Annotated in this window: 98 protein-coding genes and 2 pseudogenes (2 of these 100 running past the window's edge); 39 read left to right on the plus strand and 61 right to left on the minus strand. The window is 64.7% G+C overall.

Annotation, left to right across the window (positions count from 1 at the left end; translation table 11 throughout):
• A protein-coding gene (locus F3H96_RS00835) for a MarR family transcriptional regulator (RefSeq protein WP_149790044.1) crosses the window boundary here: on the plus strand, positions 1 to 414 show its 3' portion. It extends 48 nt beyond the left edge of the window; the window shows 414 of its 462 coding nt (coding positions 49-462); the start codon falls outside the window, past its left edge; it ends in the stop codon at positions 412 to 414.
• 288 nt (positions 415 to 702) lie between these two features.
• Here the strand turns inward: F3H96_RS00835 and F3H96_RS00840 are convergent, their stop codons facing one another.
• Positions 703 to 2,406 (minus strand): hydantoinase B/oxoprolinase family protein, encoded by a 1,704-nt coding sequence (locus F3H96_RS00840; protein ID WP_149790045.1) that lies wholly within the window; start codon positions 2,404 to 2,406, stop codon positions 703 to 705.
• A 2-nt stretch (positions 2,407 to 2,408) separates the two neighbouring features.
• Positions 2,409 to 4,481 carry a hydantoinase/oxoprolinase family protein gene (locus F3H96_RS00845; protein WP_149790046.1) on the minus strand — a complete coding sequence of 691 codons (2,073 nt, stop codon included), beginning with the start codon at positions 4,479 to 4,481 and terminating at the stop codon, positions 2,409 to 2,411.
• Between the two features lie 220 nt (positions 4,482 to 4,701).
• Between F3H96_RS00845 and F3H96_RS00850 the strand changes: the two genes are divergently transcribed.
• The 5 genes from F3H96_RS00850 (at position 4,702) to F3H96_RS00870 (ending at position 11,527) form a co-directional block, all read left to right on the plus strand.
• A complete protein-coding gene (locus tag F3H96_RS00850) occupies positions 4,702 to 5,529 on the plus strand; it encodes a ferredoxin--NADP reductase (protein WP_149790047.1) in 828 nt (275 codons plus the stop codon).
• Positions 5,530 to 5,929: 400 nt separating this feature from the next.
• Complete coding sequence (gene deoC / locus F3H96_RS00855; protein WP_149790048.1) at positions 5,930 to 6,982, plus strand: deoxyribose-phosphate aldolase; 1,053 nt, start codon at positions 5,930 to 5,932, stop codon at positions 6,980 to 6,982.
• 234 nt (positions 6,983 to 7,216) lie between these two features.
• A complete protein-coding gene (locus F3H96_RS00860; RefSeq protein WP_149790049.1) occupies positions 7,217 to 9,592 on the plus strand; it encodes an aldehyde dehydrogenase family protein in 2,376 nt (791 codons plus the stop codon).
• Between the two features lie 186 nt (positions 9,593 to 9,778).
• Positions 9,779 to 10,510 (plus strand): SDR family oxidoreductase, encoded by a 732-nt coding sequence (locus tag F3H96_RS00865; RefSeq protein ID WP_149790050.1) that lies wholly within the window; start codon positions 9,779 to 9,781, stop codon positions 10,508 to 10,510.
• A gap of 171 nt (positions 10,511 to 10,681) precedes the next feature.
• Positions 10,682 to 11,527, plus strand: a complete 846-nt coding sequence (locus F3H96_RS00870) for a fumarylacetoacetate hydrolase family protein (protein WP_149790051.1) — start codon at positions 10,682 to 10,684, stop codon at positions 11,525 to 11,527.
• 204 nt (positions 11,528 to 11,731) lie between these two features.
• Here the strand turns inward: F3H96_RS00870 and F3H96_RS00875 are convergent, their stop codons facing one another.
• The 6 genes from F3H96_RS00875 to F3H96_RS00900 form a co-directional block, all read right to left on the minus strand.
• A complete protein-coding gene (locus tag F3H96_RS00875; RefSeq protein ID WP_149790052.1) occupies positions 11,732 to 12,730 on the minus strand; it encodes an ABC transporter ATP-binding protein in 999 nt (332 codons plus the stop codon).
• Positions 12,731 to 12,745: 15 nt separating this feature from the next.
• Positions 12,746 to 13,807: a Gfo/Idh/MocA family oxidoreductase gene (locus tag F3H96_RS00880; RefSeq protein WP_149790053.1), complete on the minus strand. Its 1,062-nt coding sequence runs from the start codon at positions 13,805 to 13,807 to the stop codon at positions 12,746 to 12,748.
• Positions 13,808 to 13,885: 78 nt separating this feature from the next.
• A complete protein-coding gene (locus F3H96_RS00885) occupies positions 13,886 to 14,725 on the minus strand; it encodes a carbohydrate ABC transporter permease (RefSeq protein WP_149790054.1) in 840 nt (279 codons plus the stop codon).
• 8 nt (positions 14,726 to 14,733) lie between these two features.
• Entirely contained in the window at positions 14,734 to 15,663 is a 930-nt protein-coding gene (locus F3H96_RS00890) for a sugar ABC transporter permease (protein ID WP_149790055.1), read from the minus strand.
• Between the two features lie 218 nt (positions 15,664 to 15,881).
• Positions 15,882 to 17,141 carry an ABC transporter substrate-binding protein gene (locus tag F3H96_RS00895; protein WP_149790056.1) on the minus strand — a complete coding sequence of 420 codons (1,260 nt, stop codon included), beginning with the start codon at positions 17,139 to 17,141 and terminating at the stop codon, positions 15,882 to 15,884.
• Positions 17,142 to 17,194: 53 nt separating this feature from the next.
• Positions 17,195 to 18,103 carry an N-acetylmuramic acid 6-phosphate etherase gene (locus F3H96_RS00900; RefSeq protein WP_149790057.1) on the minus strand — a complete coding sequence of 303 codons (909 nt, stop codon included), beginning with the start codon at positions 18,101 to 18,103 and terminating at the stop codon, positions 17,195 to 17,197.
• 200 nt (positions 18,104 to 18,303) lie between these two features.
• On the opposite strand from F3H96_RS00900, the gene F3H96_RS00905 reads away from it, so the two are divergent.
• From F3H96_RS00905 to nagA, 4 genes are all read left to right on the plus strand, one after another.
• Complete coding sequence (locus F3H96_RS00905) at positions 18,304 to 19,185, plus strand: N-acetylglucosamine kinase (protein WP_149790058.1); 882 nt, start codon at positions 18,304 to 18,306, stop codon at positions 19,183 to 19,185.
• Between the two features lie 90 nt (positions 19,186 to 19,275).
• Positions 19,276 to 20,055 carry a GntR family transcriptional regulator gene (locus F3H96_RS00910; protein WP_149790059.1) on the plus strand — a complete coding sequence of 260 codons (780 nt, stop codon included), beginning with the start codon at positions 19,276 to 19,278 and terminating at the stop codon, positions 20,053 to 20,055.
• The gene (locus tag F3H96_RS00915; RefSeq protein WP_149790060.1) at positions 20,052 to 21,083 is read left to right on the plus strand and encodes an SIS domain-containing protein; all 1,032 of its coding nucleotides are present in this window, start codon (positions 20,052 to 20,054) and stop codon (positions 21,081 to 21,083) included. Before F3H96_RS00910 ends, F3H96_RS00915 begins: the two co-directional genes overlap by 4 nt.
• On the plus strand, positions 21,080 to 22,237 hold the full coding sequence (gene nagA, locus F3H96_RS00920; RefSeq protein ID WP_149790061.1) for an N-acetylglucosamine-6-phosphate deacetylase: 1,158 nt from the start codon (positions 21,080 to 21,082) through the stop codon (positions 22,235 to 22,237). The genes F3H96_RS00915 and nagA overlap by 4 nt, the downstream gene beginning before the upstream one ends.
• Before the next feature lie 199 nt (positions 22,238 to 22,436).
• Here the strand turns inward: nagA and F3H96_RS00925 are convergent, their stop codons facing one another.
• The 12 genes from F3H96_RS00925 to F3H96_RS00980 all read right to left on the minus strand — a co-directional run bounded on the left by F3H96_RS00925 (position 22,437) and on the right by F3H96_RS00980 (position 40,124).
• A complete protein-coding gene (locus tag F3H96_RS00925; RefSeq protein ID WP_149790062.1) occupies positions 22,437 to 23,978 on the minus strand; it encodes a malonyl-CoA synthase in 1,542 nt (513 codons plus the stop codon).
• A gap of 212 nt (positions 23,979 to 24,190) precedes the next feature.
• On the minus strand, positions 24,191 to 24,937 hold the full coding sequence (locus tag F3H96_RS00930) for a GntR family transcriptional regulator (RefSeq protein ID WP_149790063.1): 747 nt from the start codon (positions 24,935 to 24,937) through the stop codon (positions 24,191 to 24,193).
• A 263-nt stretch (positions 24,938 to 25,200) separates the two neighbouring features.
• On the minus strand, positions 25,201 to 25,878 hold the full coding sequence (rpe, locus tag F3H96_RS00935; protein WP_149790064.1) for a ribulose-phosphate 3-epimerase: 678 nt from the start codon (positions 25,876 to 25,878) through the stop codon (positions 25,201 to 25,203).
• A gap of 190 nt (positions 25,879 to 26,068) precedes the next feature.
• Complete coding sequence (locus tag F3H96_RS00940) at positions 26,069 to 29,923, minus strand: DUF11 domain-containing protein (protein ID WP_149790065.1); 3,855 nt, start codon at positions 29,921 to 29,923, stop codon at positions 26,069 to 26,071.
• Between the two features lie 11 nt (positions 29,924 to 29,934).
• Positions 29,935 to 31,908: a hypothetical protein gene (locus F3H96_RS00945; protein ID WP_149790066.1), complete on the minus strand. Its 1,974-nt coding sequence runs from the start codon at positions 31,906 to 31,908 to the stop codon at positions 29,935 to 29,937.
• Positions 31,909 to 32,271: 363 nt separating this feature from the next.
• The gene (locus tag F3H96_RS00950) at positions 32,272 to 33,213 is read right to left on the minus strand and encodes an alpha/beta hydrolase (RefSeq protein WP_149790067.1); all 942 of its coding nucleotides are present in this window, start codon (positions 33,211 to 33,213) and stop codon (positions 32,272 to 32,274) included.
• A 125-nt stretch (positions 33,214 to 33,338) separates the two neighbouring features.
• Entirely contained in the window at positions 33,339 to 34,121 is a 783-nt protein-coding gene (locus F3H96_RS00955; protein ID WP_149790068.1) for a carnitinyl-CoA dehydratase, read from the minus strand.
• On the minus strand, positions 34,114 to 36,192 hold the full coding sequence (locus F3H96_RS00960) for an acetate--CoA ligase family protein (RefSeq protein ID WP_149790632.1): 2,079 nt from the start codon (positions 36,190 to 36,192) through the stop codon (positions 34,114 to 34,116). The genes F3H96_RS00955 and F3H96_RS00960 overlap by 8 nt, the downstream gene beginning before the upstream one ends.
• A 65-nt stretch (positions 36,193 to 36,257) precedes the next feature.
• The gene (locus F3H96_RS00965; RefSeq protein ID WP_149790069.1) at positions 36,258 to 37,421 is read right to left on the minus strand and encodes an acyl-CoA dehydrogenase; all 1,164 of its coding nucleotides are present in this window, start codon (positions 37,419 to 37,421) and stop codon (positions 36,258 to 36,260) included.
• Between the two features lie 3 nt (positions 37,422 to 37,424).
• Positions 37,425 to 38,564, minus strand: coding sequence for a 3-hydroxyacyl-CoA dehydrogenase NAD-binding domain-containing protein (locus tag F3H96_RS00970; RefSeq protein ID WP_149790070.1), 1,140 nt, complete (start codon positions 38,562 to 38,564; stop codon positions 37,425 to 37,427).
• The gene (locus F3H96_RS00975) at positions 38,561 to 39,190 is read right to left on the minus strand and encodes an HD domain-containing protein (protein WP_149790071.1); all 630 of its coding nucleotides are present in this window, start codon (positions 39,188 to 39,190) and stop codon (positions 38,561 to 38,563) included. The genes F3H96_RS00970 and F3H96_RS00975 overlap by 4 nt, the downstream gene beginning before the upstream one ends.
• 16 nt (positions 39,191 to 39,206) lie before the next feature.
• The gene (locus F3H96_RS00980) at positions 39,207 to 40,124 is read right to left on the minus strand and encodes a 3-keto-5-aminohexanoate cleavage protein (protein ID WP_149790633.1); all 918 of its coding nucleotides are present in this window, start codon (positions 40,122 to 40,124) and stop codon (positions 39,207 to 39,209) included.
• Positions 40,125 to 40,256: 132 nt separating this feature from the next.
• On the opposite strand from F3H96_RS00980, the gene F3H96_RS00985 reads away from it, so the two are divergent.
• Positions 40,257 to 41,237: a GlxA family transcriptional regulator gene (locus tag F3H96_RS00985; protein WP_149790072.1), complete on the plus strand. Its 981-nt coding sequence runs from the start codon at positions 40,257 to 40,259 to the stop codon at positions 41,235 to 41,237.
• Here F3H96_RS00985 and F3H96_RS00990 read toward each other — a convergent pair.
• The 3 genes from F3H96_RS00990 to xylA form a co-directional block, all read right to left on the minus strand.
• A complete protein-coding gene (locus F3H96_RS00990) occupies positions 41,218 to 41,991 on the minus strand; it encodes a TIGR01458 family HAD-type hydrolase (protein ID WP_149790073.1) in 774 nt (257 codons plus the stop codon). The genes F3H96_RS00985 and F3H96_RS00990 overlap by 20 nt on opposite strands.
• Before the next feature lie 75 nt (positions 41,992 to 42,066).
• Entirely contained in the window at positions 42,067 to 42,270 is a 204-nt protein-coding gene (locus tag F3H96_RS00995; protein ID WP_149790074.1) for a hypothetical protein, read from the minus strand.
• A gap of 184 nt (positions 42,271 to 42,454) precedes the next feature.
• On the minus strand, positions 42,455 to 43,780 hold the full coding sequence (gene xylA, locus F3H96_RS01000; protein ID WP_149790075.1) for a xylose isomerase: 1,326 nt from the start codon (positions 43,778 to 43,780) through the stop codon (positions 42,455 to 42,457).
• Between the two features lie 112 nt (positions 43,781 to 43,892).
• Here xylA and F3H96_RS01005 point away from each other — a divergent pair, with 112 nt between their 5' ends.
• Positions 43,893 to 44,255, plus strand: a complete 363-nt coding sequence (locus tag F3H96_RS01005) for a nuclear transport factor 2 family protein (protein WP_149790076.1) — start codon at positions 43,893 to 43,895, stop codon at positions 44,253 to 44,255.
• A 197-nt stretch (positions 44,256 to 44,452) separates the two neighbouring features.
• Here the strand turns inward: F3H96_RS01005 and xylB are convergent, their stop codons facing one another.
• The 3 genes from xylB to F3H96_RS01025 form a co-directional block, all read right to left on the minus strand.
• Positions 44,453 to 45,907 carry a xylulokinase gene (gene xylB / locus F3H96_RS01015; protein WP_149790077.1) on the minus strand — a complete coding sequence of 485 codons (1,455 nt, stop codon included), beginning with the start codon at positions 45,905 to 45,907 and terminating at the stop codon, positions 44,453 to 44,455.
• An 82-nt stretch (positions 45,908 to 45,989) separates the two neighbouring features.
• Entirely contained in the window at positions 45,990 to 47,309 is a 1,320-nt protein-coding gene (locus F3H96_RS01020; RefSeq protein ID WP_188131281.1) for a tetratricopeptide repeat protein, read from the minus strand.
• 112 nt (positions 47,310 to 47,421) lie between these two features.
• Positions 47,422 to 48,045, minus strand: coding sequence for a LysE family translocator (locus F3H96_RS01025; protein WP_149790079.1), 624 nt, complete (start codon positions 48,043 to 48,045; stop codon positions 47,422 to 47,424).
• 230 nt (positions 48,046 to 48,275) lie between these two features.
• On the opposite strand from F3H96_RS01025, the gene F3H96_RS01030 reads away from it, so the two are divergent.
• The 8 genes from F3H96_RS01030 to F3H96_RS01065 all read left to right on the plus strand — a co-directional run bounded on the left by F3H96_RS01030 (position 48,276) and on the right by F3H96_RS01065 (position 55,268).
• Positions 48,276 to 49,046 carry a L,D-transpeptidase gene (locus F3H96_RS01030; protein ID WP_149790080.1) on the plus strand — a complete coding sequence of 257 codons (771 nt, stop codon included), beginning with the start codon at positions 48,276 to 48,278 and terminating at the stop codon, positions 49,044 to 49,046.
• A gap of 88 nt (positions 49,047 to 49,134) precedes the next feature.
• Positions 49,135 to 50,301 carry a diphosphate--fructose-6-phosphate 1-phosphotransferase gene (locus F3H96_RS01035; RefSeq protein ID WP_149790081.1) on the plus strand — a complete coding sequence of 389 codons (1,167 nt, stop codon included), beginning with the start codon at positions 49,135 to 49,137 and terminating at the stop codon, positions 50,299 to 50,301.
• On the plus strand, positions 50,301 to 51,047 hold the full coding sequence (locus F3H96_RS01040; RefSeq protein ID WP_188131251.1) for an MBL fold metallo-hydrolase: 747 nt from the start codon (positions 50,301 to 50,303) through the stop codon (positions 51,045 to 51,047). Before F3H96_RS01035 ends, F3H96_RS01040 begins: the two co-directional genes overlap by 1 nt.
• Before the next feature lie 188 nt (positions 51,048 to 51,235).
• Complete coding sequence (locus F3H96_RS01045; RefSeq protein WP_149790082.1) at positions 51,236 to 52,780, plus strand: DegQ family serine endoprotease; 1,545 nt, start codon at positions 51,236 to 51,238, stop codon at positions 52,778 to 52,780.
• A 123-nt stretch (positions 52,781 to 52,903) separates the two neighbouring features.
• Positions 52,904 to 53,515 carry a molybdopterin-dependent oxidoreductase gene (locus F3H96_RS01050; protein ID WP_149790083.1) on the plus strand — a complete coding sequence of 204 codons (612 nt, stop codon included), beginning with the start codon at positions 52,904 to 52,906 and terminating at the stop codon, positions 53,513 to 53,515.
• A gap of 25 nt (positions 53,516 to 53,540) precedes the next feature.
• Positions 53,541 to 54,287 (plus strand): ferredoxin reductase, encoded by a 747-nt coding sequence (locus F3H96_RS01055; protein WP_149790084.1) that lies wholly within the window; start codon positions 53,541 to 53,543, stop codon positions 54,285 to 54,287.
• A 475-nt stretch (positions 54,288 to 54,762) separates the two neighbouring features.
• Positions 54,763 to 54,969 (plus strand): DUF680 domain-containing protein, encoded by a 207-nt coding sequence (locus F3H96_RS01060; protein ID WP_149790085.1) that lies wholly within the window; start codon positions 54,763 to 54,765, stop codon positions 54,967 to 54,969.
• A gap of 68 nt (positions 54,970 to 55,037) precedes the next feature.
• Positions 55,038 to 55,268 (plus strand): DUF680 domain-containing protein, encoded by a 231-nt coding sequence (locus F3H96_RS01065; RefSeq protein WP_149790086.1) that lies wholly within the window; start codon positions 55,038 to 55,040, stop codon positions 55,266 to 55,268.
• A 107-nt stretch (positions 55,269 to 55,375) separates the two neighbouring features.
• On the opposite strand, the gene ugpC is transcribed toward F3H96_RS01065, so the two are convergent.
• From ugpC to F3H96_RS01090, 5 genes are all read right to left on the minus strand, one after another.
• Positions 55,376 to 56,488 (minus strand): sn-glycerol-3-phosphate ABC transporter ATP-binding protein UgpC, encoded by a 1,113-nt coding sequence (ugpC, locus tag F3H96_RS01070; protein ID WP_149790087.1) that lies wholly within the window; start codon positions 56,486 to 56,488, stop codon positions 55,376 to 55,378.
• Positions 56,489 to 56,522: 34 nt separating this feature from the next.
• Positions 56,523 to 58,187, minus strand: coding sequence for an alpha-glucosidase (locus F3H96_RS01075; protein ID WP_149790088.1), 1,665 nt, complete (start codon positions 58,185 to 58,187; stop codon positions 56,523 to 56,525).
• A gap of 4 nt (positions 58,188 to 58,191) precedes the next feature.
• The gene (locus F3H96_RS01080; protein WP_149790089.1) at positions 58,192 to 59,346 is read right to left on the minus strand and encodes a carbohydrate ABC transporter permease; all 1,155 of its coding nucleotides are present in this window, start codon (positions 59,344 to 59,346) and stop codon (positions 58,192 to 58,194) included.
• A 1-nt stretch (position 59,347) separates the two neighbouring features.
• Positions 59,348 to 60,361, minus strand: a complete 1,014-nt coding sequence (locus F3H96_RS01085) for a sugar ABC transporter permease (RefSeq protein WP_149790090.1) — start codon at positions 60,359 to 60,361, stop codon at positions 59,348 to 59,350.
• Between the two features lie 284 nt (positions 60,362 to 60,645).
• Positions 60,646 to 62,001, minus strand: a complete 1,356-nt coding sequence (locus tag F3H96_RS01090) for an ABC transporter substrate-binding protein (RefSeq protein ID WP_149790091.1) — start codon at positions 61,999 to 62,001, stop codon at positions 60,646 to 60,648.
• A 359-nt stretch (positions 62,002 to 62,360) separates the two neighbouring features.
• Here F3H96_RS01090 and F3H96_RS01095 point away from each other — a divergent pair, with 359 nt between their 5' ends.
• Complete coding sequence (locus tag F3H96_RS01095) at positions 62,361 to 63,383, plus strand: substrate-binding domain-containing protein (protein ID WP_149790092.1); 1,023 nt, start codon at positions 62,361 to 62,363, stop codon at positions 63,381 to 63,383.
• Between the two features lie 23 nt (positions 63,384 to 63,406).
• Here F3H96_RS01095 and F3H96_RS01100 read toward each other — a convergent pair whose 3' ends face one another.
• The 14 genes from F3H96_RS01100 to puuE all read right to left on the minus strand — a co-directional run bounded on the left by F3H96_RS01100 (position 63,407) and on the right by puuE (position 79,210).
• Positions 63,407 to 64,237 carry an alpha/beta hydrolase gene (locus tag F3H96_RS01100; protein WP_149790093.1) on the minus strand — a complete coding sequence of 277 codons (831 nt, stop codon included), beginning with the start codon at positions 64,235 to 64,237 and terminating at the stop codon, positions 63,407 to 63,409.
• 185 nt (positions 64,238 to 64,422) lie between these two features.
• Positions 64,423 to 65,880: a S8 family serine peptidase gene (locus tag F3H96_RS01105; protein WP_149790094.1), complete on the minus strand. Its 1,458-nt coding sequence runs from the start codon at positions 65,878 to 65,880 to the stop codon at positions 64,423 to 64,425.
• The gene (locus tag F3H96_RS01110; RefSeq protein ID WP_149790095.1) at positions 65,870 to 66,538 is read right to left on the minus strand and encodes an anti-sigma factor; all 669 of its coding nucleotides are present in this window, start codon (positions 66,536 to 66,538) and stop codon (positions 65,870 to 65,872) included. Before F3H96_RS01110 ends, F3H96_RS01105 begins: the two co-directional genes overlap by 11 nt.
• Positions 66,535 to 67,101 (minus strand): sigma-70 family RNA polymerase sigma factor, encoded by a 567-nt coding sequence (locus tag F3H96_RS01115; protein ID WP_149790096.1) that lies wholly within the window; start codon positions 67,099 to 67,101, stop codon positions 66,535 to 66,537. The genes F3H96_RS01110 and F3H96_RS01115 overlap by 4 nt, the downstream gene beginning before the upstream one ends.
• A gap of 163 nt (positions 67,102 to 67,264) precedes the next feature.
• Positions 67,265 to 68,104, minus strand: coding sequence for an alkaline phosphatase family protein (locus F3H96_RS01120; RefSeq protein WP_149790097.1), 840 nt, complete (start codon positions 68,102 to 68,104; stop codon positions 67,265 to 67,267).
• Positions 68,105 to 68,387: 283 nt separating this feature from the next.
• Positions 68,388 to 70,073 carry an ABC transporter ATP-binding protein gene (locus F3H96_RS01125; protein WP_149790098.1) on the minus strand — a complete coding sequence of 562 codons (1,686 nt, stop codon included), beginning with the start codon at positions 70,071 to 70,073 and terminating at the stop codon, positions 68,388 to 68,390.
• Positions 70,073 to 70,894 (minus strand): ABC transporter permease, encoded by an 822-nt coding sequence (locus F3H96_RS01130; protein WP_149790099.1) that lies wholly within the window; start codon positions 70,892 to 70,894, stop codon positions 70,073 to 70,075. Before F3H96_RS01130 ends, F3H96_RS01125 begins: the two co-directional genes overlap by 1 nt.
• A gap of 56 nt (positions 70,895 to 70,950) precedes the next feature.
• Positions 70,951 to 71,910, minus strand: coding sequence for an ABC transporter permease (locus tag F3H96_RS01135; RefSeq protein ID WP_149790100.1), 960 nt, complete (start codon positions 71,908 to 71,910; stop codon positions 70,951 to 70,953).
• Between the two features lie 96 nt (positions 71,911 to 72,006).
• Positions 72,007 to 73,596: an ABC transporter substrate-binding protein gene (locus F3H96_RS01140; protein ID WP_149790101.1), complete on the minus strand. Its 1,590-nt coding sequence runs from the start codon at positions 73,594 to 73,596 to the stop codon at positions 72,007 to 72,009.
• Positions 73,597 to 73,743: 147 nt separating this feature from the next.
• On the minus strand, positions 73,744 to 75,729 hold the full coding sequence (locus F3H96_RS01145) for a CocE/NonD family hydrolase (RefSeq protein WP_149790102.1): 1,986 nt from the start codon (positions 75,727 to 75,729) through the stop codon (positions 73,744 to 73,746).
• Positions 75,730 to 75,813: 84 nt separating this feature from the next.
• Complete coding sequence (locus tag F3H96_RS01150) at positions 75,814 to 76,407, minus strand: nucleoside deaminase (protein WP_149790103.1); 594 nt, start codon at positions 76,405 to 76,407, stop codon at positions 75,814 to 75,816.
• Between the two features lie 15 nt (positions 76,408 to 76,422).
• Positions 76,423 to 76,914 (minus strand): ureidoglycolate lyase, encoded by a 492-nt coding sequence (locus F3H96_RS01155; protein WP_149790104.1) that lies wholly within the window; start codon positions 76,912 to 76,914, stop codon positions 76,423 to 76,425.
• Positions 76,911 to 77,771 (minus strand): bifunctional allantoicase/(S)-ureidoglycine aminohydrolase, encoded by an 861-nt coding sequence (locus F3H96_RS01160; RefSeq protein WP_149790105.1) that lies wholly within the window; start codon positions 77,769 to 77,771, stop codon positions 76,911 to 76,913. The genes F3H96_RS01155 and F3H96_RS01160 overlap by 4 nt, the downstream gene beginning before the upstream one ends.
• Positions 77,772 to 77,785: 14 nt before the next feature.
• Positions 77,786 to 79,210, minus strand: a complete 1,425-nt coding sequence (gene puuE, locus F3H96_RS01165; protein ID WP_149790106.1) for an allantoinase PuuE — start codon at positions 79,208 to 79,210, stop codon at positions 77,786 to 77,788.
• 196 nt (positions 79,211 to 79,406) lie between these two features.
• Here puuE and uraH point away from each other — a divergent pair, with 196 nt between their 5' ends.
• The 4 genes from uraH (at position 79,407) to xdhC (ending at position 84,690) form a co-directional block, all read left to right on the plus strand.
• The gene (gene uraH / locus F3H96_RS01170) at positions 79,407 to 79,781 is read left to right on the plus strand and encodes a hydroxyisourate hydrolase (RefSeq protein ID WP_149790107.1); all 375 of its coding nucleotides are present in this window, start codon (positions 79,407 to 79,409) and stop codon (positions 79,779 to 79,781) included.
• Positions 79,782 to 79,784: 3 nt separating this feature from the next.
• A complete protein-coding gene (gene xdhA, locus F3H96_RS01175; RefSeq protein ID WP_149790108.1) occupies positions 79,785 to 81,260 on the plus strand; it encodes a xanthine dehydrogenase small subunit in 1,476 nt (491 codons plus the stop codon).
• Positions 81,260 to 83,626, plus strand: coding sequence for a xanthine dehydrogenase molybdopterin binding subunit (xdhB, locus tag F3H96_RS01180; protein ID WP_149790109.1), 2,367 nt, complete (start codon positions 81,260 to 81,262; stop codon positions 83,624 to 83,626). Before xdhA ends, xdhB begins: the two co-directional genes overlap by 1 nt.
• Positions 83,627 to 83,688: 62 nt before the next feature.
• The gene (gene xdhC / locus F3H96_RS01185) at positions 83,689 to 84,690 is read left to right on the plus strand and encodes a xanthine dehydrogenase accessory protein XdhC (protein ID WP_149790110.1); all 1,002 of its coding nucleotides are present in this window, start codon (positions 83,689 to 83,691) and stop codon (positions 84,688 to 84,690) included.
• A 36-nt stretch (positions 84,691 to 84,726) separates the two neighbouring features.
• On the opposite strand, the pseudogene F3H96_RS30935 reads toward xdhC, so the two are convergent.
• Positions 84,727 to 84,828, minus strand: a pseudogene (locus F3H96_RS30935) (DNA starvation/stationary phase protection protein Dps); the annotation flags it as partial.
• A gap of 201 nt (positions 84,829 to 85,029) precedes the next feature.
• Between F3H96_RS30935 and F3H96_RS01195 the strand changes: the two are divergent.
• Positions 85,030 to 85,860: a PhzF family phenazine biosynthesis protein gene (locus F3H96_RS01195; protein ID WP_149790111.1), complete on the plus strand. Its 831-nt coding sequence runs from the start codon at positions 85,030 to 85,032 to the stop codon at positions 85,858 to 85,860.
• 5 nt (positions 85,861 to 85,865) lie between these two features.
• Here F3H96_RS01195 and F3H96_RS01200 read toward each other — a convergent pair whose 3' ends face one another.
• The 3 genes from F3H96_RS01200 to F3H96_RS01210 all read right to left on the minus strand — a co-directional run bounded on the left by F3H96_RS01200 (position 85,866) and on the right by F3H96_RS01210 (position 89,419).
• Entirely contained in the window at positions 85,866 to 87,116 is a 1,251-nt protein-coding gene (locus tag F3H96_RS01200) for an LLM class flavin-dependent oxidoreductase (RefSeq protein WP_149790112.1), read from the minus strand.
• Entirely contained in the window at positions 87,113 to 88,093 is a 981-nt protein-coding gene (locus tag F3H96_RS01205) for an LLM class flavin-dependent oxidoreductase (protein ID WP_244619870.1), read from the minus strand. Before F3H96_RS01205 ends, F3H96_RS01200 begins: the two co-directional genes overlap by 4 nt.
• 405 nt (positions 88,094 to 88,498) lie before the next feature.
• Positions 88,499 to 89,419, minus strand: coding sequence for a LysR family transcriptional regulator (locus F3H96_RS01210; protein ID WP_149790113.1), 921 nt, complete (start codon positions 89,417 to 89,419; stop codon positions 88,499 to 88,501).
• A 151-nt stretch (positions 89,420 to 89,570) separates the two neighbouring features.
• Here F3H96_RS01210 and F3H96_RS01215 point away from each other — a divergent pair, with 151 nt between their 5' ends.
• From F3H96_RS01215 to F3H96_RS01230, 4 genes are all read left to right on the plus strand, one after another.
• Positions 89,571 to 90,797, plus strand: coding sequence for a urate hydroxylase PuuD (locus F3H96_RS01215; RefSeq protein ID WP_149790114.1), 1,227 nt, complete (start codon positions 89,571 to 89,573; stop codon positions 90,795 to 90,797).
• 2 nt (positions 90,798 to 90,799) lie between these two features.
• A complete protein-coding gene (guaD, locus tag F3H96_RS01220) occupies positions 90,800 to 92,113 on the plus strand; it encodes a guanine deaminase (RefSeq protein WP_149790115.1) in 1,314 nt (437 codons plus the stop codon).
• A 74-nt stretch (positions 92,114 to 92,187) separates the two neighbouring features.
• A complete protein-coding gene (locus F3H96_RS01225; RefSeq protein WP_149790116.1) occupies positions 92,188 to 92,691 on the plus strand; it encodes a heme-degrading domain-containing protein in 504 nt (167 codons plus the stop codon).
• A complete protein-coding gene (locus tag F3H96_RS01230) occupies positions 92,688 to 93,947 on the plus strand; it encodes a glycerate kinase (protein ID WP_149790117.1) in 1,260 nt (419 codons plus the stop codon). The genes F3H96_RS01225 and F3H96_RS01230 overlap by 4 nt, the downstream gene beginning before the upstream one ends.
• 293 nt (positions 93,948 to 94,240) lie before the next feature.
• Here the strand turns inward: F3H96_RS01230 and F3H96_RS01235 are convergent, their stop codons facing one another.
• Genes F3H96_RS01235 through F3H96_RS01245 form a run of 3 tightly spaced genes read right to left on the minus strand, consistent with a single transcriptional unit; the run spans position 94,241 to position 97,791 of the window.
• Entirely contained in the window at positions 94,241 to 94,918 is a 678-nt protein-coding gene (locus F3H96_RS01235; RefSeq protein WP_149790118.1) for a UdgX family uracil-DNA binding protein, read from the minus strand.
• Between the two features lie 60 nt (positions 94,919 to 94,978).
• Positions 94,979 to 96,385, minus strand: a complete 1,407-nt coding sequence (locus F3H96_RS01240; protein WP_149790636.1) for a glutamine synthetase family protein — start codon at positions 96,383 to 96,385, stop codon at positions 94,979 to 94,981.
• A 26-nt stretch (positions 96,386 to 96,411) separates the two neighbouring features.
• Complete coding sequence (locus F3H96_RS01245; RefSeq protein WP_149790119.1) at positions 96,412 to 97,791, minus strand: aspartate aminotransferase family protein; 1,380 nt, start codon at positions 97,789 to 97,791, stop codon at positions 96,412 to 96,414.
• Positions 97,792 to 97,947: 156 nt separating this feature from the next.
• On the opposite strand from F3H96_RS01245, the gene F3H96_RS01250 reads away from it, so the two are divergent.
• A complete protein-coding gene (locus F3H96_RS01250; protein ID WP_149790120.1) occupies positions 97,948 to 98,400 on the plus strand; it encodes a hypothetical protein in 453 nt (150 codons plus the stop codon).
• 18 nt (positions 98,401 to 98,418) lie between these two features.
• Here the strand turns inward: F3H96_RS01250 and F3H96_RS01255 are convergent, their stop codons facing one another.
• The gene (locus tag F3H96_RS01255; RefSeq protein WP_149790121.1) at positions 98,419 to 98,850 is read right to left on the minus strand and encodes a MarR family transcriptional regulator; all 432 of its coding nucleotides are present in this window, start codon (positions 98,848 to 98,850) and stop codon (positions 98,419 to 98,421) included.
• A gap of 53 nt (positions 98,851 to 98,903) precedes the next feature.
• Between F3H96_RS01255 and F3H96_RS01260 the strand changes: the two genes are divergently transcribed.
• Positions 98,904 to 99,371 carry a hypothetical protein gene (locus F3H96_RS01260; RefSeq protein WP_244619871.1) on the plus strand — a complete coding sequence of 156 codons (468 nt, stop codon included), beginning with the start codon at positions 98,904 to 98,906 and terminating at the stop codon, positions 99,369 to 99,371.
• A 2-nt stretch (positions 99,372 to 99,373) separates the two neighbouring features.
• Here F3H96_RS01260 and F3H96_RS01265 read toward each other — a convergent pair whose 3' ends face one another.
• Both F3H96_RS01265 and F3H96_RS01270 read right to left on the minus strand, forming a co-directional pair.
• On the minus strand, positions 99,374 to 100,348 hold the full coding sequence (locus tag F3H96_RS01265) for a WD40 repeat domain-containing protein (protein WP_149790122.1): 975 nt from the start codon (positions 100,346 to 100,348) through the stop codon (positions 99,374 to 99,376).
• Positions 100,349 to 100,593: 245 nt separating this feature from the next.
• Positions 100,594 to 101,643, minus strand: coding sequence for a GTP-binding protein (locus F3H96_RS01270; protein ID WP_149790123.1), 1,050 nt, complete (start codon positions 101,641 to 101,643; stop codon positions 100,594 to 100,596).
• A 371-nt stretch (positions 101,644 to 102,014) separates the two neighbouring features.
• Between F3H96_RS01270 and F3H96_RS01275 the strand changes: the two genes are divergently transcribed.
• Positions 102,015 to 102,485, plus strand: coding sequence for a MarR family transcriptional regulator (locus tag F3H96_RS01275; RefSeq protein ID WP_149790124.1), 471 nt, complete (start codon positions 102,015 to 102,017; stop codon positions 102,483 to 102,485).
• Between the two features lie 100 nt (positions 102,486 to 102,585).
• On the opposite strand, the pseudogene F3H96_RS01280 reads toward F3H96_RS01275, so the two are convergent.
• Positions 102,586 to 103,448, minus strand: a pseudogene (locus F3H96_RS01280) (AraC family transcriptional regulator).
• 46 nt (positions 103,449 to 103,494) lie between these two features.
• On the opposite strand from F3H96_RS01280, the gene F3H96_RS01285 reads away from it, so the two are divergent.
• The 5 genes from F3H96_RS01285 (at position 103,495) to F3H96_RS01305 (ending at position 107,784) form a co-directional block, all read left to right on the plus strand.
• Complete coding sequence (locus F3H96_RS01285) at positions 103,495 to 103,902, plus strand: DUF2000 family protein (RefSeq protein WP_149790125.1); 408 nt, start codon at positions 103,495 to 103,497, stop codon at positions 103,900 to 103,902.
• Between the two features lie 435 nt (positions 103,903 to 104,337).
• Positions 104,338 to 105,222, plus strand: a complete 885-nt coding sequence (locus F3H96_RS01290) for a DMT family transporter (RefSeq protein ID WP_188131282.1) — start codon at positions 104,338 to 104,340, stop codon at positions 105,220 to 105,222.
• Positions 105,223 to 105,292: 70 nt separating this feature from the next.
• Complete coding sequence (locus F3H96_RS01295) at positions 105,293 to 106,315, plus strand: LacI family DNA-binding transcriptional regulator (RefSeq protein ID WP_149790127.1); 1,023 nt, start codon at positions 105,293 to 105,295, stop codon at positions 106,313 to 106,315.
• Positions 106,312 to 107,295, plus strand: a complete 984-nt coding sequence (locus F3H96_RS01300) for a 2-hydroxyacid dehydrogenase (RefSeq protein ID WP_149790128.1) — start codon at positions 106,312 to 106,314, stop codon at positions 107,293 to 107,295. The genes F3H96_RS01295 and F3H96_RS01300 overlap by 4 nt, the downstream gene beginning before the upstream one ends.
• Before the next feature lie 96 nt (positions 107,296 to 107,391).
• Positions 107,392 to 107,784 carry a hypothetical protein gene (locus F3H96_RS01305; protein ID WP_149790129.1) on the plus strand — a complete coding sequence of 131 codons (393 nt, stop codon included), beginning with the start codon at positions 107,392 to 107,394 and terminating at the stop codon, positions 107,782 to 107,784.
• 12 nt (positions 107,785 to 107,796) lie between these two features.
• Here the strand turns inward: F3H96_RS01305 and F3H96_RS01310 are convergent, their stop codons facing one another.
• Complete coding sequence (locus tag F3H96_RS01310; protein ID WP_149790130.1) at positions 107,797 to 108,570, minus strand: gamma-glutamyl-gamma-aminobutyrate hydrolase family protein; 774 nt, start codon at positions 108,568 to 108,570, stop codon at positions 107,797 to 107,799.
• A 264-nt stretch (positions 108,571 to 108,834) separates the two neighbouring features.
• On the opposite strand from F3H96_RS01310, the gene F3H96_RS01315 reads away from it, so the two are divergent.
• The gene (locus F3H96_RS01315) at positions 108,835 to 109,938 is read left to right on the plus strand and encodes a TRAP transporter substrate-binding protein (protein WP_149790131.1); all 1,104 of its coding nucleotides are present in this window, start codon (positions 108,835 to 108,837) and stop codon (positions 109,936 to 109,938) included.
• A 258-nt stretch (positions 109,939 to 110,196) separates the two neighbouring features.
• Here F3H96_RS01315 and F3H96_RS01320 read toward each other — a convergent pair whose 3' ends face one another.
• The 4 genes from F3H96_RS01320 to F3H96_RS01335 all read right to left on the minus strand — a co-directional run.
• Positions 110,197 to 111,225, minus strand: a complete 1,029-nt coding sequence (locus tag F3H96_RS01320; protein WP_149790132.1) for a zinc-dependent alcohol dehydrogenase family protein — start codon at positions 111,223 to 111,225, stop codon at positions 110,197 to 110,199.
• A gap of 9 nt (positions 111,226 to 111,234) precedes the next feature.
• Positions 111,235 to 113,007: a TRAP transporter large permease subunit gene (locus tag F3H96_RS01325; RefSeq protein WP_188131254.1), complete on the minus strand. Its 1,773-nt coding sequence runs from the start codon at positions 113,005 to 113,007 to the stop codon at positions 111,235 to 111,237.
• Positions 113,004 to 113,609: a TRAP transporter small permease subunit gene (locus F3H96_RS01330; RefSeq protein ID WP_149790133.1), complete on the minus strand. Its 606-nt coding sequence runs from the start codon at positions 113,607 to 113,609 to the stop codon at positions 113,004 to 113,006. Before F3H96_RS01330 ends, F3H96_RS01325 begins: the two co-directional genes overlap by 4 nt.
• A gap of 228 nt (positions 113,610 to 113,837) precedes the next feature.
• Positions 113,838 to 114,605: the 3' portion of a branched-chain amino acid ABC transporter permease gene (locus tag F3H96_RS01335; protein WP_149790134.1), read on the minus strand. The gene runs 138 nt beyond the window's last position; only the last 768 of its 906 coding nucleotides appear in the window; its start codon lies off the right edge, out of view — the gene reads right to left on this strand; the stop codon is at positions 113,838 to 113,840.

Consider the following 114,605-nt stretch of genomic DNA (forward strand, 5'->3'; position numbering starts at 1 on the left):
GAGGAGAACGACTATCATCTGCAAGACCAGGTCGGCTTCATCCTGCGCAAGGCCCATCAGCGCCACGTCGCGATCTTCGCTGCCCACATTGCCGACCTGACGCCGCCGCAATTCGCCGCCCTGGCCAAGCTCTACGACATCGGCGAGACCTCGCAGAACCAGCTCGGCACGCTGATCGCCATGGATGCAGCCACAGTGAAGGGCGTCATCGATCGCTTGAAGGCGCGCGGGCTGGTCGAGCTCTCCAAGCACGAGATCGACAAAAGGCGATTGCTGGTCAACCTGACGCCCGAGGGCCGCGAGGCGATCGAACGGCTGATCCCGCTCGCCCGCACCATCACCGAGGAAACGCTGGCGCCGCTGACGGCCAAGGAAGCCGCGACCTTCCTGCGGCTGCTGGCGAAGCTGGCTTAGTTCCAGGTGGCCCGATTGGCCGAGCCCTTCAACTTCGTCATTCCAGGGCGGAGCAGGAGCGGAGCTCCGTCGCGAAGACCTGGAATCCATTCCGTTACCTCAGCCGAAGAAAGCAGCGGAGCAGAATTCTGCACCGTGAGCGGCGCTCCTGCGTAACGGCATGGATTCTATGGTCTGCGCGCGTCGCTTGGCTCCTTGCTACGCCATAGAATGACGACGCGATGCGCGTTGCGGCCAATCTCCAAACCGCCGGATCCGGCGGCGCAAGCATGATCGCCAGCGCGTCGCCTACAATTCCACCCCGAACATCTCCCTCGCCTGCTCGACAGTGTAGTAGCCGAGCCTGACATCCTCGGCGACCTGCCTCGGATCGCGCTCGCGCGGGTCGCCGTAGCCACCGCCGCCGGGCGTGCCGACGCGCACGCGGTCGCCGGCCTTGAGCGCGATGTCCTGCTCTTTCGAAAGATGCGGCGGTACGTGCGCTTCGCCGCCCCGGAACACGGTCACGCTGTTCGGCGCGCCGTCCTTGCCGCCAAGCGCGCCCTGCGGACCGAAGCGGCCGTGATCCATGACGAAGGACGCGCGGGCTTCACCGCGCAAGATCTCCACCTCATAGGCGAGCCCGAAACCGCCGCGATGCCTGCCGGCGCCGCCGGAGCCTTCGCGCAGCGCATAATGCCGGTAGAGGACCGGAAATGCCTGCTCCATGATCTCGACCGGCGGCGACTTCGAAATGCCGATGGTCGAGCAGCCGTTGCTCAGGCCGTCATGGCCGGCATTGCCACCGTAGCCGCCGCCGGAAATCTGGTACATGACATAGTCGCGACCGCGCGCCGGATCGTTACCGCCGAGCGCGAAATTGCCGCTGGAGCCGGCGGGCGCCGCGGTGACCTTTTCCGGCAAAGCCTGCACCATCGCGGCAAAGACGGCTTCGGCGATGCGCTGCGAAACCTCCGCCGCGCAGCCCGACACCGGGCGCGGATATTTCGCGTCGAGGAAGGTGCCTTCCGGCCGCTTGACGTTCAGCGGCTCGAAGGCACCGGCGCTGATCGGCACCTCCGGAAAAATATGGCGCATGGCCAGATACACCGACGACAATGTCGTTGCCAGCACGCTGTTCATCGGCCCGGCGCAGGGTTTTGACGAGCCTGCAAAATCGAAGGTTAGCGCGTCGCCCTGCTTCTCGACGGCGAGATTGATGGTCAGCGGTTCGTTCACCACCCCGTCGGAATCGACGAAAGCCTGCGAACGATAGACCCCGTCCGGGATCACGGCGATCGAGGCGCGCATCTGCTCGGCGGCGCGGCGGCGCAGCTCTGCGATCGCCTCGACGACGGTTTCGTCCCCGTAACGATCGAGGATTTCATTGAGCCTGTCCTGACCGATCAAGAGCGCCGCGGCCTGCGCGCGGATATCGCCGATGCGCTGGTCGGCAACGCGGATGTTCGAGCAGATGATGGCGTAGATTTCGGGATCGAGCACGCCCCTCTTGAACAGCTTCACCGGCGGCAGCCGCAAGCCTTCCTGTTCGACGGCGGTGGCGGAAGCGGAGAACCCGCCCGGCACCGAGCCGCCTATGTCGGGCCAGTGGCCGGTGTTGGAAAGCCAGCAGAAGATCTTGCCGCCCCGATAGACCGGCATGACGAAGCGCACATCCATCAGATGCGTGCCACCGAGATAGGGATCGTTGACGATGTAGATGTCGCCGGGTTCCGGGGCCAGGCAGCGACCATCGGCGATCATCTCGATCACCGTCCTGGTCGAATATTGCATGACGCCGACGAATACCGGCAGGCCCTGGCTGCCTTGCGCGATCAGCGAGCCGTCGACCGCCGAATAGATGCCGTCCGAGCGGTCATTGGCCTCGGCGATGACGGGCGAGAAGGCCGCGCGGGAAAACGTCAAATCCATCTCGTCGCAGACCTGCTGCAAGGCAGCCTGCAGCACAGAAAGCGTGATCGTGTCGAGTTTTGCCCCTTTTAACGCTGGCATTGTCAAGCCTCGCCGATGTCGATGATGATGTTGCCGTCGGTGTCCGAGCGCGCGTGGTCGCCGGGTTCGAGCACCGTCGTGGCGTCCATCTGCTCCAGGATCGCTGGCCCCTCGATGGCGGCGTCGAGCGGCAGCTTTTCGCGGTCATAGACCGGCGTGTCGTGCCAGGTGCCGTGATACCAGACAGGCCGGATCTCGCGCCGCGCCTCATCGAGCGTTGGCGCGCGCCCGGCCGGATCGATCAGCTTCGACAGGTCGATTTGCGGCCGCACGCCGGTGACCGACGTGTTGAGGTTGACGAGGTTGGCGCGGATCTCGGGCAGCTCGACCTTGAAGCGCGCGAAATAGGCTTTTTCGAACAGCTGCTGCAGCGTTTCTCGTGAAACCGATGAGGAGGGCAGCGGCACGTTGATGATATGCGTCTGGCCGACGAACTGCATGTCCGCCGAATGGGTGACGCGGATCGCATCCGGTTTCACCGCCTCCTTGGCAATCAGCGCCTCGCCTTCGTTTCGGTGCCGTTCCAACACCTCGCGAAGCTTGGCTTCGTCGAGATTTGCGACCGGTTGGTTGATCGTGTTGACGAAGTCGTGCCTGAGGTCGGCGACGACGCAGCCGAGCGCATTGGTGATGCCAGGCCGCGCCGGCACCAGTACCCGGGGCAGGCCGAGCTCGCGGGCGAGCGCCGTCGCATGCAACGGGCCTGCACCGCCGAACGCGAACAGCGCGAAATCGCGGGGGTCGTGGCCGCGCGAGACCGAAACCATGCGGATGGCGCCCGCCATCTTCATGTTGCCGAGTCTCAAGATTGCGCCGGCCGCCTCGACGCCGGAGAGGCCGGTGCGCTTGCCAATCTTGTCCTCGAAGATCGAGGTCACGTGCTCGACCGTCACCGGGTTGTCCACGGCCAGCAGCTTCTTCGGCGCCAGTCGGCCCAGCACCAGATTGGCATCGGTGATGGTCGGCTCGCTGCCGCCGCGCCCATAGCAGATCGGGCCGGGATTGGCGCCGGCGCTTTCCGGGCCGATCTGGATCAGCCCGGCAGCGTCGACGCGCGCGATCGAGCCGCCGCCGGCGCCGACCGTGTGCACCGCCACCATCGGCACGTGGATCGGCATCGCATATTCGATCTCGATCTCGTTCGACACGGCGGGCTCGGCGTTGCGGATCAGCGCCACGTCGGTCGAGGTGCCGCCCATGTCGTAGGTGACGAGATTGCCGAAGCCGGCGCGTTTTCCCGTGTAGGCGGCGGCGATCACGCCCGAGGCCGGCCCGGACATCACCGTCTTCGCCGATTCCCGCGTCACGAAGCGGGCCGAGATCATGCCGCCATTGCCGTTCATGATCAGGAAGTCGCGGGCGTAACCTTTTGCGCCGAGCTCCTTGCGCAGCCGCTCGACATAGCGCTCCAGGATCGGCTGAACCGAGGCGTTGACCGCCGCCGTCACCCCGCGCTCGAACTCGCGCGCCTCCGAAAGCAGCGCGTGGCCGGTGGTGATGTGGCCGTTCGGCCAAAGCTCCGCCGCGATCTCGGCGGCGCGCCGCTCATGCCAGGGGTTGGCGTAGGCATGCAGGAAATGGATGACGAGCGACTCGCAGCCGGCGGCGAGCAGCCGCTTCACCGCATCGCGCATCTCGGCCTCGTCGAGCGGGATGCGGACGGCGCCAGAGGCCTCGACGCGCTCCGAAACCTCGAGCCGCAGATCGCGCGGAATGACCGGCACGAAGGTGCCCGTCATGCCATAGGCCTGCGGCCTCGTGCGGCGGCCAAGCTCGATCACGTCGCGGAAGCCGCGCGTGGTGATCATGCCGGTCCTGGCAAGGCGTCGCTCCAGCACGGCGTTGGTGGTGGTGGTCGTGCCGTGCACGATGAGGTCGATGCCGTCGATCGGAAAACCGGTCGCGCCGAGCGCGGCGACCACGCCGAAGGCCTGGTTCTCCACCGTCGTCGGCGTCTTGGCGATATGGACCTTGCCGCCGTCCTTGCCGTCGATCAGAAGCAGGTCGGTGAAGGTGCCGCCGACGTCGATGCCGGCGACGACACTTCCCGCCGTCGCCGAAAATTTCTCATTCATTGCCGAAACCCGAAATGCCAGGACTACGGATATGCCTCGGTTTGGAAAGGCGTTTTACGCTGCCATCTTGACGCAAATATCATTTGTATACTAATAAATTCGGGACACAAGAGCTTACCGCTTGGCAGTGTGCAGGGAGCACGCCGGAACCTGACCGTTCGGGCGCGCAGGACAAAGTTTGGCGCCAGCGTCTCGCGTCCGCGCCGGAAAGTTGGGTTTGATGAACACGACATCCGCGTTGAACGTCGCCGGCGCAAGGCCGCTGCAGTTCCCGATCCCGGCCAATGTCTATGCCGAGACCGTGGTGTCGGTGAAGCATTATACCGACCGGCTGTTCTCCTTCCGCATCACCCGTCCGCAGTCGCTGCGCTTTCGCTCCGGCGAATTCGTCATGATCGGCCTGCCCAATGCCGAAAAGCCGATCTTCCGCGCCTATTCCGTTGCCAGCCCCGCCTGGGACGACGAGCTCGAATTCTTCTCGATCAAGGTGCCGGATGGCCCGCTGACCTCCGAGCTGCAGAAGATCCAGGTCGGCGACACCGTCATCATGCGCCAGAAGTCGACCGGCACCCTGGTGCTCGACGCGCTGACGCCTGCCAAGCGCGTGGTCATGATCTCGACCGGCACCGGCATCGCGCCCTTCGCCAGCCTGCTGCGCGACCCCGACACCTACGAGAAGTTCGACGAGGTCATCCTCACCCACACCTGCCGCGACAATGCCGAGCTCACCTATGGCCAGGAACTGGTGGCGGCGCTCGAGAGCGACCCGCTGATCGGCGAGCTGACCGGCGGCCGCGTCACGCTCTACAATTCGACGACCCGCGAGGAGTCGGCGCGCATGGGCCGCATCACCGCGCTGATCGGCTCGGGCAAGTTCTATTCCGACCTGGGCATCGACAGGCTCAACCCCGAGACCGACCGCATCATGATCTGCGGCTCGATGCACATGCTGAAGGACGTCAAGGAGCTCGCCGAGAGCCTCGGCTTCCAGGAAGGCTCGCTCAGCCATCCGGCGAGCTTCGTCGTCGAGCGCGCCTTCGTCGGCTGAGGCGCATCGCAGCCCGCCAGCTCTGTTGAAGCGTCTGAGATTAGCCACGACATTCGCGCTTCGTCATTCTAGGGCGGAGCAAGGAGCGGAGCGACGCGCGCAGACCCTAGAATCCATGCCGTTACGCTAAGGCGTTGCGGGGGTTACAGAATTCCGCACCGTTGCACTCCGCGGCAGAGGTCACGGCATGGATACTCGGGTCAAGCCCGAGTATGACGAAGGGATGGGCGTTTCGGCCAATCTCCAACACCGGGAGCGCCCACTCAGCATTATGTTTTGACCATACGGTCAAAAATCTACTGCCTCGACGGCCTTTTTCGGCTATGAGCCTTTGAAAGACTCGTGAAGCCTCGCTTCGCGGGTTATCTTCGGCTGAGGTCGCAGAGTGAAAGGGCAGGAGATGAGCACGATCCGCGAGGCCGGCGCAGGCGCCGGCGCGTCCAAGGTTATGCCGCTGCCGGCGCGCGCCGCCGCCAACACGCCGATGCCGCTGGAGCATGGCATTGCCCGCAACCCCGGCATGAAGCTTGATCTAGGCTTCCTGGAATCGGTGCGCAGCGTCAACCGTTCGGCGCTCGAGCGCCGTGTCGCGACGCTCACCAAGCGGCGCTCGATCAAGGCCGACAACCAGGCCGCCTGGCTGCTGCGCGCCATTGCCTGCATGGACCTCACCACGCTGAACTCCAACGACACGGACGAGCGCGTGCGCCGGCTCTGCGCCAAGGCGATCAATCCGTTGCGCCGCGACATCGTCGAGGGTCTCGGCATAGCCGGTGAAACCATTCGCCCGGCGGCGGTCTGCGTCTACCATCCCTTCGTGGCCACCGCGGTCGACGCCGTGCGCGGCACCGGCATCCACGTCGCCGCCGTCTCGACAGCCTTCCCGCATGGCCTTGCGCCGCTGTCGACCCGGCTGCAGGAGATCGAAGCCTCGGTGAAGGACGGCGCCGACGAGATCGACGTCGTCATTCCGCGCGGCCTGGTTTACGGCGCCAAATGGCGCGAGCTGTTCAACGAGATTGTCGCTATGCGAGCCGCCTGCGGCGATGCGCATCTGAAAGTCATCCTCGGCACCGGCGACCTCGCCACTTTGCGCAATGTCATGCTGGCCTCGATGGTGGCGATGATGGCCGGCGCCGATTTCATCAAGACCTCGACCGGCAAAGAAAGCGTCAACGCCACGCTTCCCGTCGGCCTCGCCATGGTGCGCGCCATCCGCGCCTATTTCGAGGAGACCGGCTACCTGATCGGCTTCAAGCCGGCCGGCGGCATCTCCACCGCCAAGGTCTCGCTCGACTGGCTGGTGCTGATGAAGGAAGAGCTCGGCCGGCCGTGGCTCGAACCGGACCTGTTCCGCTTCGGCGCGTCGAGCCTGCTTACCGACATCGAGCGACAGCTCGAGCATCATTTGACCGGGCATTACTCGGCCAACCACCGCCACGCGATGGCTTGAAGGGCGAGTGAAGGCCTTGAGCGCCGAGTTCCTTCGCGCCCCCCTCTGTCCTGCCGGACATCTCCCCCACTTGTGGGGAGATTGGCTGTCATCGACGATTTCGCCAGTCGCAGACGTTGCAGGACTGCAGCCAGCGGGCGCGAAGGCTAATCTCCCCCCTTGTGGGGGAGATGTCCGGCAGGACAGAGGGGGGCGCGAAGGAATGCCTCCCAGGACAATTATGCGGAGCTGCCCATGAACATCCTCGAACGCTATCACGCCATGGAATACGGTCCGGCGCCGGAAGCCCGCAACGAGGCCGATGCCTGGCTTGCCGGTCGCGACTTTTCGAAAGCGCTGTTCATCGATGGCGCCTGGAAGGCTGCGGCAAGCGGCAAGACCTTTGACACCAGCGAGCCGTCCTCCGGCAAGCTGCTCGCCAAGGTCTCGGATGCCGGCGCCGCCGACATCGATGCCGCGGTCGCGGCCGCCGCCAAGGCGCTGCCGAAATGGTCGGCGTCCTCAGGGTACGCGAGAGCAAAAGTGCTTTACGCCATCGGCCGCGCCATGCAGCGCCACCAGCGCCTGTTCGCGGTGCTGGAATCGATCGACAACGGCAAGCCGATCCGCGAGAGCCGCGACATCGACGTGCCGCTGGCGATCCGCCATTTCATCCACCATGCCGGCTGGGCGCAGACGTTGGAAAAGGACTTTCCCGATCACAAGCCGGTCGGCGTCGTCGGCCAGGTCATCCCGTGGAACTTCCCGCTGCTGATGCTGGCCTGGAAGATCGCGCCGGCCTTGGCTGCCGGCTGCACGGTGGTGCTGAAGCCGGCCGAGTTCACGCCGCTCACCGCCATCCTGTTCGCCGAGATCTGCGAGCGAGCCGGCGTGCCGAAAGGCGTCGTCAACATCGTCCAGGGCGGTCCTGAGGCTGGTGCGGCCATCGTCAATCATCCCGGTGTCCAGAAGATCGCCTTCACCGGCTCTTCCGAGGTCGGCAAGATCATCCGCAAGGCGACGGCCGGCTCGGGCAAGAAACTGTCGCTGGAGCTCGGCGGCAAATCGGCCTTCATCGTCTTCGAGGACGCCGATCTCGACAGCGCCGTCGAAGGGCTGGTCGACGGCATCTGGTTCAACCAGGGCCAGGTCTGCTGCGCCGGCTCGCGCTTGTTGGTGCAGGAAGGCATAGCGGAAGCCTTCATCGCCAAGGTCAAGGTCAGGATGGGCCGGCTGCGTGTCGGCAGCCCGCTCGACAAGAACACCGATATCGGTCCGCTGGTCGACTTGACCCAGCTCGACCGCGTCAAGGGCCTGATCGCGGAGGGCGCGAAACAGGGCGCGGTCTGCTGGCAGCCGGACGCCCCCTTGCCGGCAACCGGCTACTATCATCTGCCGACGCTCGCAACAGGTGTTTCGCCGGCTAACATTCTGGCGCAGGAAGAAGTCTTCGGTCCGGTGCTGGCGACGATGAGCTTCCGCAACACCGAGGAAGCGATCGAACTGGCCAACAACACGCGCTACGGCCTCGCCGCTTCGGTGTGGAGCGAAAACGTCAACCTTGCTCTGCACGTCGCGCCGCAATTGAAGGCCGGCGTCGTCTGGGTCAACGGCACCAACATGTTCGACGCCGCCTGCGGCTTCGGCGGCTACCGCGAAAGCGGCTTCGGCCGCGAAGGCGGCCGCGAAGGCATGTTTGAATATCTGGCGGTCAAGCTGCCCGTCGGCCCGGTCATCAAGCCGGCCGCGGGCGGTTCTGCCCAGCCGGTCGAGCAGGCTGACGGCACGGCGATCGACCGCACCGCGAAGCTGTTCATCGGCGGCAAGCAGGTGCGGCCGGACGGCAATTATTCGCTGGCTGTTGCCACGGCCAAGGGCAAGCTTGCCGGTGAGGTCGGGCTCGGCAACCGCAAGGACATCCGTGATGCGGTCGCCGCTGCTCGTGCGTGCAAAGCCTGGCCGGACGCAACGGCCTACAACCGCAGCCAGGTGCTCTATTATCTGGCCGAAAACCTGTCCGGCCGGGCCGGCGAATTCGCCGACCGCCTCGTCCAGCTCACCGGCGTCACCGCGAAAGCCGCACGAGAGGAAGTCGAACTCTCCATCGAGCGGCTGTTCCTCTATGCCGGCCTCGCTGACAAGTTCGAAGGCCGCGTCCACCAGCCGCCGGCTCGGGCCGTCACTCTGGCGCTGCACGAGCCTGTCGGTGTCGTCGGCATCGTCGCGCCCGACAATCAGCCGCTGCTCGGTTTCATCTCGCTGGCGGTGCCGGCGCTCGCCATGGGCAACACCGTGGTCGCCGTCCCGTCGGAACGTCACCCGCTGCTCGCCACCGATCTCTATCAAGTGATCGAATATTCGGACCTTCCGGCCGGCGCCATAAACATCGTCACCGGCCGCACCGCGGAACTTGCCGGTGTGCTGGCCAAACATGACGACGTCGACGGGCTCTGGGTCTTCGCCGATGCCGACACCTGCGCCAAGGCCGAAGCCGACTCCGTCGGCAACTTGAAGCGCGTGTGGACCGGCAATGGCCACAGCCTCGACTGGGCGTCGAGTGAAGCCGCCGGCGAGGCCTTCCTCCGCCGCGCCATCGAGGTCAAGAATGTCTGGGTTCCGTACGGCGACTGACGCTCGGAGCCCGTATCGCAACGGTGTTCCGTTCGGGCTTGACGCTTGCCGCGGTGTTCTTTAACGAGAAAAAACATCTTTATCTGTGAAGCGGCGGCGCAGACCGCACGAGGCTGGCCATCTGGCGCATGACGCCGCAGCCGGCCATCGATAAGGCGGGCGGACCAGGCAGGCGAGGAGAAAAGCATGGCGGATCTGGCAGGCAAAGTCGTTGTGGTCACCGCCGCGGCACAAGGCATCGGCCGGGCCAGTTCGCTGGCCTTCGCCAAGGCGGGCGCCGTCGTTCACGCCACCGACATCAACGAGCCGCTCCTGGCCGAGCTCGGCAAGACGCCGGGGATCAAGACGCGCAGGCTCGACGTGCTGAACGACGCGGCCGTCGCCTCGGCCTTTGCCGAGATCGGCCCGGTCGATGTCCTTTTCAACTGCGCCGGCTTCGTCCATGGCGGCTCGATCCTCGAAATGAAGGACGAGGAGCTCGATTTCGCGCTCAACCTCAATGTCCGCTCGATGATCCGCACCATCCGCGCCGTGCTGCCCGGCATGCTGGAGCGCGGCGACGGTTCGATCATCAACATGGCCTCGCTGGCGAGCTCGCAGAAAGGCGTGCCGAGCCGTTTCGTCTACGGGCTGACCAAGGCGGCGGTCGTCGGCCTGACCAAGGCGGTCGCCGCCGACTATGTCGCCAAAGGCATTCGCTGCAATGCCATCTGCCCGGGCACCGTCGAGAGCCCGTCGCTGCAGGACCGCATGCATGCCCAGGGCGATTATGAGGCGGCGCGCGCGGCCTTCATCGCCCGCCAGCCGATGGGCCGGCTCGGCACGCCGGAAGAGATCGCCGATCTCGCCGTCTACCTGGCGGGTGCGACCTACACCTCTGGGCAGGCCTATAACATCGACGGCGGCTGGTCGATCTGACGGCAGGCCGGCAAGAGCTGCCGGCGATCGGATCGAAGCGTCTGAAAATCTCGCTGATCGGATGGCCATAAGGGTGGGACTTGCTTGCAGCGGACGGGGTCGACGACTAGGGTCCGCTGGCTTTGACGGGAATTTGCAAACGGCCATTGGCCGCAAGGTGGAGAAGTTGACATGAAGTTGTTGCGCTATGGCGAAGCTGGCAGCGAAAAGCCCGGCCTGCTCGATCAGGACGGGACGATCCGCGACCTTTCGGCCTATGTCGCCGACATCGCCGGCACAACGCTTCATCCGGCCTCGCTGGAGATGCTGTCGAAGCTCGATCCGAAGTCGCTGCCGCCGGTCGCCGGCAAGCCGCGCACGGGCGCCTGCGTCGCCGGCACGGGGAAATTCATCTGCATCGGCCTCAACTATTCCGACCACGCCGCCGAGACCGGCGCCACCGTGCCGCCGGAGCCGATCATCTTCATGAAGGCAAGCTCGGCCATCGTCGGGCCGGATGACGACGTGCTGATCCCGCGCGGCTCGGTCAAGACCGACTGGGAGGTCGAGCTTGGCGTCGTCATCGGCAAGACGGCGAAGTACGTCTCAGAGGACGACGCGCTGGATTATGTCGCCGGCTATTGCGTCGCACATGACGTGTCCGAACGCGCCTTCCAGGCCGAGCGCCAGGGCCAGTGGACCAAGGGCAAGTCCTGCGACACCTTCGGCCCGATCGGCCCGTGGCTGGTGACCAAGGACGAGATCGCCGACCCGCAGAACCTCAAGATGTGGCTGACGGTCAACGGCAAGACCATGCAGAACGGCTCGACCAAGACCATGGTCTACGGTGTGAGATACCTGGTCTCCTATCTCAGCCAGTTCATGTCGCTGCACGCCGGCGACATCATCTCCACCGGCACGCCGCCCGGCGTCGGCCTCGGCATGAAGCCGCCGGTGTTCCTGAAGGCCGGCGACGTGGTGGAGCTCGGCATCGAAGGCATGGGCCAGCAGAAGCAGACGTTCAGGGCGGACGAGTAGCGCCGACCTCGCCTTCTCCCCTTGTTGTGGGAGAAGGTGGCCGCGAAGCGGCCGGATGAGGGGTGTTGGAAGGATCTCGGGCGCGGCAAGATTAAGCGCCCGGGGTCCTTGAATCTTGAGGCGGCATTCCGCTGGAGCACCCCTCATCCGTCTCGGCGCCGCGCGCCGATCCACCTTCTCCCACAAGGGGAAAAGGTAAAGGCGCTACTTCAAAACCCTTCCATCCGCCCCGAACCGATACGTCTTTGCCGCATCCGGTGTCGCGTAAAGCGTCGCGCCCGGCTCGGCATTGTAGACGCCGAAGATGCGCACGGTGACCAGCCCGGCCTTGTCGCAGTCGAGATAGAGGTTGGTGTCGGCGCCGAGATGCTCGGCATGCACCACCGTACCTTTCCAGGCACCGGATTTCGTGTCGACGGTGAGGTGTTCCGGACGCACGCCGATCGTCTTGGCCGTCTCGCCCAGCTTGGCGCCATCGATGAAATTCATCTTCGGCGAGCCGATGAAACCGGCCACGAATTCATTGGCCGGCGCATTGTAGAGCTCCATCGGGCTGCCGATCTGCTCGATGCGGCCGGCGTTGAGCACGACGATCTTGTCGGCCAGCGTCATCGCCTCGACCTGGTCGTGGGTGACGTAGATCATCGTCGCCTTCAGCCGCCGGTGCAGCTGTGCGATCTCGAGGCGGGTGTTGACGCGCAGCGCGGCGTCGAGGTTCGACAGCGGCTCGTCGAACAGAAAAAGCTTCGGCTCGCGCACCACGGCGCGGCCGATGGCGACGCGCTGGCGCTGGCCGCCGGATAGTTCCGCCGGCCGGCGTTCGAGATAGGGCTCGAGCGACAGCATCGCCGAAGCGATCTTGATGCGCCGCTCGATCTCGGCCGCGGGCGTGCCGGCCTGCTTCAAGCCGAGCCCCATATTGTTCTTCACCGTCAGGTGCGGGTAGAGCGCATAGGTCTGGAACACCATTGCGATGCCGCGTTTTGCGGGCGGCGTAACCGAGACGTCGGCGCCGTCGATCAGCACGCGGCCTGAGGTCGAATCCTCCAGTCCGGCAATCACGCGCAGCAGCGTCGACTTTCCGCAGCCGGACGGGCCGACAAAGACGACGAATTCGCCGTTGTTGACCGCGAGATCGATGCCCTTCAGCACCTCGACCGGCCCAAACGCCTTCTTCACATTCTCGATCTTCAGCGAGCCCACGGCTTCGTCCTTGTTCTAGAGTTTGATTGGGGCGCCGCTACGCACGCTCTCGTCGGCGGCCAGGCACACGGCAAGCGACTTCACCGCGTCGTCCATGTGGCGCGTCAGGTCGATATCCTCGCGGATGGCCCTGAGCAGGAAGGCCTGTTCGAGGTCGCAGAGCTCCTGATGTCCCGGCTCGCCCTCCATCGACAGCATCTCGTCCTGCTTGGCGAATTTGCCGTCCGCTCCGATTGCCGCGCTATGCAGGCGAATTGTCGAGGTCTTGGTGTGGGTGTCGATGTCGTCGGACTTCACGCCTTCCTTCATGACGATCGACACGCAGCCATTGGGCGACATCACGTCCTTCACGAAGAAGGCCGTCTCCGAGATCATCGGCCCCCAGGCGGCCTCGTACCAGCCGACCGAGCCGTCCTCGAACAGCACCTGGAGATGGCCGTAATTGTACATCGAGGGGGCAATCTCGTCGCTCAGCCGGACCCCCATGCCGCGCACCTCGACGGGTCTCGCGTCGGTGATCTGCAGCATCACATCGAGATAGTGCACGCCGCAGTCGACGATCGGCGAGGTCGTCTGCATCAGCTGCTTGTGCGTCCCCCAGGTGTGGCCGGAGGATTGCTGGTTGAGGTTCATGCGAAACACGTAAGGGCCGCCGAGCTTGCGCGCCTCGGCGATCAGCCGCACCCAGGACGGGTGGTGGCGCAGGATATAGCCGATCACCAGCTTCTTGCCATTGGCTTTGGCGGCATCGACGACGCGCTGCGCGTCCGCCACCGTCGTCGCCAGCGGCTTCTCGACGAAGACATGGCAGCCGGCCTCGAACGCCCTGATCGCATAGTCGGCATGGCTGTCGGAATAGGTGGCGATGGCAGCGACGTCCGGCTTCTCGTCGCGCAACGCATCCTCGAAGGAACGCCGGATGCCATAACGCCCAAGCCCGTCCGGCAGCGGCACGTCGGAGCGATTGACGAGCGCCGCGATCTCGAAGCCCGGATTGCTATGGTAAGCCAGCGCATGGCTGCGGCCCATATTGCCGAGGCCGGCGACGACGACGCGAAGGGGTGGTTTATCGCTCACCTGACTACTCCAGATGTCTCAGATTCTCTTGAGAGGGTGGGGTGGAGTGCAGCCCTGCGAACAATTGGCGGTCCTCACTCACTTCACCGCTCCCGACGTGATGCCGCGGATCAGCTGCCGCGAGAAGATGACATAGAGGATCAGCACCGGCAGGATCGCCAGCGAGAGCGCGGCCAGGATGGCGTTCCAGTTGGTGACGAACTGGCCGAGGAAGAGCTGGGCGCCGAGCGTCACCGTCTTGGTTTCTTCCGACGGCGCCAGGATCAGCGGGAACCACAGGTCGTTCCAGATCGGGATCATGGTGAAGACGGCGACGGTCGCCATCGATGGCCTGACCAGCGGCAGCACCAGCCGGAAGAAGATCGTGTATTCCGACAGCCCGTCGATGCGGCCGGCATTCTTCAGATCGTCGGACACCTGCTTCATGAATTCCGACAGGATGAAGATGGCCAGCGGCAGGCCTTGCGCGGTGTAGACCAGGATCAGCGCCGTCAATGTGTTGACCAGCCCGGTCGCCACCATCAATTGCAGGATGGCGACGGTGCCGAGGCGGATCGGGATCATGATGCCGAGCGCCAGGTAAAGCCCCATCATCGTGTTGCCGCGGAAGCGGTATTCCGACAGCGCGAAGGCAGCCATCGCGCCGAACAGCAGCACGAAGAACAGCGAGGCGACGGTGACGACGAGACTGTTCTGGAAATAGTGGATGAAATCGCCCTGGCCGATCACGGTCGTATAGCCGATCAGGTCGAAGGTCTTTGGCGTCGGCGGGGTCAGCGGCGCGCCGAAAATGCCCGCGCGAGACTTGAACGAGTTCAGGATGACCAGGATCACCGGAAACAGCGCGATCGCCGTGTAGGTCAACAGGACCGCGTGGGCGCCGATGGTGCGGGGAAGCGAGTGGGTGGCTGTGCTCATGTCGCGCCTCAGAACTGGTAGCGACGCAGGCGCGTCTGCACGAGGAACAGGTAGACGCAGACGCCGCCGAGGATGATCAGGAACATCATCGTGGCGATCGCCGCGCCCATGTTGGGGTCGCCGACCTGCAACTGGAAACCGAAGAAGGCGCGGTAGAGGAAGGTGCCGAGAATGTCGGTCGAATAGTTCGGACCGGCCAATGCCCCTTGCGCCGTGTAGATCAGGTCGAAGGCGTTGAAATTGCCGACGAAGGTCAGGATCGAGATGATGCCGATCGAAGGCAGGATCAGCGGCAGCTTGATCTTCCAGAACTGCGCCATGCCGGTGACGCCGTCGCATTCGGCCGCCTCGATCACCTCGTCGGGGATCGACAGCAGCGCCGCATAGATCAGCATCATCGGGATGCCGACGAACTGCCAGACCGAGACGAGGCTGAGCGCGGTCAGTGCATACTGCTCCTTGCCGAGCCACGGCGTGAAAAAGCTCTTCAATCCGACGAAATCCATCAGATGCGGCGCCACGCCCCAGATCGGCGACAGGATCAGCTTCCAGGCGAAGCCGACGATGACGAAGGACAGGATCGTCGGCACGAAGATCGCGGTGCGGTAGAAGGCGGCAAAGCGCAGCCGCGGACTGGACAAAAGCGCCGCCAGCAACACGCCGATCGGGTTCTGCACCAGCATGTGGATGATGAAGAACCAGACGTTGTTGCGCAGCGCATTCCAGAAATTCACCGACCAGTTGGGATCGCCGAACAGCATGCGGAAATTGCTCAAGCCCACGAACACCTGGCTCTGCTCGATGTTTCGGAACAAGGAGAGCTGCAGCGTGCCGGCGAGCGGCAGGATCATGATGGCCGTGTAGACGAGCACCGCAGGCGCCAGGAACACGGCGATGTGCCAGCGTATCGGTCTTTTCGGTCGTGGTTCTGCGGCCATGAGTTCGGTCCCCCGCCGTCTCTCGGTTCCAGGTCGGATGATGCTAGTTGATGCCTCGATGCGCGGCCTGATCGTCCCCTTCAGAGGGCAGACAAGGCCAGCGACAGATCGGCTCCGTCTTCCCCGCAAAAGGGTAAGACCGAGAGGCGGCGCCGACAATCGCTATCTGGGACTGTTTGAGTGCCGGCCGGGCTCGCGCCCGGCCGGCATCAGCGTGCTTACTTCGCCGGCTTGTACCAGCTGTCGAGGCCGTCCTGCAGTTTCTTGGCCGCGGCTTCCGGCGTGTCGGTGCCGTTGATCACATTGGCCGATTCAACCCAGGTCTCGTTCTCGAGGTTCGGCGTGCCGCGCGACAGGATCTGGTAGGTCGAGCGGATCGTCGACTTGCACTTGCCGCGCCAGGAGACGAATTCCTGCGCCAGCGGGTCTTCCATCTTCACCGGCGTGCTGTTCAGGCTGAAGAAGCCAGGCAGCGCGTTGGCGTAGATGGTGGCGAAGTCGGGCGAAGCGACCCATGACAGAAACTTCTTGGCTTCTTCCGGATGCTTCGATGCCGCGTTCAGGCCCATGCCGATGTCGGTATGGTCGGAGATGTAGCAGGTGTCGCCAGCCTTCTGCACGGGCGGCGGGAAGGCGCCCATCTTGAACTGCGCCTGGGTGTTGAACAGGCCGATCTCCCACGAGCCGGCCGGATAGATGGCGGCACGGCCGAGCGTGAACAGGTTCTGGCTGTCCGGATAGGTCTGCGCCTCGAAGCCGTCGCCGAGATAAGGCTTCCACTTGGCCAGTTCCTTGTAGGGCGCGACCCAGTCGGCATCGGTCAGCTTCTGCTCGCCCTTGATCAGCGCCTGGCGGCCTTCCTCGCCCTTCCAATAGTTCGGGCCGATATTCTGATAGCCCATGGTCGCGGCTTCCCAGAGGTCCTTCGTGCCCATGGCCATCGGAATGTAGGTGCCGTCCGCTTTGATCTTGTCGAGCACGGCGTAGAACTCGTCGACCGTGGTCGGCACCTTGAGGCCGAGCTTGTCGAAGGCGTCCTTGTTGTAGATGAAACCATGGATGACCGAAGCCATCGGCACGCAGAAGCTCGACTTGCCGTCGTCGGTCTGCCAGGCGGCCTTGGCGACCGGCGAGAAGTTGTCCATGCCGGGCAGCGAGGTGAGGTCGGCGAGGTTGCCCTTCTTGAACAATTCGAGCGACTTGTCGAAGGGGCGGCAGGTGATCAGGTCGCCTGCCGAGCCGGCGGCGAGCTTGGCGCCGAGGGCTGCGTCGTACTCGGTCGGGGCCGAGGGCGCGAACACCACCTTGATGCCGGGGTTCTTGGCTTCGAAGGCCGGGATCAGCTTGTCCTTCCAGATGGTCAGGTCGTCGCCGCGCCAGCTTTCGATGTTGAGCGTTACGTCCTCGGCCAGAGCCATCCCGGTGGTGGCGAGGATACTCGTGCCGAGCAGAAGGGCCGTCAGTAGTTTGGTCTTCATCTTCAGTCTCCCTGTTGACCTTTTTCAGGTTCGGTTTTGATGAGAACAGAGGCTCAGCGCCCCTTGCTCCCCTCGATCGCGGAAAGCGCCGGCCTGAGCTTGTGGCCGGTTCCTTCCAGTATCTTCTCGGCCGCGTCGGCGCTGGTGGCGCCTGCGGCGAGCAGAATGGCGGTTTTGACGACGCCACCGCTTTCTTCGAGCAGTCGGGCGGCGTCGTCGCGGCTGCGGCCGCTGATGGCGGCGACCATGCGCACGGCGCGGTCGCGCAGCTTGATGTTGTCGGCGGTGAGGTTGACCATGTAGCCGTCATGGACATGGCCGAGATGGATGGCGGCAAGCGTCGAAAGCATGTTGAGCGCGATCTTCTGCGCGGTGCCGGCACCCATGCGCGTCGAGCCGGCGATCAGCTCCGGCGGCGTTTCAAGCAGGATCGCCACGTCGGCCTGCTTGAACAGCGCGGCGCCCTGGTTGTTGGCGATCGCGATGGTCGCCGCGCCGCGGCGGCGCGCGTCCTGCAGCGCCTGCACCGCATAAGGGGTCGAGCCGCTGGCGGAGACGGCGATCAGGCAGTCGCCCTTACCGATATCGGCTGCCGCAACGGCCGCCGATGCTTCCTCGGTGTCGTCCTCCGGTCCGCCCGCCAGCGCGCGGAAGGCTTCGTCGCCGCCGGCGATCAGGATGGCGATGCGGTCGCGCGCAATGCCGAAGGTGCCGGGCAATTCCAGCGCATCGGCCACCGCCATCAAGCCGGAGCTGCCGGCTGCCGCATAGGCAAGCTTGCCGCCGCTCTTCAGTTGCCTGGCGATGAGTTCAGCGGCGGTGGCGATCGCCGGGATGGCCCCGTGCACGGCCTTGGCGGCCTCGATCTGGGCATTGGCCAGGAACGACAGAATGGCTTCCGGGGCCTGGACATCCAGTCCCTCGGCATTTTGGTGGAGCGCTTCCGTGCGCGTCTCGGCCATCCGTTGTCCTCCAACTGAGGGAACAATACCAAAAAAATACCACTTGTCCACACGCATTAACGCTTTTCGGGCGCCGGAACTCACCTGTCGGCAAATTACCGTGATTTTTCAATAAAATACGGCTTAATCTTTTTTGAAACCGAAATTAACCCTTGGCTATTGGTATTTTATTGGTATTATTGGGATCGAGGAGAAATCGTGTGAACTTCGTACTTGGCATCGATGGCGGCGGCACCAGCTGCAGGGCGGCCCTTGCGACCGTCGACGGTGCTGTCGTCGGCCGTGCCAAGAGCGGCGCCGCCAACATCCGCACCGACCTCACCGGCGCCCGCGCCAACATCGTCGAGGCGGCAAGGCAGGCTTTCCTCGCCGCCGGCAAGGATCCGGAGCTGATCCCGCGGACGCCGGCCATTCTCGGCCTCGCCGGTGCCAATGTCGGCACCTACCGGCAGCAGCTCGAGGCGATCCTGCCTTTCAGCAGGAGCCGTGTCGAAACCGACGCCGAGATCGCGCTTGAAGGCGCGGTCGGTTCCGGCGACGGCGCCATGGCCATTCTGGGCACCGGCACGGCCTATATGGCGCGTAAAGGCGGCAAGTCGCGCGCCATCGGCGGCTGGGGATTCCAGGTCGGCGACCAGGGCAGCGGCGCCCGCATCGGCCGCGACCTGCTCGAACAGACGCTGCTTGCCTATGACGGCATCCGTCCCGGCTCGCCCCTGACGGACGCCATGCTCGCCGTCTTCCGCAACAATCCCGAGGACGTGGTCGAATTCACCACCAACGCCAAGCCTGGCGATTTCGGCGGCTTCGCACCAAAAGTCTTCGAGCATGCCGAAAAGGGCGACCTCGTCGCCAACTGGATCCTCGACAAGGCGGTGGCCGATGTCGAGGCTTCGCTCGGCGCGCTCGATCTTGCCGACGGTGCTCCGCTTTGCCTGCTCGGCGGCTTGGCGCCGCTTTATGCGCCGCGTCTGTCGGCACGCTATCAGGCGCTGCTGAAGGCCCCGCTCGACGATGCGCTCGGCGGCGCTGTCCAAATGGCCGTGCGGATCTTCGCCAGGGGTTCGGAGGCCGCCCGATGAGCGCCGCCGACCAGATCTTCGCCATGCTGCCGGAGGCGTCGCGATGAGCGCCGCCGACAAGATCTTCGCCATGCTGCCGGAGGCGTCGCGATGAGCGCCGCCGACCAGATCTTCGCCATGCTGAAAGAATCCTCGCAGAGCGGCGCGCCGCTTTACCTGCAGCTCAGGCGCAGCATCGAGGAAGCGGTCAATCGTGGCCTGATCGGCCCCGGCGACGCGCTGCCGTCCGAGCGCGACATCGCCAGCAAGGCCGATATCTCGCGTGTCACCGTGCGCAAGGCGGTGCAGGACCTGGTCAAGGGCGGCATCCTCGTCCAGCGCCACGGCTCCGGCACTTTCGTCGCGCCGCGCATGGAGCGCGTCGAGCAATCCCTGTCCCGGCTCACCTCGTTCACCGAGGACATGGCGCGCCGCGGCATGACCGTTCGCTCGGTCTGGCTCGACCGCGGGCTCTATGCCCCGTCGCCGGACGAGATGATGGTGCTTGGCCTGTCTTCGACCGAACTGGTGGCGCGTGTCGCGCGCCTGCGCATCGCCGACGACACGCCGCTGGCGATCGAGCGCGCGGCGCTGTCCGCCAGCGTGCTGCCGGATCCCGAAGCGGTCGGCTCTTCGCTTTATGCGGCGCTCGGCATGACCGGCAATCGCCCGGTGCGCGCCGTGCAGCGTATCTCCGCCACCAATCTTGGCGACGCCGATGCGCGCCTGCTCGAAGTGCCTTCGGGGGTTGCCGGTCTGCAGATCGAGCGCATTTCCTATCTGGCGAGCGGCAAGGTGATCGAGTTCACCCGCTCGGTCTACAGGGGCGACGCCTATGATTTCGTCGCGGAACTCCGGCTGACCGGACCGGGAGAGGAGATCCGCCCATGAGCGCAACCACCACCCATATGCGGCGCGAGATCGATGAGATCCCTGAAGCTGCCGCCCGCTTGCTCGACGGCTCGGCTTCGGTGCTGGCCGAGGCAGGACGCGGCCTGCGCGAGCGCGACCCCCATTTCGTCGTCACCGTGGCGCGCGGCTCGTCCGACCATGCCGCGACCTTCATGAAATACGCCGTGGAGCTGACGGCCGGCCTTGCGGTCGCTTCCGTCGGGCCGTCGATTGCTTCCATCTACGGCGCCAAGCTCAGGCTGCGTGGCTCCGCCTGCCTGGCGATCTCGCAGTCGGGCAAAAGCCCCGACATCGTCACGATGGCCGAAACGGCAAGGGCCGGCGGAGCACTGACCGTCGCCATCACCAATACCGCCGACTCGCCGCTGGCGCGCGCCTCGGACTATTCCATTGATATCCTGGCGGGGCCGGAACGCAGCGTCGCGGCCACCAAGACCTTCGTCAATTCGGCGGTCGCCGGCCTCGCGCTGATGGCGCACGCCACCGACGACCAGTCATTGCTTCGGGCGCTCGCCGGCCTGCCCGGGCATTTCGAAAAGGCGATCGCCTGCGACTGGATGGCGCTCGCCGCGGCGCTGGAAAACCCGCTATCACTGTTCATCCTTGGCCGTGGCCCGTCCTTCGCGATCGCCAGCGAGGCGGCGCTGAAATTCAAGGAGACCTGCGCCATGCATGCAGAGGCCTACAGCGCCGCCGAGGTCATGCATGGGCCGCTGGCGCTGGTCGGGCCGGGGTTCCCGGTTCTGGCGCTTGCCGCCCGCGATGCATCCGAACCCTCGGTCGCCGAGGCGGCTGACGCGTTGACGGCCAAGGGCGCCGCCGCGTTCGTCACGTCCGACAAGGCGAAAGCCGCCAGATTGCTGCCGCATGTCGCGACGGGCCATCCGCTGACCGATCCGCTGCCGCTGATTGTGTCCTTCTACGGCTTCGTCGAGGCCTTCGCCCGCCATCGCGGCCTCGATCCGGATGCGCCGCGCAATTTGCGTAAGGTGACGGAAACCGTATGAGCGACCGTTTCGCACTCACCGGCGCTCGCATCTTCGACGGCGCCGACTGGCATGACAACTCAGCCCTTGTCGTCAATGGTGACGTGGTTGAGGCCATTCTGCCCGTCGGCGCCATTCCGTCCGGCGTTTCGGCGGTCGAGACCGGCGGCGGCCTGCTGGTGCCCGGTTTCGTCGACATCCAGGTCAATGGCGGCGGCGGCGTCATGCTCAACGACCATCCTGATGTCGCCTCCATCGAAACCATCTGCCGTGCGCATGCGCCCTTCGGCACCACGGCGCTGCTGGTGACGCTGATCACCGACACGCCGGCGATCACCGCTGCCGCCATCACCGCCGGCGCCGAGGCGACCCGGGAAAAGGTGCCGGGCTTCCTCGGCCTGCATCTCGAAGGGCCGCATCTCTCGATAGCCCGCAAGGGCGCGCATGATCCGGCGCTGATCCGGCCGATGACGGATGCCGACCAGGCGGCGTTGATCGCGGCGCGCAAAGAGCTTCCCGTGCTGCTCACCACCATCGCGCCGGAATCGGTCGAGCCGGCCCGCGTCGAGGCGCTGGCCAAGGCCGGCGTCGTCGTCAGCCTCGGTCACAGCGACACCGACTATTCGACGGCCAGCGCCTTCGCCGGTGCCGGCGCGACGGTCGTCACGCATCTGTTCAACGCCATGAGCCAGATCGGCAATCGCGAGCCGGGTCTGGCGGGCGCGGCGATCGACACCGGCGGCTTGTACGCCGGCATCATCGCCGACGGCATCCACGTTCATCCCGCGACGATGATCCTTGCGCTGCGCGGCAAGCAGGGGCCAGGCAAGATCGTGCTCGTCACCGACGCCATGGCGACCATCGGCACCGACATGACTTCGTTCACGCTCAACGGGCGCACCATCTACCGCAAGGATGGGAGCCTGAGGCTTGCCGACGGCACGCTGGCCGGCGCCGACCTCGACATGATCTCGGCCGTGCGCTTCGTCCATCGCGTCGTTGGGCTCGAGCTCGACGAGGCCTTGCGCATGGCCTCGCTCTATCCCGCCGAGGCGATCGGCCAGGCCCATCGCCGCGGCCGCTTCGCCAATGGCACCGCCGCCGACATTGTCGCCCTGTCGGAGGACCTGGACGTCAGGAAGGTATGGATCGGCGGCAAGAAGGTGTTTGCGTAGGCCTCGCTGCGACCGGGTCGGAACCCCTCCGGTTTCGTCATCCACGGAGCGGGAGCTCAGCGGGCGCGTAGACCCGAGGATCCATTCCGTGACATCGCCGAAGGGCGCAACGGTGCAGAATTCTCTAACCGTTGCAACGCCTTAGCGTAACGGCATGGATCCTAGGGTCTGCGCGCGTCGCTTCGCTCCTTGCTCCGCCCTAGGATGACGACGCGTTATTATTAGCCGGCTTGGCGTAGATATCCTTGTACATCTCACGCAGCACATTCTTCTGCACCTTGCCCATCGTGTTGCGCGGCAGTTCGTCGACGAAGATCACCTGCTTAGGATGCTTGTATTTCGCCAGCCTTCCGGAGATGGCGGCGATAATGTCGGCGGCGCTGATCGCCGATCCCGGCTTGCGCACCACGACCGCCGTAACACCTTCGCCGAAGTCCGGATGGGCGACGTCGACCACGGCGCTTTCGCTGACTCCGTCGAGCGCGTCGATCTCGCTTTCGATTTCCTTCGGGTAGACGTTGTAGCCGCCCGAGATGATCAGGTCCTTGCCGCGTCCGACGATATGGACATAGCCGTCGGCGTCGATCAGCCCGAGATCGCCGGTGATGAAGAACCCGTCGTCCCGGAATTCCGCTCTGGTTTTCTCCGGCATGCGCCAATAGCCGGCAAAGACGTTCGGTCCCTTGACCTCGATCATGCCAATCTCGCCCTTGGCCAGCGGCTTGGCCGTGTCGGGATCGGTGATGCGCAGCGAGACACCGGGGAAGGGGAAGCCGACCGTGCCGGCGCGCCGCTCGCCGTCATAGGGGTTGGACGTGTTCATGTTGGTCTCGGTCATGCCGTAGCGCTCGAGGATGGCGTGGCCGGTACGCTCGCGCCAGGCCTTGTGCGTCTCGGCGAGCAGCGGCGCCGAGCCGGAGATGAAGACCCGGATGGCCTTGGCCGTGTCGTGGGTCAGGCCGTCCTGCTGCAGCAGCCGCACATAGAAGGTCGGCACGCCCATCAAAGCCGTCGCGCGCGGCATCAGCGACAGGATGCGCGTGGGGTCGAATTTCTGTTCGAACAGCATTTTCGCCCCGGCCATCAGGATGACGTTGGTGGCGACGAACAGGCCGTGCGTGTGGAAGATCGGCAGCGCATGGATGAGCACGTCATCGGTGCTGAAGCGCCAACAATCGACCAGAACGCGGGCATTGGAAGCAAGGTTCTCGTGGCTGAGCATGGCGCCCTTGGAACGGCCGGTCGTGCCGGAAGTGTAGAGGATGGCGGCAAGGTCGTCCGGCCCCCGGGCGACGTCGCTGAATTCCGTCGCCTGCCGCGAAGCCTGGCGGGCAAGCGTTCCCTGCCCGTCGCGGCCGAGCGTGAGCGTCGTGGCGCCGATCGACGCAGCAAGCGATTCGACGCCGGCCAGACGGTCCGGATCGCATACGATCAGTCTCGGCTCGGCGTCGCGGAAGAAATAGTCGAGCTCCGGCAGCGTGTAGGCGGTGTTGAGCGGCAGGAAGACCGCGCCGGCGCGTAAGGATGCGAGATAAAGCAACACCGCCTCCGGGCTTTTCTCGACCTGAACGGCGACCCGGTCGCCGGGCTCGACGCCCGCCTGTGCCAGCGCATGCGCCAGTTGCGCGGACTTGGCCAGCATGTCGCCATAGGTGATCGAACGGCCGTCATCCGTCTCCATCAGCAGTCGGCCGGGCGCCGGCATGCGGGAACGGAAGGCGCCGAAGAGATGATTGGTCATGGAACGTCCTCAGGGCGAACCCGATGGCACAAGCCTCGCCCGAGCGAATACCAGATTTGCTGGCCAGAGCAATTCCGGGAAAACTGCGTGGTCGTTTCCCACCGGAATTGCGTAAACAAAGAGGCGCAATTCCAGGAAAACCGCACAGCGGTTACGCTCGGCGACTTCGCCGTAGCCTTCCGTCGGCAATGCGGCGGAAGGGTTATTGCAAGCTATTTGCGGCTGCGCGCGGTCCTGCCGCCGCCGGCCCTCGGATCATGGCCCTGGGCAAGGCGTTCCATGCACATCGCAGCGGTGAGGCGGTAATGATTGAGCAGCGCCTCGACCGCGCCGTCGGCGTCGCCATCCAGGGCGCGCTCGGCAATGATGCGATGCTCGCCAAGATCGTCGCGTCCCGTTCCCGGCGTGTTTTGCGCGATCAGCCGGTAGCGCGAAGCCTGGTCGGAAAGCTGTTCGCAGAAGCCGATCAGCCAGTGCGAGCGGCAGGCGGCGATCAGCGCGCGGTGGAAGGCCCGGTGCAGTTTCTCCCATTCCGGATTGTTGGTCGAGGGGTCTTCCGGCAGGCGACGCTCGGCGCGCGCCAGGCGGTGCAGAGCCAGCACCAGCTGTTCCTCCCATTCGGCGGTGCGGTGAGCAATCGATTCGCGCAGCGCCCGCTCCTCCAGCCAGCAGCGCGTGCGCGTCAATTCCTCCAGTTCCGCAGCACTGACCGGCATCAGGAAGAAGCCGCGCTGGTCGTGACGACCAAGCAAGCCCTCAGCGGCCAATCGGTTGAGCGCCTCGCGCACCGGCGAGGCGCCGGCGCCATAGCGGGAAACGACCCATTCGACACGCAGCTTGGTTTCAGTTTCCAGCGCCCCGCGCAGCAGGTCTTCGCGGAGTTGCTGGTAGACCGAACTGGCCAGTGTGCCCTTCTTCACACCCTTGCCTTCGCCCGGATCGGCGTTTCCGTATGTCAACTTAACTCCTGTTGCTTGCCCCTGTTTTGCCAGGGCCCCGCGGCGAAGCAATTACCCGTACATGTATCATACAGCTGGGCATTGCCGCCTCAAGCGGAAGATGACGGTATTCGACTTTAAGACAAGGTGGCCGGTCTATTTGGGCGCCAAAGTAAGTCCGTGCAGAAAAAGCTGACGTGCATAGGCAACTTGATACATTGAGCGCCTGTTCAACGGGAGGTCCAACTGCACAACCCCCGCGAGAAGTGCGGCGACTATGCGTTTTAACTGGCGGCCCTGTCGGCCGCTGAACGGATCGCCTCGATATTTGCCCTGTAGGCATCGACGCTGCCGCCCTTGAAGACGGCGGCGCCAGCGACCAGCACATCGGCGCCGGCCGCGGTCACCAGCGGCGCTGTTTCGGCCGAGACGCCACCATCGATCTCGATGCGGATCGGCCGGCTGCCGATCAGCGTCTTCACCCGTTTCACCTTGTCGACGATCGCCGGTATGAACGCCTGCCCGCCGAAACCCGGATTGACGGTCATGATCAGGATCAGATCGAGCCGGTCGAGCACATATTCAATCGCCGTTTCCGGCGTCGCCGGATTGAGCGAGACGCCGGCCTTCTTGCCGAGGCTCTTGATCGTCTGCAGCGAGCGGTCGAGATGCGGTCCGGCCTCGGCATGCACCGTCATGCCGTCGCAGCCGGCTTCGGCGAAGGCTGCCAGGTAAGGATCGGCCGGCGCAATCATCAGATGGCAGTCGAAGAAGGCCTTGGTGCGATTGCGGATCGCCTTGATCACCGGCGGGCCGAAGGTGATGTTGGGCACGAAATGGCCATCCATCACGTCGAGATGGATCCAGTCCGCGCCGGCTGCCGCTACAGCCTCGACCTCGTCGCCCAGCTTCGAAAAATCCGAAGCCAGCACCGATGGTGCGATCAGGGTTTTCTTGCTCATGGGGCAAATTCTCCCGGCAGTCCTGTGCGCGCAGTCGCGCCTGTCAGGGCGATTGCCTAGACCATGATCCAGCCGAGGGGAAGCACGTTTTCGACAGGTCCATCGGCCTGTTTGCCCAAGAGGCCATCTTCGATGTGGAAAAGAAAACCCGCCGGATCGCGCCGGCGGGTTTCGTCTTCAGCCGTAGGGATTACGGCTTGAAGTTCTGGATGTTTGCGCCCGCCGGATCCTGCAGCACACGTCGCGGCTGGCGCTGCGGCACCAGTTGCTGCAGCACGTTCGGGTTGAGCAGAATGCCGGGGTTGATCTCGATGCCCGGCCGCCGACGGATCGGCGTGCAGTTCGGGAAGCGCCCCGTGGTGCCGACCGGGCAGCGCTTGATCAGCACTGGCTGACACTGCCCGTCGATGAAGCGCGAGCCCGGCGCGCATTCCTGCTGCGGCTTGCGGCAGGCGCCGTCGCGAACCTCGGTTCCTCGCGGGCAGACGCAGTCGCCCCGCTTGTTGTGGACCTGGCCGCGGATGCTGCACTGCTCCTGCGTCGGCTTCGGCCGCTGGCAGGCCCTGCCGCGCACTTCCAGCCCGTCCGGGCAGGTGCAGTTGCCGTTGACGTCGCGCACCTGGCCGCGGATCGGGCACTGCCTCGACACGCTCGGCCGGCAGGCACCGTCACGGACTTCCGTACCGCTCGGGCAGACGCACTCTCCGTCGCCATTGCGGAACTGACCGCGGATGCGGCACTGGCCCGGCGGCTGCCGGTCGGGCACGCAGGCCTTGGCAACCCGGTCGAGATGCGTGCCGTCCGGGCAGATACAGCCATTTCCGTCCGTGGTCGGCACGGCGCCGCGCACCCTGCACTTGGTCGGAACGACCTGGCACACGCCGTTCACCAACTCGCCACGGCGGCACACGCAGTTGCCGTCCTGGTCGCGATACTGGCCGGAACGCAGCGTGCACTGCGGTTCCTCGCCCCGCACGCATCTGCCGTTTTCCAGGTTGGTGCCGCGCGGGCAGACGCAGCGTCCGTCCGCCGTGCGGATCTGGCCCTGCAAAAGGACGCAGCGCGGCGGTGGCGGGAGAGGCAGCAGCTTGGTGCCGCCACCCTTGCACTGGCCGTTGCGGAAGGTGGTGCCGTCGGGGCAGGCGCAGCGGCCGGCCGCGTTGAGCACCAGCCCGTCCGAGCACTGGTTCTTCACCTCATGCCTGATGGTGAAGGGATGGCACGCATAGGCCCTGCCGCGATCGCCCTGGACATTGGTCAAATCGCGCGACAGCAGGTCGCCACCACCCTCAACCGGCGTGTTCGGAGAGAGCACGCCGACGCAGTTTTGCCCGTTGACCGAACCCTGCAGGTTGGCGAGACGCCCATCCTCGGGAAGGATTACGGTGACATGGTGCGAGTGGCTCTCGCCGGCCCCCAGCGTCAGGTTGGCGATGCAGGACGCCGGCAGCGTCGCCGGTTCGGGCGAGCAGCCGAAGGGTGGGTCGATCGAGGTGATCTGCACGCCCTCAAGTCGGCCTAGCCCTTCCACGCCGATCGCATCGCCGATGCGGACCGGACCGGAGAAGGGGTTCGGCCCGTCATTCGTGATGGTGATCTCGAACGAGCAGGGTTCTCCCGGCTGGCACTGGGCATCGCCGGTCTTCTCGACACGGATGGTCGAGGCGCCGCCGCCCTTCGCGCAGGCCTGCCCGATCGGGTAGACGATGTCGTCGCCTGGCGCCGGCCCATAGGAGCCGCGCGCGCAGTTTTCGAACGCGCCATTGCCGCTCACAGTCACGTCGAAGTGCCGGCTGGTTCCGGGTGTCATCACGGCGCCGGGAATCTGGCAGGACAGCGCGTTGGCAGGCACCTGTCCGCAACTCCATTCCGCCCCGTCCGGGGTGACTGTCTGGATCTGGACAGGCGTTCCGCCCGACACCAGCACGGCGGCATCGCTCACGCGCACCGGACCCGTGGGGGCGGCGATACCGGCATTGGTGACGGTGATGCGGCAGGAAACCGCGGCGGCACCGGCGAGTGAGCCGTCGCACGTCCTGGCGATGCGCATGCCGGGCTGGCCGCCATTCGGATGGCGGATGCGTTCGGTCGCGCAGGCCTTGTTGTTGGCGAGGTCGACCTCGCCGGGAATGGGCTTCACCTCGGCGCAGTTCTCCACCGTGGCCGGCCGGTAGTTTGCCGGCATCACCGCTTTGACGACGATCGGCGTCGACGCGCCCGGAGGCAGCGAGATGCCGGCATTGTCGCAGCGGAACTGGCCGGGGCCGTTCGGTCCGCAGGTCCAGGGCGGACTCGGCCCGAAGGTCGAGGAAGCCGGCGCGCCGCCAGGATAGTTGTCGGTCACCGTCAACGGCCCGTTATAGGTATTGGTGCCGTTGTTGATGATGTCGATCACGAAAGTGCAGACGCCGTCCGGCGTGCAGACCGGAATGCGGGCGCGCTTCTTCAGGATCAGGTCGACCTTCTTCTCGACCGGAGGCTGGCACTGCGGGTCGCGGTCGCCGCGGCGGCAGATCGGGATCGACGCGCAGCCGCGGTCGTTGACCTGGCTGCCGAACAGCGGCTTGCCGCTGGCCTGGTAGTCGTAGGCGGCGCAGTTGCGCAGCACGCTGCCCTGCCATCCGCCAGCCGGCTTGAAGCCGAGCTTGAGGTTGACGGACGCGCCGGGGTTGAGCGTCGTCACCGGATAGGTGCAGGTCATCGGCGTCGTTCCGGGCACGCAGACCCAGGGTGCGTTCGGCCCTGAAGTCAGCACTGAGCCGGCCGGCAGCGTCACCTCGTCGAGCACGATCTTGCCGTTATAGGGCGCGTCGCCGACATTGGTGACGGTGATGGTGAAGTCGCAGCCGCCGGCCATCGTGCAACGCGGCACGTCGGCCCTTTTCTCGACCTTGAGGTCGGGCTGCCGTTCAGGTGGACATCTCAGGTCGCGCGGAATGACGATGTCGATCGTCTGCGTGCAGCACAGTCCCCAGCCTTCCTTCGGGCCGGCATAGGTTTCGATGCCGGTGACGACCAGATGGATGACATCGCCCGGCGAGGCGCCGATGATCTTCCAGTTCAGCACCCCGCCGCCCGCCGGCACCAGTTGCGTGTCGGGAACGATGGTGATGCCGGGCGTCGTCGTCGACACCTGCACCCACTTGCCGCTCATCTCCGGGCCGACCGGCATGTGGTAGATGAAGGCGCCGCCGCCGGGCACGCAATCGACGGTGCCGCGTTCGACCTTGAAGCATTCCTTGCCGGGAGGCGGAGGCGGCGGGTTGCACTTGGTGACGTCGATGCGGATCGTCGTCTTCGCGCCGGTGAGGAAATCGCCGTCATCCGGCTTGCTTGGGTCCTGCGAGGGGATGATCGTGCCCGTGCCGGCACCCACTTTGATCACGCCCTGGTTGTCGACATTGGCCGGCGAAGGAAACGCCGCATGGTCGATCTTGGCCAGGATCTGGAAAGTGATGACGCGTTCGTTCGGCGCGCCGGAGCCATCGAGATCGTCGGCGGAGATGCGGAAATCGGAAACCGTCGCCGTGTCGTTCGGGTCTGCCGAACTGCCGATCGTGGCCGCCGGCAGTGCGCCACCGCCGGCATCCGTGCCGTCGCCGCTTACATGCACGCTGACGACCTGCAGGCCATGCGGAAGCTGGTCTTTGAACTCGATCCTGGTGCTCTTCAGCGCATTGGCAAGCAAGGGATTGGCGAAGGCTTGCGCATTGCCGCGCAGGCCGAAATTCAATGTGTAGAAGACGTAGTCGCAGCTTCGCTGGCCGCCCGTCTTGGTGAAGAAGGGCACGATGCGGCCGGGTTCGGGATTGACGACGCGCGGGTTCTCCAGGTCGAGCCGGGGTTCCGGCCCAGCAGCTTCCATGAGCTTGGCCGGGGCGGTGTCCTCGGCAAGCGCCGGCAAGGCCGGCATGATGGCGACCGCGACACCGGCCGCCATCAGCCAGCGCGCGCCGCGCCTGGCATTTGACAGGGGTTTCATGATCGTCTCCATGACGGTTTTCAGATTGCGCGAAGCGAGGCGGGAAAGGGCGAGATTGCTCATCTGTCCCTCCCTCAACGTTCGCAGCTGACGGCTGGCGTCCTGAGCGGCAGCGTCATCTTGCAGCAAGGGTAGTAGCCACCCTTGTCCTGGTCGGACTTCCTGTAGATGCAGAGCCCGACATTGACGGTGTCGCCAGGGTAATGGCCGGTGATGCCGATCGTGTAGGGCTTGCCCGGAACGTGCGACATGGAGGTTGTCACCCCGACGCCGGGCGTCCTGGACTGCGCCTTGATCGAATCGCCGCCAAAGCCGGCGTGGTCATGGAGATAGAGATCGGCCTGGAGTCCGCGCGGCGTGCAGTAATAATGCACGTCCTCGATATCCACGCAGGGCGGCAGGTTGCCCGGCGGCGGGAAGTCCGGCGGGTAGAACGGAGGCAGATAGCCGCCGCCCGGGATTTCCTCATAATAGCCGGCGCGACCCTCGCAGGGGCGCCAGACCCGGACGTCGCCGACACGGCCTTCGACCTCAGGGTCCTCGAAATAGCCGTCGAAATCGACGAACCAGGAGCCGAAAGGCGGCACGTTGGCCGGTTTGACCAGCGCGCTCGACGTCAGCTGGACGCCATGCACCGCAAGCGGCCCGCCGGCGGCGAGCCGCTCGGCAAGCTCGGGATTGTCGCGCAACTTGTCGCCGGTGTTGACGACGGCGTCGGTGCACACCGAGGTGTCGAGATTGCCTTCAGCGTCATAGCCGTACTGCAGGTCGACGCCGCCGGCCGACTGGCGATTGCCTTGCGGGAAGCCGACCGCATATTCCTGCGGCACCTCGACCCAGGCCGATTCCGTCGCCGGATCGTCCGGGTCCTCGCGCCAGTAGCGGAGCAGCTCGCCTTTGCCGGAATCGGCGAAGCGGCTGTAATCGTATCGGTTTTCGACCGGGCCGCGCTGGGCGAGATACATGAAGCCCTTGTTGTCGAAGGCGATGTCGGTGACGGCATAATCCTTGTCGGCCTGGACCGTCAGTTCCCAGCGCGGATCGCCGGCGAACCTGCCGTCGCGCGCGATGCCGACCGACCAGATCTCGGATTTTTCGCCGACCGAATAATAGAGCCGGCCACCATGAAAGGAGACCGCCCAGACACGGCGCTCGTCCTGCGTATAACCCCAGCTCTCGGGGTCTTCCGCATCGAAGGCGGCGCCCTGGATATCCATGACGGCGCCATCGTCGGCGACGGGGGCAAGCCCATGCGCCGGACGCCCGGCAACGCCATGATCGAACGTGTCGATCAGATGGCCATTGGCGTCGATGCGGTGGATCAGGCCGGTGTCGAGGTCCGAGGCGAAGAACTGGCGGTGGATGGGGTCGAAGGCCAGGTTGCCGATGCCGGGGCCGCTGTTGGTGTCGATGTCGGCGAATTTGGAGACAGCGCCAGAAATACCGTCGATCTTCCAGATCGTGCCCGGGCCGCCGCCATTCTCGGTGCCGAACTGTCCGTCCATGAAGGTGGCGCCGGCGGTGCCGCGGTGCTGCCGCTCAGGACGTCCGTCGCTGTCGGCGTCCGGCGTCACGATCTCGACGCCATGCAGCGACGTCGCCGCGGCATAGAGGTTGGGAATGCCCGACGGCACGCCATCGCGCACACCGTCGTCATAGGTCAGGCCGAACACCTCGCCGATCTGGCCGGCTGTCACTTCGAAGGGCGGCGGCGTGAAGACGAGCTGGCCCGAGGCCGGGCCGCCGAGATGCGAGACGTCGAAAATACGCAAAGATGCTCGAGACGTGTCGATGAAAGTCTCGTCAACCGGATCGACGCCGGGAGGCAGGCCCGCCGTTTCGGAATCGGCAGAGTCGAAATTAGGGATCACGGTGCCGGGGAAGCCGGTGACCGCCATCGAGCCTGGATAGATGATCTGGGTTTCCTGTGCCTGGGCGACCCTGCCGAACCAGAGACCGGCGCTCAATGCCAAAGCAAGAATTCCGCTGGTTGCCTTGATTGCGCGGCGCAAACGGGTTGCGCGCGTGGGCACGAACGAGCCAGACATTGAACCCCCCCGAAGCCGCTGGAAGGAACGTCCGGTCCTACCGCGCCGACCAGGGCAAGGCGCGGCGTTGCGGCACGTTCTTCCCTGATCGAATTGTCTGCTTTCCTCTGCCCGACGATACGCCGGCTCCTATGCAGGGTCAACGGAATCAGCCGGAAGCCCAGCGCGTCGACCTCGTCCCGAAGGCGGTGATCGCGCTGGACTTTCGGTGTTCCCGGAGACCGCGAAGTCTCTGGGTTTCTGGTCATGGGGCTTTCCCTTTCCGGGCCGCACCATTGCGGCGCCTGACCCGTCAGTCGCTGGCCGGCGTGGAAAGGTTCATGGGAGGATAGCGGAGCGGAAAGCGCCTCCGCCCGCTAGGAGTTACCAGATCCAGTCGCCTCGGCCGAGCGCCGATACCGCCTCGACGATGCGGGTGAAGCTGGTCCGTGCCCGGCCGACCATGTGCCGGGCCCTGAGATAACCGTGCACCAGGCCCGGCTCCTCGAACCAGGTGGCGTATCCGCCGGCCGCGACGATACGGTCGCGATAGGCCTCGCCGTCGGACGACAACGGGTCGCACTCGGCGGTGATCAGCACCGTCGGCGGCAAATAGGCGAAATCGGCGTCGGCGAGCGGGTAGAGGGTGATGTCGCCGGTCCGGTCCATGCCGCCGGTGCGGATATGCTTGTAGAAGTCGAGGTCGCGCACCGTTAGCATCGGCGCTTCGGCATGCGTGACATAGGAGCCTCGCGAGCGGTCGCCGCCGAGCCTTGGATAGATCAGCATCTGGCCGGCCGGCTTCTTCGCATGGCCGCGCGTCGCATGCGCGACGGCCGCGCAGAGGCTGCCGCCGGCGCTGTCGCCGCAAAGCACGACGGGGCGGTCATAGGTCCTGGCGGCCCATTCGAAGGCGTTCATGGCGTCGTCGAAGGCGGCCGGATGCAGGTGCTCCGGCGCCAGGCGATAGTCGACCGAGACCACTTCATAACCGGTGCGGGCACAAAGCTCCGCGCAGACATCGTCATGGCTGTCCAGCCCGCCAAGGATGAAGCCGCCGCCATGCATATAGAGCACCATCGCGGCCTTGTTCGGCTCCGCGTTGCGATAGATGCGGATCGGAATGCTGCCGGTGGGGGAGGCGATGGCCGTCGTTTCCGTCGTCACGCCGTCGGGGTAGCCGGCAAAGAACTCCCGGCACATCCGGTCGTAGATCGCGCGCTGCTCTTCGATCGTGTGGTCGATCGTGTCAGGCGGATAATAGGAGTTGGTCTTCTCGATGAAGGCCCAGGTCTCGGCGTCGATCAGGGTTTTGTAGTCGGTCATGGGCACTCCCTACCTCCCCCTTGATGGGGGAGGTCGCCGCGAAGCGGCGGGTGGGGGCGGCGGCGTTTCACCCCACCCCGGACCTTCGGTCCGACCCTCCCCATCAAGGGGAGGGTAAGGCAGAGTCACCTCCCCTTCCACACCGGGTCGCGCTTTTCCGCAAACGCGCGGAACCCTTCCATGTTGTCCTCGGAACCGTAGAGGATATCGACGGTCGCCAACTGGCGCCGCGTCACCTTGTTCATCGCATCCTGGAAGGTCAGCGCCTCGGCCACCCGCGCCGTTTCCTTGATCGCCGCGAAGACCAGTGGCGGGCCGCTGGCCAAGAGCCGCGCGACCTCCCAGACGCGGTCCTCGAGCTTTTCCTTGGGCAGCACCTCGTTGACCAGGCCCCAGCGATGCGCCTCCGCCACGTCCATCCAGCGGCCGGTGAGGAGGAGATCCATGGCGACATGATAGGGGATGCGCTTCGGCAGCTTGATGGTGGCGGCGTCGGCCAGCGTGCCGGCGCGAATCTCGGGCAGGGCGAAGGAGGAATGGTCGGAGGCGTAGATGAGGTCGCAGGATAGCGCCAGCTCGAAGCCGCCGCCCACCGCCATGCCGTTGACGCAGGCGATCACCGGCTTGTTGAGATCGCGCAGCTCCTGCAGTCCGGCGAAGCCGCCGACGCCATAGTCGCCGTCGACCGCATCGCCGCCGGCGGCGGCTTTCAGGTCCCAGCCGGCGCAGAAGAACTTGTCGCCGGTCGTCTTGACGATGGCGACGCGCAGGTCCGGATCGTCGCGGAACGCCTTGAAGGTCTCACCCATCAGCCGCGAGGTTTTCAGATCGATGGCGTTGGCCTTCGGCCGGTCGAGCGTGACTTCGAGGATGGTGCCCTCGCGACGGGTGGTGATGACGTCAGCCATTCTTCTTTTCTCCAAGCACCAGCAGCGCGTCCGCGATCCAGGCGCCCTTGCCTTCGGCGCAGACGATCAGCGGGTTGATGTCGAGCTCTTCGATCTCGCCTTCATTCTTCTGCACGAAGTCGGCAATGCCGGCGATGGCGTCGATGGCCGCCTTGACGTCGGCCTTCGGGCGGCCGCGATAGCCTTCGAGCAGCGGATAGAGCTTCAGTCCTCGCAGCGCCGCCTCGATGTCGTCCCGCGTCGCCGGCAGCATCAGGGTCACGCTGTCGCGCAACAGCTCGACCAGCACGCCGCCAGTGCCGAGCGTCATCACCACGCCGAACATCGGATCGCGGGTGAAGCCGACGATCAGTTCGGCGACGCCGTCGCGCACCATGCGCTCGGCATAAAGCCCGGTGCCGAGCGGCAATAGGTCATGCGCCGCGGCGCTGACGGATTCGGCGTCCTTGAGGTTCAGCCGCACCGCGCCGACTTCCGACTTGTGGGTAACGCCCAGCGCCTTCAGCGCGACAGGAAAGCCGAGCGTCATGGACGAAATCACCGCTTCGACCGCGCTGCTGCCGCGTTCGCCCTTCGGCACCGGCAGGCCGGCCTTGATCAGCCTCTCCTTGGCCTCCGCTTCGTCGGGCGTCACGCGTTTGGCCTCGGATGCGCCGGCAGCCGTGGTGTCGACCGGCTGCGCCTGCGGCTCGCGCCAGGCCCAGCCGATGAAGGCGGCGGCCTGGGCGGCGTCCATAGCCTCCGAGATGCCGAACAACGGCACCATGCCGCGCGCCATCAGGCCGGCGGTGTATTCCTCCGGCAGGTTCTCCGGCAGCGAGGAGACGATCGCGCCTTGCGCCCTGTTGGTCTTCAGCGCCGCCTCGAAGGCGCGCAGCGTCGCCCACCAATCCGTGTCCGAACAGCGATCGGGGCGCGGGAAGTCGAGCACCAGCATGTTGAGGTCGAAGCCGCCCGACACCATGGCGGTGAAGGTGGCGGTCATCGCCGGCTCGTTGTTCCAGATGAAGGTGTGATAATCGAGCGGATTGGCGACCGCGACCAGCGGCCCGAGCGTCGATTTGACATGCGCGCGATGCTCGGCGCTCAGCGTCGGGAAATGCACCCAGCGTCCTTCGGCGCTATCGGCCATTACGGAAGCCTCGCCGCCGGAGCAGCTCATCGACGACAGCTTGTAGCCGGGCAGCGGCCCGGTGACGTGCAGCAGCTTCAGCGCCTCGATGAAGGCCGGAATGGAATCGACCCGCGCGATGCCGAGCCGCTTCAGGAATGCGCCCGACGCCGCGTCCGAGCCGGCGAGCGAGGCGGTGTGCGAGACGGTTGCCTGCCTTGCCTGCTCCGAGCGGCCGACCTTCATAGCGATGATCGGCTTCTTCAGCTCGCGCGCCCGCGCGGCGAGCTTCTCGAAGCCGGCTACCGAGTCGAAAGCCTCGATATGCATTCCGAGCGAGGTGACGCGCTCGTCCTCGATCAGGCCGAGCGCCATTTCGGAAAGGCCCGTCTGCGCCTGGTTGCCGGCCGTCATCAGGAAGGCGATCGGCAGGCCTCGCTTCTGCATCGTCATGTTGATGGCGATGTTTGACGATTGGGTGATGATGGCGACGCCCTTGCCGCCGTCCGCCAACCTGATGCCGCCATGCTGGTCGGGCCACAGCAGCGCGCCGTCGGCATAGTTGATCAGGCCGTAGCAGTTCGGGCCGATGATCGGCATCTGGCCTGCGGCGGCGACAAGCTCGGCCTGCAGCCGCTCGCCGTCCTCGTCATAGGCCTCGGTCTCGAGGAAGCCGGCGGCAAAGCACACGGCGCCGCCGGCGCCGCGCTCGGCCAGCGCCTTCACGACTTCGATGGTGAGATGGCGGTTGACGCCGACGAAAGCGGCATCCGGCGCGCCGGGCAGGTCGGCGACGGAGCGGTAGGCCTTGCGGCCGGCGACCTCGTCCTTGGTCGGATGCACCGGCCAGATCTCGCCGGCAAAGCCCATCTTGATCGATTGCGCCACGACGGTGGCGGCCTGTGCCCCGCCAAAGACAGCGATCGATTTCGGGCGCAGGAGGCGTTCGAGTTTATGCATGGTCATCTTTTCTTGTGAACACGATCTTTTCCCAAAGCCGGATCCGGGCTTTGGGCGATCATGCTCTAAGCCCCGAACGGACGCAGCAACGCCCGCGAAATAATATGTCGCTGAATCTCCGACGTGCCTTCCCAGATGCGCTCGACGCGCGCGTCGCGCCAGATGCGCTCCAGCGGCAGGTCGTCCATCAGCCCCATGCCGCCATGGATCTGGATCGCCTCGTCGGCAACGAAAGCCAGCATTTCGGTGGCCTTCAGCTTGGCCATCGCCATGTCCTGATCGGTGACGGTGCCCTGATCGTACTTCCAGCCGGCTTCGAACACCATCAGGTCCGCCGCCTTCAGCTCCGTCGCCATGTCGGCGAGCTTGAACGACACGCCCTGGAATTTGCCGATCTGCTGGCCGAACTGCTGGCGCTGCGCGGCATATTCGATGGCATGCGACAACGCGCGCTCGGCCCGCCCGAGGCAGGTGGCGCCGACCTGCAGGCGCGTGGCGCCGAGCCACGAATTCGCGACCTCGAAGCCCTTGTGCACTTCGCCGAGCACCTGGGAAGCCGGCAGGCGGCAGTCATCGAATTCCAGGATCGAATTGGTGTAGCCGCGATGCGACACATTGCGGTAGCCGTCGCGCACCGAAAAACCCTTGGTGCCCTTGTCGACGAAGAAGGCGGTGATCTTCTTGCGCTTGCCGCGCGAAGACTCTTCTTCGCCCGAAGCCATGAAGACGATGGCGAAGTCGGCGAGGTCGGCATGCGAGATGAAATGCTTGGTGCCGTTGAGCACCCAGTCCGAGCCGTCCTGGACCGCGGTCGCCTTCATGCCGCGCAGGTCCGAGCCGGCGCCCGGCTCGGTCATCGCCAGGCAGTCCCACTTCTCGCCGCGAATGCAGGGGAACAGATACTTCTCGCGCTGCTCCGGCGTGCCGGCAAGCAGGATGTTGGACGGTCGCGCCACGCAGGTCCAGTGCAGCGCGTAATTGGCGCGGCCGAGCTCCTTCTCGTAGAGCAGCCAGCTTACTGTGTTCAACCCGGCGCCGCCGACATCGGCCGGCATGTTGGCGGCGTAGAGCCCGGCTTCGATCGCCTTGGCCTTCAATTCATCGATCAGCTCGCGGCGCAGTTCGCCGGTGCGCTCCACCTCGCGCTCATGTGGGTAGAGTTCGTTCTCGACGAAGGCGCGCGTCGTCTCGACGATGAGCTTTTGTTCTTCCGAAAGACCGAAATGCATGGCTTAGCCCTTCTTCTTGCTCTTTTTCGCCTTGTCGGCCTTCCCAGCTTTTGTCTGCTTGTCGGCCGTTGCCGGCTTCGCGGTTTTCTTCGCCGGCTTGGTCGCCTTGGCCTTTGCGGCAGCCTTGGCTGGGGTCTTCTTCGCCGCCAGCTTGGCGAGCTGCCTGGTATAGTCCTTGTGCAGCGCGCCGGCGCCCCAGCCCTTGCCCTTGTTCTGCTTCGACAGCGCTTCCATGATCGCGACCAGATTGTCGTCGCGGATGCGCTCCAGCTCGCGGATCGAGAGGCCGTGCGCCTGCTCGTCCGACTGGGTGGCGATCAGGTCGACCAGTTCGTCGTTGAATTCCGGCACGTCCATCAGCTTGGTCCATGGCCATTTCAGGCAGGGCCCGAACTGCGCCATGAAGTGGCGCATGCCGGCTTCGCCGCCCGCCACGCGATAGACCTGGAACATGCCCATCTGTGCCCAGCGCAGGCCGAAGGAATAGCGCATGATGTCGTCGAGTTCCTCGACGGTGCAGATGCCGTCCTTGACCAGCCACAGCGCCTCGCGCCAGGCAGCCTCGAGCAGGCGGTCGCCGACGAAGGCCTCGATCTCCTTGCGCACCACCACCGGCTTCATGCCGATCGAGGCGTAAAGCTCCTTTGCGACTTCGATCGCTTCCGGAAAGGTCTGCTGGCCGCCGACGATCTCGACCAGCGGCAACAGATAGACCGGGTTGAACGGATGCCCGACGACCAGCCGCTCCGGATGCTTCTTCATCGCCACCTGCATGTCGGTCGGCTTGATGCCGGAGGTCGAGGAGCCGACGATGGCGTTGGCCGGTGCATGCTGGTCGATCTCGGCCAGCACCTTGTGCTTGAGGTCGAGCCGCTCCGGCACGCTCTCCTGGATGAAATCGGCATCGACCACCGCTTCGGCGATGGTCTTGGCGAGGGTGAGCTTGCCTTCCTTGGGCAGGCCGCCGGGCAGCATCTGCTTGTAGGCGCGGCGTGCGCCCTTCATCACTTCATCCACTTTACGCGACGCTTCGGGATCCGGATCGAAGATCGAGACGTCGATGCCGTTCAAGAGCAGCCGCGCCACCCAGCCGGCGCCGATGACACCGCCGCCGATGGCGGCCGCCTTGTGGATGATGCTCATGGTCGGGCTCCGGTTCTCGTCTTGGCTGTATCAGGGTTGGTAAGCGCCACGCGCTCGCCGGCGCGGATCACCGACGCGTCGTAGGCCTTGCGGGCGAAGACTTCGAGCACGAAGGGCCGGAAGAACTCGACCGGCAGCGTCTCGTAGTCGGGGTCGAAGCTCGATTGGTCCCAGCGCTCGCAGAACTGGTCGCAATCGTCGAAATAGAGGTGGCCGGCGAAGCGGTCGCGGGCATGCCGGTTGCCGCCGAGGTGATGCGCGTAATAGAGGCGCTGGAAGTCGCCGTGCTTTTCCACCACCCAAGTGCATTGCTCGCGCACGAAAGGCTTCAGGATCGTAGCCGCATATTCGTCATGGTTGTAGGGCGCGTAGATGTCGCCGATGTCGTGCAGCAGCGCGCAAGCGATCCAATCCGTGTCGGCGCCGTCGCGCCAGGCGCGCGTCGCCGCCTGCAGCGAATGGCCGAGCCGGGTGATCTTGTAGCCGGACAGGCCCTCGTCGAGCTGCACCAGCGCATCGAGCAGCCGGTCGCCGGTCTTGGCGGCATAATCGATCTCGTGGGCGGTCAGGAATTCGTAGTCTTCCTTGTCGCCATCCTTCATCGCGGTGAATTTGACGGTTGTCATCTGCGACACCCTCCAATCACGCGGCGATCGGCGCCCGCTTGGTGAGATTGAGCTTCTGGCGCACTTCCTCGGGTCCGAGCACACGCGCGCCGAGATTGGTGACGATGCTGGCCGCGCGCTCGACCAGCTGCGCGTTGGTGGCCAGCACGCCCTTGTCGAGCCACAGATTGTCCTCCAGGCCGACGCGGACGTTGCCGCCGGCAAGCACGGCAGCCGCGGCATAGGCCATCTGGTTGCGGCCGATCGAGAAGGCCGACCAGTTCCAGGTCGACGGCACGTTGTTGACCATCGCCATGAAGGTGTTGAGGTCGTCCGGCGCGCCCCACGGCACGCCCATGCAGAGCTGCACCAGCGCATCCGCGTTGAGCACCTTTTCCTCGACCAGCTGCTTGGCGAACCACAGATGCCCGGTGTCGAAGGCTTCGATCTCGGGCTTGACGCCGAGCGCCGTCATCATGCCGCCCATGGCGCGCAGCATGCCGGGCGTGTTGGTCATGACATAGTCGGCCTCGGCGAAGTTCATCGTGCCGCAATCCAGCGTGCAGATCTCCGGCAGGCACTGGCGCACATGCTCCATGCGATTGGTGGCGCCGCCCATGTCGGTGCCTTTTTCGTTGAGCGGCAGCGGCGCCTCCGGCGAGCCGAACACCATGTCGCCTCCCATGCCGGCGGTGAGGTTGAGCACCACGTCGACATTGGCCTCGCGGATGCGCTCGGTCACCTCGCGGTAGAGATGCACGTCGCGCCGCGGCTTGCCGGTCTCGGGGTCGCGCACATGGCAATGGACGATCGCAGCGCCCGCCTTGGCCGCGTCGATCGCCGAATCGGCGATCTCTTTGGGCGAGCGCGGCACATGCGGGCTGCGGTCCTGCGTGCCGCCGGAGCCGGTCACGGCACAGGTAATGAAGACCTCACGGTTCATCGCGAGCGGCATTTTTTCCTCCCAGATTCGATCCGCCATGCATGCCATCCAAGAGCGGAAGCCGGGTCGGCTGCGATGCATGCACGGGAATTGATCCAGAATGCCCGACTTGCCGGAAACTGTTTTGCGTTTTACGAAGCCATCATGATCAAAAGCGAAAAACCGACGATCTTTCGTCCTGAGCGAGAACCACTCAAGGTGACGTTCCTGGTGTTTTCCGGCTCCTCGATCATGTGCGTAGCCTCGGCCGTCGATCCGTTGCGCGCCGCCAACCGCATCTCCGGCGAGACCCTGTTCGATTTCAAGCTGGTCTCGGTCACCGGCGAGGCGCCGGTCACCACCTGCGGCCTGCCGGTGGCGGTCAGCGGCCGCTTCGATGCCGGCGAACCGACCGACATGCTGGTCGTCGTCGCCGGCTTCGGCACCCAGAACTACGCGACGTCGGCGCTGCTTGCGGGTCTGCGGCGCGCGGCGCGTGCGGCCCGTGCCTGCGGCGGCGTCGAGGCCGGCACCTGGCTGGTGGCGCGCGCCGGCCTGCTCGAAGGCCGCAGCGCCACCACGCATTGGGAAGACATGGAGGATTTTTCGACCGCCTTTCCCGGCGTCGACGTGCGGCCGGATCGCTATGTCATCGACGGGCCGGTCTTTACCTCCGGCGGCGCTTCGCCGACCTTCGACCTGATGCTGCATCTGGTCCGCACAAGGCTCGGCATGGCGGCCGCCCTCGATGTGGCGAGCGTCTTCATCTACGATCAGGCCCGTGCTGCGACCGACGCGCAGCCGCTGGTCTCGCTCGGCCGGCTCGACGGCTACGACCCCAGGCTTGCCCAGGCGATCCGGCTGATGGAAGCGCATGTCGACCAGCCGCTCACCATCGACGCGGTGGCCAAGCGCGCCGGCGTAACGGCGCGAACGCTGGAAAGCATTTTCCGCAAGTCGATCGGCGAGACGCCGGGCGCCTATTATCTGAGGCTGCGCCTCAGCGCCGCCCGCCGCCTGGTGGTCGACACCCGCATTGCCATGGCCGACATCGCCGGGCGTACCGGCTTTTCCTCGGCCGCGGCATTTTCCCGGGCGTTTTCCCGGGCTTTCGGCGAGGCGCCGGTTAGGCTGCGGCGCGGTTGAGGATCCAATCGGTCGCGGCGGCGAGGTCATCGACCAGCGCCGTGGGCGCCGGATCGAACCGCGTCTCGTCGCCGGGGCGATACTTGCCGGTGCGCACGAGCAGCGCCGCGCCGAGCCCTGCACTAAGCGCGCCAGCGACATCGCTCTCCGCGTCGTCGCCGATCATGACCGCATCGGCCGCCGGGCAGTTCAGATCGGTGAGCGCCGAAAGGAAGAAATCCGGCGACGGCTTGCCGAGCACGACAGGGCTTCGGCCGCTGGCGAATTCGAGCGCCGCGACGAAGGCGCCGGTGTCGAGGCTGAGCAGTCCGTCCGTATCCTTAAAGGTGCGGTTGACGGCAAGCGCCACGAAATCCGCGCCGGCGACCAGTTCGCGGAAGGCACGATTGAGGTTGGCATGGTCGAAGGCCTCGCCGGCATCGCCTACGATGACGGCGCGCCCGCTATCGCCTTCCAGTCCGGAGAACTCGACTTCGAGGGCGGGATGGACGAGCAGATGCGGTTGGCGGTCGTGCCTGTGCAGCCATTCGATCGCGGCGCGCGCCGGCGTCAGCAATTCTTCATCCGCAACCTCGATCCCCATCGCGGCAAGTTGCGCGATGATCGCGCCGCGTGGCGAGCGTGTCGTGTTGCTGACGAAGCGGAGCGGCAGGCCCGCGCCGCGCAGACGCTGGATGGCCGCCGCGGCGCCCATTATCTGGGTGTCGCCATCGTAGACGACACCCAGAAGATCCAGGAGTACCGCGCGTATCATCGATGCAGGATGGAGAAGCAGTCTGCGTGAGTCAAACCACTGAGAAATAAGGCCGCAAATCAGACCACCGAACAATCAGGCGGCGTCGCGGCCTTCGCCGACCATGCGCGAGCGCATGCTCTTGGCTAGCGCCGTCTCCAGCCGCGCGGCGACCGCGCGGTCCCATTCATTCGTCTTGCGGGCGCCGTCGTTCGAATGCGGCAGCGCCATCAGCCGATCGATGATCGAACCAGCCTCGCCAGGCGAGAGCAGAGCGTCGATTTCGCGTTCGTGCTGCATACGTTCGCCTCCTTCTTTCCTTCCCGCCACGTGTCCACAATATAGGAGATCCGTGACGGCTGTTTGAAGGCAAGAGCGGGGCGATTGAGGGGCAGCGCGGGGCAAAACCTTGTCGTGCAGTTTCACCCCCGCGCGGAGCGCAATTCAGACCCGGCGGCTCCGGATTGGAGCGCCGCAGGACGCCTCAGACATACCTGTTGACGATGTTTTCGAGTAGCTCCTGGCGGCCGGAGCGCGGCTGCGGCTCGATCTTCTTCCTCACCACGCGCTCGGCGATTTCTTCCAGCGTGCGCTTGCCGGACAGCATCGCCTTGCCTTCGGCGGTATTCCAGCCAGCATAGCGTTCGGCCAGCGGGCCAGACAGCGCCTTGTCCTCGACCATCTTTGCCGCCGCCTTGAGACCGCGCGCGCAGCAATCCATGCCGCCGATATGGCCGATCAGCAGATCTTCGGGATCGAGCGACTGGCGCCGCAGCTTGGCGTCGAAATTGGTGCCGCCGGTCTTGAAGCCGCCGCCTTGAAGCACCTGGTAATAGGCCAGCGCCATTTCCGGCACGTTGTTGGGGAACTGGTCGGTGTCCCAGCCGGACTGGTAGTCGTTGCGGTTCATGTCGATCGAGCCGAAGATGCCCAAGGCATTGGCCAAGGCCAGCTCGTGCTCGAAGGAGTGGCCGGCGAGGATCGCGTGGCCCTGCTCGATGTTGAGCTTGACCTCCTTCTCCAGTCCGAAGCGTTTCAGGAACCCGTAGACCGTGGCGACGTCGTAATCATACTGATGCTTAGTCGGCTCCTGCGGCTTCGGCTCGATCAGGATCGTGCCCTTGAAGCCTATCTTGTGCTTGTAGTCGACGACCAGGTTTAGGAAGCGGCCAGCCTGTTCCTGCTCGCGGGCGAGGTCGGTGTTGAGCAGCGTTTCATAGCCTTCGCGTCCGCCCCACAGCACATAGTTCTCACCCTTCAGCCGCTTGGTGACGTCGATGCAGCTTTTCACCGTCGCCGCCGCATAGGCGAACACGTCCGGATCCGGATTGGTGGCGGCTCCCGACATGAAGCGGCGATTGGAGAACAGGTTTGCCGTGCCCCAGAGCAGCTTGACGCCGGTCTGCTTCATCTTGCCCGCGAAATAATCGGCGATCTCGTCGAGGCGCGCGGCGCTTTCGGAGAAGTCCTTGCCCTCGGGCCGGACATCGGCATCGTGGAAGCAGAAATAGGGCGCGCCGAGCAGCGAGAACATTTCGAAAGCGACGTCGGCCTTGAGCCTGGCCAGTTCCATCGTGTCGACACCGCCCGGCTTGGCGAACCAAGGCCGGTCGAAGGTCTGGCCGCCGAACGGATCGCCGCCCGGCCAGGCGAAGGAATGCCAATAGGCGACGGCGAAGCGCAGATGGTCTTCCAGCCGCTTGCCGGCCACCACTTCATCCGGGTTGTAGTAGCGATAGGCCAGCGGATTGGTCGAATCCGGCCCCTCATATTCGATCTTCTTGATGTCGCCGAAAAAGCCGCTGCTCATGGTTTCCTTCCTCTCCGAATGTTTTCGCCCGATTACTTCACGCGTAATTGGTTTCGCTCTCTTGCGGGTCGAAAAGGGTCAGGTCGAAACGATCCAACGAAGGATGAAGACCATGACCGATCTCAACACGATCGCCCGCAATTACATCGCCGCCTGGAACGAGGCCGATGCGACGCGCCGCAAGGCCATGCTCGATATGGCGTTCACCAAGGACGTCAGCTATCGCGACCCGGTCATGCAGGGCGAGGGCCATGACGGTATCGCGGCGCTGATCGACGGCGTGCAGCAGCGCTTTGCCGGCTTCCGCTTCTCGCTGAAGGGCGAGCCGGACGGGTTCGCCGATCGGATCCGCTTCTCCTGGAATCTCGGGTCGGAGGGCACGGAATCCGTCATCGAAGGCACCGATATCGGCGTCATCCAGGACGGCCGCCTGAAGAGCATCACCGGCTTCCTCGACAAAGTGCCGGCGCAGTGAGGGTAACTGGGGAGGTGGGGTGCGAGGCCCCCCTCTCTGGCCTGCCGGCCATCTCCCCCTCAAGGGGGGAGATTGATTGTCACGCAGGCCTTCGCCAACCACCAACGCCGAAAGAAAGGAGCCTGCGCCGCAACTGCCAATCTCCCCCCTTGAGGGGGAGATGCCCGGCAGGGCAGAGAGGGGGGCCTCGCGCCTGCTCACGCAGTTACCGACCTGATCGCGGGATAAAGCGCGCGGTAGCGCTGATAAGCATCCGCGAAGGCGCCGCCGAGGCCGCCATCCGGCTCAACAGTCGCATCCGTCCGCGGTGCCGTGCACACCGCCAGAGGATCGGCGCCGGTCGCCGCGATCAGCCCGAGCCGTGCCGCGCCGAAGGCGGCGCCGAAATCGCCGTCGGCCGGAATATCGACCGGCACCTGCAACGCGGTGGCAATCGCCTTCAGCCAGTAGCGCGAACGTGAGCCGCCGCCGATCGCGGTCACCCGCGTCAGCGTCGTGCCGGCCGACTTCAGCGCCTCCAGGCTGTCACGGAAGGCGAAAGCGACGCCTTCCAGCACCGCCTGCGTCAGCACGGCCCGGCTCGATTCATGCGCCAGCCCGGTGAAGGAGCCACGGATGGCGGAATCGTTATGCGGCGTCCGCTCGCCCGACAGATAAGGCAAGAAGGAAACGCCGGTCGGCGCCCTCAGCGTATCGCCGAGCTCGCCGGTCAATTCGCCGGCGCCCTTTCCGGTGATCTCCGACAACCAGTTGAGCGAATCAGTGGCCGACAGGATCACGCCCATCTGGTGCCAGGTGGCGGGCAGCGCATGGCAGAACGTATGCACCGCGCTTTCCGGGTTGGGTAAATAGGAGGCGTTGGCGGCAAACAGCACGCCCGACGTGCCGAGCGACACGAAGGCATGCCCCGCGCCGACCGTGCCCATGCCGCAGGCGGAGGCAGCGTTGTCGCCGGCGCCGCCGGCAATCGGAATGCCCGCCGCGATGCCCCATTTCGCTGCCAGCTCGCCGCGCAAGCCGCCGGCCTTCGCCGTGCCTTCGACCAGCGCAGGCATGTGCTTCTCGTCGAGCGATGTCGCCGCCAGCAGGTCAGGCGCCCAGCGACGCTTGCCGACATCGAGCCAGGAGGTGCCGGCAGAATCCGACATTTCCGAAATATGCTCGCCCGTCAGCCAAAGCCGCAGATAGTCCTTGGGCAGGAGCACCTTGGCGACGGCGGCAAAGATCTTGGCTTCGTGCTCCTTCACCCAGGCGAGCTTCGGCGCGGTGAAGCCCGGGAAAACGATATTGCCGGTGAGTTTGCGGAAGCGCGGATCGGCATCGAGCGTGGCCGCCTCGACATGACTGCGTGTGTCGTTCCACAGGATGCAGGGGCGCAGCGCCTTGTCCGAGGCGTCGAGCAGGGTGGCGCCATGCATCTGCCCCGAAAGGCCGATGCCCTTGACCGCGGCAAGCTCCCTCGGATGGGAAGCCTTGAGTTCGGCAATCGCCGTCTCGCAGGCCTCGATCCAATGCGCCGGATCCTGCTCGGACCAACCGGGATGCGGTCGCGAGACGTCGAGCGAGCCATGGCCCGAGCCGATGACTTTTTGGCCGTCATCGATCAGCAGCGCCTTGACGCCTGAAGTGCCCAGGTCGAGGCCGAGATACATGATTTCCTCCCACTGCCATTAATTTTTTCGGAACTCGAAAAAATCTGGCTCGGCCAGTTTTTAGGACAAGATCCGCTTCGGGTCAATTCTCAGACAAATCGGATGCGCGCCGCGAGAACAGCGCCGATAGCGGACTGTCGGGCCGGGCGAGTTGTCGTTCGGCGGTCAGCGCCCGCGCGAGCGCCGTATCGCCGGCGCGCAGCGCGGCCTCGATCAAGGTCAGGTCGATCACGTCGCGCTGCGCATGGCTGCCGCCAAAGCGATGCGCGATCGAGCGGATCGGCCGGATCAGTCGCACGGTCTCGTCATATTTGCCTTCGCCGAAGGCCTTGATCGCCAGCGTCAGTGGATGGCCGACATCGCGCGTGAAGGCGGCGTTGTCGTCATGCCCGCGCATGGCTTCACGCTGCGCCTCGATCAGCGTCTTCGCCGGCGCTTCCACCCCGGCGCCGACAAAGGCCATCATCGCATGCGCATCGTTGAAGGCATAATTGCCTGCTGCGGCTTTCGGGACCCAGTTCGCGGCAAGTGCTGCCCAACGGTCGCCGACATCGACGCCGCCGAGGTGGAGGCGCCACAGGATCGCCGAGGCATCGACCATGTTGAGGGCCAATGTCGAGCGCGCTCCATAGATCGGCCCGTCATAGAGCTTGAGCACCTCGCCGGTTTCGCCGAGGTCGTAGTGGAACAGCGCCAGGTGCCACCAATTGTGGATCTGCAGGAAGCTCTCCCTCGTCCATGCGTCCGGGTTGGCGCGCATCCAGGCAATGCCATCCCTTTGCCGGCTTTGCATTTCCATGACATGCGCCACGGCATGCTGCGCCCAGCCGTCGCGCGGTTCGATCTCGACGGCTTGCCGGCCGAAGGATTCGGCGCGTGCATAATCACCCATTTCCTCCAGCCCGAAGGCCTGCATGCCGAGAATGGCGTGGTAACCCGGCATGTCCTTGTGCCAGGCCGGCAGCGCCCTACTGATGCGGTCGCGCAGCATGCGGGCATTGCCGGTGAAGAAATCGATCTGGTGCCCGACCTGCAGCGCCACCGCATCGCGCGGATTGTCGATCGCGATATCCTCGAGGATACGCGCGGCGTCGTGCCAGCGCCCCTCGGCGAGATGGCCAAGCGCCGCGACATGCGCCTCTTCGCTCGGGTTGGCAGCCAGTGGCTGCGCCGCCTCGTAGCTGGAGCGCGCAACCGCCGACGCGTCGCGCTCGGTGGCGAGGCCGAACAGGTAGCCCTTGAAGACATGCGCCATGACGAAGGTCGGGTCGTCGGCGATGGCCCGGTCGATGGAGCCGACCGGATCGCCGATGAAGCATTGCAACTCATGCACGGCCCGGGCGTAGGACGAAAACCCGGCTTCGGTCGCACCTGTGTAGCTCAGACCGAATGCGTCCTTCATCATCTATCTGGTCCCTGCCGATCGCGATGCCGCTGCTCGGACTGTGATCCTAAAGTATCACCGGCCAAGCCGCCAACCGCAGACGACGGGGACTTCGCGGCCGCCGCGCGCTTTAATTTCCCGAGCGCATCGCCACCGTGGCGATGCCGGCGCCGACCAGCAGCGTGCCGCCGGTGCGGTTGAAGATGCGAATCGCCTTCGGGTTGCGCACGATCGCGCGGGCCCTGGATGCGATCAGCGCGTAGCCGAAGGCGTTGGCGAAAGCGAGCGTCAGGAACGTCGTCTCGAAGATCAACATCTGCGTCCAGAAATCGGCGTGCCGGTCGAGGAACTGCGGCAGGAAGGCGACGAAGAAGGTGATGCTCTTCGGGTTCAGCGCCGTTACCAGCCAGGCATGTGCCATCATCCTCCCCGCCGACACCGCGTCGGTGCGCGGCTCGGCCTTCAGCGCGCCGCCGGCGCGGAACAGCTTTATGCCGAGATAGATCAGGTAGCCGGCGCCGATCACCTTGAGAACGGTGAAGACGGTGGCAGAAGCCGCCAGCAGGGCGCCGATGCCCAGCATCGACAGCGTCATGGCGGTGAAGTCGCCCAGCGCGACGCCGACCGCCATCGGCAGTGCGGTGCGCCAGCCTTGTCCCAGCGCGTAGGAGACGACCAGCAGGATCGTCGGGCCCGGAATGACGAGAAGGATGGAAGAGGCGGCGGCGAAGGCGGCCCAGTTTTCGAAGGACATTTCCCTGCTCCTTGAGCGCAAAGAACAGGATAAATCCTGGGGCCGCGATGAATGTAAAGAGCCCGTCGGAAAAATCTTCAACGGTTAGGCCGGTAGGCCCGCCAGCCGGCGCAACGCTCCCTTAGGGTTAAGCTGGACCCCGGCGCTTTCACCCTTTTTCAACCATGAATGGCGAAAATGCCATCATCCGGCCGGACCGTGCTTCCCGCCGGCAGCGTAGGATTTGGTGTATGCGCGAGTTGCCGCAGAGTCTAACGCCGCCTTCCAACGGCGCCGCAATCGATACCGAAATTCAGCTTTCCCGCCGCGCCGTGCTTTCCGGCGCCGGCGCCGTCGCGCTGCTGGGCCTGGCCGGCTGCAGCACTACCGAGACGCTCGACCTGCCGCAGATGCAACTCGACAATACCGTCACCAGTTCCGTGCCGCCCATGCGCCCGGCGATCAGCGTCGACAAGAACATCACCGGCCCGGATGTCATGTACGCCTCGCTCACCGATGGCGGCTTCCAGGTGCCGGAGGTGCCCTGGCAGAAGGTGAAGCCTCAGTTTCGCCGCCAGATCGTCGTCGACAAAACAGGCGAGGCGCCCGGCACCATCGTCGTGCATCTGCAGGAACGCATGCTCTATCTGGTCCAGCCGGGCGGCGACGCCATCCGCTACGGCGTCGGCATCGGCAAGGACGGCTTCCGCTGGTCGGGCCGCGCCAACATCCAGTATGGGCGCGAATGGCCGGTCTGGACGCCGCCGCCGGAGATGATCCAGCGCAAGCCCGAACTGGTGAAGTGGCAGGGCGGCCAGCCCGGCGGCCTCACCAATCCGCTCGGGGCGCGGGCGCTCTACATCTACCAGGACGGCAAGGACACCGGCTACCGCATCCACGGCTCGCCCGAATGGTGGAGCATCGGCCAGGCGATGTCGTCGGGATGTGTGCGCCTGATCAACCAGGACATCATCGACCTCTACAGCCGCGTTTCCAAGAAGAACCCGGTCGTCGTCGTCTGATCTTTTCCTCCATCTCACTCCCCCGTTGCGCGATGCCGCAAGACAGGCGAAGGTGCCCTGAAAACCTTCGCCTCGGGAGAGAAAAAGCATGGCTGGAACCTTCGTCATCGCGCAGGGCGGCGGCCCGACCGCCGTCATCAACCAGACGGTCGTCGGCGCAACGCTGGAGATCCGGAAGCGCCATCCCGGCGCCAAGGTGCTGGGTTCGATCCATGGCGTGCGCGGTATCCGCGACGGCAACTATGTCGATCTCTCGGCTATCCCCGAAGACCGGCTGCGGCTGATCGCCGGCACGCCGAGCGCCGCCCTCGGCTCGACCCGCGACAAGCCGGACGCCGCCTATTGCGAGGTCATCCTCAACGGCCTGAAAAAGGCCGGCGCCGACGCCTTCATCTATATCGGCGGCAACGACACCTCCGGCACCCAGCAGATCCTGACCGATGCCGCCGGCGGCTCGATCGCCTTCGTGCATGCGCCCAAGACCATCGACAACGATCTCGAGGAGAACGACCACACGCCGGGCTTCATCTCGGCGGCCGAATTCGTCGCCGGCGCCTTCCTCTCCGTCGATCTCGATTTCCGCGCGCTGCCCGGCATTTATGTCGGCATCGTCATGGGCCGCCACGCCGGCTTTCTCACCGCCGCCGCGGCCGCCTGGCAGCTCGATCCGGACAGTGGCCCGCATCTGGTCTATGTGCCGGAGCGCGCCTTCTCGGCCAAGCGCTTCATCGACGACGTGCGCTCCACCCTCGACCGCCATAAGCGCTGCATCGTCGCCGTCTCGGAAGGCGTCAGCACCGCCGACGGCAAGGCGCTGGTCGAAAGCCTCGTGCCGCCGGAAAAACTCGAGCGCGACCAGCACGGCAACGTCAAGCTGTCCGGCAGCGACCTGCCGGCGGCGCTCGAGCGCGCTTTGGCCGAAGGCCTGCCCGGCAAGCGCGCGCGGGTCGATGCGCTGGGCTATATGCCGCGCGGCTATGTCGGCGCCATCAGCGCCGTCGACGCTAGGGAAGCCTTCGACGCCGGCGCCTTCGCGGTCACCGTCGCCGAGGAGGGCGGCGGCTCGGTCGCGCTGCAGTATGACGGCTCGAAGTCGGTGCTGAAAAAGGTGCCGCTGAAGGCCGTCGCCGGCAAGACCCGCCACATGCCTGACGATTTCATGAAACCGGACGTCAATCAGCTGTCCGAGGCCGGCATGGCCTATCTCAAGCGGCTGGTGCCGGAAAAGTACAAGGTCGGGCAGCCGTTCGTCTGATGGGCGATTTGGTGGTGGGAGACTGGTTCGGCAAGGCCATTGTCGATACCGGCGTGACGATGCTGACCGAGCCCTTCGTGCATGATTTCGTGCGCGCCAACATATGGCATTTGAAGGGCCGCGATGCCGACCTGCTGGTCGACACCGGCATGGGCATCTGCCCGCTGGCGCCGGAAATCGTAATGTCGGCCGGCAAGCCGCTTATCGTCGTTGCAACCCACATTCATCTCGACCATGTCGGCTCGCTGCATGAATTTCCGTTGCGCATGGGGCCGAAGATGAGCGCGGCGCAGTTCGACGCCATGGATGATGCGGTCACCTATGCCCACATGTTCCATAATCTCGACGCCGCAGTCTCGAAACTGCCGGCGCCGGACTGGCGGGCGGCTGACTACCGTATTCCCCCGGCGCCGCTGGCCCGTGCGCTCGAGGAGGGCGATGTCGTCGACCTCGGCGACAGGAAGTTCCGCGTTCTGCACCTGCCTGGCCACTCGCCGGATTCGATCGCGCTTTTCGACGAGGCCGACGGCCTCTTCTTTGCCGGCGACGCCATTTATGACGGCATGCTGATCGACGATCTGCCGGATTCGAACCGCACGGCCTATTGCCGTACCATGCAGCGCCTGCTCGACCTGCCGATTCGCATCGGCCTGGGCGGCCACGGAGCGAGTTTCGACGACGCGCGCATGCGTGAGATCGCCTCCGCCTATCTGCGCCGGAGAGAGCGATTCATGAGCGCTCCCTGAATTAAATCTTCGTAAGGTCATCCCAAAACCCTAATTCGGGCCATCCGGCGCCCTAAATGCAAGGCTGTCGATCCGACCGGCTGCCATGCGAGGCGAGACAGGCAATGTCGGTCGTCGACACGCCGACGGGCGCGTCTTTCGAGAACCACCCGCGGCGCCCGATCAACTCTCGCCCGGACAGAACGACCATGTCACCCATCAGCATTCTTCGCAGACATCGCGTCGCGGCCCTGTTGGGCGCTGCGCTGATCATCTCTCCCGTCGTCGTCTCCTTTGCTCAAAACACGGTCAATGCGGGCCTGAGCACCGTGGCTGCGACGACCCAGACGCCGGTCGCGGGCGTCACCGCCCCGAGCGGCTCGTTCGCGCCGATCGTTGCCACCACCAAGCCTGCCGTCGTGACGGTGACCACCGTCACGAAGGGCCAGCCCGACGGTACGGGCGGCGGCTCACCCTTCGACAGCAGTTCGCCCTTTGACCAATATTTCCAGCAGTTCTTCGGCGACCAGGGCATCCCGATGCCCAAGACGCCGCCGCAGCAATCGCCGCGGCAAGAGGCCTTGGGCTCCGGCTTCATCGTCGGCTCGGATGGCACCATCGTCACCAACAATCACGTCGTCGACGGCGCGACCTCGATCAAGGTAACGCTCGACGACGGCACCGAGCTTCCCGCCAAGCTTGTCGGCCACGATGCCAAGCACGATCTGGCTGTGCTTAAGGTCAAGGCGAGCAAGCCGCTGCCGACCGTCAGATGGGGCGATTCCAGCAAGCTGAACACTGGCGACCAGGTGCTGGCGATCGGTAACCCTTTCGGCATCGGCACTACGGTGACCGCCGGCATCGTCTCGGCGCGCGGCCGCGACCTGCACAGCGGTCCGTTTGACGATTTCATCCAGATCGACGCGCCGATCAATCACGGCAATTCGGGCGGCCCGCTGGTCGACATCCATGGCGATGTCGTCGGCATCAACACCGCCATCTATTCACCCAACGGCGGCAGTGTCGGCGTCGGCTTCGCCATCCCATCGGATCAGGCCCAGAAGGTTGTCGCCAAGCTGATGAAGGGCGGCAATATCGAATACGGCTATCTCGGCGTGCAGATCCAGCCGGTCACGCAAGATGTTGCCAGCGCCATCGGCCTCGATCATCCAGCTGGCGCGCTTGTCGCGCAGGTCACCGACGGGTCGCCGGCGGCCAAGGCCGGCATCGAGGTCGGTGACGTGATCACGGGCTTCGGCGGTCAGGAGATCAAGGATCCGAAGGACCTGTCGCGCGCCGTCGCCGATGTCTCGCCTGGCGCCAAGGAAACGATCAACGTCTGGCGCAAGGGCAAGGCGCTACAGATCTCGGCCGATGTCGGTCGCAACACCGAGGATACGCAGACCGCCTCCACCGGCGAGGGAGGCAAGCCGTCGGCCGGACCGGGCCTGGGCGTGCCGTCGCTCGGCCTCGGCCTGACCGACATCACACCCGACATCCGCCAGGAGCTCAACCTCTCCGACACGCAGCGCGGCGCGGTGGTCGAACGGGTCAATCCGGACAAGGCGGCCTCGGCCGCCGGCCTCCAGCCGGGCGACATCATCGTCGGCGTCGACCAAACGCCGGTGAAGAACGCCAGCCAAGCCAACCAGGCGATCGCCGAAGCAGCCAAGTCGGGCAAGAAGTCGGTGCTGCTGCTGGTCGATCGCGGCGACGCGCAGATATTCGTCGCCGTGCCCTTCGCCGCCGGCTGAGAACGCTTCGACCGGGCCTGCCCGCATCCGCGGCCGGCCCGGTTTGAGATTTTCGTTGCCGACCGGGCCGTCTTCGAGAACACTGCCGAAAGCCGCCAAGCGGCCGTTGCAGGAGGTGTCTCGATGGTGACCCGTGGGTTCTTTTCCGGACGGCGTCCACCTTCCGACTCCGACGCGCGCGTTCCGCCAGGTCAATATCTGGAGCAGGGTTTCCCGGTTCTGTCGGCAGGGCCGACGCCGCGGGTGCGTCCCGAGGATTGGTCCTTCACCCTCAAGCATGGGCCGCGGCCGCTCAAGACATGGAACTGGGCCGAGTTCAACGCCTTGCCGCAAAGCAAGATGACCCGCGACATCCATTGCGTCACGGCCTGGACCAAGTTCAACACGCCCTGGCAAGGCGTGATGATCGACGACATCCTCGCCGATGCCGGTATCGAACCGCCGACCGCCTATACGCTGGCGCTGTCCTTCGACGGCTATTCCACCAATGTGCCGACCAAGGATCTCGTTACCGGCAAAGCGATGGTGGCTCTGCTTTACGAGGGCAAGCCGATCACGGCCGACCATGGCGGGCCGGCGCGCCTGCTTGTTCCGCATCTCTATTTCTGGAAGTCGGCCAAATGGGTGAACGGGCTGCAGTTCACCGAGCGCGATGAGCCGGGCTTCTGGGAGCTGCGCGGCTACCACATGTATGGCGACCCGTGGCGCGAGCAGCGCTATTCGAGCGATCCCTGAGGAGCGGCCCCGTGCGTGGCGAACCATGAGCGCCGAGCCGTCGTCGCAATCGCCGTGGCAGGCAGCCACGATCACGCGCATCGAAAGGCGCACGCCGCGCGTCACCAGCTTCTGGTTCCGGCCGTCGCGGCCGTTTACCCATTTGGCCGGGCAGCATGTCGACGTCAGGCTGACGGCGCCCGACGGCTATCAGGCGCGCCGTTCCTATTCCATCGCCTCGGCGCCCGGGGCCGGCACTGCTATCGAGCTGGCGATCGAGCGGCTCGACGATGGCGAGGTTTCGCCCTTCTTCCACGACGTGGCGGCAGTCGGCGACGAGATTGAGCTGCGCGGACCGCTGGGCGGCCATTTCATCTGGGAGGAGAGCGACGGCGGGCCGATCCTTCTGGTCGGCGGCGGATCGGGCGTCGTGCCGCTGATGGCGATGGTGCGCCATCGCACGCTGCGCAACACGGCGGTGCCCGTTGCGCTGGTGTTTTCGGCGCGGGTCTGGGACGAGGTGATCTTCCGCGACGAACTGATCGGCCTCGACGACCGGCTTGACGGGTTCAACCTGGTGCTGACGCTGACCCGCGAGCCGGCCAGGCGGCCGTCCGACTACTCCCGACGGGTCGATGCCCGCATGATGGCGCAGGCCATCGAGCGCCTGCCCACGGCGCCGAGGTTGACCTATGTCTGCGGCTCGAATGACTTCGTGTCGGCCGCCGCTGACGCGCTGATCGATGCCGGGATCCCCGCGGAGATCGTCCGCACCGAGCGTTACGGGGTGTGACGGTACGCGATCTCTCCTGACCGTGGAGGAGGCCGCCAAGAGCCGGCCGGAGGGGAGCGTGCGCGATGGGCAGCGACGGCTTGGGCCTATGGCCGGCGATGCTTTCGAATCAGCTCCTGATCAGCCTCAAAATGGTAAATGGTATCGAAAAGTGACTATTAGGATTTACTAAAATCGAACCGAACGGTTCGTTTCTGTTGACGATGCGTGCACGGCGGGGTGAACATTGACCCCATGATACACTTGGTGAGCCAAGCGAGCTGAACACGTAACTGGTTGGATTAATTATAGAAAAATTCGATGGTGGGCATGCTTATGAAAATTTCAAGATGCGAAGCCATGGTCCAGACGGGAAAAACTTCGTGATTGGAATCCGGCGATCGTCTCACCCACATCGGGCATGTCCGAACGACGCGATTTCATTCCCAAGACACGCCGCTAGACGGACGGAATAAAGATACTGGAGTAGCAAAAAATGAAAAAGATTGTTCTCACTGCCGCAGCCCTTCTGGCGATTTCCGGCAGCGCCTTCGCCGCCAGCGACAATTATGGTTCGCAGGCTGCCAACCCGCCGGCCGCCGCGGTCGACTCGTCTTACACCGCTTCGGTCCATAAGTCCGAACCGGCCGCTCAGAACCCCGTCACCACGGGTGCTGACCGCAACCTTTTCGGCAACAACTAACAGCCGGCCTTGAACCGGCGGCGGGTCCGCCCGCCGCCTCGGTCGGATTGAAATTCAGGAGCACTGAAATGAAGAAGATCATTCTCGCCACCGCGGCCCTTGTGGCCGTCTCCGGTGCCGCGTTCGCAGGCAGCGACAATTATGGCAACAGCGGCGTTAACCAGCCGGCTCCTGCCGTCGACACCACGCGGACCTCGTCGACCGGCACGGACTCGCCGGTCTACAAGCTGTTGAACTCGTCCAACGACGCGCACAAGTCGGCCCCACAGGGCAGCGACCGCAACCTGTTCGGCCGCTAACAGCGCAAACAGTTGAATGAAAGAGAGCGGCGGGCCTTGGCCCGCCGCTCTCTTTGTTTGCCGGGTTACCCGGCCTTTAGCCGGGACGACGACGAAGACCGCTGGCCTCAGGCCGCCTTCGCTTCCGCGCGGTGCAGCGTGAAAGAGTGCCCATCCGCATCGAATATGTGCAAATCGCCGGCGCCGGCGTTCAGCCTCAACGTCTCGCCGCGCTTGACCTCGACATTTCCAGGTAGCTTGGCCACCAGCGGCAGGTCGGGGCGGCCGATATCGACATAGATGAGCTGAACTTCGCCGAGCTGCTCGATATAGTCGACCTTGCCTTCGAACAGATAGTCCGCCCCCGTGGCGATCGCGAGATCCTCCGGGCGCACCCCGAAGCTGACCGCGGCGCCGTTGGCCGATCCAGGTGTCGCGATCGGCACCGTCGCCTTGCGGCCGCCGACATGACTGACCACGGTCGCATTGCCGGCCTTCTCGATCTTGGCCGGCAAGATATTCATCGCCGGCGAGCCGATGAATTGAGCCACAAACAGATTGCCCGGCCGCTTGTAGAGCTCCATCGGCGTGCCGACCTGCTCGACGACGCCCTCCTTCAGCACGACGATGCGGTCCGCCAGCGTCATCGCCTCGACCTGGTCGTGGGTGACGTAGATCATGGTCGTGTTCGGCATCGATTCCTTGAGCTTGGCGATCTCGATGCGGGTGGCGACGCGCAGTGCCGCGTCGAGGTTCGACAGCGGTTCGTCGAACAGGAACACTTTCGGGTTGCGCACGATGGCGCGGCCGATGGCGACGCGCTGGCGCTGGCCGCCCGACATCGCCTTGGGCAGACGGTCGAGATATTTGGTGAGCTGCAGGATTTCCGCTGCCTGGCGCACGCGCTTGTCGATCTCGGCCTTGCTTTCCTTGCCGATCTTCATCGAGAACGCCATGTTGTCGTAGACCGTCATATGCGGGTAGAGCGCATAGGACTGGAACACCATGGCGATGCCGCGCTTCGACGGCGGCACGTCGTTCACCACCTCGCCGTCGATCTGGAGCACACCAGACGTAATCTCCTCCAGGCCGGCGATCGACCTCAGCAAGGTCGACTTGCCGCAGCCCGACGGCCCGACAAAGACGATGAATTCGCCCGATTTGATGTCCAGGTCGATGCCGTGGAGAATGTTGAGGTTGCCGTATGATTTCTTCACCTGGTTCAGTGTGACATCGGCCATGGTTTCCTCCTCCCGTGATTGTCCGTTCTAAAACTCAGTCGATCCGCCCGAACCAGGCGCCATAGCCGCCGAGGCGGATGGGCCCGGTGCCAGCTTGTCCCGAAAAGCCATGCCCCTGCAAGGGTTGCGGCGAACCTTTGCCGAGATCGACCTCGGCTGGTCTGCTGCCGAGGTTGAAGACGCAGGCGATGCGCTCGTTGCCTTCGCGTCGCGTGAAGGCGACGGTGTCGCCATCGCTTTCGATGAAGTCGATGTCGCCCTTGCCCATCGCCGGATGCTGGCGGCGGAAGGCGAGGAAGCGCCGGTAATGCTCGAGCAGCGAGTTCGGATCGCCCTGCTGCACGTTCACGGCTTGCGAGAGATGCTTGCCCGGCACAGGCAGCCAAGGCTTCGCGGTCGAGAAGCCGCCATTCTTGGCCGCCGCTTCCCATACCATCGGCGTGCGGCAGCCGTCGCGGCCCTTGAATTCGGGCCAGAAGCGGATGCCATAGGGGTCCTGCAGGTCCTCGAACTTGAGTTCCGCCTCGCCGAGGCCGAGCTCTTCGCCCTGATAGATGCAGACCGAGCCGCGCAGCGACATCAACAGCGCCGAGATCACCTTGAGGTAAGCGGCTGGATCGGCCTCGTTGGCGGCCCAGCGCGAGGCCACGCGCATCACGTCATGGTTGGAGAAGGCCCAGCAGGACCAGCCGTCGCTGGCGACCCGCCCGAAGGCCTCCAGCACCGTCCGCACCTTGGCGGCGCTGATCTTTTCCGGCGCCAGGAAGTCGAAGGAATAGCACATGTGAACGCGCTTGCCGTCGGCGGTGTAGGCGGCCACCACTTCCAGTCCGCGCTGCGAATCGCCGACCTCGCCGACGGCGGCCTGCGCCGGATATTCGTCGAGCAGCGCGCGGAAACGTTCGAGGAAGCCGAGATTCTCCGGCCGGCTCTTGTCGTAGATATGGTCCTGGTAGTTGTAGGGGTTGACTGCCGGCGCCGTCTGGTCGTTGCGCTCTTCCGGCGGCAGCGGCGGATTGTCCTCCAGCCCTTGGCTGTGGAAGTAGAAGTTGATGGTGTCGAGCCGGAAACCGTCCACGCCGCGTTCCAGCCAGAAGCGGGTGATATCGAGCAGCGCGTCCTGGACTTCTCCGTTGTGGAAGTTGAGGTCGGGCTGCTCGGCCAGGAAGTTGTGCATGTAATATTGCTGGCGGCTGGTGTCCCACTGCCAGGCCGAGCCGCCGAAGATCGACAGCCAGTTGTTAGGCGGCGTGCCGTCGGGCTTGGCATCCGCCCACACATACCAGTCGGCTTTAGGATTGGTCCGGCTGGAGCGGCTTTCCTTGAACCAGGGATGGATGTCGGCGGTGTGCGACAGCACCTCGTCGATCATCACCTTGAGGCCGAGGCGATGGGCTTCCGCCACCAGCGCGTCGAAGTCGGCCAGCGTGCCGAACATCGGATCGACGTCGCAATAATCCGACACGTCGTAGCCGAAATCCTTCATCGGCGATTTGAAGAAGGGTGAGATCCAGATGGCGTCGACGCCGAGCGAGGCGATGTAGGGCAGGCGCCGCACGATGCCTTTCAGGTCGCCGATGCCGTCGTCATTCGAGTCCTGATAGGAGCGCGGATAGATCTGGTAGATCACCGCGCCCCGCCACCAGTCGCGGTCGACGGCGGGGTCCGGTCTCGAAGTCGCCTTCAAAGCCGATTGCATTGTCTCAACCTCCTTTCACGGAGCCGGCAAGCAGCCCGCGGACGAAATAGCGCTGCAGCGAGAAGAACACGATCAGCGGCACGATGATGGTCACGAAGGCCGATGTCGTCAGGATCTCCCAGTCGCCGCCGCGCGAGCCGAGCAGCGCGTTGAGCTTGGCCGTCAGCACGATCTGATCGGCCTCCGTGCCGAGGAAAACCATCGCCACCAACAGATCGTTCCATACCCACAGGAATTGGAAGATGGCAAAGGAAGCGAGCACCGGGAAGGACAGCGGCAGCACGATCTTGACGAAGATCTCGAAGTCGCTGGCGCCGTCGATGCGCGCCGATTCCATGATCTCGCGCGGCAGGCCGGCGATGTAGCTCCTGAGCAGATAGATCGCGAAGGGCAGGCCAAAGCCGGTATGCGCCAGCCAGATGCCGAGATAAGCCTTGGACGGCACGCCGAAGAAAGAGCCGACGCCGTTGTAGAGTTTCAACAGCGGTATCAGCGACATCTGCAGCGGCACGACCAGCAGGCCGATGATGACGGCGATCAGCAGCGCGCGGCCGGGAAAACGCATCCAGGCCAGCGCATAGGCCGCAAAGGCCGCGATCAGGATCGGGATGACCGTCGAGGGAATGGTGACGGTCAGCGAGTTCATGAAGGAGCGGCCGATGCCTTCCGAGAACAGCACGGTTCTGTAATTGTCGGTGGTGAACTTCGGTGGCGCCGAGGAGGCGAAATAGACGCGCTGGCCGCGCTCGCCCTCGAAAGCCTTCGGCGAGGAGAGAACGAAGCTTCCGTCGGCATTCATCTGCAAGGTGACGCCGTCGCCGAGATCGGCAGCCGTTCCGGCCGTATATTGCGTCGGCGCCGACGACTTGACGCCGAAAGCGCTGATATTGCGCTTGGCGCCCTCGCCGAAGATGTTGCCTTCGATGACGTATTTGCCGTCCTTCTGCGCCTGCGCCGAGGCGGCCGGCAGCCGTCCGGCTTCAGTCTGGCTGGAGCTGGCGAAGGAATTCCACCAGCCGGACGCAATGATCTGGTCCTTGTCGCGCAGCGACGAGACGAGGATGCCGAGCGTAGGTACGGTCCAGATCGCCACGAAGACGAGCACAGCGATGTGGACGCCGAAGCGGCCGGCAAAGGACTTTCCGGTCTTGGCGGTCATCTCAATGCCCTCCCGTCTCTTTGTTGGCCTGACGGATGTTCCAGATCATGATCGGAATGACGGCGATCATGATGATGATGGCGATGGTCGCGCCGCGGCCGAAGTCGCCGCCGCCGCGGAACATCCAGTCGAACATCAGGTTGGCGAGCACCTGGCTGTTCCACTGGCCGTTGGTCATCGTCAGCACGATGTCGAACACCTTCAGCACCAGGATGGTGATGGTGGTCCAGACCACGGCGATGGTGCCCCAGATCTGCGGCACCATGATCTTCCAGAAGATCTGGAACGGATTGGCGCCGTCGATGACCGCCGCCTCCAGCGTCTCTTCCGGAATGCCGCGTAAGGCTGAAGACAGGATCACCATTGCGAAGCCGGTCTGGATCCAGATCAGGATGATCATCAGGAAAAAATTGTTCCAGAACGGCAGCGATATCCACACCTGCGGCTGGCCGCCGAAATACTGGATGATGGCGTTGAGCAGGCCGATCTGCACCTGGCCTTCGCCGCGGTACTCATAGATGAATTTCCAAATCACGCTGGCGCCGACGAAGGAGATGGCCAGCGGCAGGAAGATCAGGCTCTTGGCGATCGTGCCCCACCAGATCTTGTCGGTGAGCACGGCGATGATCAGCCCGAGGAAGGTGCAGGCCGCCGGCACCACCGCCAACCACACGACGTTGTTGAGGATCGAGTTGCGGAACTCGCGGTCGCCGAACGCCCATTCGTAGTTGGCAAGCCCGACGAAACTCGCGCCGCCGCGGTCGAGGAAGGACAGCCTCAGCGTCTCGACGACCGGATAGATCAGGTAGATGGTGAGGATGATCATCGCCGGGCCGACGAACAGCCACGGCCGCACCAGCCCTTGCCGGCGCAGATTGTCGACGGCGGTGCTGCCGGAGACCCCGCGCGATGGGAACACGACGTCGAGCAGTTTGTTGGCGCCCCAGAAATAGGCGACGCAGCCGCCGACGCCGATGATGATGACGAATATGGCCGAGAAAATCTGAGCCGCCATGGGTCCCTCTCCCTGCGCATGATCTGCCAGGCGGGCCTGGCTATTGGATGCACCGACTTTACTTAAAGCGGCGTCGCGATCTTTAAAGTTCGCTTTGAGCGCTTTAAGACCTTGTTTTGATGCACGTCGTCTCCCCAAAACCGCTACGCACTTTTGGGCGACAAGCATTGTTCGGAACAATCGAGACGCGAAGGCTTTCGGCGATTGCCGCCGGTTGGATCCGGGCCGTGGCCCGGATCCAGTAGGAGGATCAGGAAGTCTGATGTTTTGCCGCTATGAGCGGCTTACTTGATGGCATCCCAGCTTTTCTGGATGTCGGTGGCGACGTCCTGGGCGGGCTTGCCGCCGACCAGGTCGATCATGCCAGTCCAGAAGGAGCCCGCGCCGATCTTGCCTGGCATCAGGTCCGAGCCGTCGAAGCGGAACGTCGAGGCGTTGGCCAGGATGTCGCCCTGCTTTTTCAGCGCCTCGCTGGCATAGGCTTCCTTGTTCACCGCCTTGTACGGCGTCACGAAGCCGCCCTGCGCCATCCAGATCTCATGCGCCAGCGGCATCTTCAGGAAGTCGATAAAGGCACGCGCGCCCTTGGAATCCTTGGTGATCATGACCAGCGTGCCGGCGCCGAGCACGGGCGTACCGAGATCGGGCTTGGATGCATAGGGCGGATAGTAGAAGAAGTCGGCATCCTGGCCGATCTTTGTGCCTTCCGGGAAAAAGGTCGGGATGAAGGATGCCTGCTTGTGCATGTAGCACTTTGGCGGCACCGAGAAGAGGCCCTTCGGGCTGTCGCGGAAGTCGGTCGCCGCGACCGCCTTGGCGCCGCCATCGACCATCTTGTCGTCCGTGGCGATCTTGCCGAAAATGTCGATGGCGTTGACCACAGCCGGGTCGTTGAACGGGATCTCGTTCTTCACCCATTTGTCGTAGACGTCGGGGGTCTGGGTTCTGAGCATGATGTCCTCGACCCAGTCGGTCGCCGGCCAGCCGGTGGCGCCGCCGGAGCCGAGCCCGATGCACCAGGGCTTGCCGCCGTCGGCGATGATCTTCTTTTCGAGGTCGGCGAGCTCTTCCTGCGTCTTCGGCACTTTGTAACCGGCTTCCTCGAAATTGTCCGGCGAGTACCAGACCAGCGACTTCACGTCGGCCTTGTAGGGAAAGGCGAAGAAGCCGGGCTTGCCATCCTTGTCCTTGAAGGTGCCGAGGTCGACCCATGACTGGCCGGCGCCGTAATTATCCTTCACCCATTTGGCGGTGTCGTCGCCGAGCGGCTTCAGCAGGCCCTTGGAGGCCAGGTCCTGGATCAGGCCGGGCTGCGGCAGCACGGCGATGTTGGGCGGGCTGCCGGCCTGGGTGTCGATGACGATCTGTTGCTCGTAATTCTCCGACGAGGAGTATTTGATCTCGGCGCCGGTGGCTTCCTGGAAGTATTCGAGAACGGTGCGCACCAAGCCCTCGTCCTCGCCGCGCCACGGCCCGAAGATGGTCAGAGTCTCGCCCTTGAGGTCGACTTTCTTGAGCTCGTCATAGTTCGCCCAGTGAAAGCGCGGGTCCTCGCCCGGCTTGAACTTCAATTCGGCTTGCGCCGGCAGGCTGAGGGTGAGCGCCGCGAACGCAGCGCCCAAGAGAAGCATTTTCTTCATCGCAAGTCCTCCCAGTGGTCACAAACAGGACGAAACCTCCATTTCGTCCGCCGACGCCCGCGGAACTGTGACTCAGCGAAAGGGCAACCGCAACCTTCCGAAGAGACTTCCAAAGCGCTTTGGCTATCTTAATCTCGCCATTGAATCGCCCCGGAGTCAAGTGGGTGGGTTCATTAATCGATTTAAAACCGACGGGCGCGGACAAAGAAAGTGCAATGCAGCATGCTTTTTTGGCGCTGCAGCAGCAATTTTTGCTTCAAACGGTGCCGGTGGACCTCTAAGCTCATCAGGATTGGTGATCTCGCCAACAATCATCGGATGGATTAAAATTGAAAGCGCTTTGAGGCTGGAGGCCTCCGATGAACCTCAAGCAACTCTCGCATATGCTGTCGCTATCGCAGACCACGGTGAGTCGGGCGCTGAACGGCTACCCGGAGGTCAGCGAGGAAACGCGGCGGCGGGTGATGGATGCCGCCAAGCGCCACGGCTACCGGCCGAACCCATCCGCGCGGCGCCTCGCCACGGGCAAGTCGGGCATGATCGGCTATGTGCTGCCGACCGGCAATGCCGTCGACATCGATCCGCACTTCGTCGAATTCCTCTCCGGTCTCGGCGACTACGCCCGCTCGCACGAGCTCGACCTCGTGCTCTCGCCGGCCGACGCCGACGACGAGGAGACGACCTACCGCCGCATCGTTGCCAACCGCCAGGTCGACGCCGTCTACATTTCCTCGCCGCGTCCGGCCGACAAGCGGCTGGCGCTGGTCAACACGCTGGGCATTCCCTTCATCGTCCATGGCCGCAGCGAGGGTTTCGACTTTGACTACCCCTATCTCGACATCGATAATGAAGGCGCCTTCCATGAAGCGGCGCGGCTGCTGGTCCAGCTTGGCCACAAGCGCCTGGCGCTGATCAACGGCAATGAGCGCGAGACCTTCGCCATCCACCGCGAGCGCGGCATGCGCCGTGCGCTTGCCGCGAGCGGACTGACGCTCGGCGAGCGCCACATCCGCTCGGTGGCCATGACCGAGGAAAACGGCTACCGCGCCGCCCGTCGCCTGCTCGAGGAAAACGAGCCGCCGACGGCAATCGCCTGCTCCAGCCTGATCATGGCGCTGGGCGTAGTGCGCGCCGTGCGCGACCTCGGTCTCACCATTCCGGGCGACTTGTCGCTGGTCGCCCATGACGACGTTTTCCCCTGGCTGCGGCCGGAGAATTTCCCGGTGCCGCTGTCGACGACGCGCTCCTCGATCCGCCTCGCCGGCGCCCGTGTCGCCGAGCGCCTGGCGGCGCGCATTTCAGGGTTGGAGGAGGGGGCTCGAGGCGAGGTCTGGCCGGTTGACCTGGTGGTTAGGGGATCGGTTGCTGGGGCGCCTACGTAGGATCAAAACTCAAACCATGCGGATCAGCCTTCGGGTTCGCGTGACAAGAACCCGTTCAGCCGCCCCAGCACCAGATCCGGCGCTTCGAGCTGAGGAAGATGGCCGACGCCGGGCAGTGTTTCGAACGATGCCTGCTGGATGAGTGCGTGAAGCGCTTTGCCTCGCTCCAGCGGAATCCATGGGTCGTCCTCGCCCCAGATGATCTCTACCGGACAGCGTATATCTTTGAACATCGGCTCGACCTCGGCGGTGTATCTTTCATCGGCTTGCGCGAATTGCCGATAGAAGCTCACCCTTCCCTCCTCCGACAGCCACGGCTCCACAAGCTTGTCGAAATCTCCAGGATCGATCTCATTGACGATCGCTCCCTTGACGTAGGCCGCCACGACGGCTTCATGGATGTGCGCCGGCAAGCCTAGGAAGGCATCCACGTGACGGCCGACATGGTCGAAGAACTCCGATCCCCAGGGCCGCATGGCGACGACATTCATCAGAACGTAGCGGTCGAAATCACAGCCGTGCAGCAGATGCGCCCGCAACGTCGTCGCGCCTCCCATGTCGTGGGCAACGACCATGGGCCGCTGGAGGCGCCAATGGGCAAGCATCTCTGCAAAGACCTTGCCTTGCACATCGAGCGAGGTGCGCTGCTCCGCGGCTTTGTCGGATCGGCCGTATCCGGGCATGTCGTACCAATGGACATGGTATCGCCGCGCCAGAGCCGGAATGATCCGGTGCCATGAGAACGAGGACCACGGCCAGCCATGGGCAAGCACGAGCGATGGCCCGTTGCCAGCCCGACCCGCCGCCACCGCGCCCGCAGACGTTTGCGCGGTTTCATCCAGTTCCCACGACATCGAGCTTCTCCAAGCACTCCGGACACCGTCGTCGATACGAGCTGGTCGCAACCCTATGGTGGGAGACCGCTGACCTCAAATCTCCGACACTGACTGTTCCGATCAACAGGAACGGCAGGGTCCACAATCCCGGATATTTGCGCAGCCAATTGATTGCGTTTGGTCCTAGTGCAGGTTGCCCAAACTCACTCCTTCGCCGCCTCCGCAGCCTTCGTATCGATCAGCCCATAGCCGAAATCATTGTCCCTGCCCTTGGGGCCAAGATCCCTGGCGGTGTCGGCCAGCGCCTTTTCGATGTCGTCGGCCGAACGGTCGGGCGCGGCATGGATCAGGTTGGCGATGGCGCCGCTGACGATTGCCGCAGCAAACGAGGTGCCGGTCACCACATCCGAGCCGGCGCCGCTCGGCGCCACCATCTCGACACCGGGAGCGGAGATGAAGACATAGGCGCCGCGATTGGCCTGCGGCATCAGCCCGTCCTTGGCGTCGGTGGCGGTCACGGCGATGACGCTGTCGAAGGCGGCGGGATAGCCATAGGGCGCCTTCGGCCCGTTGTTACCGGCGGCGGCGACCAGCACCATGCCGAGCGCGCGCGCATTGTGGCAGGCAGTGCCCAGCAGCTTGTTCTTCGGGCCGACGAAGCTCATGTTGATGATGCGCACATCTTGGCTTGCCGCCCAGTCGAGTGCCGAGAGGATGACGTCCATCGTCGACTTGCCGCCTTCGAAGGCGCGTGCGTGATAGATCCTTGCGCCCGGCGCCATGCCTTCCAGCGGGCCGACGCCGGCAATCAGCCCGTCGACCGAAGTGCCGTGGTCGCGCTTTTCGATCGGCACGTTCGGCATGGCGTCGAACTGGTCGGCGATCACGCCCTTCAGCGCCGGGTTGGTGTCGTCGATGCCGGTGTCGATGACGGCGACGCGCACATTCTCGCCGCTCGCTTGCTTGGAATCGAGCGCGATGCGGTCGAAGGCATAGTTCACGATGCCGGCCGCCTGCTGCAGCGTGTAGATATGGTTGGGCTCGCGCCGCTGCGTGCGGCCGTCGGCGGCAAGCTGCGCCAGCACCACGCCGACCGGCCGCCCGTCGGTGATGCCGAAGCGCACCAAAGTCGTGCCGAGTAGCCGCGACTGGCGCTGCGAGCGCACCTGCAGGCCGAACGAGGTGGCGATCTGCTGCACGACACCGGCATCGCCGTCGACCGTCACCAGCACTTCGTCGGGCACGAATTCGCCCGTGATCGCGCGCGGCGGTTCGACCAGGTTGAGGCCGTTTGGCACCGTGACGGGTCCGCTCGGCGTCGGAGCGGGTGCCGGCGCGTTGGCGGAGGCGTTCGAGGAGGATGTCCCGGCGGACGGCGCCGGCGTTTGCGGGGCCACGCCGGCCGGCGGATTCGGAAACAGGTCGACGATCAGCGCCGGCAGGAACACCGCGCCGCCCGGGCCGGTGCCTGTGCCCGGCGTCCCGCCGCCATTCTTGGCCCCGCTATCCTTGTCGCAGCCGGCGCCGGCCGCCGTCGTGCGGTTCAGGCAATCGACCTGGCTTTGCGTCAGGCCTGGATCATTGGTCTGGGCGAAAGCAGGCGCGGCGACACAAGCCGCCGCCAAGATCAGCGCGCGAAGAACGACAGCCTTAGCCGCCATCGACCGGTTTCCTTCCCTGCATCACAGCATCCGCGAAAGGCTGGGCGGCAATGAGGCCGACAATCCTGTCGTAGTCGGCCGCCGTGTTGGCCGGGATCGCCAGGTGGAACACGCCGTCCGCGGTCGGGCCGCCGGCGATCTTCAGCCCGTTCTGGCCGAGGAAGGCGGCGATGTCGGCCATCCTGGCATCCGGCTTGAACTTGACCAGGGCGAAAGGCAGCTTCGCCAGATCGTCCTGGGCGCCGGCTAGCTCGAAGTCGCTGCCCTTGCCGCCTGGACGTTCGAAGGATTGCACAAGGACAAGCGCAAGCAGCGCCGCGGCCGCCGCCCAGGCGACACCGGCAGGCATCGCCGTCACCCGGCCGAAGACCTTGGCAAGCCATGACTGGCCGGCAGGCGCCCGCGCCGGGCCGGCCTCGGCGTCAAGCGCCTTGGCAAAGCGCGACAGCGCGTCGGCGGGCGGGCGGATCGCCTCGTTGGCGGCGGCGGTGCCGGAGAATTCGGCTTCCGCTTCGCCAAGTGCGGCCATCGCCGCCGGATCGGTGGCCAGCCATTCCTCGATAGCCTCCAGCTCGGCGCCCTCCAGCGAGCCGTTCAGGTAGAACGGCAGCAGCGTTTCCATCTCGTCGCGGCGCGACATCTTTTCAGCGGCGCTCATGGCCACCCCCTGTCGTAACCCGCAGACTTCAGGGCTTCGCCGAGTTTCTTGCGGGCGTAGAACATCCTGGTCTTGACGGTCGCGACCGGAATGCCGAGCACCTCGCCGATCTCGGTCACCGACTGTCCGTGGTAATAGGCGAGGTCGATCACGGTGCGGTGTTCCTCCGCCAAGGCGTCGATGAAGCGCCGCAAGGCGGCGGCCTTGTCTTCCTTCATGGTAACGACTTCCGGCGTATCGGCGCCGTCGGGAACTTGCGCCGCGTCGTCGTCGTCGATCCAGTCTTCCTTCTTCTTGCGCAGCGAGGACAACGCCTTGAAGCGGGCGATGCCGAGCAGCCATGTCGAGACTTCGGAGCGGCCCTCGAAGCTGGGCGCCTGCTTCCACAGCTCCAGAAAAACCTCGTTCGCGATATCGTCGGCCATCATTTCCGATCCCGTCTGACGCGCCACGAAGCGGTAGATCCGCGCGTGGTGACGCATGAACAGGAGCCGAACGGCGGCCCGGTCGCCCTTCGCGACCCGGTCTACAAGCGCGCGATCGGTTTCCGTCGCCGCATTCATGGCCGGTCGAGCCGCCTGGCTCCTCGTGGCTCTGTCGCTGATCGGTTCAAAAAGGTTCATCCTCCGCCAAGGAATTTTCGGAGGCTAACCGAAGAGCGGGGAGGTTGCCAGAGGGCAGGGGTTCTCCTTCTCCCACAAGGGGAGAAGGGGAAGTCGCCGCGCTTTACCCCAAAAACACTTTCGCCTTCATCGTCTCGGGTATCGCCACGCCGAGCCGGCTCAGCACCGTCGGCGCCAGCTGCAGCTGGTCGAGCAGCGTATCGCCCTCCGGTCCTTTCGCCGGTCCGAAATAATACAGCGCGAAATCCTGCATCTCGTCGTCGTGGCCGCCATGGTGGCCGCGGACGGTCTGGCCGTGGTCGGCCGTCACGATCACTTCATAGCCGGCTTCGCGCCAGCCGGGCAGGAAGGCGGCGAGCATGCCGTCCATCGCGTAGCAGGCATGGTCCATCTCGTGGCAGTCATGGCCGAAGCGATGGCCCATCGAGTCCAGCGTGCAGGTGTGCAGGATGCCGTAGTCGATGCCATGGCGCTTCGCCAGCATGGTCAGCGTCGCGAACAGGTCGACGTCGCTCGGCGTCATCTGGTTCTTGAGATTGTAGCCGGTCATGGTGTGGAAGCGGCCATGCGTGATCGGCCCATCGGGCTCGTCGAACTCCATGTCCTCGACAAGGTCGAACGGAAAGCTGCGGAAAAATTCGGACCAGTAGGAATGGGTCACGGCGCCGGTCCTGCCGCCGGCCTTGCTGACTTCCGAGAAGATATCCGGCTGCGTGACCCGAAAGCGGTTCTCATTGGAAAGGATGCCGTGCACCTGCGGCGAAACCCCGGTGTGGATCGAGGCGTAGCAGCAGGCGGAGGTCGACGGCAGCACCGAGCGCATTTTCCAAACCTGCGCCGCGCCGGACTGGGCCCAGCCCTCGAGATTGCCCATCAGCCGGCGCCAGTTCCGATAAGGCACGCCGTCGAGGACGATGAGCAGCAGTTTGGATTTGAGCGCCACGCGCGCCTCCATTTACGGTCTTGCGGGAGGGATCAGCATCGAGGGGCTGACCGGTCCGGCCAAGCCCCAGAAGCGCGGAGAAGAGGAAGCCAGCTGGAGCATTTCCAGTGTGCAACGGTCTTCCGCTCGGAATTGCGTAGGAACAGATCGTCAGAGCAGGCCAGATGCCCTAGAGCCGGATGATTTCAGATCGAGTCGACCTGAAATCTGAATCCGCCTCTAAATCAAAGAGATAGAGCATGATGTCGTCCGAAAACCGCTTCACACTTTTCGGCATCATGCTCTAATTCCCGGCGCTTTCCATGCGCCGGCCCTTGATCGCCTTCTCCAGCCAGCCGATCTCCATCTCGGGCACGGAGGACAAAAGCAGGTCCGTATAGGCGTCGAAGGGCGGCGTCAGCACCTTGCTCTTGGGACCGTAGCGAACCACCTCGCCGCGATACATCACCGCGATCGAATCGGCGATCGACTTAACCGTCGCTAAATCGTGTGTGATGAACAAATAGGCGACCTTCTCCACCTGCTGCAGATTGAGCAAGAGCTTGAGGATGCCGTTGGCGACCAGCGGGTCGAGCGCCGAGGTCACCTCGTCGCAGATGATCAGCTTCGGCTTGGCGGCAAGCGAGCGGGCGATGCAGACGCGCTGCTTCTGGCCGCCGGATAGCTCCGCCGGATAGCGGTCGACAAAACCCTTGCCCATCTCGATCTCGTCGAGCAGTTCGGCGACGCGCTTGTCGCGCTCGCGTCCCTTGATGCCGAAATAAAATTCCAACGGCCGGCCGATGATGGTGCCGACGGTCTGGCGCGGATTCATCGCCACGTCGGCCATCTGGTAGATCATCTGCAACTGGCGCAGGTCCTCCTTCGGCCGATCGGCGAGCCTGTTGGCAAGCGGCCTGCCATCGAAGGTTACGGTGCCCTCTTCCGGCGGCAAAAGCCCGGTGATGGCGCGCGCCAGCGTCGACTTGCCGGAGCCGCTCTCGCCGACGACGGCCAGCGTCTGGCCGGGATAGATGTCGACCGAGACGTTCTTCAGCACCTTGACATGGCCGCCGCCATAGGCGGCGGTGACATTCTTCACCGACAGGAATGGCGTCGTGCCCGGCTGCTGTTCCCGGTGCTCGATCTCATGCACCGAAACCAGCGCATTGGTGTACTCTTGGCGCGGCTCCTTGATGATCTGGCGCGTGCCGCCCCATTCGACCAGCCGGCCGTGGCGCAGCACCATGATCTCGTCCGAAACTTGCGCGACGACGGCAAGGTCGTGGGTGATGTAGAGGGCCGCGACATGGGTGTCGCGGATGGCGTCCTTGATCGCCGCCAGCACGTCGATCTGCGTCGTCACGTCGAGCGCCGTGGTCGGCTCGTCGAAGACGATGAGATCGGGCTCCGAGCAGAGCGCCATCGCCGTCATCACACGCTGCAACTGGCCGCCGGAAACCTGATGCGGATAGCGCTCGCCGATCGTTTCAGGATTGGGCAGGCTGAGTTTCTTGAACAGCGCGATGGCCCGTTTCTCGGCCTCGGCGCGGCTTGCTGTGCCGTGCAGGAGCGTGGCCTCGACCACCTGGTCGATGAGCTTGTGGGCCGGATTGAAAGCGGCCGCCGCCGACTGCGCGACGTAGCAGACCTCGCGTCCGCGCAGCGCGCGCACGCCTTTCGGTCCGGCCTTCAGGATGTCGCGGCCATTGAGGACCACCTCGCCGCCGGTGATGCGCACGCCGCCGCGGCCATAGGCCATCGACGACAGGCCGATCGTCGATTTGCCGGCGCCGGATTCGCCGATCAGGCCGAGCACCTTGCCCTTTTCGAGCGTCAGCGAGACGTCGTGGACCAGCGTGATCGTCTTCGGCGCCTCGCCCGGCGGATAGACGGTCGCCTCGATGCGCAGATTGCGGATGTCGAGGAGACGGCCCGAGCTTGCCTGCCCTGGCTTTGCTTGCCCGGACTTCGCTTGCTTATCAGCCATCAGCCGCGTCCTCCCTTCAGGCTCGTCGTGCGGTTGAGCACCCAGTCGGCGACGAGATTGACCGAGATCGCCAGCACCGCGATCGCCGCGGCCGGGATCAGCGCCGCCGGAATGCCGAAGACGATGCCGTCCTTGTTTTCCTTGACCATGCCGCCCCAGTCCGAATCCGGCGGCTGCACGCCGAGGCCGAGGAAGGACAGCGCCGACAGGAACAGCACGGCGAAGATGAAGCGCACGCCGAGTTCCGCCACCAGCGGCGACAGCGCATTTGGCAGGATCTCGCGGAAGATGATCCAGGCCTTGCCTTCGCCGCGCAGCTTCGCCGCCTCGACGAAGTCCATGACGTTGATGTCGACGGCGACCGCGCGCGACAGCCGGTAGACGCGGGTCGAATCGAGGATGCCCATGACCAGGATCAGCGTCAGCGCGTTGGTCGGCAGGACCGAAAGCACGACGAGGCCGAAGATCAGCGTCGGGATCGACATCAGAAGGTCGACGAAGCGCGACATCAGCGTGTCGAACCAGCCGCCGAACACCGCGGCCGAGAAGCCGAGGATCGAGCCTAGCGAGAAGGACAGCGCCGTCGCCGCCACCGCGATCTCCATGGTGATGCGCGCGCCATAGATCATGCGCGAGATGAGGTCGCGGCCGAGATTGTCGGTGCCCAGCCAATGGGTGGCCGACATCGGCTCCCATACGTCGCCGACGATCTCGCCATTGCCGTGCGGTGCGATCCACGGCGCGAAGATCGCGCAGAACGCGAAGAAGCCGGTCAGGATGAGCCCCACCCAGGCGGTCAACGGGATTTGTCGCAAGGCCATGCGCCTCAGTTCCCCCTTTGGTCGTCGTGCATCGGTCCCACTGTGTCGGATGCCCGCTACTTCGGATGCCTCAGTCTCGGATTGGCCACGATGGCCCCGATATCGGCGACAATGTTGAGCGTGATGTATACCGCGGCGAAGATCAGGCCGACCGCCTGCACCACCGGCACGTCGCGCTTGGCGACATGGTCGACGAGATACTGCCCCATGCCTGGATAGACGAAGATCACCTCGACCACGACGACGCCGACGATGAGATAGGCGAGGTTGAGCATGACGACGTTGACGACCGGCGCGATCGCATTGGGGAAGGCGTGCTTGCGGATGATGTCGAAAGCCTTCAGACCCTTCAGCTCCGCCGTCTCGATATAGGCCGACTGCATGACGTTGAGGATTGCCGCGCGCGTCATGCGCATCATATGGGCGAGCACCACCAGCGTCAGTGCGGTCGCCGGCAGCACCACGGCCTGCAGCCTTTCGAGGAAAGGCGTGGAATCATCCACCGTCGAGATGCTCGGAAAGATCTGCCAGTGCACGGCGAACACGAAGATCAGCACATAGCCGATGAAGAATTCGGGAAATGACGTCGAAGCCAGCGCCAGGCCCGAGATCAGTTTGTCGACGAAACCGTTGCGGTAGCGGACGGCAATGAGTCCGAGAATAATTGCCAGCGGCACCGCGACGATCGCCGCGCAGGCGGCCAGGAACAGCGTGTTCTTCAGCCTGGTGCCGATCGAGCTGGCGATATCGAGGCCGCTCGACTGCGCCGTGCCGAAGTCTCCATGCAGGATGCCCCAGAGCCAGTGCACATAGCGCAGCCACGCCGGATCGTTGAGGCCGAGCTGTTCGCGCAGGTTTGCCAGCGCCTCCGGTGTCGCCGACTGGCCGAGGATCGCCTGGGCGACGTCGCCCGGCAGGATCTGCGTGCCGGCGAAGATCAGCACCGAAACGGCCAAAAGAAGAACTATGCCCAGCAAGATGCGCTGAGCGATCAATCTCAAGATCGGAGACGACATCGGCAACCCGTGATGTTGGTGTAGGGACGGCCGCCTTTCGGGCGCGCCACGAAGCAAGGAAGGGCCGGCGTTTACCGGCCCTTCGCTATTCCTTCGTCAAGCCTGCAGCCAGCACTGGATCAAGGCGTGACCGTTGCCGAGTTCCTGTGCCGGGTTGTCGACCCAGCCTTCGACCCCCTTGCCGGTCGCGTCGACGAACTGGTTGAAGAACGGTACGATCAGGCCGCCCTCGTCGCGCATCATCTCGCCCATGTCGCGATAGATCTTCTTGCGCTTTGCTTCGTCGAGCTCGCCTCGCGCCGCCAGGACCATCTTGTCGAAATCCGGACGCTTGAAGCGCGTGTCGTTCCAGTCGGCGGTCGAAATGTACGCCGTCGAGTACATCTGGTCCTGCGTCGGCCGCCCGCCCCAGTAGGAGAGCGAGAAGGGCTGCTTGTTCCAGACTTCCGTCCAGTAACCGTCGCCGGGTTCGCGCTTGATCTCGATCTTGATGCCGGCCTTGGCGCAGCTCTGCTGGTAGAGCTGGGCGGCATCGACCGCGCCGGGGAACGCGACGTCTGAGGTGCGCAACAGGATCGAGCCGCTATGGCCAGACTTCTTGTAGGCCGCGGCAGCCTTCTCCGGGTCGAACTTGCGCTGTTCGATATCCTCAGAGAACAGCGGATAGGCCTTGTTGACCGGCATGTCGTTGCCGACCGAGCCGTAGCCACGCAGGATCTTGTGCAGCATCTCCTCGCGGTCCATGGCGAGCTTCAGCGCCATGCGCAGATCGTTGTTGTCGAAGGGCGCGGTGTCGCAGAACATGTTGAAGGGGTAGAAGCCGCGGCCCGAGGCGGCGCGGACGGTGACGCCAGGCAGCCGCTTGACCAGATCGACGATCTTCGGCTCGACGCGGTTGATCATGTTCACCTGGCCGCCCTGCAGGGCCGCCATGCGGGCGGTCGGGTCATTGACCACCACGATCTCGACCTGGTCGGCATGACCGTATTTGTCGGCCTGCCAGTAATTGGCGAAGCGCTCGCCGCCGTGCTTCACGCCCGGCTTATTGACTGTCACCTTGTACGGTCCGGTGCCGATGCCAGCGTCGGGTTTGTCCACGCCGCCATTCGGCTGGATGATCAGGTGATAGTCCGCCATCAGATAGGGCAGGTCGGCGTTCGCATCCTTCAGCGTGACCACGACATTGCCGCCATCGGCTTTGATGGTGTCGATGCCCTTAAGCACGCCGAGCGCGCCGGACTTCGACTTCTCGTCGCTGTGGCGCTTCAGCGTCGCCACCACGTCGTCCGGTGTCACTTCCTTGCCGTTGTGGAACTGGACGCCCTTGCGGATCTTCATTGTCCAGGTCTTGGCGTCGTCCGACGCGCCGATCTCCTCGGCGATCAGATACTCGACGCCGCCACCGGGCGCGAGTTCGACCAAGGTCTCGCCCCAGCACTTACCGAAGGCAAACGGAACCTGGCTGGCGTCCAGCGCGGGGTCGAGGCTGTCGGTGGATGCACCGCCAACCATGCCGGCCTTCAGCGTGCCGCCCTTGACCGGACCGGCCGCACGCACGGCCTTGGAGAGCAGCGAGTTGGCAACGGTCGCTGCGACGCCGAGCGCCGCCGCGCGACCGAGAAAATCGCGACGGCTAAGCTTTCCGGCAGCGACTCGCCGGCTGAGATAGTCGAGTTCGTCAGACATTATGGTTCCTCACTCTGGATTCCGGCCTTATGGCCGTTTCTTGCTATTGGAGGAGATAATGACCGTAAGGGAAAGCGGCAGGCAAGACCGAATGCGACATGCCGTGGCGTAAATCGCACGTCGCCTTTGGACTAATCTTGACCCGACTCAAACCTGAGAGCGGGGGATCGCCTGCTTGAAGTCGCGTTCGAAGACCAGTTTTTCGCCCTCAAAGGCCTCGATTCGGGCGCTGACGATGAAGTTTGCGGCGTCCGATCGCATCTCGGCAAAGGTTTCGGTTCGCACCGACCATTCGTTCCGCGACAATGTCTGGGTCCAATGCGTGGCTCCGGTGGCAGACAGCGGATCGTCGGGATGGATCGCCCACGTCTCGCGCACGATGCTGCCGTTGACGAGCCCATGTTCGAGATCGCGCACTTCGCCGAAGTCATCCGCGATAGAGAGCGTGACCATGCCGGTCTTCTCGTCGCGGTTGACATGCCGTTCGGATTTGGTCGGCCTGAGCGTCTCGCTCGCCCAGGGGGTGGCACCTTCCGGTTGGGGGAACGAGACCTCGTCGCCATTCGCCAGCGGGCGTAGCGGCAGCTTGAGCGTTGCCGCCGACAGTCCCAGCGTTACCGGCTCCGGCGAAGGCCAGATCATCGGCCAGTAGGCGGTCGAAACGGCGATGCGCAAGCTGTGGCCGGCGGGCACCCGGTAGGCGCACTGGTCGAGCACGACGCGCGCCGACACCGTCTCGCCGGGCACAAGCGCTTGCGGGAATTCATGCGAGTTGCGGTGGGTCAGGTTGAGCACGCCGTAGGAGATCAGTTCCGAGGCGCCGTCTGGATGCACGTCGCACAGCCGCACCGCGATGTTGGCCTGGGGCCGATCGGAGGCAAACCTGATCTCAAGCTCCGGCGCCCCGACAATGTCGATCGCCTTCTTGAGTTCGGCCTGGTCGAAACAAACCGACAGCGCGTCGTCGGGGCGCTGGTCGCCCGGCAGCTCCGGCCCGAAGGTGAAGGGAAAATACTCGCCGCCGGCAAGCCCGCAGCTCTGCGGCGAAGCGACGATCGAAGGCCTTGCGCCGGCGGGAATGAGCTCGATCGCCTCAACCTTGATGTTTGAAGATGGCCAATCCTGTTCGGCGACCCACCGGCCCGGCCGCTCGGGGTGCCAGCGAGCGGGCCGCACGCTGTCCATAACATAGGCGCGGTAATCCGGGTCGGCCTCGACACCGGTCTCCGTTCCCTTCAGCCAGCGGTCCCACCAGCGCAGCGCCTCCTGCAGGAAGCCGATGGCTGGCCTGGGTCCGGCGTAATGCGGGTATTTGTGGATCCACGGTCCAACGATGCCTTTGACCGGCGACTGGATGTTGGCCACGAGGTTGGAGATCGTGTTGCGGTAGCCGTCGTGCCAGCCGCCGATCGACAGCACGGCCGCTTTGACCGCCGAAAACTCCTCGCAGATCGAGCCGCGCTTCCAATAGGCGTCGCGGTGCTGGTGGCTTAGCCAGAGCGGCAACAGGAAAGGCTGGTTTTCCAGACGGCTGAGCCACAGGTCGCGCCAGCGGTTGCCGCCGGCAATCGCCGGATCCGGCGGCCGCGACGAATAGGACAGCATCGTCGAGGCCCAGCCGAAATTCTCCAGGAGCAGGCAGCCGCCCTTGTAGTGGATGTCGTCGGCATAGCGGTCGACGGTCGAGCAGAGGCTGATCACCGCCTTCAGCGCCGGCGGCTGCTTGGCCGCCACCTGCAGGCAATTGAAGCCGCCCCAGGAAATGCCCATCATGCCGACATTGCCGTTGCACCAGGGCTGCGCCGCCGCCCAGGCGATGACGTCGCGGGCGTCCTGTAATTCCTGCTCGGAATATTCGTCGTCCATCAGCCCTTCGGAATCGCCATTGCCGCGCATGTCGACGCGGATCGAGGCGTAGCCGTGCCCGGCGAAATAGGGATGGGTGAGCTGGTCGCGAAGAATGGTGCCGTCGCGCTTGCGGTAGGGCAGGTGTTCGAGGATGGCCGGTACCGGATCGTCGGCGGCATTCTCCGGCATCCAGACGCGCGCCGACAGCCGGCAGCCGTCCGGCATGACGATGCCCATGTCGGGGAACTCGACGACTTTGCGGGGAAATTCGGTGACGATTTTCATGGCGGCGCTCCAAGCGTTGCCACATGATGGAGCGGCGGCTGGCACGTCGTGAGCCAGCCGGCGAAATCGGCTGGTCAATCCGCGTCAGTTCAACGGAATGTCGTTCTCGGCCTTGCTCGCCTGATAGATTCCGGAAAGCTCGTCGTAGCGTGCTGAAATTTTTCCGATGCGCGCTTCCAGCCGATTGCGTTCGGCCTCTGGCAAAGCGCGCACCAGCCGGCGGATGGAGAAGCTCTTCCAATAGGCGTTCTCGGCGTTGTAGCCGCCAGGGTCGAGAGTGAAGACCTCCTTCAGGATCTTGAGGTCATGCGGGATGGCAAAACTGTCGCGAGAATCCTCGTGGCTGAATAGATAGTAGAAATTGTCGAAGCCGGTCCAGGTGATCGCCGACAGGCAGAGCGAGCAGGGCTCGTGCGTGGCGATGAACAGCGCGTCCTTGGTGTCGACGCGCTCGGCCTTCGGCATCTCGTAGAAGCGCTTCAGGCAGTGCACCTCGCCATGCCAGAGCGGGTTTTCCGTCTCGTTGTTGGTCTCGGCCAGCACCAGCGAGCGGTCGTCTTTCCTCAGGATCGCGGCGCCAAACAGCTTGTTGCCGTGGGCGACGCCTTGCGCCGTCTTCGGCACGATATCGTGCTCGATCACATCGAGCAGGCGGTCGATCAGCGAAACGTCGGTCATAGGAATCGGCAGCTTTCAGGGAAGGTGGATCTCGTAAGGATGCGAGAAATAAAACTCTTCGAGATTGGAGCCGTCGCCGCCGCGATCGACGATCACGAAATCCTGTTCCTCGCCGATCGGCGTCAGCACGCCGTGCCAGAGGTTGCGGCGGTAGTTGATGCCTTGTCCGGGGCCGGCGAGAAAGGCATGCGGCTCTCCGGGGCCGTCCTTGGTGTCATGGCAGACGACCACCAGGAACGGCCGCGGCGACAGCGGGATGAAGGCTTGGCTGCCAAGCGGATGGCGCTCGACCATGGTGAGCTTCAGCGGCATCTCATAGGGCGTGCCGCGCACCATCGAGATCAGGACACGCGCATTCGGCCCGGCGGCTTCGGCGGTCGCAAGATCGTGGTAGCGCATCGCCTTGCCGCCATTGATCGGGTAGCGGTTGTCGCCGCCCATGTCGATGACGTCGCCGAAGGGCGCGAAGTTTTCGCGGGTCAGCGGCCGGGCGACGATGCGGCTCACCGCGCCTTGCCCCCAAGATAGCCGCCGAGCTTGGCGTGGCGGTTGACGTCCTTGTAGAGTAGGTAGCGGAATTTGCCTGGCCCGCCGGCGTAGCAGGCCTGCGGGCAGAAGGCGCGCAGCCACATGAAGTCGCCTGCCTCGACCTCGACCCAGTCCTGGTTGAGGCGGTAGACGGCCTTGCCTTCCAGCACATAGAGCCCGTGCTCCATGACATGCGTTTCGGCGAAGGGGATGACCGCGCCCGGTTCGAGCGTGACGATGGTGACATGCATGTCATGGCGCATGTCGGCGGGGTCGACGAAGCGGGTCGTTGCCCAGCGGCCTTCGGTGCCGGGCATCGGGCTCGGCGCCACCTGCTGGTCGCTCGAGAAGAAGGCTTCCGGCACGTCGAGCCCGTCGACGGCTTCATAGGCCTTGCGGATCCAGTGGAAGCGGGCGGCAGTGCCGCTTTCGTTGCGCACCGTCCAGCCGCTCGCCGGCGGCAGGAAGGCGAAGCCGCCGGGGACAAGCACATGCTTTTTGCCGGCAAGTGACACGGTGAGCTTGCCCTCGACGATGAACAGCACGCCCTCTGCCCCCGCATCCGGCTCCGGCCGGTCGCTGCCGCCGCCGGGCAGGACCTCGACGATGTACTGCGAGAACGTCTCGGCGAAGCCCGAGAGCGGCCTTGCAATGATCCAGGCCCTGGTCTCGTCCCAGAACGGCAGCGGGCTGGTCACGATGTCCTGCATCACGCCCCTGGGGATGACGGCATAGGCCTCGGTGAAGACGGCACGGCCGGTCAACAGCTCGGTCTGGCCGGGATGGCCGCCATGCGGCGCGTAATAGGTTCGCTCGGACGTCTTGATCATATCCATGGGGATCCCTGGCGTTATTGCGGGAGCATGTCTTTCAGCCGCAGCAGGGCGATGCGTTCGACCTGTTTGCAGGCGGTTTCGAACTCGGTGCCGCGGCTGTTGCCGATCCGCGCCTCGAACTCCGTCAGGATTTCGTCCTTGCTCTTGCCCTTGACGGCGATGATGAAGGGGAAACCGAAGGTGGTGACATAGGCGGCGTTGAGTTTCGAGAACAGCTCGCGCTCCTTGTCGGTCAGCGCGTCGAGCCCGGCGGAAGCCTGTTCCTTGGCCGATTCCGGCGTCAGGCGCTTCGCCTTGGCCAGCTTGCCGGCGAGGTCCGGGTGAGCGTTGAGCACGGAAAGCCGCTCGGCTTCGCTCGCCGCGCGGAAGACGCGGCAGAGCGCATTGTGCAGGCCGCCGGCACTGTCATGCGCCGGCCCGAGTTCCAGTTCGTAGGCGCGCTCGGCGATCCATGGCGAATGCTCGAACACGCCGCCGAAGGCATGCGCGAATTCTTCGAATTTCATCCGTGAAGGGCGCAGCGCCGGCGCCCTGTAGGGATGCATTTCGCGCCAGTGCCTGGCGATGTCGACGCGCCGCGTCAGCCACACCCTGTCATGCGATTTCACATAATCGACGAAGCGCTTCAGCGCCGCCACACGGCCTGGACGGCCGACCAGCCGGCAATGCAGGCCGATATTCATCATGCGCGGCCTGCCCGATTTGCCCTCGGCATAGAGCGTGTCGAAGCTGTCCTTCAGATAGGCGAAGAACTGGTCGCCCGAGTTGAAGCCCTGCGGCGTCGCGAAACGCATGTCGTTGGCGTCGAGCGTGTAGGGGATGATGAGCTGCGGCTTCTCCAGCCCGTCACGGTCGAACCAGTAGGGCAGCTCGTCGTCATAAGTGTCGGAAACGTAATCGAAGCCGCCTTCCTCGGCGACGAGACGCACCGTGTTGACCGAGGTGCGGCCGGTGTACCAGCCGGTCGGCCGCGCGCCGGTCACTTCGTGGTGCAGCTTGATCGCTTCTTCCAGGTCGCGCCGTTCGTCCTCGGCCGCGTGGTCGCGATAGTCGATCCACTTCAGCCCGTGCGAGGCGATCTCCCAGCCGGCTTCCTGCATCGCGACGACCTGGTCGGGCGAACGCGCCAGCGCGGTGGCGACGCCATAGCAGGTCACCGGCACTTGGGCTTCGGTGAACAGCCGGTAAAGCCGCCAGAAGCCGGCGCGGGCGCCGTATTCATAGATCGATTCCATGTTCCAGTGGCGCTGGCCGACCCACGGCGCCGCACCGACGATCTCCGAAAGAAAGGCCTCCGAAGCCTTGTCGCCGTGCAGCACGCAATTCTCGCCGCCTTCCTCATAGTTGACGACGAACTGCACCGCGACATGCGCGCCGCCGGGCCATTTGGGGTCCGGTGGATTGGCCCCGTAACCGCGCATGTCCCGTTCGTAACGCATTGCAGCTCCTGCCCGCTTGTTGCGTTGAAGATATCGAAAGGAGTGCTCCTGCATTCCCCCGAAAATTTTTGAAAGTGCTTTTTGTAGCACTCCGCTCGACCCGGGCTTATGCATCGCCTTTAATTGGCGCACAATTGACTTGAAAACGTTGGACTGTACCGACCAATCGGTTGCAACGGAAAATGGGAGGCGGCCAGTGGCAGAAACGTCGAAAGCCGATGGCGGGCGCCTGACGACCCATGTGCTCGACACCGCAACCGGCCGGCCGGCGAAGGGCCTGTCGATCGGGCTCTTCCGCATCGAGGGTGAGAGCCGCAAGCATCTGAAGACGGTGGCCACCAACGATGACGGCCGCTGCGATGCGCCGCTGCTGGCCGGAGCGGATTTCCACACCGGCGAATATGAGCTGGTCTTTGCCGCCGGCGACTATCTGCGCGGGCAGGGTATCAGCCTGCCGCAGCCCGCCTTCCTCGACATCGTGCCGATCCGCTTCGGCATCGCGGAGCACCGGCATTACCATGTCCCGCTCTTGATTTCGCCCTATGGCTACTCGACCTATCGGGGGAGCTGAGACATGGCAGAGATCCGCAACGAGATACGCTTCATCCTGAATGGCGGCGACGTGGCTTTGAAAGACGTCGCGCCCGATACGACCTTGCTCGACTGGCTGCGGCTCAACCGCTCGCTGCGCGGGACAAAGGAAGGCTGCGCGGAAGGCGACTGCGGCGCTTGCACGGTGCTGGTCGGCAAGCTTTCCGCCGAAGGTCTCGTCTACGAAAGCGTCAATGCCTGCATCCGCTTTATGGCCTCGCTCGACGGTACCCATGTCGTGACCGTGGAACATCTGCGCGGCGATGGCGAAAACCTGCATCCGGTGCAGCAGGCGATGGTCGATTTCCACGGCTCGCAATGCGGCTTCTGCACGCCGGGCTTCATCATGTCGCTCTACGGGCTCTGGATGAAGACACCCGATCCGTCCGACGCTGCGATCGAAAAGGCCCTGCAGGGCAATCTCTGCCGCTGCACCGGCTACGAGGCGATCATGCGCGCCGCGCATGCCATTTCGAGCTACGGCAAGGCGGCGAAGGACCCGTTGGCGGTGGAGCGCAAGCATATCACCGCGCGGCTGAAGACATTGCGCGACGGTGCTAGGGTCGAAGTCGGATCGGACAAGCAGCGGCTGATCGTGCCGTCCGACGTCGACGATTTCGCCGCCGTGCTCGAGAAAGAACCGGGCGCTACCATCGTCGCCGGCTCGACCGACGTCGGCCTGTGGGTGACCAAGCATATGCGCGACATTGCGCCGGCGATCTTCATTGGGGGGCTCGATGGACTGCGCACCATGTCGGAAGCAGACGGAACCATCACCATTGGCGCCGCCGTCACCTATACAGAGGCTTTCGAGACGCTGTCGAAGCGTATCCCCGCATTGGGGCCGCTGGTCGACCGCATCGGCGGCGAGCAAGTGCGCAACATGGGCACGATCGGAGGCAATATTGCCAACGGCTCGCCGATCGGCGACCTGCCGCCGCCGCTGATCGCGCTCGGCGCGCAGCTCACGCTGCGCAAGGGCAGCGCCCGCCGCACGATCCCGCTCGAAACCTTCTTCATCGCCTATGGCAAGCAGGATCGCCAACCCGGCGAGTTCGTCGAAGCCGTCCATGTGTCCGTGCCGGCACGGGACAAAAAGTTTGCCGTCTACAAGGTCACCAAGCGCCGTGACGAGGACATCACCGCGACGCTCGGCGCGTTCTGTCTTAGCCTGGCCAGGGACGGCACCGTAGCCGATATCCGTATCGCCTATGGCGGCATGGCGCCGACGCCGAAGCGAGCCATTGCGGTCGAGAAGGCGTTGATCGGCAAAACCTGGAGCGAAGCGACGGTGGAAGCCGCGATGGCCGAATACGCCAGCGACTTCACGCCGATCACCGACATGCGGGCGACCGCCGAATACCGGGCGTTGGCGGCGAGGAACCTGTTGCTGCGCTTCTACGTCGAAACCACAGGCACCAGGGCGCCGTTCCAGGTGTCGCGCAACGAGGCGGCCTGATGAACAAGCACGCCACCACTCCCAATCTCAAGGCCGAAAAGATCGTCGGCGGCGTCGCCACCGACCAGCGGCACGATTCCGCGCACAAGCACGTCAGCGGCACCGCCATCTATATCGACGACATGCCGGAACCCGCAGGCACGCTGCATGTCGGCCTAGGCCTGTCCAAGGTCGCGCACGGCAACCTGAAAAGCGTCGACCTGTCGGCGGTGCGTTCGGCGCCCGGCGTCGTCGATGTGCTGACTCATGCGGACATTCCCGGCGAGAACGATGTTTCGCCGAGCAACATGCATGACGATCCGGTGCTGGCCGAAGGCGAGGTGCAGTTCTACGGACAGCCGATCTTCGCCGTGGTCGCCGAGACGCGCGAGGCGGCGCGGCGCGCGGCGCGCCTGGCCAAGATCGATTATGACGAGCTTCCGGCCGTCGTCGACATCTGGAACCTCGACCCGGTCAAGGACAAGCAGGTCACCACGCCGCTCGTCCTGAAGCGCGGCGATGCGGCCGCGGCGATCGCGGCGGCTCCTCGCCGCATCAAGAACCGCATGTGGCTCGGCGGCCAGGACCATTTCTATCTCGAAGGCCAGGTCTCGCTCGCCATCCCCGGCGAGGATGACGAAGTCATTGTCTATTGCTCGACGCAGGGCCCGAGCGAGACGCAGCATCTGGTCGCGCATGCGCTCGGCGTGCCGAGCCACGCGGTAACGGTCGAAGTTCGTCGCATGGGCGGCGGTTTCGGCGGCAAGGAAACGCAGGCCAACCAGTGCGCCGCGATCGCCGCGATCGCCGCCAAGAAGCTCAAGCGCGCGGTCAAGATCAGGCTCGACCGCGACGAGGACATGACCGCCACCGGCAAGCGGCACGACTTCGCCATCGACTACGAGGTCGGCTTCGACGACGAGGGCAACATCCTCGGCGTCGACTTCACCTATGCGCTGCGTTGCGGCTTCTCTGCCGACCTGTCCGGCCCGGTCGGCGACCGCGCGCTGTTCCACTGCGACAACGCCTATTTCTACCCCGCGGTGCATGCCAAGTCGGTACCGCTTTACACCAACACCGTCTCCAACACCGCCTTCCGCGGCTTTGGCGGTCCGCAGGGCATGGTCGGTGCCGAGCGCGTCATCGACGAGGTGGCCTTCGCCGTCGGCAAGGACCCGCTCGAGATCCGCAAGCTCAATTTCTATGACCCGATGGACGCCATCGGCGAGCGCTGCTTCACGCCCTATCACCAGAAGGTCGAGGACTGCATCATCCAGCGCATCGTGGCGGAACTGGAGGAAAGCGCGAACTACGCCCGGCGTCGCCGCGAGATCGTCGCCTTCAACAACAACAGCCGCTTCATCAAGCGCGGCCTGGCGATGACGCCGGTCAAGTTCGGCATCTCCTTCACCAAGACGGAAGCCAACCAGGCCGGCGCGCTGGTGCATGTCTATGCCGACGGCTCGGTGCACATGAACCATGGCGGCACCGAGATGGGCCAGGGCCTGCATCTCAAGGTGGCGCAGGTCGTCGCCGAGGAGTTCCAGATCGACCTCGACCGGGTCAAGATCACCGCGACCACCACCGCCAAGGTGCCGAACACCTCGCCGACGGCAGCCTCTTCCGGCGCCGACCTCAACGGCATGGCGGCGCAGGATGCCGCCCGCCAGATCCGCAAGCGGCTGACCGATTTCGCGGCGGACAAATACCAGGTGCCGCACGACCAGGTGGTGTTTCTGCCCAACCGCGTGCGCGTCGGCAACCAGGAAATCGCCTTCAACGATCTGGTCAAGCAGGCCTATATCGCCCGCGTCCAGCTCTCGGCGGCCGGCTTCTACAAGACGCCCAAGATCCATTGGGACCGCAGCAAGGGTCGCGGCCACGCCTTCTACTATTACGCCTATGGCGCGGCCTGCTCGGAGGTCTCGGTCGATACGCTGACCGGCGAATATGTCGTCGAGCGCACCGATATCCTGCATGATGCCGGCCGCTCGCTGAACCGGGCGATCGACCTTGGCCAGATCGAGGGCGGCTTCATCCAGGGCATGGGCTGGCTGACGACGGAGGAGCTGTGGTGGGACGACAGCGGCCGGCTGCGCACGCATGCGCCGTCGACCTACAAGATCCCGCTTGCTTCCGATCGTCCAAAAGTCTTCAACGTCAAGCTGACCGACTGGTCGTCGGCCTATGAGCCGACCATCCATCGTTCCAAGGCCGTGGGCGAACCGCCGCTGCCGCACGGCATGTCGGTGCTGCACGCCCTGTCGGACGCGGTGGCGAGCGTCGCCGACCACAAGATCTGTCCCCGCCTCGACGCGCCCGCGACGCCTGAACGGGTGCTTATGGCGATCGAACGGCTGAAGCAGGCAGCCGCAAAGCCGGCCTGAATGGGCCGGAACGTGCAAATCGGGGCACAAAACGCTATATTTCCCAGGTGGAAATGCAGACGATGAACTCGAGAGTGCAAGAGCTGAAGCAATTCCTCGGCCGTGCTGGCCGGGCTGCATTGGTTGAGGTGGCGGCCACCAAGGGGTCGACCCCGCGCGAGGCCGGCGCCTTCATGCTCGTCTCGGCATCGTCGATCTTCGGCACGATCGGCGGCGGCCAGCTCGAATACATGGCGATCGACAAGGCGCGGCAGCTTCTCTCCCCCCTCGAGGGGGAGATGGCAGCAAGGCGCCCAGACGGGGCCCCCTCAGGAGGCACCACAAGGGCGCCGAGCACTGCGCGGGCGACCCCATCCGGCGGCTCCGCCGCCACCCTGCCCTCAAGGGGGAGGGAAACCCGCATCGAGGTCGACGAGGTCTCCACCACGCTCGACGTGCCGCTCGGGCCGGAAATCGGCCAATGCTGCGGCGGGCGGGTAGAGGTGCTGATCCGCCTCGTCGATGGTTCGCTCCAACACGAACTGATCGCTAAGGCCGAGGCCGAGGAAGCACATCTTCCGCATGTCTATATCTTCGGCGGCGGCCATGTCGGCCAGGCGCTGGCCGCTTCGCTGGCGCTGCTGCCCATCCATGCCGTCGTCGTCGAGACGCGCGCGGACGCGTTGGAAGGCATGCACGAGGCGGTCGAAACGCGGCTGACGCCGATCCCCGAGGCCGTGGTGCGCGAGGCGCCGGCGGGATCGGCCTTCGCCATCCTCACGCACGACCATGCGCTGGATTTCCTCATCGTTGCCGAAGCGCTGAGGCGCGAAGACGCCGCCTATGTCGGCATGATCGGCTCCAAGACCAAGAAGGCAACGTTCAGGAACTGGTTCCTCAAGTCCGCCGAAGGCGGCCAAGCGCAGTTTGACCGGCTCGTCTCGCCAATCGGCGGCAATGCGGTGAAGGACAAGCGCCCGGCGGTGATTGCGGCGCTTGCGGCCGCGGAGATCATGACGGCGCTCGCCTCGCATGGCGTCCATGCATTGGCTTCGAATGCGTCCGAAAGGGCGATGGCGGGTTGATTTGGCCGGCCATGCAAGAGCCCGCATCCTGCCTGGCTATTCCTTTTCCTGCGTGGGCGCTTCGAGTAACCACAGCAATTTGTCGAGCAAGCGCGAACAGGCGGTAAAACTGTCGGCGGTGTTGGCATTGCCGGCGTCGGTTGGTGAGAGCTGAAGAGGCGGCTTGAACGACCGCCAATCGTCAGAACGGCGACGGGCCAAGTTTCATCCCGCATCGGATTGAAGCGTGCGACTCTAATGGCAGGTGTGAGTGACGCTCACGGCTGCTCGTCGCTTTCGTCGTTTCCCAAAACGGCCCGGAACGTGTTTGTTGCACCTCAGGAACACGAGGCCAGGAACATGGACGTATTGCGCATTGCAGCCTTTTCGGACGGACACACCGGCGGCAATCCCGCCGGCGTGGTGATTGGCGACGTTCTGCCCGATGCCGCAGACATGCAGCGTGTCGCGGCCGAAGTCGGCTTTTCGGAAACCGCCTTCGCGGCACCCGAGGATGAAAGCTGGCGCGTCCGCTATTTTTCGCCGGAGTCGGAAGTGCCGTTCTGCGGCCACGCCACCATTGCGCTGGGCGCGGCGCTGGTCAGAAAGTTCGGCGACGGCATTTTCAAGCTGACCCTCAACCAGGCCAACATAACGGTCGAAGGTTTTCGCGATGGCACCAATGTCGCCGCCGCACTGCAATCGCCGCCGACGCGCAGCCGGCAGGCTTCGTCGGAACTGGTCGGCAAGGCACTCGCCCTGTTTGGGTACGAGCCTGGCGACCTCGATCCGGCCATCCCGCCGGCGTTCATCCACGGCGGCGCCGATCATCTCGTGCTGGCGCTGAAGTCACGCGAGGCGTTGGCCGCCATGACCTATGACTTGAGAAAGGGTCAGTCCTTCATGCGGCGTGAAGGGCTGGTCACGATGCTGCTCGCTTATGCCGAGACGCCGCGCCTCTTCCACACCCGCAATCCGTTCGCTTCCGGCGGTGTCTACGAGGACCCGGCGACGGGGGCGGCGACCGCTGCCTTTGCCGGCTATCTGCGCGATCTCGGCTGGCCGCATGGCGGCGCGATCGATATCGTCCAGGGCGAGGATATGGGCATGCGCTCGCGGCTCCAAGCCGATATTCCACCGACGCCCGGCAGCTCGATCAGGGTCTCCGGAGCGGCCCGGCTGATGGACTGAACCGCCTAAACCGGCCGCTTCAAGCCGAGATGCTCGCGCAGCGTGCGCCCCTCATAATCCTTGCGGAAAAGGCCGCGCCGCTGCAGTTCGGGCACGACCAGCGCCGCGAAGGCGTCGAGTTCGCCCGGGAACCAGGACGGCATGACATTGAAGCCGTCGGCAGCGCCGCCTTCGAAACGGGCCTGCAATTCGTCGGCGATCTGCTCGGCCGTGCCGACCACGCGCCAATGACCGCGCGCGCCGGCAAAGTAACGCGCAAGCTCGCGGATCGTGAGGCCGTCGCGCCGCGCCTGCTCGATGACCAGCGCCTGCCGGCTCTTCATCCCTTCGCTCTCAGGCAGTTCGGGCAACGGCCCGTCGATCGGATAGCGCCCGAGATCGGAGATGCTGAGGTAGCTGGAAAGCAGCGCCACGCCGACGTCGTCGGGGATCAGCTCCTGCAGCGCATCGTATTTCGCCTGCGCCTCGGCTTTCGTCGCCGCCACCATCGGCGCCACGCCAGGCATGATCTTGACGTCGTCCGGGCGGCGCCCATAGGCCGCGAGCCGTCCCTTAAGGTCGTCGTAAAAGGCCTTGGCGTCCTCGAAAGTCTGTGCCGCCGAGAACACGACATCGGCGGTACGGGCGGCGAGATCCTTGCCGTCGTCCGAAGCCCCAGCCTGCACCATCACCGGCGCGCCTTGCGGCGAGGGCGGTATGTCGAGCGGATCGCGAACCGAAAAGCTTTCGCCGTCATAGCCGGCAGCCTTGCGGTGCCACAACCCGGTGATGACGGCGGCGAACTCTCGGGCGCGTTCGTAGCGATCCGCATGCGGCCGCAAGCCGGTCGCGCCGAAATTCGCCGCTTCGATCGGGCTGGCCGAGGTGACGAGGTTCCAGCCGGCCCGGCCGCCGCTCAAATTGTCGAGCGAGGCAAACATGCGCGCCAGCGCGTAGGGTTCGTTGTAGCTGGTCGATGCCGTCGAGACGAGACCGATGCGCTCGGTCTGCGCGGCAAGGGCCGAAAGCAGGCTGATCGGCTCGAAACCGATCGAGCGCGAGGTCTGGCTGGCGATTTGGACATTGGCCTCGCGTAAGCCGGCGGCGTCCTCGCAGAACACCATGTCGAACTTCGCCGCTTCGGCCGTGCGTGCCAGCGCGATGTAATGGTCGATGTCGATGCCGGCCGTCACATGCGCGTCCGGATGGCGCCAGGCGGCGATGTGATGTCCGGTCGCCCACAGGAACAGGCCGAGCTTCATCTGGCGCGCACTCATGGCCGGCCGTCCTCACCCAACCCAAGGCGATCGCGCAGCGTCTTGCCCGGTTGTGTCTCGGCAAATCCGTGTCGCTTGAGTTCCGGCAGCAATCGTTCGACAAAATCCTCCAAAGCGGCAGCCCGAGGCTGCACAGCCAGAACGATGCCGTCGCAGCCGGATGAGCGGCACAGGGCTTCCAGAATGCCGCCGTCACGTTCCGGCCGCGCATCGGCCACCGTCAGCACCCTGATCGTCATCGGGTCGCGCCCCGCATCGTACGCTCTGCGTTTGATCTCATCGCAGGCCGCTCTCGCGTCCGATGGTTCACGCTTATCCAACAGCACGAGGTCGGCGCGGCGGCTGGCAAAATCGAACTCGGTCTCTGCCAGCCCGGACATCACCAGCAGTGGGCGGTCTTGCGGCGAACGGGCGACATTAAGCGGGCCGCGCACTGAGAAGAATTCGCCGGTGAAGTTCGCCAAGTGCATCTTGTCCGGATCGTGGAAGCGGCCTGATGCCTTGTCGAACAACAAGGCATCATGTTCCCAGCTGATCCACAGGAGCCGTACAATGTTGATGAATTCCCTGGCGCGACGGCGAAAATCATCGTCGGAAAAACCTTCCGGGCGGCTGAAATTCGCCGCCTCGCGCGGGTTCTGCGCCGTGGTGACGTTCCAGCCGGTGCGGCCATGGCTGATGATGTCGAGCGAAGCAAAACGGCGCGCCAGAGTGTAGGGCTGGTGCGCGAGCGTCGAGGCGCTGGCGACGAGGCCGATCTTCTCCGTCGCGGTCGCCAGCGCGGCAATGAGGGTCGTCGCTTCGAAAGGGCTGGTCGACGGCTCGCCGTTTGGCCCCGAGTCGGAGATGACGACCATGTCGACACCGGCCGCCTCCGCTTTCCGCACGAAACCGTCGATCTCGGCGAATGTCAGGCTGGTCTGCCCTGTGGCGGATGCGATATCGAGCGAAACGGCGAGATGCATTATGCGGCCCATTCGGCTGCCCCGAAAGTCGGCAGCCGTTCTCGCTACCAACCTAGGCCCGCCTTTGCGCAAGGCAACGGGACCGAGTGGGCCACCAAGCTGCCACTTGCCGGCCAGCCATCGCTTACCACAAGGTTCTTGGATGTTGCGTTGCTGCTGCGTACCTTGGCGATTGGCTAAAACGCCCATCACGTCGTCATCCTAGGGCGGAGCGAGGAGTGAAGCGACGAGCGCAGACCCGAGGATCCGTGCCGTTACATTAAAGCGTCGCAGCCGTTGCAGAATTCGGCACTGCCCTACTCTACGTCCAAGCCCACGGCAGGGATCCTCGGGTCTGCGCTCCGCTTCGCGTCGCTGCGCCCGTGGATGACGACGTCGGGGAGGCTTCGGCCAATCGCGACGCAACGCTACCAGCCCCTACTTGCCGGCCAAGATATCCTTGATCAGCCGCTGGCAGCGCTCGGCCATGAAGTCGAGCAGCAGCCGCACCTTCGGGTCCTGCAGCTTCTTGTGCGGATAGACGGCGGCGAATTGCACCGGCGTCGGCGGTGTCTGGGGCAGGATTACCTTCAGCCGCCGGTCGCGGATGAAGGGTTCCACTTCGAAACGCGGCTTGTTGATGATGCCGCGCCCGGACAGGGCCCATCCTGTCAGCACGTCGCCGTCGTCGGTGTCGTAGGGGCCGTGCACTTCGAGTTTCTGCACGCCGCTCGGTGTCTGCAGCGTCCAGACGAATTCGCGCGCCCCGGCATAACGCAGCATCAGGCAGTCGTGCTTTTTGCCGACCAGCTCCTGCGGCTCGACCGGTTCGCCGCGGGCCTCCAGATATTTCGGCGCCGCCACCAGCACCCGCTCGCAGTCCATGATGCCGCGCATCCGCAGGCTGGAATCCTCGATGATGCCGAGGCGGAAGGCGACGTCGATGCCTTCCTTCATGATGTCGACATTGTGGTCGGAGAGCCGTAGCCGCACCTCGATATCGGGGTATTTGTCGTGGAAATCCGGAATACCGGAAGCGACCAGCCGGCGGCCGAGGCCGAGCGGCGCCGTTACCTTGATCGTGCCGCGCGGTTGGCCGGAGAGTGCCGCGACCGCTGCCTCGGCCTCGGTGATCGCGTCCAGCACCTGCTTGGCGCCGGTATAGAACACCGTGCCGTGCTCGGTCGGCATCAATTGCCTTGTCGTGCGGTTGAACAGCCTGACCCCGAGGTGCTTCTCCAGTTCCTTGATGCGGTTGGAGGCGACGGCCGGCGAAAGGCGCATGTCGCGCCCAGCCGCCGACAGATTGCCGAGCTCGACGACGCGGACGAAGACGGCGATGTTGTCGAGATAGGCCATTGGATTTTCGTGGCTCTCAAACCGCTGCGTGGGGCAAGCCTACTATTTTCCATTTTTTTTTGAAAGTCATCGCGCACCTCGCCTCTTTTCGTTTGCGCTCCAGACCGTAAAGTCAGCCAATCGGCAGGGACGATCTCCCAAGGGCGACACGATGACGGATTTCGCGATTTTCTGGGACTGGCTGAGCTTTGCCGTCCGCTGGCTGCATGTCGTCACCGGCATTGCCTGGATCGGCTCGTCCTTCTATTTCGTCGCGCTCGACCTCGGCCTGCGCCAGCGTCCCGGCCTACCCGCCGGCGCCTTCGGCGAGGAATGGCAGGTGCACGGCGGCGGCTTCTATCACATCCAGAAATACCTGGTGGCGCCGGCCGAAATGCCGGAGCACCTGACCTGGTTCAAATGGGAATCCTACGCCACCTGGCTGTCGGGCTTCGCCATGCTGTGCGTCGTCTACTACGCCGGCGCCGACCTGTTCCTGATCGATCCCAACGTGCTCAACATCTCGGTGCCGGTCGGCATCCTCTTGTCGCTGGCCACCATCGGCGTCGGCTGGATCGTCTACGACCTGCTCTGCCGCTCGCCGCTCGGCAACAGCGACACCGGGCTGATGCTGGTGCTCTATTGCGTGCTGGTGTTCATCGCCTGGGGGTTGACGCACCTCTTCACCGGCCGCGCCGCCTTCCTGCATCTGGGCGCCATCACTGCCACGATCATGTCGGCCAACGTCTTCATGGTCATCATACCGAACCAGAAGATCGTCGTCGCCGACCTGATCGCCGGCCGCAAGCCGGACCCGAAATACGGCAAGATCGCCAAGCAACGCTCGCTGCACAACAACTACCTGACCTTGCCGGTCCTATTCCTGATGCTGTCGAACCACTACCCCCTGGCGTTCGGGACGCAGTTCAACTGGGTCATCGCCTCACTGGTCTTCATCATCGGCGTGCTGATCCGGCACTATTTCAACACCGTCCATGCCCGCAAGGGCAACCCGACCTGGACATGGCTGGGTGCTGCCGTGCTGTTCATGATCATCATCTGGCTGTCGACCGTGCCGAAGGTGCTGACCGGCGACCCGAAAACCTCCGCCGCATCCTCCGCCGCGCAGGTCTATATGGCCTCGGCGCACTTCTCCGCCGTGCGCGACACCGTGCTCGGGCGCTGCTCGATGTGCCACGCCGAGGAGCCGGTCTATGAAGGCATCTACCACGCGCCGAAGGGCGTGATGCTGGATACCGACGCGCGCATCGCCGAGCATGCCCGCGAGATCTACCTGCAGGCCGGCCGGGCGCATGCCATGCCGCCCGCCAACATCACCCAGATCACCGACCAGGAACGGGCCCTGCTTGTGGCCTGGTTCGAAGGCGCCGGAAAATAAGCATGACAGCGAAGCTCCTGCGCGGCCGCACGCTGTCTTTCCTGCGTTGGCCCGAAGCGATAGACGACCATTCCGCCTGGCGTTACGACGAGGACGGCGGACTGCTGGTCGACAACGGCAAGATCGTCGCCGCCGGTCCCTACGCGGACGTCGCTAAGGCGGCCGGCGCGGACGTCGAGACGATCGATCATCGTCCGCATCTGATCCTGCCGGGCTTCATCGACGCGCACGCGCATGTGCCGCAGATGCAGATTATCGCCTCCTACGGCGCCGAGCTGCTCGACTGGCTGAACAAATATACCTTTCCGGAAGAGTCGAAATTCCAGAACGCGCAGCATGGCCGGCGTATTGCCAGGCTTTTCCTCGACGAGATGCTGCGCCACGGCACGACGACCGTCGTCGCCTATTGTTCCGTGCACAAATCCTCCGCCGAAGCCTTCTTCGCCGAGTCGCATGAGCGCAATATGCTCAACATCGCCGGCAAGGTGATGATGGACCGCAACGCCCCCGACGCCGTGCTCGACACGCCGCAAACCGGCTATGACGACAGCAAGGCGCTGATCGCCGAATGGCACGGCAAGGGCCGCCAGCTCTACGCCATCACCCCGCGTTTCGCGATCACGTCGTCGCCCGAGCAGATGGAGATGGCCGGCGCGCTCTGCCGCGAGCATCCCGATCTCCACATGCAGACGCATCTGTCGGAGAACCACGCCGAGATCGCCTTCACCCAGGAGCTCTACCCCTGGTCGCGCGACTACACCGACGTCTATGAGCACTACGGCCTGCTGGGCAAAAAGAGCCTGTTCGGGCACTGCATTCACCTTTCCGAGCGCGAGGCGGACGCGCTGTCGCAGTCGGGCTCGGTGGCGGTGTTCTGCCCGACCTCCAACCTTTTCCTCGGCTCGGGCCTGTTCGACTACCAGCGCTATCGCCGGCGCGAGAAGCCGATCCGGATAGCCGCTGCGACCGATGTCGGCGGCGGCACCAACTATTCGATGCTGCGCACCATGGACGAGGGCTACAAGGTGATCGCGCTGAACGGCGAGAAGCTGAACCCGTTCCAGTCCTATTGGCAATTGACGCGCGGCAACGCCGAGGCGCTTTCCGTGGCCGGCAAGGTCGGCACGCTGGACGAAGGCACCGATGCAGACATCGTCGTGCTCGACGCCCATGCGACGCCGGCGATGCGGCTGAGGATGGAGACGGTGGAGACGCTGGCGGAAGAACTCTTCCTGCTGCAGACGCTGGGCGACGATCGCGCCGTGCGCGAGGTTTATGTGGCGGGCCGGCCGGCGAAGAGCGCGATTGTCGCATAGATTGATGCGCTCTTCGCTTGACCCCGCGTCAGCCATCGGCCAAAGCGTGCGTCGACATTTGACAGGGGAACGAGATGGCTGCCGCCGACGACATCGCTCTGATCAAGAAACAGGAGGCCGCGCTGGTCTTCCCGGCCTTCGACGAGGCCGTGGCCTTCACAATCGGCTCTGCCATCAGGGACCGGGCGCTGAAGGAAAACCTGCCGATCATCGTCGACATCAGGACTTTCGACCGGCCGCTTTTCTATGCCGCGATGCCGGGTTCAAACGCCTCCAATCCCGACTGGGCGCGTCGCAAGATCAACGTCGTGAGGCGGTTCCTGAGAAGCACCTACCGGCTGGTGCTGGAGCAGCAGCGGCCGGATCGCACCTTCAAGATCGGTGAAGGCCTGGACATTGCCGACTATGTGCTGGCCGGCGGCGGCTTTCCTGTCACGGTAAAGGGCGCCGGCGTCATCGGCGTCATCGCCGTCTCGGGCCTGCCGGAGCGCGAGGATCACGGCGTCGTGGTCGATGCGCTCTGCGCTCATCTCGGCATCGATGCGAGCGGGCTCGCGCTGCCGCCGGAAGAAAAATGACCGATCCGAAAACCTTCCTCGTTTCGATCTTCAACGCCGCCGTCGCGGCCGCCGATCCGGAAAAGACGATCCGCAATCATTTGCCGGCAAAACCGAAGGGCCGCACCATCGTCATCGGCGCCGGCAAGGGGTCGGCGCAGATGGCAGCGGCTTTCGAGAAGGTGTGGGACGGCCCGGTCGACGGCCTTGTCGTCACCCGCTACGGCTACGGCGCCAGATGCGAGCGCATCGAGATCATCGAGGCTGCTCACCCGGTGCCGGACGCCGCCGGCCTCGAGGCCTCACGCCGGCTGCTGGAGAAGGTGAGGGGCTTGACCGCCGACGATCTGGTCGTGGCGCTGATCTCCGGGGGAGGCTCTGCCCTGCTGCCATCGCCGGCTCCCGGCCTGACGCTTGCCGACGAGATCGCGGTCAACGAGGCGCTGCTTGCCTCCGGCGCGCCGATTGCGGCGATGAACACCATCCGCAAGCATGTCTCGATCATCAAGGGGGGACGCCTCGCCGCGGCCGCCCACCCCGCCAAGGTGGTGTCGCTGGTCGTTTCCGACATCCCGGGCGACAATCCGGCGTTGGTTGCCTCGGGTCCGACCGTTCCCGACGCCGGCAGCCGCGAGGATGCGCTGGCCTCGATCGCTGCCTATGGCATGAAGCTGCCGGCCTCCGTCATGGCGCATATCCAGTCGCCGGCCGCCGCCGCGCCGCGCCCCGGCGATCCGCGCTTTGCCGGCAATGAAGTGCACCTGACCGCTTCCGCCGGCGTCTCGCTGGAAGCGGCCGCCGCCGAAGCAAAGCGGCAAGGCATCGAGGCGGTCATCCTGTCGGATGCCATCGAGGGCGAGGCGCGCGAGGTCGGCGGCGTCCATGCCGCCATCGCGCGCGAGGTGGCCACCCGCAACCGGCCCTTCAAGAAACCAGTGCTTATCCTGTCGGGCGGCGAGACGACGGTGACGCTGCGCGCCAAGGGTAAGGGCGGCCGCAACTCGGAATTCCTGCTTGCCTTCGCCATCGGCATCGGTGGCCTGGAAGGCATTTACGCCCTGGCTGCCGACACCGACGGCATCGACGGCTCGGAAAACAATGCCGGCGCCTTCGCCGACGGCTCGACGGTTGCGCGCATGCGTGCGGCCGGCGTCGATGCCAAGGCAATGCTTGCCGGCAACAACGCCTGGACGGCGTTCGATGCAGTAGGCGATCTATTCGTGCCGGGACCAACGGGCACGAATGTCAATGATTTGAGGGCAATTCTGGTTAGGTAGCGCAGACTCCCACAGAAGTCGTCATTCTAGGGCGAAGCAAGGAGCGAAGCGACGCGCGCAGACCCTAGAATCCATTCCGCGACCTTAGCCGAAGAGTGCAGCGGAGCAGAACTCTGCACCGTTGCAACACGTCGAAGTATCGGCATGGATCCTCGGGTCTGCGCGCGTCGCTTCGCTCCTTGCTTCGCCCGTGGATGACGACTTCGCAGAGGCTTCAGCCAATCTCCAAGGCCGCGCGACCCTGCGCAACAGCATTCGTCGTATTTCCGCTTCCGTTCGGGTGCGTAGATCGATCACGCCCCCATCATCCGCTTCACCTTCCGCATATCCTGAAGAAACCGCGCCCGCTCGGCGTCCTTGTCGGCCGGTTCGCGGATGCGAAGGATGAGCGAAGGGTGGATGGTGATGAAGACGCGCAGCCCGTCCTCGCGTTCGATCACCTCGCCGCGCATTTTCAGTACCGCCACCGCCTTGCCGAGCAGCGATTGCGCCGCCGTGGCGCCGAGCGCCACCACGAGGTTCGGCTTGATCAGGTCGAGCTCCTTGTCCAGCCACCAGCGGCAGGCCTGGATCTCGCCGGCATTGGGCTTCGAGTGGATGCGCCTTTTGCCGCGCGGCTCGAATTTGAAGTGCTTGACCGCGTTGGTCACATAGACCTTGCGGCGGTTGATCTCGGCATCGTCCAGGGTGCTGTCGAACATTCTGCCGGCCGGCCCGACAAAGGGCTTGCCGGCAAGATCCTCCTGGTCGCCGGGTTGCTCGCCGACGAAGACGACATCGGCGGTTTCCGGTCCTTCGCCGAACACGGTTTGCGTGGCATTGCGCCAGAGCTGGCAGCGATGGCAGCCTTTTGCCGCCTCGCGCGCCTCGCCGATGGAGGTGGCATCTGCCCCTGCGGTCAGCTCTGATTCCGGCACCGGGACGCGCCTAGCTTCACGCGCCAATGCCGTTGTTGACGGTGTTGTTGCCATCGTTCCTGTCTCGCCCGCTTTCGAAGGTGAAATGGGTGAGCATGGCGATGGTTCCGTACCTCACACCTCGTGCAGATAGAGGTGGTAGTCCAGCTCGCTGACGGTGCGCGCGACGCGCAGATATTCCGCCTGCTTGATCGCCACGAAGGTCCGGTGCAGGTCGGGGCCGAGCGCCGATTTCAGGAAATCGGAAGTTCTGGCCGCTTCGATCGCGGCCCGCCAATCGGCCGGCATGGTCGATTTTTCCGTCGCCTGTTCGTAGCCGTTCCCCGTCGTCTCGGGCCCTGGATCAAGCCCTTCGTCGAGGCCCTTGACGATGCCGGCCAGCACCGTTGCCGCCACCAGATAAGGGTTGGCGTCGACGCCGGAAGGCCGATGCTCGATACGGCGGTTCTTGGCGTCGCCAGCCGGCACGCGCAGCGCGACCGAGCGGTTGTTGACGCCCCAGGTCGGCGCCACGGGCGCGTAGGATTGCGAGACGAAACGCCGCCACGAATTGGCGTGCGGTGCAAACACCAGCATAGATTCCGCCATGGTGTGGATCAGACCGCCAAGCGCGTTGAGCAGGCTCGGCGACCATTTCTCGCCGGCACTTTCGGTAAAGACGTTTTTCCCGATATCGTCCTGCAGCGAGACGTGGAAATGCATGCCCGAGCCGGCATAGGCCTCGATGGGCTTGGCCATGAAGCAGGCTGTGACGCCGTGCCGGCGCGCCTGTGCCCGCACCAGCCGTTTCAGCATGACGAGGTCGTCGGCCGCCCGCATCACGTCCTTGCGGTAGTTCAGCGTCAGCTCGTACTGGCCGGGCGCGTATTCGGAGATCACCGTCTCGGCCGGGATGCCTTGCGCCTTGGCGGCGGCGTAGATGTCGGAAAACAGCGGCTCCATGCCATGGAGGTGGTCGACCGAATAGACTTCCGTCTTGGCCGAGCGGCGGCCGTCGAGCACCGCGCGCGCCGCCTGCACCTTGCCGTCGGCGTCGCGCTCGTTGGACAGCAGGAAGAATTCGAGCTCAAAGGCGCCCGCCGGATGCAGGCCGCGCGCCGCCAAAAGCTCCACCTGCCTTGCCAGCACCAGCCTTGGGTCGGAGCTCATCGGCTGGCCGTCGAGATGATGCATCGACATCAACACCTGGCCCCGTGGCGGGTTGGTGCCGTGCAGCGGCACCAAGGTACCGGTGATCGGCCATGCTCGAAGGTCGCCGTCGCCGGTGTCCCACACCAGTCCGGTTTCGTGCACGTCCTCGCCGGTGATGTCGAGGCCGAGAATCGAGATCGGCAGATGCCGGCCGTTCTCGAAAATGCCCATCAGCTCGTGCCGGCGCACGATCTTGCCGCGACCGATGCCGTTGGCATCGGTGAGCACGATGTCGAACGCCTCGATCTCGGGGTGCGCGTCGAGAAAGGCTTTTGCCTCGGCGGGCGTCGAGCCTGATGGAGAGGGTGCAAAGGCCTTCGGATTGTCCATGGTCGCCAATCTTCCAACTGCTTGTCTCATGCCGTAAGCCTGGCTGCAACCGCGGCGAAGGCTGCGATCAGCCGGCTCACTTGCGCGGAAGTCGTCGCCGGTGAAATCAGCATCATGTTGTGGAATGGCGCGATAAGCACGCCGCGATTGACCAGCGCCACATGGATGGCGGCTTCCAGTTCCGGCGCATGCGCCTTCTCGGCTTCGCCGCCATTGTGCAGCGGCCCGGGCGCGCAGATGAACTCGACGCGCGCGCCGACCCGTGCAACGTGCCACGGCAACTTGTGACGCTCGATCGCCGCCGTCAATCCGGCGTCGAGGCGGCGCGCCAGCCGGTCCATATGGGTATAGGCCGCCTCGGTCATCACCTCTTCCAATGTCGCCCGCATTGCCGCGAATTGCAGCGGATTGGCCGACAGCGTCGTGCCCATGCCGGAATAGCCGGGCTCCTTCACCCGGTTGTAGGCGCCATAACGGGTCGCGACCTCCTCGCTCATGCCCCAGATGCTTGCCGGCACGCCGCCCGCCACCGGCTTGCCGAGCACGAACAGGTCCGGCTCCAGTCCGTATTTGCGCGTGTAGCCGCCGGGACCGGTGGAAATGGTGTGCGTCTCGTCGATCAAAAGCAGCGTGCCGGCCGCGCGGGTCAGCCGCCGCAGCGCATCGTGGAAGCCGGGCTCCGGCAGCACCATGCAGGAATTGGTCAGCACCGGCTCGGTGATGACGCAGGCGACGTCGCGGTCGGCCAGTGCGGCTTCGAGCGCGGCAATGTCGTTGAACTCGACGATCCCGGTCGCCCGCGTCAGGTCGCGGAATTCGCCGGCCAGTCCTGGCCGGTTTGCCGGCCTGCCGTCGACCAGCCGCACCATCGTCTCGTCAACCGAGCCGTGATAGCAGCCGTGGAAGACGAGGATCTTTTCGCGACCGGTCACCGCTCGGGCGACGCGCAACGCGAAGCGGTTGGCATCAGTGGCGGTGGTGGCGATCTGCCAGTAGGGCAGGCCGAAGCGCTGCTGCAGCAGCGGACCGATCGCCAGTGCGTCCTCGCTGGGCAGCATATAGGTCAGCCCGCGCCCGGACTGCCGGCGGATCGCGCGGGCAACCGGGGCCGGCGAATGGCCAAGCATCGAGCCGGTGTCGCCAAGGCAGAAATCGTCGAGCCTGTTGCCGTCGATATCGGTGATGGTGGCGCCTTTCGCGCCGTCGACCAGGATCGGGAACGGCGTCGGCCAGTCGGTCATCCAGTGCATCGGCACGCCGCCGAGGAACCCGGCAATGCCGTTGCCCAGCTTCGCCTCGGATCTGGGTCGAGCGTTGCGGAAGACGGCGGCTTCCGTGTCGCGCAGCTCGGCGATCCGGGCGGCGTCGATGCCGGCGATGGTGTTTGAGCTGTGGCTACCGTGCATGAAAACCCCTCTGATAGGTTCCTCTTAGCCAATCCATGTCCGCGACCGCAATTGGCCGCGCGCCTGTCCTGCATTGGCTCAGCCGCCTGGGGCGCCGCTTGACCGTGCTGCCGAAGTCGGCGCCAATATGCGCGGGAATTGAAGTGTGGGACAAAAATGCGGACGATCCTCTGTGGGGCAATGGTTCTGTCGTCGGCCGGCACGGCCTTCGCCTCAGGCGGCATCTGGTGCAACGTGGATGATGCGGCGGTGACATTCGACGTCGGCGCCGGCGTCACCAGAGGCATGGGCGGCCCGACCTTCAACTTTCGCGGCGATCTCGAAATCGAGGCGAGGCCGGTTGGCGACGGATTGCGCAAGACAGTTTTCGAGGGACCCAACCTGACCCAGTACTGGCTGGACGGCAAGGAGCTGCGGCTGAACATCTACCGCGAGTACGAGGCGGCAAACGCTTTCAACTCAGTCGAACTGACGATCCTGACCAAGGCCAGCGACGAAGGCATATATGACGGGCAGTACACGCTTGCCATCTATGACAATGCCGCCGACACGGACAAGGACGGCAAGCCGGCGGAGTTGACGGGCAAAGTGTCGTGCGGGGCTGAGTAGGCTCGCCGATCGGTTGTGTCAGCCTGCCCGCATCGAGGCGATGGCGCGTCGCATCAGGTCGAGGAACACCAGCCGCTCGTCCTCGCTGAAGCCGGCCAGTGCCACCTCGTTCTGTGAACGCGCGGCCTGTGTCGCCGGCTCGCGCAGGCCAACGGCTTTCGCCGTGAGATGGATCGACTGCGAGCGCCCGTCTTCCGGGTGCAGGCGGCGTTCGATCAGCCCGTCACGTTCCATGCGGATCAGCGTATTGGCCATCGTCGCCTGTTCCACGTCCAGACGCTGCACGAGTTCGCGTTGCGTCAGGCCGTCTTCATCCCACAGCGCCAGCAGCGTCATGAACTGGGCTGGCGCCAGGCCGAGCGGCCGGATGCGCTGCTGCAGGCCGTTGGCAAACAGCCGCGCCATGTGGTTGGCCAGGAATCCGGCGGATCGTTCCTTCTGAAATGTCATGCCCTGACAGATAGTAGTTGAATAGCATGCTATGCAATGATATATAGCTTGCTATGGAGATGAAGATGAAAACCAGGATTCATGCAGCGGCGGGCGCCATCGCGCTCATTACGGTTTCGGCTTTCTGGCTGTCGACGGTCACGGTTGAGCTGCTCGGCGACGCGGCCGCGATCACAACGGTCAAAAACTACGTGCTGGCCGGCATGGCGATACTCATTCCGGCAATGATCATTGCCGGCGCGTCGGGCTTTTCACTTGGTAGGGGTTGGAAGAGTCCGGTCGTGGCACGCAAGAAGGCGCGCATGCGCATCATCGCCGCCAACGGATTGCTGGTACTTGTGCCCTCGGCCTTCCTGCTCAGCAGCTTTGCCACGGCCGGTCGCTTCGACAACCTGTTCACAGTCGTCCAGACCATCGAACTGGTGGCCGGCGCAACGAATATCGCGCTGCTGTCGCTCAACATGCGCGATGGGCTGTCGCTGCGGCGGAAGCCTCTTCGCCTAGCCACGCGAGCGCGGTGAGTTCAGGCCGTAATGTCGATGACGCCGCAATCGCCGGCGGCACTGCCAAACACGATGCGGCGCTCTTCCCTGTCCCACATCATCGAAGTGATGGCGCCCTTCCCGGGACGGCGCAGCAGCACTTCCTTGGCGTCGGCGAAGCGCGCCGCGATCACCATGCCGTCCTCATAGCCGATGGCCGTGACATCCTGGCTCGGATGGCAGGCAACGCAAGTCACCATCGTGTTGCCGCGCGTGCCGAGTTCCAGCGGCGCCTTGCCCATCGGACCGTCCTTGGCTGAAAAAGGCCAGACGATTGCCGCCGGCGCGCCGGAGCTCGCCAGCCATTTTCCCTTCGCGCTCCACGACAGGCTTTTCACCTTGCCGGGATAGCCGCTCATGCGCATGTGCTTGCCGTCGGCAAGCTTCCAGCCATGCAGCGCGTTCTCCTGCATGGTGGTGACGAGAAAGGCGCCGTCCGGCGAAAACGTGATGCCGGTGTGAGCGCCGGCCCATTCGAGTTCCACCGGCTTGCCATCGGCCGCAGGGAAATGCAGCGTCGCGCCATTGTAGCGGGCGACGCCGAAACGCATGCCCTTGGGCGAGAAGGCCAGTCCTTCGACCGAGCGCGGATGCGTGAATTCCTTGACCTTGCCGTCGGCAAAACGCACGAAGGCGTTCTTGCCCGAGGCATAGGCGATCGCGCCTTGCGGTCCGGCGGCGACGCTGGTGACCCATTTCCTGCCGGCGCTGGCGAGTTCGCTCACCTCGCCGCCCGCTCTCACGGCAAACACCTTGCCGTCCTCGCCGCCGGTGATCAGCCGGTCGTTGGCCGCGTCATGGAAGGCGGCGAGCAGCCCGTCATTGGCCCGCACCGTCTTCTGGCCATTATCGAGCCGGTGGATCGCTCCGTCGGCCAAAGCGAAATGCGGCACGTCGTTGAGAAAAACGGCGGCGACGCAATGGCCTTCGAAATCAAGCGGGGCGACTGTCGGCATGCGAACTGATCCATATGAGATTTCTGCCCTTCCCCATAAGGGGTTGAGCTGCGGGTCTCAACCCATGCTTGGAATCGCTATAAGGAAAGGGTGCCGGCGTCGGGTTCTCCCCGAGCGAAGCTCGGTCGGATGAGGGGTGCTCCAGATCGACAAGGGCGGCGATCCGTCCAACACCCCTCGACCGTCTCGGCGCTGCGCGCCGATCCACCTTCTCCCACAAGGCGAGAAGGAAGAAGGCGCGGAAATCAAGCCGCCTGGCAGGCCTCAAAACTCTTCCTGAGCCGCTCGGCGTCGAGATCGCGGCCGATGAACACCAGCCGGCTTTCATGCTTTTCACCGACCTTCCAGGCGCGCTGGTGGTCGCCTTCCAGGATCATGTGCACGCCCTGCAGCACATAGCGGTCGTCGTCGCCCTTGAGCGCGATGATCCCCTTGAGCCGCAGGATGTTCGGCCCTTCCATCTGGGTGACCTTCTCGATCCACGGGAAGAATTTTTTCGGGTCCATCTCGCCGCCGCGCAGCGACACCGATTTCACCGTCACGTCATGGATGTCGGACGGATGATCGTGATCATGATGCCCGTCATGATCGTGGTGATGGTGGTCGTGATCGTGATCATGGTCGTGATGATCGTGGTCGTGCGCCTCGAGGAAATGCGGATCGTTCTCCAGGGCGCGAGACAGGTCGAAGGCGCCGCGGTCAAGCACTTCGCCCAGGGCCACGCCGGCCCGCTCTGTGCGATGGATCCTGGCCGCCGGGTTGATGGCGCGGATCGTCGCCTCCACCTTCTCGAGCTCTTCCGCCGTGACGAGGTCGGTCTTGTTCAGAACCACCACGTCGGCAAAGGCGATCTGGTCCTCGGCTTCCTTGGAATCCTTCAGGCGCAGCGGCAGGTGCTTGGCGTCGACCAGCGCCACCACCGCGTCGAGCTTGGTCTTGGAGCGCACGTCGTCGTCCATGAAGAAGGTCTGCGCCACCGGCACCGGATCGGCGAGCCCGGTGGTTTCGACCACGATGGCGTCGAAGCGGCCGGGCCGCCGCATCAGGCCCTCGACGACGCGGATCAGGTCGCCCCGCACCGTGCAGCACACGCAGCCATTGTTCATCTCGTAGATTTCCTCGTCGGATTCCACGATCAGGTCGTTGTCGATGCCGATCTCGCCGAACTCGTTGACGATGACGGCATAACGCCTGCCATGGTTCTCCGACAGGATGCGGTTGAGCAGCGTCGTCTTGCCCGCGCCGAGATAGCCGGTGAGAACGGTTACGGGAATTTGCGTCTGTGCATCGCTCATGGCTTGCCTCGAAAATCTTGGATTGTCGGCCTCATATAGGATGGGCGCCACGCTTTTGCACGCGTCAAACCGATAGGCCAGGCGGACCCTAAAATCGGGTTGCCGCCGAGGACGGATCAGCGGCGGTCGAGGCCGGCCAAACGGAGCAGCCACGTCAGCGCCGAATGGTCCTGCCGGCTTCCGCTGTGAAATCTCGCCGACGCAAAAGTCGTTTGTCATCTAACTGAAATAAACATCTGGCATCACCTGCGCGAGCATCGCAATGCTTGCCGGCAAAGCGTTCTCTAAGCCGGGATTTTTAGATCGTCATTTGCCAACCGACAGCCAGCCTCTATGCTGCCCGCACCGGTTCGGCCGAAGAGGGAATGACCATGGCCAAAGCGGACAAGACAGCGACAATGAGCCGGCTGCATTCGGCGGCGCGGCTTGCGCGCACGGCACTTGCGGCGCGGCTCCTGGCGCACGGCTTTTACGCCGGCCAGGACCAGATCATGCTGGCGCTCGACCGCGAGGACGGCCAGACCCCGGGAAATCTCGCCGGCAGGCTGGGCGTGCGCCCGCCGACCATCACCAAGACCATCAACCGCTTGCAGGCGCAGGGTTTTCTTGAAAAGCGCGCCTCTAACGCCGATGCCCGCCAGGCCCACATCTTCCTCACCGATGCCGGCCGCGAAACCATCCGCGCCATCGAGAAGTCGGTCAAGAAGACCGAGAAGCAGGCGCTGAGGGGCCTCGACAAGAAGGACCAGAAGGCGCTGTTCAAGCTGCTTGCGCGCATCGAGGCGAATTTGTCGAACGAAGACCTGGTGCTGATCGACGACGACGCCGAACTGGATGATTAAGCGCGATGCGCAGCGTCGTCGCGAAACCGCGAGGCGTTGGTAACCCACGAGCGACGCGAAAGCGTCGTCTCGAGCGACACAAGCGCGCACCAGCGTCGCGCTACGCCCCGCGCACCAGCGCCGCCCAACGCCCCGGTGTCAATCCAAACGCCTTCTTGAAATGCCGATTGAAATGGCTCTGGTCGCTGAAGCCGGCGGCAGCGGCGATTTCCGCCAGCGAGTCTTCCTCGGCGATCATGCGCCGCGCCCTTTGCAGCCGGCGCATCAAAGGAAGCGATGCGGGCTGGTCGAATAGGTGGCACGAAAATGCCGCGACAGCGCGTAGCGGTCGAGACCGGTAACGGCCTCCAACTCATCCGAGCGCACGGGACGTTCGGCATTCTCTTCGAGATAGTCGCGGGCAAGGGCTGCGGCGCGCCATGCGGTCCTGCCCGTTGATTTTGCCGGCTGTCGGGCGTGGCGTTTCAGGTGTTGCGCCAGCTGCGCAACGAAATCCGCCACGAACAGGTCGCCGAGCTCTTCGTCCAGCGGCGCCAGCGCCGAGAGCAGCGTGTCGCGCAGCTGGGGATCGCTGACCACGGCATCGCGGACGAAAGGCAGCGGCTCGCCGTCGAGGCAGTCGAGCAGCAAGGACGGTTCGAGGTACAGGATCCTGTAGCGCAGCCCCTCTGCCGTGCCGGCGCCGCCATCGTGCAATTCATCCGGGTGCAGCAAGATCACCTGGCCGGGCAGGCTGTGTTGCAGCGCGCCGCGATAGTGGAAGCGCTGCACTCCATGCAAGGTCACGCCGATGGCATAGGTGTCGTGCCGATGCGGTTCAAAGGCGTTGCCGTGGAAGCGTGCCTCGATGCGTTCGAGGCCCAAGCCGCCCGGCGCCGCAACGATGCGATCTCCGGTGGCGGCCGCATCCGCGCACGAACGTTCAAGACCTTCCAATGTCTCGCCGCCTAAACCCAGTGCCATCGCCTCATCCATGCCCGTCATGGGCGGCCGCTTGGAGAACATTTTGGTGTTCGACACGAAATTTGCAATCGTGCTGAGGGAAGACCTCGCCGTATGGCAGAAACTCAACGTCACCGCTTTCCTCACCAGCGGCATCGTCGCGCAATGTCCCGAGATCATCGGCGAGCCCTATCGCGACCGCGCCGGCAATCTTTTCAATCCGCTGTCGATCCAGCCCGTCATCGTGCTATCGGCGGACGGACCGACGCTCGCGGCGATCCACCGCCGGGCGCTGGAGCGCGGCGTGACGACATCCGCCTATGTCGAGGAGATGTTTGCGACCGGCCATGATCTCGCCAACCGCGCCGTCTTCGCCGAGTTCGCCCCGGACGACGCCAAAATCGTCGGCATCGCGTTGCGCGCCGAAAAGAAGCTGGTCGACAAGATCACCAAGGGCGCCCGCATGCATGCGTGAACGCAGCGGGAAATGTCGTTTGCGGCAAAATTGACGGCCGCCATCCAGCTTCGTCATCCACGGGCGGAGCGGGAGCGAAGCGGACGCGCAGACCCGAGGATCCATGCTGTGACTTCGCGCGAAGGGCGGAGGCGGCGCAGGGTCGTTCTGCATCGCTGCAACGCCTGGAGGTCACGGCATGGATTCTATGGTCTGCGCCGCGTCGCTTCGCTCCTTGCTTCGCCATAGAATGACGACCGCGACGAACGATCAGGCAAATCGCCCACAGCAGTTCGCTCTAAGCCTGTGCGGAGCGCTTGTTGGGCCAGTCGCTTTTGGCTTGATGGTCGGCGGCAGTTGCCGCAAAAGGGTGACGTCTACCTTTTCCTCGGCCCGACCTTGAGCGTTCCCAAAAATCAAGACGACAGCGCAACGCCGCCCGCGGCGATGCTTTTGATGCTTTGCGTCTATGTCTGCTTCACCTTTCTCGACACCTCCAGCAAGTACCTAGTGCTGGCCGGCGTCTCGGCGCTGATCGTCGCCTGGACCCGCTTTACCGTCCATGTGCTGCTGGTCGGCATCTTCCTGCGCGGCTGGCGCGAGCCGGGGCGCTTCCGCGCCAACAACCTGCCGGCGCACATCCTGCGCGGGTGCCTCCTTTTCGGCTCGACCATGTGCAACATCCTGGCGCTCAGAACCCTGCAACTGGCCGAGACCACCTCGATCTATTTCTTCGGCCCGATGGTCATCACCGCGCTGGCTGGCCCGCTACTCGGCGAATGGGCCGGCTGGCGGCGCTGGCTGGCGATCCTCACCGGCTTCGTCGGCGTCCTCATCATCACGCGCCCCGGCGTCGGCGTGTTCGGCATCGGCCATCTGTTTGCGCTGGGCTCGATGCTGTCGAACTCCTTTTACGTCATCATGACCAGGCGCATGTCGTCGACCGAGACGTCGGAGAGCCTGATCCTGTTCTCGGCGCTGGCGCCGTCGGTGCTTCTCCTGCCCATGCTGCCCTTCTCGCATGCGCTGCCACAGGGTGGTTGGCAATGGTGCGTCGTCCTGATGCTGGGCGTGTTCGGAGCAGGTGGCCACTACCTGCTGGTGCAGGCCTATCGTCTGGCGACGACCACCGCGCTTGCGCCTTACCCTTATTCGCAGATGGTGTGGATGATCATTTCCGGCTGGCTGATTTTCCACCAGTTTCCCGATCGCTGGACGCTGCTCGGCGCCGCCATCATCGTTGCCAGCGGCCTCTACATCATCCATCGCGAGCACCGGCTGCGCCTGCGCAATCTTGCGACGGTGGATACCGAGGCGGAAACCCTGGCGAAAAAACTTTGAATTGCTCCTGATCGATGGCATAAGGCCGTTTTAAAAAATTTAAAGACCTGACCCTGGGGAGCGAAGGGCACTGGCACAGAAGATCAAGCTTTCGACGATCGCGGATGCGCTCGGTGTGTCCACGGCAACGGTCTCGCTGGCGCTGCGCGACAGCCCGCTGGTCGCCGGCACGACGCGCGAGCGCATCAAGGAACATGCCCGCGCCATCGGCTATATCTACAACCGCCGCGCCGCCTCGCTGCGCACCTCGCGCTCCGGCATCGTCGGCGTCGTCGTGCACGACATCATGAACCCGTTCTTCGCCGAGATCCTGCGTTCGATCGAAAGCGAGCTCGACCGCAGCCGCCAGACCTTCATCCTGTCCAACCACTACGATCAGCTCGAAAAGCAGCGCACCTTCATCGACACGCTGCTGCAGCTCGGCGCCGACGGCGTCATCATGTCGCCGGCCATCGGCACGCCGGCCGAGGACATCATCATGGCCGAGGAAAACGGCCTGCCGGCGGTGCTGATCGCGCGCACGGTCGCCGGCGCCGACGTGCCGGTCTTCCGCGGCGACGACGCCTATGGCACGGCCCTTGCCACCAATCATCTGATCTCGCTCGGCCACAAGCGCATCGCCATGGTCGGCGGCACCGACCAGACCTCGACGGGCCGCGACCGCTACCAGGGCTATGTCAACGCCATGGAGGCGGCCGGGCTGGAAGTCAGGCCGTCCTGGCGCATTCCCGGGCCGCGCACCAAGCAGGCGGGTTTCGAGGCCGCGGGACAGTTTTTGGCGCTGAAAGACAAGCCCACCGCCGCCTGCTGCTGGAATGATCTGGTCGCGATCGGGCTGATGAACGGCATCGCGCGCGCCGGCCTCGTGCCGGGTGTCGATATCTCCGTCACCGGCTATGACGATCTCGAGGAAGCGGCGATCGCGACACCGGCCTTGACCACGGTCTGGAACGGTCAGCGCGAGGTCGGCCGCCGTGCCGCCAGCGCCTTGCTCGACAAATTGAACGGGCAGGCGGTGCGGCCTTCGCAGGAACTGATCAAGCCGGAACTGCATGTGCGGCAGTCGACCGGCAAGCCGGTGGAGCGAGCATGACCAAGGCCGAAGAAGCGTCGCCGGTCGCCATCCTGGTGCCGGGCAATTTCAACGACCATGCCATCGGCCGCATCGACAAGGCGTTCCGGCGTGTCCGGATCGAGCGCGCCGATCCGTCGCTGGTGACGGACGAGATGCGCAAGACCGTACGCGGCATCGCCTCCTTCGGCGGCATCGACGCCGCCATGATCGACGCTCTGCCCAAGCTCGAGATCATTGCCAATTTCGGGGTCGGCTATGATTCGGTCGATGCCAATCATGCCGCCAGGCGCGGCGTCATGGTCACCAACACGCCGGATGTCTTGACGGAGGAAGTCGCCGACACGACGGTTGGCCTCCTGATCAACACCGTGCGCGAAATGTACGCCGCCGAGAAATGGCTGCGCGACGGCGACTGGGTGAGGAAGGGCAATTATCGCCTCAGCCGGCTTACCTTGCGAGGCCGCCGCGTCGGCATTTTCGGCATGGGTCGCATCGGCCTTGCCGTCGCTCGCCGTCTCGAAGCCTTCGGGCTGCCGATCGCCTACCACAACCGCCGCAAGGTCGATGGTCTGTCCTATGCATACCACGCCAGCTTGAAGGGGCTCGCCGAAGCGGTCGACACGCTGATCTCGGTGGCGCCGGGCGGCGCGGCGACGGAAAAGGCGGTCAATGCCGAAATCCTGTCGGCCCTGGGCCCGAACGGGGTTTTCGTCAATATCGGCCGCGGCAGCACGGTGGACGAGGCAGCGCTCGCCGCCGCCCTTGCCAGCGGCACGATTGCCGCCGCCGGGCTCGACGTCTTTGCCGACGAACCGAATGTGCCGAAGGCGCTGCTCGATGCCCCCAACGCCTCGCTTCTGCCGCATGTCGGCTCGGCCTCCGAGCACACGCGCCGCGCGATGGCCGATCTTTGCATCGACAATCTGGTTTCCTGGTTCGCCGAGCGCCGGCCGCTGACCCCGGTGCCCGAGACGGTGAACGTCAAGGCGCGCGCATAAGGCGCCTTCGCGGTCGTTAACGCTTTTTGGCACGTTAACCATCGCTTAACGCTTGGGAATCATTTTCCATATTTGGCCGAGTATGGAGAATGCGGCGTGAAGCTGGTTGCCGGATTGGTTGCGTCGGTCGCCTTGTTCGGGAGCGCGCATTTCCTGTATGGCGGCGATAGCCAAAGCATGGCCGTCGAAACCGCTTCTTCAAGCACTTTCAGTTTGACCGCCAATGGTGGCGAAGCGGCCTGCGCCGTCCAGCGCGGAGCCCGGGTCTCGGAGGGCCTGTCGCGGCTCGACATTGCTCCGGATTGCCGCAAGCTGATGCCCGGTATCGAGCGGGTGAAACTCTGGCGCGAGCAGGCGGATGGCTCGGTCGCGTTCAGCGAGAACGGCGTCGATCCGATTGTTACCTTCGGTGTTGCAGATGGCGACGGCTATGAATCCTACGCGCCGTCCACGCCGCTTCTGGCTTTGAACAGCGACAACGATAATTGAGTTTAACCGGGATTATTCCGCCGCCGCACGGGCGCCAGCCTTCGCCGCCGCGTGCAGGCGTACGGCATCGCCGAAGGCCTTGAAGATCTTGGCGGAATTGCTGTCCGACTTCACCCAGTATTCGGGGTGCCATTGCACGCCGACCGCGAAGGCGCGGGCGTCCTTGACCGAGACCGCTTCGATCGTGCCGTCGGTGGCCAGAGCCTCGACCTGCAGTTTCGATCCGAGCCGGTCGATGCCCTGGCGATGCAGGGAATTCACCTTGATTTCGCCGGCGCCGAACACGCCCGCAAGGCAGCTCCCGGGCTTGATCGAGATCGTCTGGTGGATGCCGAAGCGCTCGTCCTGATTGTCGCTCACCGGCGCGCGATGATCGAGGGAGCCCTCGCGCTCCTGGATTTCGGTGCCCAGCGTGCCGCCCAGCGCAACGTTCAGCTCCTGGATGCCGCGGCAGATGGCAAGCAGCGGCACGCCGCGCTCGATCGCCCTGCGGATCAACGGCAGCGTCGTGGCGTCGCGCGCCGGATCGTACGGTCCGTTGGCCTCGCTCGGATCGCCGCCATAAAGCGAAGGATGCACATTGGACTTCGAACCGGTAGCCATCACGCCGTCGACCGACGACAGCAATTCGTCGAGGTCGAGCCGGTCGCCGAAGGACGGCACCAGCAGCGGGAACACCCCGGCGCCCAAGACCGCCGCTTCCAGATATTGCTGGGGTGCCGCGTGCCAGGTGTAGTTGTCGAACTGGCGGACGTCGGTCGAGACTGCGACGAGCGGTTGCTGCATTTTGGGTCTGGTTTCCATCGGGTCAAGGATTTGTTCTGCCTATAAAATAAGCGATCCGTCGCGGCTTTTCCATGGCAAGTTCGGCGATCTTGCATGGGCCAGCGCGACGCGCGTTAGACTATAGTTGCAGCAGGCGCCGGAATGGCGAGATGCTTGGCCGCAGTGCTGGACTCGACTTCTTGCCTGTGTATGTTTCTTCGCAACCGGTCGGGGCAGCGAGGATGCCCTAGGGCCGGTCAACTGATCCGCAAGGGAGGAAACTTAATGGATCGTCGTTCATTCATCCGCAAGGCCGGCGCGTCCGGCGTGGGCGTTGCGGCAGCAGCACTTGCCACGCCGGCCATTGCCCAGTCCAACCCGAAAGTGACCTGGCGGCTTGCGTCGTCCTTCCCGAAGTCGCTCGACACGATCTATGGCGGCGCGGAAGTTTTCTCCAAGATGCTGTCTGAAGCAACCGACGGCAATTTCCAGATCCAGGTCTTCGCTTCGGGTGAACTGGTGCCCGGACTGCAGGCTGCCGACGCCACCGCCGCCGGCACCGTCGAAGCAGCCCACACCGTGGCATATTATTACTGGGGCAAGGATCCCACCTGGGCGCTGGGCGCCGCCGTGCCGTTCTCGCTTAACGCGCGCGGCATGAACGCCTGGCACTACCATGGCGGTGGCATCGACCTGTTCAACGAATTCCTCGGAGCGCAAGGGTTGTTCGGCCTGCCGGGCGGCAACACCGGCGTTCAGATGGGCGGCTGGTTCCGCAAGGAAATCAACAGCGTCGCCGATCTGTCGGGTCTCAAGATGCGCATCGGCGGCTTTGCCGGCAAGGTCGTCGAGAGGCTTGGCGTGGTGCCGCAGCAGATCGCCGGGGGCGATATCTACCCGGCGCTCGAAAAGGGCACCATCGACGCCGCCGAATGGGTCGGCCCCTATGACGACGAGAAGCTCGGCTTCTACAAGGTCGCGCCATACTACTATTACCCCGGCTGGTGGGAAGGCGGTCCGACCGTCCATCTGCTGTTCAACAAGGCGAAATACGAAGAACTTTCGCCGACCTACAAATCCCTGGTGCGCACCGCGGCGCAGGCCGCGGATGCAAACATGCTGCAGAAATACGACTTCGTGAATCCGCCGGCGGTCCGGCGGCTGGTGGCCGGCGGCGCCAAGCTCAGGCCGTTCAGCCAGGAGATCATGGCTGCCTGCTTCGAGAAGGCCAACGAGGTCTATGCCGAGATGGAAGCCAACAACGCGCCGTTCAAAAAGATCTGGGAATCGATCAAGGCCTTCCGCAAGGAGCACTATCTCTGGGCCCAGGTCGCCGAATACAATTTCGACACCTTCATGATGGTGCAGCAGCGCAGCGGCAAGCTGTAGGTGCTTCCGTTAGTCCTTCTCCCCGTCACTATGCGGGGAGAAGGTCCCGGGGGAGGAGGGGCGGCGCAGGCTTCGGCAATCGAATCGCCTGGACCCGAGTGGAGGACTGAATCCCAATCTCGGGTCTATCTATCCAGCATTGGCGCCGCCCCTCACCCGCCTGCCGGCATCCTCCCCCGTATAGCGACGCGGAGAGGCGCCCTGTCATTGACGGTTTCGCCAATTCGCCGACGCTGCAAGACGCAGGGCCATGACGCTTCAACCGCGGCTTGGCACCACCAGCACCTTCACCTCGCCCGGGGCCGGTGGATTGGCGATCGCCATGGGCGCTTCCTCCAGGCTGACCTGTCTCGAAATCAGCCTGTCGACCTCGATCGCACCCGAGGCGATCAACTCGGCCGCCCTGCCGTGCGTGAACGGATTGAGGAAGGAACCGAGCACCTTCAATTCCCGGAACAGGAGGTCGAATGGCTCGATCTCCACCTTCATGCCTTGCGGCACGACGCCGACGATCACCACCGTGCCGCCGGCCCGCGCCAGCCGCACGGATTGCTCGACGGTGTCGCGCACGCCGGCGCATTCCAGCACCACGTCGACGCCGCCGGGCGCCAGGCCGTTCGGCCCGGCGACGGCCGCGACGGGGTCACCGGCGCCTGGATCGACAGTCGCGGTCGCGCCAAGTTCCTCGGCAAGCGCGCGGCGCGAGGCCTGCCTGGTCGACAGGATGATGGTCGCCGCGCCGGCGAGTTTGGCCAATTGCACGACCAATAGACCGATGACGCCGCCGCCGAGCACCACGACCGACGCGCCCGGCCGGATCGCGGCGAGGTCGACGCCGTGCAGGCAGCAGGCCAGCGGCTCGCAGAATGCGCCATGCGTCGGCTTGAGGCCGGCGGGCAGCCGGAAGGCCTGCTTCTGCGGCATCAGCACATAATCGGCAAAACCGCCGTCGCGGTGGATGCCGATAGCCCTGAGATTGCGGCAGAGATTGACACGGCCGGCATGGCAATGGGCGCAGCGCCCGCAGGCTATGTTGGGATCGCCGGTGACGCGGTCGCCGACGGCAATGCCTGACACCGCCCCGCCTACCGCTTCGACAATGCCGGAGAACTCGTGTCCGAGCGTCACCGGCGGTGTGCACGGAAACTCGCCATGAAACAGATGCCGGTCGGTGCCGCAGACCCCACAGGCTTCGATCTGCACCAGAACGTCCTCAGGCCCGGGAACGGGCTTGGCAACCTCACGCAGCGCGATGCTGCCCACCTTTTCCAGTCGCACGGCTCTCATGGCGTCATCTCAATTGAATTTGGGCGGCTGCGAGAGGTCGGGTGCGGGGGCGGCGGGCTTCGCCGGCGCATCGCCGAAGTTCGGCGGCTGCGACAGATCTGGCGTGCCGGGCGCGGCCGGCGCCGCGCCATTGTCAGCTGGTGGCGTGCCGAGCGGTGACAGCGAGGGCATGTCGGGCAGCTTGAGGTCTATGGTGCTGGGCTCGACGACGGCGCCCTTGTAGCGCATGACCATTTGCGGGAAGGCGATGGTGAGCCCGATCATGATCACCTGGATGCAGACGAACGGCACCGCGCCCCAATAAATCTGCCCGGTGGTGACCGGCGCGATCTTTTTGCCGGTGACGCGGTCGAGATAAGGCACGCGGGCCGCGACCGAGCGCAGGTAGAACAGCGCGAAGCCGAAGGGCGGATGCATGAAGCTCGTCTGCATGTTGACGCCGAGCAGCACGCCGAACCAGATCAGGTCGATGCCGAGCTTGTCGGCGGCGGGCGCCAGCAGCGGCACGATGATGAAGGCGAGCTCGAAGAAATCGAGGAAGAAGGCAAGCACGAAGACCAGAAGGTTGACGCCGATCAGGAAGCCGGTCTCGCCGCCGGGCAGCGAGGTCAGGAGATGCTCGACCCAGATGTGGCCGTTGACGCCGTAGAAGGTGAGCGAGAAGACGCGCGCGCCGATCAGGATGAACAGCACGAAGGACGACAGCCTGGTCGTCGAGGTCAGCGCCTGCTTGATCACGTCCAGCGACAGCCGCCCTTTTCCCGCGGCCATGATCAAGGCGCCGACGGAGCCCATGGCGCCGCCTTCGGTGGGTGTCGCGATGCCGAGAAAGATGGTGCCCAGCACCAGGAAGATCAGCGCCAGCGGCGGGATCAGCACGATCACCACCTGCTGCGCCAGCTTCGACATCATGTTGACGTTGAGGCGCTTGTCGGCAATCGCCACGATGTAGATGAACAGCACGCCGACCGTGGCGCCGAGGATGTCGGCATTGTCGCCGTGCGCCGGCGCGAGATAACGATAGGCGGCATAGGAAACCGCGACCGCGACCAGCAGGGCCACGATCAGCGACAGCACGCCGTGGCCCAGCGTGCGGGCCTCGAGCGGCAGCGCCGGCACCGATTTCGGCCGGACGATCGACATGATCAGGATGTACCCGGCATAGAGGCCCGTCAGCACCAGGCCGGGGATCAGGGCGCCGGCATACATGTCGCCCACCGAGCGTCCGAGCTGGTCGGCGAGCACGATCAGCACCAGCGAGGGCGGGATGATCTGGGCCAGCGTGCCGGAAGCCGCGATCACGCCCGAGGCGAGCCGGCGGTCGTAACCATAGCGCAGCATGATCGGCAGCGAGATCAGGCCCATCGCGATGACCGAGGCGGCGACCACGCCGGTCGTGGCCGCAAGCAGCGCGCCGACGAAGATCACCGCATAGGCAAGGCCGCCGCGGATCGGCCCGAACAACTGGCCGATCGTGTCGAGCAGGTCTTCGGCCATGCCCGAGCGTTCGAGCACGATGCCCATGAAGGTGAAGAAGGGTATCGCCAGCAGCGTGTCGTTCGACATCACCCTGGTGCCGTAGAAATTGTCGGGCAGCGCATGCAGCAGCGGCCAGGCGAGGTTGATCGAACCGCCCGAATAGGGCGACAGCACAACCCCGATGAAGAAGAACATCAAGCCGTTGGCAGCGAGCGAGAAGGCCACGGGATAGCCGATCAACAGGAAGATGATCAGCGAGGCGAACATGATCGGCGCCATGTTCTGCGCGATGAATTCGATCATGAGCGGATCTCGCCTGCGATCGCCTTGGCTTCCTCGGCCAGCGCCTTGGCCTCGAGCTCGGCTTGCTCATGCGCCGATATGAACGGGTTGGGATCCTCCATGTCGCCGCGCATGATGGCGATTTTCTTGATGATCTCGGAGACGCCTTGCAGCGCGAGCAGGAAGAAGCCGACCAGCAGGATCGCCTTGGCCGGCCACACGATCAGGCCTCCGGCATTGGTCGACATCTCGCCGCTGCGGAAGGAGAGCGACACGTAAGGCACGAAATAGATCACCATCAGCGTCACGAACGGCATCAGGAAGAACAGGTGGCCGAAGAGGTCGATCCGGTGTTGCACGCGGCGCGAGAACATGCCGTAGACGATGTCGATGCGGATATGGTCGTTCTGCTTCAGCGTGTAGGCGGCGGCCAGCATGAAGGCGGCGCCGAACAGATACCACTGCAGCTCCAGCCAGGAATTGGACGAGGTGTCGAGCACCTTGCGGATAACGGCGTTGCCGGCGCTCACCAGGATCGCCAGCAGGATAAGCCACGACACCCAGCGGCCGATGAATTCGTTGATGCGGTCGATCGTCCTGGAAAGAGCGAGAAGCCCTGCCATGCGTATTTCCTCCCTCGCGCATCGGTTCGAAAAATCGCATTCGATTTTCTGAAAAAGCACGATGCGTAAACTCGCGCCGCGCCCGATTCCCCCTCCGGTATCGCGCCGCTTGGCCCAACGGTATGCAGTGCGTGATCTGGCAGGTCAACACGACAAGGCGCGACAAACGACGGCGGCGGTGAAAACCCGCCGGTTCACCGAAGCTCATGCAACCAAAGTCTGATGCGTTCAGGCGATCTTGGCCTGGTCGCGGCCGGCGCCGATCAGCACCAGCATGACGACGAGGAAAAGATAGATCCAGGCGTCGCGCCATTCGAGCGGGAAGTAGCCGGCCCACAGTGATTCCGCCATGCCGAAGGCCGCGGCGCCAAGCGCCGCCTTGAGCGGCGACAGGTAGCCGCCGACCGCCGTCACGAACAGGATCTTGAGACCGTAGACCAGGCCGGTGCCGAAGCTGACATTGCCGTAATAGAGCCCTGCGAGCACGCCGGCCAAGGCCGCGCAGAAGCCGCCGAACAGCACTGCGCGGCGGAACACCGCACGCACGTCGATGCCGCACATCGCGGCTGCCTTCGGATCGTCGCAGACGGCGCGCCAGGCGCGGCCGAAGCGCGAATGCGAAAACAGCCAGGCAGCCAGCGCCACCACCGCGATGACGCCTGCGCAGTCGAGCAACTGGATGACGGTGAGCGTGACCTTGAAGCCATTACCCTGGGCGAAGATGACCGGATTGGCGAGCATCGGCGGCAGCCAGAGGTCGTGCGTGTCGGCGGCGATGCGGCTGGCCTCCGACAGGAAGAGCAAAATGCCGAGCGTCGTCACCACGATGGCGTTGGGCGAACGGTCGGCAAGCGTTTCGAAGACGCTGCGCGACAAGACATGGCTGATCAGCGCCGCGTAAAGCACGGCGGCAGCCACGCCGAGCGCCACCGAGGCGGCGAGCGTCAGCCAAAGCCCCTGATAGCTGAAGGCGGCGGTCAGGATCATCGTCTGGCC

It is taken from the genome of Mesorhizobium sp. NFR06 (genome assembly GCF_900115245.1).
GTDB lineage: Bacteria > Pseudomonadota > Alphaproteobacteria > Rhizobiales > Rhizobiaceae > Mesorhizobium.

Bases quoted from the DNA above. Each gene is read 5' to 3' on its own strand.
- F3H96_RS01330 (WP_149790133.1), bottom strand. From the start codon at position 113,609: ATGGCAGGGCTTCTCGCTCTTTCCAGGACGATCGACCGCATCAACGAA.
- xdhC (WP_149790110.1), top strand. From the start codon at position 83,689: ATGAACTCGAGAGTGCAAGAGCTGAAGCAATTCCTCGGCCGTGCTGGC.
- F3H96_RS01265 (WP_149790122.1), bottom strand. From the start codon at position 100,348: ATGCCGACAGTCGCCCCGCTTGATTTCGAAGGCCATTGCGTCGCCGCC.
- F3H96_RS01310 (WP_149790130.1), bottom strand. From the start codon at position 108,570: ATGCAGCAACCGCTCGTCGCAGTCTCGACCGACGTCCGCCAGTTCGAC.
- xdhA (WP_149790108.1), top strand. From the start codon at position 79,785: ATGGCAGAGATCCGCAACGAGATACGCTTCATCCTGAATGGCGGCGAC.
- F3H96_RS00860 (WP_149790049.1), top strand. From the start codon at position 7,217: ATGAACATCCTCGAACGCTATCACGCCATGGAATACGGTCCGGCGCCG.
- F3H96_RS01325 (WP_188131254.1), bottom strand. From the start codon at position 113,007: ATGATCGAATTCATCGCGCAGAACATGGCGCCGATCATGTTCGCCTCG.
- F3H96_RS01205 (WP_244619870.1), bottom strand. From the start codon at position 88,093: ATGGGCCGCATAATGCATCTCGCCGTTTCGCTCGATATCGCATCCGCC.
- F3H96_RS01290 (WP_188131282.1), top strand. From the start codon at position 104,338: ATGCTTTGCGTCTATGTCTGCTTCACCTTTCTCGACACCTCCAGCAAG.
- F3H96_RS01090 (WP_149790091.1), bottom strand. From the start codon at position 62,001: ATGAAGAAAATGCTTCTCTTGGGCGCTGCGTTCGCGGCGCTCACCCTC.
- F3H96_RS01255 (WP_149790121.1), bottom strand. From the start codon at position 98,850: ATGACATTTCAGAAGGAACGATCCGCCGGATTCCTGGCCAACCACATG.
- F3H96_RS01225 (WP_149790116.1), top strand. From the start codon at position 92,188: ATGGCTGCCGCCGACGACATCGCTCTGATCAAGAAACAGGAGGCCGCG.
- F3H96_RS01135 (WP_149790100.1), bottom strand. From the start codon at position 71,910: ATGTCGTCTCCGATCTTGAGATTGATCGCTCAGCGCATCTTGCTGGGC.
- F3H96_RS01085 (WP_149790090.1), bottom strand. From the start codon at position 60,361: ATGGCGGCTCAGATTTTCTCGGCCATATTCGTCATCATCATCGGCGTC.
- F3H96_RS01060 (WP_149790085.1), top strand. From the start codon at position 54,763: ATGAAAAAGATTGTTCTCACTGCCGCAGCCCTTCTGGCGATTTCCGGC.
- F3H96_RS00890 (WP_149790055.1), bottom strand. From the start codon at position 15,663: ATGGCCGCAGAACCACGACCGAAAAGACCGATACGCTGGCACATCGCC.
- F3H96_RS01250 (WP_149790120.1), top strand. From the start codon at position 97,948: ATGCGGACGATCCTCTGTGGGGCAATGGTTCTGTCGTCGGCCGGCACG.
- F3H96_RS01200 (WP_149790112.1), bottom strand. From the start codon at position 87,116: ATGAGTGCGCGCCAGATGAAGCTCGGCCTGTTCCTGTGGGCGACCGGA.
- F3H96_RS01050 (WP_149790083.1), top strand. From the start codon at position 52,904: ATGGTGACCCGTGGGTTCTTTTCCGGACGGCGTCCACCTTCCGACTCC.
- F3H96_RS00950 (WP_149790067.1), bottom strand. From the start codon at position 33,213: ATGACCGACTACAAAACCCTGATCGACGCCGAGACCTGGGCCTTCATC.
- F3H96_RS01055 (WP_149790084.1), top strand. From the start codon at position 53,541: ATGAGCGCCGAGCCGTCGTCGCAATCGCCGTGGCAGGCAGCCACGATC.
- F3H96_RS01110 (WP_149790095.1), bottom strand. From the start codon at position 66,538: ATGAGCGCCGCTGAAAAGATGTCGCGCCGCGACGAGATGGAAACGCTG.
- F3H96_RS01095 (WP_149790092.1), top strand. From the start codon at position 62,361: ATGAACCTCAAGCAACTCTCGCATATGCTGTCGCTATCGCAGACCACG.
- F3H96_RS01300 (WP_149790128.1), top strand. From the start codon at position 106,312: ATGACCAAGGCCGAAGAAGCGTCGCCGGTCGCCATCCTGGTGCCGGGC.
- F3H96_RS01320 (WP_149790132.1), bottom strand. From the start codon at position 111,225: ATGAGAGCCGTGCGACTGGAAAAGGTGGGCAGCATCGCGCTGCGTGAG.
- F3H96_RS00975 (WP_149790071.1), bottom strand. From the start codon at position 39,190: ATGACAACCGTCAAATTCACCGCGATGAAGGATGGCGACAAGGAAGAC.
- F3H96_RS01270 (WP_149790123.1), bottom strand. From the start codon at position 101,643: ATGAGCGATGCACAGACGCAAATTCCCGTAACCGTTCTCACCGGCTAT.
- F3H96_RS00915 (WP_149790060.1), top strand. From the start codon at position 20,052: ATGAGCGCAACCACCACCCATATGCGGCGCGAGATCGATGAGATCCCT.
- F3H96_RS00995 (WP_149790074.1), bottom strand. From the start codon at position 42,270: ATGCAGCACGAACGCGAAATCGACGCTCTGCTCTCGCCTGGCGAGGCT.
- F3H96_RS00910 (WP_149790059.1), top strand. From the start codon at position 19,276: ATGAGCGCCGCCGACCAGATCTTCGCCATGCTGAAAGAATCCTCGCAG.
- F3H96_RS00900 (WP_149790057.1), bottom strand. From the start codon at position 18,103: ATGGCCGAGACGCGCACGGAAGCGCTCCACCAAAATGCCGAGGGACTG.
- F3H96_RS00845 (WP_149790046.1), bottom strand. From the start codon at position 4,481: ATGAATGAGAAATTTTCGGCGACGGCGGGAAGTGTCGTCGCCGGCATC.
- F3H96_RS01240 (WP_149790636.1), bottom strand. From the start codon at position 96,385: ATGGACAATCCGAAGGCCTTTGCACCCTCTCCATCAGGCTCGACGCCC.
- puuE (WP_149790106.1), bottom strand. From the start codon at position 79,210: ATGCGTTACGAACGGGACATGCGCGGTTACGGGGCCAATCCACCGGAC.
- F3H96_RS01020 (WP_188131281.1), bottom strand. From the start codon at position 47,309: ATGAAGGACGCATTCGGTCTGAGCTACACAGGTGCGACCGAAGCCGGG.
- F3H96_RS00940 (WP_149790065.1), bottom strand. From the start codon at position 29,923: ATGAGCAATCTCGCCCTTTCCCGCCTCGCTTCGCGCAATCTGAAAACC.
- F3H96_RS01195 (WP_149790111.1), top strand. From the start codon at position 85,030: ATGGACGTATTGCGCATTGCAGCCTTTTCGGACGGACACACCGGCGGC.
- xylB (WP_149790077.1), bottom strand. From the start codon at position 45,907: ATGTATCTCGGCCTCGACCTGGGCACTTCAGGCGTCAAGGCGCTGCTG.
- F3H96_RS01315 (WP_149790131.1), top strand. From the start codon at position 108,835: ATGGATCGTCGTTCATTCATCCGCAAGGCCGGCGCGTCCGGCGTGGGC.
- F3H96_RS01125 (WP_149790098.1), bottom strand. From the start codon at position 70,073: ATGGCTGATAAGCAAGCGAAGTCCGGGCAAGCAAAGCCAGGGCAGGCA.
- F3H96_RS01160 (WP_149790105.1), bottom strand. From the start codon at position 77,771: ATGGATATGATCAAGACGTCCGAGCGAACCTATTACGCGCCGCATGGC.
- F3H96_RS01080 (WP_149790089.1), bottom strand. From the start codon at position 59,346: ATGACCGCCAAGACCGGAAAGTCCTTTGCCGGCCGCTTCGGCGTCCAC.
- F3H96_RS01075 (WP_149790088.1), bottom strand. From the start codon at position 58,187: ATGCAATCGGCTTTGAAGGCGACTTCGAGACCGGACCCCGCCGTCGAC.
- F3H96_RS01025 (WP_149790079.1), bottom strand. From the start codon at position 48,045: ATGTCCTTCGAAAACTGGGCCGCCTTCGCCGCCGCCTCTTCCATCCTT.
- F3H96_RS01005 (WP_149790076.1), top strand. From the start codon at position 43,893: ATGACCGATCTCAACACGATCGCCCGCAATTACATCGCCGCCTGGAAC.
- F3H96_RS00850 (WP_149790047.1), top strand. From the start codon at position 4,702: ATGAACACGACATCCGCGTTGAACGTCGCCGGCGCAAGGCCGCTGCAG.
- F3H96_RS00990 (WP_149790073.1), bottom strand. From the start codon at position 41,991: ATGATACGCGCGGTACTCCTGGATCTTCTGGGTGTCGTCTACGATGGC.
- xylA (WP_149790075.1), bottom strand. From the start codon at position 43,780: ATGAGCAGCGGCTTTTTCGGCGACATCAAGAAGATCGAATATGAGGGG.
- F3H96_RS01230 (WP_149790117.1), top strand. From the start codon at position 92,688: ATGACCGATCCGAAAACCTTCCTCGTTTCGATCTTCAACGCCGCCGTC.
- F3H96_RS01065 (WP_149790086.1), top strand. From the start codon at position 55,038: ATGAAGAAGATCATTCTCGCCACCGCGGCCCTTGTGGCCGTCTCCGGT.
- nagA (WP_149790061.1), top strand. From the start codon at position 21,080: ATGAGCGACCGTTTCGCACTCACCGGCGCTCGCATCTTCGACGGCGCC.
- F3H96_RS01030 (WP_149790080.1), top strand. From the start codon at position 48,276: ATGCGCGAGTTGCCGCAGAGTCTAACGCCGCCTTCCAACGGCGCCGCA.
- F3H96_RS01215 (WP_149790114.1), top strand. From the start codon at position 89,571: ATGACGGATTTCGCGATTTTCTGGGACTGGCTGAGCTTTGCCGTCCGC.
- F3H96_RS01115 (WP_149790096.1), bottom strand. From the start codon at position 67,101: ATGAATGCGGCGACGGAAACCGATCGCGCGCTTGTAGACCGGGTCGCG.
- F3H96_RS01150 (WP_149790103.1), bottom strand. From the start codon at position 76,407: ATGACCGACGTTTCGCTGATCGACCGCCTGCTCGATGTGATCGAGCAC.
- F3H96_RS01130 (WP_149790099.1), bottom strand. From the start codon at position 70,894: ATGGCCTTGCGACAAATCCCGTTGACCGCCTGGGTGGGGCTCATCCTG.
- F3H96_RS00865 (WP_149790050.1), top strand. From the start codon at position 9,779: ATGGCGGATCTGGCAGGCAAAGTCGTTGTGGTCACCGCCGCGGCACAA.
- F3H96_RS01210 (WP_149790113.1), bottom strand. From the start codon at position 89,419: ATGGCCTATCTCGACAACATCGCCGTCTTCGTCCGCGTCGTCGAGCTC.
- F3H96_RS00870 (WP_149790051.1), top strand. From the start codon at position 10,682: ATGAAGTTGTTGCGCTATGGCGAAGCTGGCAGCGAAAAGCCCGGCCTG.
- F3H96_RS01245 (WP_149790119.1), bottom strand. From the start codon at position 97,791: ATGCACGGTAGCCACAGCTCAAACACCATCGCCGGCATCGACGCCGCC.
- F3H96_RS00885 (WP_149790054.1), bottom strand. From the start codon at position 14,725: ATGAGCACAGCCACCCACTCGCTTCCCCGCACCATCGGCGCCCACGCG.
- F3H96_RS01140 (WP_149790101.1), bottom strand. From the start codon at position 73,596: ATGTCTGACGAACTCGACTATCTCAGCCGGCGAGTCGCTGCCGGAAAG.
- F3H96_RS00965 (WP_149790069.1), bottom strand. From the start codon at position 37,421: ATGCATTTCGGTCTTTCGGAAGAACAAAAGCTCATCGTCGAGACGACG.
- F3H96_RS01275 (WP_149790124.1), top strand. From the start codon at position 102,015: ATGGCCAAAGCGGACAAGACAGCGACAATGAGCCGGCTGCATTCGGCG.
- deoC (WP_149790048.1), top strand. From the start codon at position 5,930: ATGAGCACGATCCGCGAGGCCGGCGCAGGCGCCGGCGCGTCCAAGGTT.
- rpe (WP_149790064.1), bottom strand. From the start codon at position 25,878: ATGAGCAAGAAAACCCTGATCGCACCATCGGTGCTGGCTTCGGATTTT.
- F3H96_RS00960 (WP_149790632.1), bottom strand. From the start codon at position 36,192: ATGCATAAACTCGAACGCCTCCTGCGCCCGAAATCGATCGCTGTCTTT.
- xdhB (WP_149790109.1), top strand. From the start codon at position 81,260: ATGAACAAGCACGCCACCACTCCCAATCTCAAGGCCGAAAAGATCGTC.
- F3H96_RS00955 (WP_149790068.1), bottom strand. From the start codon at position 34,121: ATGGCTGACGTCATCACCACCCGTCGCGAGGGCACCATCCTCGAAGTC.
- ugpC (WP_149790087.1), bottom strand. From the start codon at position 56,488: ATGGCCGATGTCACACTGAACCAGGTGAAGAAATCATACGGCAACCTC.
- F3H96_RS00840 (WP_149790045.1), bottom strand. From the start codon at position 2,406: ATGCCAGCGTTAAAAGGGGCAAAACTCGACACGATCACGCTTTCTGTG.
- guaD (WP_149790115.1), top strand. From the start codon at position 90,800: ATGACAGCGAAGCTCCTGCGCGGCCGCACGCTGTCTTTCCTGCGTTGG.
- F3H96_RS00925 (WP_149790062.1), bottom strand. From the start codon at position 23,978: ATGACCAATCATCTCTTCGGCGCCTTCCGTTCCCGCATGCCGGCGCCC.
- F3H96_RS01105 (WP_149790094.1), bottom strand. From the start codon at position 65,880: ATGGCGGCTAAGGCTGTCGTTCTTCGCGCGCTGATCTTGGCGGCGGCT.
- F3H96_RS01035 (WP_149790081.1), top strand. From the start codon at position 49,135: ATGGCTGGAACCTTCGTCATCGCGCAGGGCGGCGGCCCGACCGCCGTC.
- F3H96_RS00970 (WP_149790070.1), bottom strand. From the start codon at position 38,564: ATGAGCATCATCCACAAGGCGGCCGCCATCGGCGGCGGTGTCATCGGC.
- F3H96_RS00895 (WP_149790056.1), bottom strand. From the start codon at position 17,141: ATGAAGACCAAACTACTGACGGCCCTTCTGCTCGGCACGAGTATCCTC.
- F3H96_RS01260 (WP_244619871.1), top strand. From the start codon at position 98,904: ATGGAGATGAAGATGAAAACCAGGATTCATGCAGCGGCGGGCGCCATC.
- F3H96_RS01045 (WP_149790082.1), top strand. From the start codon at position 51,236: ATGTCACCCATCAGCATTCTTCGCAGACATCGCGTCGCGGCCCTGTTG.
- F3H96_RS00985 (WP_149790072.1), top strand. From the start codon at position 40,257: ATGATCAAAAGCGAAAAACCGACGATCTTTCGTCCTGAGCGAGAACCA.
- F3H96_RS01145 (WP_149790102.1), bottom strand. From the start codon at position 75,729: ATGAAAATCGTCACCGAATTTCCCCGCAAAGTCGTCGAGTTCCCCGAC.
- F3H96_RS00980 (WP_149790633.1), bottom strand. From the start codon at position 40,124: ATGCCGCTCGCGATGAACCGTGAGGTCTTCATTACCTGTGCCGTGACC.
- F3H96_RS01040 (WP_188131251.1), top strand. From the start codon at position 50,301: ATGGGCGATTTGGTGGTGGGAGACTGGTTCGGCAAGGCCATTGTCGAT.
- F3H96_RS00945 (WP_149790066.1), bottom strand. From the start codon at position 31,908: ATGTCTGGCTCGTTCGTGCCCACGCGCGCAACCCGTTTGCGCCGCGCA.
- F3H96_RS01100 (WP_149790093.1), bottom strand. From the start codon at position 64,237: ATGTCGTGGGAACTGGATGAAACCGCGCAAACGTCTGCGGGCGCGGTG.
- F3H96_RS01235 (WP_149790118.1), bottom strand. From the start codon at position 94,918: ATGGCAACAACACCGTCAACAACGGCATTGGCGCGTGAAGCTAGGCGC.